The following is an 88,461-nucleotide window of genomic DNA, read 5'->3' as shown; positions in this document are numbered from 1 at the left end:
GCCAGAGACCGCGGCTGCACCTTCCCCGGCTGCACCGTGCCCGCCTACCAGTGCCAGGTCCACCACAACAACCCCTACCGCACCCACCCCGAAACCGACGCCAACACCATGACCCTGACCTGCGGCCCCAACCACGACCTCACCGAACAAGGCTGGACCACCCACAACAACACCCACGGCCAAACCGAATGGATCCCACCACCCCACCTCGACCACGGCCAACCCCGCACCAACACCTACCACCACCCCGAAAAACTCCTCCGAGATGACGACGAGGACGAGCCGTCCTAGTAGGTGAGGGTCGTCGGCACCAGCGTGGCCTTGTCGAGGCAGAAGTTCGACAGCGCCGCGCCGATGACCAGCGCGGACAGATGCATGTTCAGGCCGCTCGCGGCGTTCTCCTGGTTCACCGCTGCCACCAGGGGATCGAAGCCGACCGCGGGCAGTCGGTCGCACAGCTGCCGGCCGTACGCGGGCGAGGCCGCGGGGCTGCCGTCCGGGACACCGACCGAATGGATGCCGTACAGATACGCGTTGTCGTTTTCGTCAGCATGGGCCAGCGGTGCAGCGCTGATCGCCAGCACGCAACCGACGACGAGCGATGTCAGTTTCACACCACGAACCATAGCCCCGGCTGGTCAGCCGCGACGTCAGGTCAACGTCGCCCGCACACACACCGTCACGTACGGCAACGCAAGACCGCCGGCGTTGGCGAGGGCAGGATGTGTGGCGAGCAACTCGCGCACTTGATCCAGCGTCTTGGTGCGGACCTGGGTGGGCGAGGTGATGCAGTAGCTACGCGACGCGACCAAGTCGATCAGTGCTTGCGGCGTAAGGTAATTCGTCCACTCGACCTGATGGCGCTGCACGTCGGTGAACGGCTCGGGCAGCGTGACGTGGTCGCGCATCGGATCGCCGTCGCGGCCGATGATGCGGCCCAATTCGCGCACCCAACCGGATCGCTCGTCGCGGGTGTTCCACACCAAACCCAGTCGCCCACCGGGCCGCAGCACCCGGGCCAGCTCGGGAATCGCGCGTGCCGGATTGAACCAATGCCACGCCTGCGCCACCAGCACCGCGTCAACACTGTTGTCCGCCAACGGAATCTCCTCCGCCGTCCCCAACAGCGCCGGCGTGCCCGGCAGCGAGACGCGCAGCATCTCCAGCATCTCCGCGATCGGGTCGACCGCGACGACGTCCAGCCCACGCTCCACCAGCCGGCTGGTCAGCTTGCCGGTCCCAGCGCCGAGGTCCAGCACGTCGCGGGCCCCCGACGGCAACAACCAGTCGATGGCCTCCGGCGGATACGACGGGCGGCCGCGCTCGTACGCGGCCGCTTCAGAGCCAAAAGACAATGAGCGGGCCTGTGAATACTGAGTCACCGCGAACACGCACCCTTCGCCGCGGCCAAATCCAGGGTCTGTTGCACCAGCGCGCCGACCGAGTCGGTCTCGACCAGAAAACCGTCGTGCCCGTAAATCGAGTCGACCACCTCGAGTCCGGCGCAGCCCGGCAGCAGTTCGGCCAACTCGGCTTGCAGCCGCAGGGGATAGAGGCGGTCGGAGGTGATCCCGCCGACCACTGCCGGCACCGGACAGCCGCGCAGCGCGGCCTCGACCCCACCCCGGCCCCGCCCGACGTCATGACTCGACAGCGACTCGGTGAGCACCACATAACTGCCGGCGTCGAACCGTGACACCAGCTTGCCGCCCTGGTGCTGCAGGTAGCTCTGTACCGCGTACCGGCCGCCGGACGACGGATCCGTGGGATCTTCACCGACCTGCGGCGCATTGCCGAACCGGGCGTCCAGTTCGGTCTCGCCGCGGTAGGTCAGGTGAGCGAAACGGCGAGCGATCTCCAGCCCGGTGTCCGGGGACAGCCCGGTCTCGTAATAGTTGCCACCCTGCCAATTCGGGTCGGCCTTGATGGCTGCGATCTGCGTGCACTGCGTGCCGATCTGGTCGGCGGTGGCGCGGGCGCCCACGGCCAGCAGCAGCCCGGCGCCCACCCTGTCGGGATGCGCGACCATCCACTCCAGCGCTCGCGCGCCGCCCATCGAACCGCCGAGCACGGCCGCGACCTCGCTGATGCCCAGCGCGGCCAGTGCCGCCACGTCAGCCTCGACCTGATCCCGGATGGACACCAGCGGAAACCTTGAGCCCCATGGCTTTCCGTCCGGAGCGGTCGAGCCCGGCCCGGTCGATCCGCGGCAACCGCCCAGGACGTTGGTGGCCACCGCGCACCACCGGTCGGTGTCGATCGGTGCACCCGGTCCGGCGATTCCGTCCCACCAGCCCGGCGTCGGGTGCCCCGGCCCGGCTGGGCCGGTGAGGTGCGAGTCGCCGGTCAGCGCGTGCAGCACGACGACGACATTGTCGCGGTTCGGCGAGAGTTCGCCCCAGCGCTGAACGGCGATGCTGACGTCGTCCAGGACTGCGCCGCTTTCCAGCGTCAGCGAGCCGACATCGACAATGCCGACCTCGCCTTCGGCGGGCAGCGTCTGCGTCGGCATGTCAGAGATTGTCACCTGTGGACTCCTCAGAACGCCGCCGCGGCATGCGGGTCGCCGGCTCCGGCGTGCCTGCGAGCGGCCGCGAAACCGAGTTCGAGGTCGGCCAGAATGTCGTTGATTCCCTCGATACCCACCGCCAGCCGCACCAAACCGGGGCTCACCCCGGCGGACAGCTGCTCGGCGGGGCTGAGCTGTGCATGGGTCGTCGACGCCGGGTGGATCACCAGCGACCGCACGTCACCGATGTTGGCGACGTGGCTGTGCAACTCGAGCGCATTGACGAAGGCCTTGCCCGCCGCCACACCACCGGCCAGTTCGAACGACAGCACGGCCCCGGTTCCCTTGGGCGCCAACTTCTTTCCCAATCCGAACCATGGGGAGCTGGCCAGCCCGGCGTAGTTGACCGACAGCACGTCGTCATGGCGTTCCAGGTACTCGGCCACCCGCTGGGCGTTGGCGACGTGCCGCTCGATCCGCAGGCTCAGCGTCTCCAGGCCCTGGGCGACCAGGAACGCGTTGAACGGCGACGCCGCCGAACCGAGGTCGCGCAGCAGTTGCACCCGCGCTTTGAGGGCGAACGCCGGCGGTCCGAGCTCGGCGTACACCACACCGTGGTAGCTGGGATCGGGCACGGTGAAGCCGGGAAACCGGCCCCGGGTCCAGTCGAAGGTGCCGCCGTCGACGATCACACCGGCGATTGCGGAGCCGTGACCCCCGAGGTACTTGGTCGCCGAGTGCACCACGATGTCGGCGCCGTGCTGGATCGGCTGGATCAGGTACGGGGTGGCGACGGTGTTGTCGACGATCAACGGCACACCGTTCTCGTGCGCCACCGCGGCGACCCCGGGGATGTCCAGGATGTCGATCTGAGGGTTGGAGATGGTCTCGGCGAAAAACGCCTTGGTGTTGGGACGCGCCGCGGCGCGCCACGAGTCCACGTCGTCGGGATTGTCGACGAAGCTGACCTCGATACCGAGTTTGGGCAGCGAGTAGTGGAACAGGTTGTACGTGCCGCCGTAGAGCCGGGGGCTGGACACGATGTGGTCCCCGGCGCCGGCGATATTCAGGATCGCGAAGGTCTCGGCGGCCTGGCCCGAGGCGAGAAACAGCGCGGCCACCCCACCCTCCAGCGCCGCGATGCGCTGTTCGACCACGTCGGTGGTCGGGTTGCCGATGCGGGTGTAGATGTTGCCCGGGACTTCGAGTCCGAACAGGGCGGCGGCGTGCGAGGTGTCGTTGAAGACGTAGGACGTGGTCTGGTAGATCGGCAGCGCGCGGGCGCCGGTGGCCGGACAGGGCTGCTGGCCGACGTGGATCTGCTTGGTCTCGAACGACCAGTTTTGGGTGGGATCGGGTTCGGTGTCAGTGCTCACGATGGTTGGCTTTCTGGAAAGTATGACGATGTGTATTCGTTGCTGAGGCGGCGCGGGACGTCATGGACGACGCCAACCGGCGGCGCGAGGATCAGCAGCTGTGACGCATGATGGGCCAGCCCACATAGGTGCGCATCAGGTTTCCCTGTCTACTCCGGGGGGCCCATCACGGCGGACCCGCGCTTGCCGCGTAGCCGCTACGGCTACGAAACCTGGTCTTCACCCGGAGCACCCCACCGCGGATGGAGGGTTGCCGGCCAGCGAGCCGGGGCTTGACGCTGGCGCTCATGACCGAAATGAAGCTTAGCTCATCCACGCGAACGGGTGCCAGCGGTCAGCCGGGCGTACTCGCCGGTAGCAGGAACGGCCAGATCGAGGTCGACATCAGCGCAAACGTGCTTGATAACGTGGCAACCAGATTCATCGCGAAGCCCCGTCAGGATCTACCGATACCGGGAGAAACACCGTGAGCGCCGAACAGCCGACCATCATCTACACGCTGACTGACGAGGCGCCGCTGCTGGCGACCTATGCCTTCCTGCCGATCGTGCGAGCGTTCGCCGAACCCGCCGGAATCACCATCCAGACCAGTGACATCTCGGTGGCCGCGCGGATCCTGGCCGAGTTCTCCGATTACCTGACCGACGAACAGCGGGTGCCCGACAACCTGGGCGAGCTCGGCCGGCTGACCAAAGAGGCCGACACCAACATCATCAAGCTGCCGAACATCAGCGCGTCGGTGCCTCAGCTGGTGGCCGCGGTCAAGGAACTGCAAGGCAAGGGATTCAAGCTTCCGGACTACCCGCAGAGCGCGAAAACCGATGAGGACAAGGAAATCCGCGACCGCTACGCGAAGTGTCTGGGCAGCGCCGTGAATCCCGTTCTGCGGCAAGGAAACTCAGACCGCCGTGCGCCGAAGGCCGTCAAGGAGTACGCGCGAAAGCACCCGCACAGCATGGCCGACTGGTCACAGGCGTCCCGCACGCATGTGGCGACCATGAAGCACGGCGACTTCTATCACGGTGAGAAGTCGATGACGCTGGATCGTGACCGCGAGGTCAAGATGGAGTTGAAGACCAAGAGCGGCAAAACGATTGTGCTCAAGCCAAAGGTGTCGTTGCACGACGGTGACGTCATCGACAGCATGTTCATGAGCAAGAAGGCGCTCATCGAGTTCTACGAGGCCGAGATCGAGGACGCCTACGCGACCGGTGTGATGTTCTCGCTGCACGTCAAGGCGACGATGATGAAGGTCAGCCACCCCATCGTCTTCGGCCACGCAGTCAAGACGTTCTACAAAGAGGCTTTCGACAAGCATCAGGAGTTGTTCGACGAGCTGGGTGTCAACGTCAACAACGGCCTCGTCGACCTGTACAACAGGCTCGAATCACTGCCGGCGTCTCAGCGCGAAGAGGTCATCCGTGATCTGCACGCCTGCCACGAGCACCGTCCCGAGTTGGCGATGGTCGATTCGGCCAAGGGCATCAGCAACTTTCACTCGCCGAGCGACGTGATCGTCGATGCGTCGATGCCGGCGATGATCCGCGCCGGCGGCAAGATGTACGGCGCCGACGGCCGGCAGAAGGACACCAAGGCGGTCAACCCGGAGTCCACTTTCTCGCGGATCTACCAGGAGATCATCAACTTCTGCAAGACGCACGGCCAGTTCGATCCGACCACGATGGGCACGGTGCCCAACGTGGGGCTGATGGCGCAGCGCGCGGAGGAATACGGTTCGCACGACAAGACTTTCGAGATTCCCGAGGACGGCGTCGCCGACATCGTCGACCTCGAGACCGGTGAGGTCCTGCTGTCGCAGAACGTCGAGGAGGGTGACATCTGGCGGATGCCCATCGTGACCGATGCGGCGATCCGCGACTGGGTCAAGCTGGCCGTGACCCGTGGCAGGAATTCGGGCATGACGGTGCTGTTCTGGCTGGACACCGAACGGCCGCACGAGGCCGAGCTGCGCAAGAAGGTCAAGGCCTACCTCAAGGAGTCGGACACCGAGGGCCTGGAGATCCAGATCATGCCGCAGGTATGGGCCATGCGGTACACCCTGGAGCGGGTCATGCGCGGCGAAGACACCATCGCCGCAACGGGAAACATCCTGCGGGACTACCTGACTGACCTGTTCCCGATCTTGGAGCTGGGTACCAGCGCGAAGATGCTGTCCATCGTGCCGCTGATGGCCGGTGGCGGCATGTACGAGACCGGGGCGGGCGGATCGGCCCCCAAGCACGTTCACCAGCTCGTCGAGGAGAACCACCTGCGCTGGGACTCGCTCGGCGAATTCCTGGCGCTGGGAGCATGTTTCGAAGACATCGGGGTCAAGACCGGCAACGAGCGCGCGAAGATCCTGGGCAAGACGCTCGACGACGCGATCGGCGCGCTGCTGGACAACAACAAGAGCCCGTCGCGCAAGACCGGTGAACTCGACAACCGGGGCAGCCAGTACTACCTGGCGCTGTACTGGGCCCGCACGCTCGCCGAACAGCACGAGGACGAGGAGTTGCGCAAGCACTTCGCCGCGCTGGCCGACGAGCTCGGCAAGGACGAGGACGCGATCATCTCCGAACTCGCTGCTGCACAAGGCGAACCCGTCGACATCGGCGGCTACTACCGACTCGACGACGAGAAGACCATCGCGGTGATGCGTCCCAGCAAGACGCTCAACGCCGCACTGGCGGCGGCCCAGGACTGAGGGTCAGTCCACCAGGCCGCGCAGCGTCTCGATCAGCTTGACGCGCTCGGCCGCGGTCTCGGCCACGGGAACCACGTTCAGGGTGGTCACGCCGACTTCGCGGAAAGCCGCGATGCGTTCCTTGACGAATTCCGGTGACCCGATCAACGAGACGTCACGCACCAACTCGTCCGGGACCGCCTTGGCGGCGGCTTCCTTGTCGCCGGCCAGATAGAGCTCCTGGATCCGATCAGCCTGCGGCCCATAGCCGTATCGGGTGGCCAGGGTGCGATAGAAGTTCTTCCCCTTGGCGCCCATGCCGCCGATGTAGAGCGCCAGGTGAGGCTTCACGATTTCCCGCAGCGGCTCGACGTTGTCGCCGATGGCCAGAGTGGGACCGGCGAACACCTCCAGGTCGCCCAACACCGGGTCGCGCTTGGCCTTGCCGGCCGCCAGCGACTTGCCCCAGACATCCTGTGCCTTCTCGGGCAGGAAGAAGATCGGCTGCCAGCCCTCGGCGAGTTCGGCGGCCAGCTCGACGTTCTTGGGTCCGAGCGCGGCGATCAGAATCGGAATACGCTCTCGCACAGGCTTGTTGATCAGCTTCAGGGCCTTGCCCAGACCGGTTCCCTTCTCGGCCGGCAACGGGACCTGGTAGTGCTCACCCTGGTACTGCAGCTTCTCGCGACGCCATACCTGGCGGCAGATCTCGATCACTTCGCGGGTCCGGGCGATCGGCGCGTCGTAGCGGACGCCGTGGAAACCCTCGATCACCTGGGGTCCCGACGCGCCCAGGCCCAGGGTGTAACGACCGTCGGAGACGTAGTCCAGCCCGGCGGCGGTCATTGCGGTCAGCGTGGGTGTGCGGGTGTAGAGCTGCAGAATGCCCGAGGCCAGTTCGACCCGCTCGGTGCTGGCGGCGAGATAGCCCAGCGCGCTCACCGCGTCGTACGAATACGCTTCGGGGACAAAGACTATGTCGAGGCCGGCGCGCTCGAGGTCGGCCACCTCGGCGGCCACCTCTTTGAAGCCGCCCGCGTAGTTGATTCCTAGTCCGATTCGCATGCCTGGCTGCTCCCTTGTTTTCTTGAGGCCCTGTGTTCTATGCCTCGGCGAACTGGTCGGCCAGTTCGGCGGCCTCGGTCTGGATTCGCGGAAATTGTGCGGCCATCGCTTCGGACAATGCCGTCGCACCGGAAAGCGGTCGCACCATCACCTTAAGGTCGTCGATCAGGCCGTCTTCATTGACGTGCAGGAAGTCGCAGCCGTTGATCGTCACGCCGGGGGCACCGACGACGCCGGTCTCGAACTCCAACGCGTGCAGGCCGCTGTCGGCGTCATGGATCTCACGGACATAGCGGAAGTTTTCGAAGACCCGCAGCACGCCGCGCAGGATCGCGGCGGTGATCGGCTTGCCGACGTAGGGCTTGAACGCCACCGGACTGGTGAACACGACGTTGTCGGCGAGCAGGGCCTCGACGGCCGCCTCGTCGCGATCTTCGACCGCCTTGCGGAAGGGGTGCATCGGGATACCTCTAATGGTCAACTTGTTGAGTAGGTCAGCTCGACCATAAAGCCCCGATCCCGGTAAGTCCAGAGCCGATTAATCAATTTCTTGATTACTCTCGGGTACGATTGCTCCATGTCGTTGCGTGATGCGGTGCTGGCGGCCCTGCTCGAGGGGGAGTCGTCCGGTTACGACCTGGCCAAAGACTTCGACGCGTCGGTGGCGAACTTCTGGATGGCGACTCCGCAGCAGCTCTACAAAGAACTCGAGCGTCTGGCCGAGCAGGGCCTCATCGAGGCGCGGATCGTGCAGCAGGAACGCCGGCCCAACAAGCGGATGTTCTCGCTGACCGAGGCGGGATACGAGGCGATTCGCCAGTTCACCGCGAAGCCGGCGAAGCCGTCGGTCATCCGAGACGAGCTGCTGATCAAGGTGCAGGCCTTCGATGTCGGCGACGCGGCGGCCGTCCGCCAGTTGATCATCGAGCGTCGCGACCGGGCCGAGGTCAAAGTGCAGCGCTACGAGCGACTGCGCATGCGAATCCTCGATGGCCGCACCGAGCAGGAGTTCCTGGCTACGGCGCCGCGGGTGGGGCCGTATCTGACATTGATGCGCGGCATTTCCTACGAAGAAGAAAACCTGCGCTGGGCCGAGCGCGCGCTGGTGGTCGTCGAGCAGCGTCAGGGCGCGGGTTCGGTCAGGTAGTGGGCGAGTACCGGGCGTAGCCACTCGACGAGCCGCGCGTCGGACATGCCGGTCAGCGGCGGTACGCCGAGGATGTAGCGCGCCACGGCGACCCCGAGCAACTGCGAGCCGACCAGCGCCGCACGTTCTGGTGCGCGGTCGGGCGTGACGGCCGCCAGCGCGGGGGCCACCTGACCGACGAAAACCGTCAGCAGGGTCTCGGCCGCCGCCGGGTTCGTCGCGGCTGCGCGCAGTAACGGCAGCAGCGGTCCTTGCGGCCCCCAGGCCTCGATGAACACCGGCAGCAGGACGTCGGCGAGCCGGTCGGGGGCGATGCCGACCAGGTCCGGGAGCGTGATGACGAATTGCGATGCCGCCGCGAAGAGCCCGGACTTGCTGCCGAAGTAATGCATGACCAGCGCCGGATCGACTCCGGCCGCCGAGGCCACCGAACGGATGGTGGTGCGTTCGAAACCGTGGCTGCCGAACTGTGACCGGGCGGTGTCGAGGATGGCGGCCCGGGTGGCCGGACCGTCGCGCCCATCGCGTGCTCTCGGAGGCATGCCGGGAAGTGTATTCAACAACTGTTGACATTTGCTGGCGAATCGGCCTAGCTTCTGTTTCAACAGTTGTTGAACCACTCAGCACCGGAGGTCACGCTCATGACCGTCACCGCCATCCAGATCGGGATCGATCCGGACGCCATCGACTACTCCTCGGCCGACTTCGCCCGGTTTCGGGGTCTGTCGAAGGAGAAGCTGCGAGCCGCCAACGACGAGAACGTCGCCGGGTTGCGCGCCGCCGGATACGGCGTCGACAACTGTCTGATCGACGTCGGCCAGGCGGGGGTGGACAAGGCCCGGCAATGGCTGGAGGCCAAGCGGTATGACGCGGTGCTGATCGGCGCCGGTGTGCGCCTCGTCGCCGCCAACACGCTGCTGTTCGAGGCGATCGTCAACGCCGCGCACATTGCCCAGCCCGGCTGCCGGTTCGTCTTCAACCGTGATGCCGTCTCGACGCCCGACGACATCCGTCGCTGGTACCCCGACCCGGAGGCGGTGGCTTGATGGCGACACACCCGGAAAACACTGTCGACGTTCTGGTGGTCGGCGCGGGCCCGACCGGCCTGACCGCCGCCGGCGACCTGGCGCGCATCGGCCGGTCGGTCACGGTGCTGGAACGCTGGCCGTCGGTCAATCCGGCCAGCCGCGCATTCGCCACCATGGCGCGCACGCTGGAGGTGCTGGACGCCCGCGGCATCGCCGATGGCCTACTAGCCCGCGCGCACAAGGCCACCGGAGTGACGCTGTTCGGTGGCGCCCGGCTGGACCTGACCCACCTGGAATCGCCCTATCAGTTCGCGATGATCACCCCGCAGACCAACGTCGACCAGGCGATCGCGGCCTACGCCGTCGCGCAGGGAGCCGATGTCCGGCGCGGCGAAGAGGTCGTGGGGCTCGAGCAGGATGCCGACGGCGTGTCGGTGACCACCCGACCGTACCAGGGCGGACCCGAGATGCGTTGGCGAGCACAGTATCTCATCGGCGCGGACGGTGCCCACAGCACGGTACGAGGATTGTTGGGCGTGGACTTCCCCGGGAAGACGGTGTTGTCGTCCATCGTGCTGGCCGACGTCAAACTTGCCAACGGTCCGACCGGCGGCGGGCTGACGTTGGGCAGCACCCGCAACGAATTCGCGTTCTTGGCGCCGTACGACCGTCACGAGGGGGACGGTCGTTGGTACCGCGCAATGGTGTGGGATCGCGCGCATCAGGTGCCGGACAGTGAACCGGTGGACCGCGCGGAGATCGTCGGGATTCTCGCCCGTGCGATGAAGGCTGATCTCGGTCTGCTCGAGATCAGTTGGAAGTCTCGATTCCATTGCGACGAGCGGCAAGTCGCGCAGTATCGGCATGGCCGCGTGTTCCTGGCGGGCGATGCGGCGCACGTCCACTCGCCGATGGGCGGTCAGGGCATGAACACCGGCATCCAGGACGCCGCCAACCTCGCCTGGAAAATCGACGCCGCGCTGGCCGGGGCCGACGATGCGGTGCTGGACAGCTACCAATACGAGCGACACCCGATCGGCAAGCGGGTCCTGCTGCAATCCGGAATGATTGCCCGCGGTGTCACATTGCATCCGCGGTTCGCCCGCGGCGTTCGAAATCTGTTGGCGCCCAGGATGCTACGGATACCCCGGCTGCGGGACGTGGTGGCGGGTAGTTTCGCCGGAACGACGTTGCGCTATCCGCACCGGGCTGGCGAGAGCGCTCTGGTGGGCACCCGCGCGACCCAGATCCCGCTGATCGGGGACCGGTTGACGTATCTGCAGCGCGAGCCCGGTTTCGTGCTGGTGCGCGAATGCGGCCGGGCTGCGGTCGGCGTGACCGATCTGCATCAGGCGGAGCGGGCCGACGCCGGCCCCGCGGTGCTGGTGCGGCCGGACGGCTACATCGCCTGGGCCGGCGACTCGGGCAACTGCTCGCAATGGCTGGACGCGCTGGCTCGGTGGACCGCTCCGGCCGCGCGGCCGCATGTGGTGCCGGCGACCGCCTAACTGGCGGGCGGGTCGACCGCTTGGCGGCCCTGGGTGTGCTCGGACAAGAAGCCGTGGATGGCCTCGGTGACCCGGGCCGGGGCCTCGAACATCGGGATGTGCCCGACGCCCTCGAGTTCGGTGATGCGGGTCCCGCGCGGCAACTGCGCCTGGAAATAGCGGTGCGACCGCGGCCCCGGGAACACCCGGTCCTTCTGGCAGAGCACCAGGTGAGCCGGTACGCCGGTCTGCGCCAACTCGATAAGGCCGGGGTTCCACAGCGATTTGACCAGTAGCTGGAAGTACGCCGGGCAGTGCGCCACGTCGTCGACGATGGCAGCCAGTTGTTCGTCGGTGACCCCGTCGGGTGTCCCGCTGATCGGCAGCGTGGAGAGTTGTCGGGTGCCGGGCAACCGCAGCGCCTTGACTCCCAGGAGACGGGCGAACGCCCAGAACGGCATGCCCGCGACGAACTTCGCGATCACCTCGAACTTGGCCGGGTTCCAACGGGTCCACCCGCCGGCGGGAGCGATACCGGTCACGGTGCGGGCTCGACCGCGGCGCTCCAGCTCGAAGGCCACCCAGCCGCCCAGCGAATTGCCGACGATATGCGCTGTCTCCCAACCCAATTCGTCGAGCTGACGTTCGACGTGGTCGGCGAGCACCGCCGAACTCAGAAACCAGGTGCCGGACTTCGGGCCGCCGTTGTGGCCGGCCATGGTCGGGGCGAACACTTCGTAGGAGCCGGTGTCGGCCAGTTGCGCGGCAACGTCGTTCCAGACCAGCTGGGAGATCAGGAACGGATGCAGCAGCAGGACCGGCTCGCCCGAGCCGACGTGGATGGGGGCGCGATTTATCACGTCGCCGACATTATGGCGATACCGCCGGTACCGCAAGAAGCACCGGTGGTCGCGTGAAAAGATTGCGTGGCGCTCGAGATTGCGCCGACGACGATGCAGAGCGAAGCGATGAGGAGGAGTGGCGCTCGAGAGCGCCGCCGACGACGATGCAGAGCGAAGCGATGAGGAGGAGTGGCGCTCGACATGACCGCCCCTGAGACCAGCCGGGTGTTCTCCGGCGTGCAGCCCACCTCCGACTCGCTCCATCTCGGAAACGCGCTGGGCGCCGTCACGCAGTGGGCCCAGCTGCAGGACGACCACGACGCGTTCTTCTGCGTCGTCGATCTGCACGCGATCACGATCCCGCAGGACCCTGCGACGCTGCGGCGCCGAACCCTGGTGACCGCCGCCCAGTACCTCGCGCTCGGCGTCGACCCCGCCCGCAGCACGATCTTCGTGCAGAGCCACGTCCCGGCGCACACCCAGCTGGCCTGGGTGCTGGGCTGCTTCACCGGCTTCGGCCAGGCCTCACGGATGACGCAGTTCAAGGACAAGTCGTCCAAGCAGGGCAGCGACGCGACCACCGTCGGCCTGTTCACCTATCCGGTGCTGCAGGCCGCCGATGTGCTGGCCTACGACGCCGAATTGGTGCCGGTCGGTGAAGATCAGCGACAGCATCTGGAGCTGGCGCGCGACATCGCGCAACGGTTCAACAGCCGCTACCCGGACACGTTCGTCGTGCCAGAGGTCTTGATTCCGAAGGCCACCGCGAAGATCTACGACCTGCAGGACCCGTCGTCGAAGATGAGCAAGTCGGCGGCCACGGATGCCGGCCTGATCAGCCTGCTCGACTCGCCGACGGTGTCTGCCAAGAAGATTCGCTCCGCGGTCACCGACAGCGAGCGGGAGATCCGCTTCGACCCGGTGGAAAAGGCCGGCGTCTCGAACCTGCTGAGCATCCAGTCCGCGGTCACCGGCGTCGAGATCGCGAAGCTGGTCGACGGGTATGCCGGACGCGGTTACGGCGACCTGAAGAAGGACACCGCCGAAGCCGTCGTCGAGTTCGTCACGCCGATCAAGGCGCGGGTGGACGAATTGCTCGCCGATCCAACCGAACTCGAGGTTGTGCTGGCTTCGGGGGCGGCGCGGGCCGACGGCGTCGCTGCAAAGACGGTCGAGCGGGTATACGACCGCCTAGGGTTTTTACCGAGACGTCTATAGCGGGTGGTGATGAGCGAACCGGCCAAGCCAGGAATCCTGGATCGACTGCGGGCGCGGTACGCATGGTTGGACCACGCGATTCGGGCCAATGACTGGTTCGACGAATGTCAGGGCAATTTCTTCGCGGCCGGTCTGACGTACTACACGATCTTCGCGTTGTTCCCGCTGCTGATGGTCGGATTCAGTGTGGCCGGGTTCCTGTTGTCGCGGCGTCCCAGCGTGCTGGCCGCGATCGACAACAAGGTCAGGCACGCGGTGCCCGGCGCCCTGGGCCAGCAGATGCTCGACCTGATGAATTCGGCGATCGACGCCCGGGCATCGGTCGGTGTGATCGGTCTGGCCGTCGCCCTGTGGGTGGGACTCAACTGGATGAGCAACCTGCGGGTCGCGCTGACCGAGTTGTGGCGGCAGACCGACGGATCGAAGGGATACGTCCGCACCAAATTCTCCGACCTCGTCGCGATGGTGTCGTCGTTCTTCGCCATCTTCGCCACCCTTGCGCTCAGCGCGCTGGCCGGAGCGGGACCGATGGCCCGGCTGCTGCGGGCGCTGGGTCTGCACGACCTTCCGGTGCTCGACGCGATCCTGCGTTCCGTTTCGGTGCTGGTGTCATTCCTGTTGTCGTGGTTGGTGTTCGGTTGGATGATCGCCCGGTTGCCCAGGGATCCGGTCGACTTCGGCAGCGCCGTGCGCGCGGCACTCCTGGCGGCGGTCGGCTTCGAAGTGTTCAAGCTGGTCGGGTCGATCTACCTGAAGTCGGTGCTGCGCAGCCCGGCCGGAGCCACCTTCGGGCCGGTGCTGGGCCTGATGGTGTTCGCTTACGTCACAGCGCGGCTGCTGCTGTTCGCGACCGCGTGGGCGGCGACGACGGGCCCCGTCCCGCCGCCGCCGGAGACTCAGCCCGAGCAGCCGGAGCAGCCGGAGCAGCCGGAGCTGAGGGTCTCGATTCCCCGGCTGCCACCGGCCGATGGACTCAAGGCGCGACAGCTGGCCACCGCCGCCGTCGTGGGTGCCATTGGTGCCCTGGGCTTTTCCCGGCTCACCCGTCGGACCAGGTGATCAGCTCACCAGTTTCAAGCCGGCGATGCAGCCGACTACACCGGCGATCAGCAACACCTTGATCGGCGAAGCGGTCTCCTCGCCGGTCAGCATCGCGTAACCCACGGTGAGCACCGCGCCGACGCCGACCCAGACCGCATAGCTGGTACCCGTTGGCAGGCTTCGCATTGCCACGGCCAGGCCCATCATCGAAAACAGCACGGCCACCGCAAAAATGAGCGACGGGACCAGCTTGGTGAATCCGTCCGAACGGTCCATCGCGGTGGCCCACACCGCCTCGAGAACCCCGGAGGCCACCAGAATCAGCCACGCCATCGCACACCTCTCCCGCGCCGTCTTGTCGTTGGCCGGGTACGGTGCGCCTCGTCCGGGTGTCAGGTGCTGACCCGTCCGACGGTAGCAAACGTCAGGGCTCGACCGCCCAGTCGCCACCGGTCATGACGGCGCGCACCGAGAGATCGCGCTCCAGCACAACAAGATTGGCGTCGTATCCGACGTGCAGCGCGCCGGCGCCGGCCAGGCCGATTGCCCGGGCCGGGGTCGTCGACGTCAACTGCACGGCCGCCAACAGGGCGGCGTCCCGGTCGGCACCGAGCCCGGCCGCGGTCGCGAACAACCGGTCCATGGTCGCGGTGCTGCCGGCGATGGTCGAGGTCCCTCGCACCCGCGCCACCCCCTGGGCGACGTCGACCGGCACCGAGCCGAGCTGATACTCACCGTCGTTCGCGCCCGCCGCGGCGATCGCGTCGGTGACCAGCGCGACCCGGTCGGCTCCGGCGGCCTGCACGGTCGTTCGCACTACCGCGGGGTGGACGTGGACGCCGTCGGCGATCAACTCCACGGTCACCCGCGGATCCTCCAGCAGTGCGAGCACCGGCCCCGGCTCGCGATGGTGCAGTGGCGGCATCGCGTTGAACAGATGGGTTGCTACGGTGGCACCCAATTCGATGGCCTGGCGGGTCTGCTCGTAGGTCGCATCGGTATGACCAAGCGCCACAACCACTCCGGCGTCGACCAGGCGGGCAATCGCCTCCTCGCTGCCCGGTCGCTCGGGCGCCAGGGTGACCATTCGGATCGTGCCGTCACCGGCGGTCAGCAGCGCGTCGATCTCAGCGGGCGTCGCATCACGCATCTGCGCCGCGTCGTGAGCCCCGCAATGCGCAGCGCTGAGCCAGGGTCCTTCTAGATGGATGCCGGCGATGATGCCCGCGCGGGTCGCCTCGGCGAGTCCGCGCACCGCGGTGACCAACTGCTCCGGGGGGCCGGTGACCAGGCTGGCCAAGGTAGCGGTGGTGCCGTGTTCACGGTGAAAAGCGCAGGCGCGCAGAACTTCTGACATCTTGCCCGTGAGAAAAGACGCGCCACCGCCGCCGTGCACATGGATGTCGACGAAACCGGGAACCACCAGCGCGTCGGGCAGGTCGACATCGGGGGATCGGGGCGGCACGCCCGCGCCGCAGCCCGCGATCGTGGTGCCCGAGGAGTACACCCAACCCGGGCGGCAGACGCCTTGTTCGAGTACGACTGTGCCGGCCGCTATCAGCGGCATACCGACACATCCGTTGCCGCGCTGGGGGTTTCGTCGGGCCAGCGGCCCCCACTCTCCCAGAAGTGGCGGATGTCTTCGAGCTGTCGGCCCTTGGTTTCGGGGGCGAACTTGTAGACCATGACAAGTCCGACCACCGCGAGCAGCGCGAAGATGCTGAACATTCCGGCGCCGCCGAGGTTGTTCAGCATGGTCAGAAAGACCGACTCGATCAGCGCGTTGGCGGTCAGGTTGGCGGTGAGCATCGCGCTGGACCCCAGCGATCGCAGGTGCGCCGGGAAGCTCTCGCCGGCATAGACCCAGACCAGCGCGCCGAAACCGAAGGTGAATCCCATGGTGAACATCAGCAGCCCGACGTACCCGAATCCGGAGACGGCGCTGGACTTGGCGGCGAACACCACCACCAGGACCAGGTCGCCCAGGATCATCGCGCCGATGCCTGACAACAGGATCGGGCGGCGTCCGATCCGGTCGACCAGGAGCAGCGAGGCCAGCACCGAGGCCAGCGAAGCGACCTGAACGATGGCCGGCAGCACCAGCAGAGCGAAGTTGCCCTGAAATCCCATCGCCTCGAACAGCAGCGGGCTGTAGTAGATGATCCCGTTGATTCCGCTCAGCTCAGCGAAAAAGCCGATCCCGACGACGAACAACGTGGCGCGAAGATACGGCAGGCGCAGCATCTCGAGGATCGATCCGCCCCGTTCCTCGGCCATCGCTTCGGCGATCTCGGCGAGTTCCTTGTCGACGTCGCTGTTCGGCTCGATCCGCAGCAGTGAGCGACGGGCGTCGTCGACCCGATTCTTGAACAGATACCACCGCGCGGTGTCGGGCGTGGAGGCCAGCAGCGGCAGGACCAGCAGCGCCGGCACCGCCGCCAGCCCGAGCATCCAGCGCCAGCTACCCGAATCCGCCAGCGCGAACGCCGACAGGTAGCCACCGATGATGCCCAGGATGGTTGCCACCTGGTAGGTGACCAGCAGCGAGCCGCGCTGCTGCGCCGGCGCAGATTCGGCGATGAAGACCGGCGTCACCGCGGCGGACAACCCGATGGTCATGCCGAGCAGCATGCGTGCCGTCATCAGCCACGGCATCGACACGGCGGCCGCGCCCAGTAGCGAGAAAACCGCGTAGCCGCCGGCCACCATCATCATCGAGCGTTTGCGTCCGATCGCGTTGGCCAGGAACCCGCCGCTGAGCGCGCCACAGATTTCGCCGATCACCACCATGGTCGTCAGCAATTCCTGCTTACGGACGGTCAGGCTGAAATCGTTGGTGATGAACAGCAGCGCACCGGCGATGTTGGACAGGTCGTAGCCGCAGATGATGCCCAGGGTCGCCGCCGTGACGGCGATCATCATTCGCCGTCGCGACCGCAGTGACTCGCCGATGCGGCTCACGATCTCCCTCCGGGTAGCCGCCCGGTCGACAGTCGCTGCTTAGTGCTGCGGCCGTCGGTTCATCGAGCGCGCCACCATAATCAAGCCGAACACGACGACCGTACCGATCACCGCGACACCGACCCTAATCGGCAAAGCGTCAACGCTCGGTATTAGCGCGGCCGCGTTGGCGGCGGGTCCGCCGCCGTTGTCGCCGGGCCCTGCAGCTTTGGGTGTGGCCAGCGACGGGTCGGGTTCGATCAGCGTCCCCACCCGAGTTCCTGGGGCGGTTGCGAAGCCGTAGTCGAGCAGATGGGCGGCTTGCTGCCACGGCGCAATCGGCACACGGGTGCCGTGCAGCAGCACCGCCACCAGCCGGCGGCCATCCCGGTTGGCCGCGCCGACGAACGTCTGGCCGGCGTCGTCGGTGTAACCGGTCTTACCGCCGAGCGCCCCCGGGTAGTGGTAGAGCAACTGGTTGTCGTTCTCCAGCTCGTAGCCCGGATGGTCGGCGTGACCGGGGAAGTCGAACTTCTCGGTGTGCACGATGTCGGCGAAAGTCGGGTTCTGCCAGGCATATCGGTAGAACAAGCCGATGTCGTAGGCCGAGGTGCTCATGCCGGGACCGTCGAGGCCCGACGGTGTCGCGGCGCGGGTGTCCTTACCGCCGAGCTTGGCCGCCAACGCGTTGATCTTGTCGAGGGCGACCGGCATGCCACCCAGTTGCATGGCCAGCGAGTGTGCGGCGTCGTTGCCGGAGTGCATCAGCAATCCGTGCAACAGCTGGTTGACGGTGTAGATGCCACCGGGGGACACCCCGACCTTGGTGCCTTCTGCAGCGGCGTCCTCGGGTGTGCCGTCGACGTTCTTGTTCAGGTTGAGCTCGCGCAGTGCGGCCGTCGCGACGAGCACTTTGATGACGCTCGCCGGGCGATGACGGCCGTGTGGGTCGCGGGCGGCGACGAGGGCGCCGCTGTCCAGGTCGGCCACCACCCAGGCGTCGGCCGAGACGTCGTTGGGCACCGGCGGGGTGCCGGCGGCGGTGATCACGCCGCAGCCGCTCAGCGAGTTACCGCCGATCGGCGAGGCCGGCACCGGCAACGGCAGCGGCGGCTCGCCGGCCTCGGGGACTTCGGATGAGTCGACCGCGGCCGGGGTCGCCACCTTGTACGGGCAGAGGTCGTGGACCACGGCGGGCTCGGCGAGCGCCGCGGGAACCCCGAGCAGGACCGGCGAGGTGAACAAGAAACCGGCCGCTGCCAGGCACGACGCACGGCGAAGGGCGGGCCCCAAGGCAGTCATGTCTAGGCAGAGTAGGCGATCGAAGGCCCGATTCGAGGGAGCCGCGCTGTTACTGGTGTTACGGATGTTGCAAGTCGAGGTAACCGATGCCGGGCCCGGCGATGCGGCCGAGCCACAGCCGGCCCGGTACTTCTACCAAGCCGGTGATCAGGCCGAAGTCGGGATGCTGGGTGTGGGCCTGAGCCACCACGTGCCCGTCGTCGGGGTCGAAGGCGGCCACCCAGACCGTCGCTTTCGGGTTGGGCAGCCAGCGGTAGGGCAGCAGTCGCCACATCACGCTGCGGATGAGCGGGGCCCGTGGGCCGAGCCATTCGTTGAGCGCGTTGCGCTCCGAGACCAGCGCAACCCAGATCCGGCCGTCCAGACCGGTCGAGATGTTGTCGGGATAGCCGGGTAGCTCGGTGACCAGCGGAGTGACCGTGCCGGCCCGCTCGCCGGCCAGCCAGTACTTCGACAGCCGGCATCCGGCGCTCTCGGCGAAGACCACGGCCGACTCGTCCGCGGTCAGCGTGACGCCGTTCGCGAAGTACAGTCCGCCGGCCAGTTCGGTGACGGTCCCGTCGGGGTCCAGCCGGAACAGCGCGCCGGTGGGGCGTCCCTCGATGACCGAGCCTTTGTAGTACTCGTAGTAGAAACGGCTGGTCGACTCGGTGAAAAAGATTGTGCCATCTGATGATTCGACGACGTTCGAGCAGAAGGTCAGCGGGCGGCCGTCGACGTCGGCGACCAGTGTCTCGATACCGCCGGTTTCCGGGTCGAGACGCAGCAGGCCACGGTGGCTGTCGCAGATCAGCACGCGGCCGTCGCGGGCGACCGCCAGGCCCAGCGGCCGGCCGCCGGTGTCGGCGACCACCTGCGCGTCGCCGTCCGGACTGACCTTGACGATGCGCCCGTCCTCTACACCGGTCCAGATGTTGCCGGCGGCGTCGGCGACGACATCCTCGGCGGCGGTGCCCGGAACCTCGACGATGCGCAGCGCCGCAGTGAAATCCGGCGGGGGGAGCGGTCGTGAGCCAGGCGGCCGCCAGCGGATCGGGTCGATGGGCGGTTTCACCGCACGTCCTTCAGCACGTCGCGCAGGATCGACTCGATGGTGTCGAATTCGGCCGGGCCACTGATCAGCGGGGGAGCGATGACCACGGCCGGGTCGCCGCGGTCGTCGGTGCGGCAGTAGAGCCCGGCCGCGAACAGCGACGACGAGATGCGCGGCAACAGTTCTGCGGCCTCGTCACGCGAAAACGTCTCCCGGGTGGCCTGATCCTTGACCAACTCGATCGAATAGAAGAAGCCCTCGCCGCGCACGTCGCCGACGATCGGCAGGTCGTAGAGGCGCTCCAGGGCGGCGCGCAGGGCGGGCGCCTGGCGTTTGACGTGAGCGTTGATGCTCTCGCGTTCGAAGATGTCGAGGTTGGTCAGCGCCACCGCCGCCGATACCGGGTGGCCGCCGAAGGTGTAGCCGTGCGGGAACACCGTCGACCCGTCGTTGAAAGGCTCGAAGAGCCGGTCGCTGGCGATCATCGCGCCGATCGGCGAGTAGCCCGACGTCAGCCCCTTGGCGCAGGTGATCATGTCGGGTTGATAGCCGAAGTCGTTGCAGGCGAACATGGATCCGATTCGGCCCCACGCGCAGATCACCTCGTCGGAGACCAGCAACACGTCGTAGTGGTCGCAGATCTCCCGCACGCGCTCGAAGTAACCCGGCGGCGGCGGGATCGAGCCGCCGGCATTCTGAACGGGCTCGAGGAACACCGCGGCGACGGTGTCGGGTCCTTCGAATTCGATCGCCTCGGCGATGCGGTCGGCCGCCCATTGCCCGAATTCCTTTGGGTCGGAGCGCAATGGCTCCGGTGCCCGGTAGATGTTCGTGTTCGGCACCCGGAAGCCACCGGGGGTCAACGGTTCGAACGGTGTCTTGTAGGCCGGCAACCCGGTGATCGCCAGTGCGCCCTGCGGGGTGCCGTGGTAGGCGACGGCACGCGAAATGACCTTGTACTTACCGGGTTTGCCGGTCAGCTTGAAATACTGTTTGGCCAGTTTCCATGCCGACTCGACGGCCTCGCCGCCACCGCTGGTGAAGAACACCCGGTTCAGATCCCCGGGGGCGTAACCCGCGATCCGGTCGGCCAACTCGATCGCCGGCGGGGTGGCATACCCCCACAGCGGAAAGTAGGCCAGCGTGCTCGCCTGCCGGGCCGCGGTCTCGGCGAGTTCGACCCGTCCATGCCCGACCTGCACCACGAAGAGTCCGGACAGACCGTCGAGGTAGCTCTTGCCGGCGTCGTCGAAGATCGTCACGCCCTCGCCGCGGGTGATGACCGGCGGTGTGATGCCGGGACCGTGCTTGGCGAAGTGCAGCCAGAGGTGATCGGTCATGTAACACGTTGGCGGACGAAGCTTTTCAGCTCTGCTGACAGCGCCTCGGCCTGCAGCAGCGCCGGCGCCAGACCGGGATCTTTCATCCGGGCGGTGAAAGCCAGCCCGATGGTGACGTCGTGGTCGGGGCGGTACTCGATCGTGATGTCGTCACCCGCGCGCACCTCACCCTGAGCCAGGACCCGGAAATAGGCGCCCGGCACGCCGGCTTCGGTGAACGTCTTGATCCAGCGCGGCCGGTCGAGAAAGGATGCGAACGTCCGGCACGGTGTGCGCGGCGCGGAGACTTCGAGCAGCAGCGTGCCGCTGCCGATCCGCCATCGTTCCCCGATCCGGGTCTCGGTCAGATCGACGCCGACGGTGGTGAGGTTCTCGCCGAACATGCCGTTGTCGAGGGTGACGCCGAGCTGCTCTTCCCACCGGTCCAGATCTTCGCGAGCATAGGCGTAGACCGCTTGGTCGGATTTGCCGTGGAGCTTGGGATTTCCGATGTGGTCTCCGACCAGACCGCTGGCATCGCCTTGCGACTCTCCGGGCGGCCGGACCAATACCGGCTCGATGACCGGACGCTTGTCGATCCCCGTCACGTTGGACTGCGCCCGCGGATCGGGGTTTGTGCTGAGCCGGGCCACATTAACGGACAAGACGTGCACGGGCTCAAGATACGCTCGCGAGATGGCCTCCGCCGAGCAGGTCACCGAATTCGAGTCGTTGCGACCGCATCTGATGTCGGTCGGCTATCGGCTGACCGGCACGGTGGCCGACGCCGAGGACATCGTGCAGGAGGCGTGGCTGCGCTGGAACGCCTACGACGGTGAGATCGACGACCTGCGGGCCTGGCTGACGACCGTGGTCAGCCGACTCGGGCTGGACCGGCTGCGCTCGGCCGCACATCGGCGGGAAAGCTATGTGGGCCAATGGTTGCCGGAACCGGTGGTGACCGGGTTCGACGGCGACGACCCGCTGTCGGTGGTGGTCGCCCACGAAGATGCCCGGTTCGCGGCGATGGTGGTGCTGGAACGGTTGTCACCCGATCAGCGGGTCGCGTTCGTCATGCACGACGGGTTCGCGGTGCCGTTCGCCAAGGTTGCCGACGTGCTGGGAACCAGCGAGGCGGCCGCCCGCCAGCTGGCGTCGCGGGCCCGCCGTGCCGTGACCGCCGAACCGCCGCCGAGCCCCGACCCCGCCCACGACGAGGTGGTGGGCAAGTTGATGGCGGCGATCACATCAGGGGATCTGGCCGCGGCGGTCGCTCTGCTGCATCCGGGGGTGACGTTCACCGGCGACTCCAACCGCGCGGCCCCGACGGCGGCGCGCGTCATCCACGGGCCGGACAAGGTCGCCCGGTTCCTGTTCGGGCTGGCCGAGCGTTACGGGCCCGCCTTCGTGACGTCGAGCCGACTGGCACTGATCAACGGTGAGCTCGGCGCCTACACCGCGGGATCGCCGGGTGACGACGAGCACCAGCCGATGCTGCCGCGGATCACGGCCATGACGGTGCGCGACGGAAAGGTGAGCGCGCTGTGGGATGTCGCGAACCCGGACAAGTTCACCGGTTCACCGCTGCGGAATCTGCCCCGGGCTCGGAAGCCCAGGGGACCCGGCACGAATCCCCGGAGCTGAAGCCCTGCTCGGTGATGCCCAGTGCGGAATTCATTCGGGCACGCATGTTTTCGACGCCGACCTGATAAGTCAGCTCGATCACCCCGTCGTCGCCGAAACGGGCCCGCAGGTCGGCCACCTGCTCGTCGGTGACGGTGTGCGGATCGGTGGTCATCGCGTCGGCGTAGGCGATCGCGGCCCGCTCGTCCTCGGTGAAAAGCGCTGAGGTGGCGTAACTGTCGATCTCGCGGAGCCGGTCGATGTCCAGCCCGTCGAGGCGCTGCAGCATCGAGCCGAAGTCCACGCACCACGAGCAGCCGATCGAGCGCGCGGTCCAGAACACGGCCAGCTCGCGCACGTTGGCCGGCAGCCGGCGCGAGCCGGATTGCAGCAGGGTCTCGTGGACGGCGTTGGCAACCAGCAGTCGCGGGTGGTGTGCGACCACCGCCAACGGCTCGGGGACTTCGCCGAAGCGTCGCTTCGCGTAGCGGTACATCGCGCGGACCAGCAGGCTGGCCCGCTTGGGAGGCAGGGGTTCGATGCGGGTTTTCTGTGTCATGCAGATCAGACGAGGCAGCCCGCGATTGTGTGACAGGCCGTGTTGAGCGCCGAGCGCCCGTCGGGGCGGGCGCCTGGCCGCCAGCGCCCGGCAGGCCGGGCGCGCCGGGCCGGCCAGGCCTACTCAGCGGGCGAACATCAGCGCGCGTTTGACCTCTTGGATCGCCTTGGTGACCTCGATGCCCCGCGGGCAGGCGTCGGTGCAGTTGAACGTGGTGCGGCAGCGCCAGACACCGTCGACCTCGTTGAGGATGTCGAGGCGTTCGGCGGCGGCCTCGTCGCGGCTGTCGAAGATGAACCGGTGGGCGTTGACGATGGCCGCCGGGCCGAAGTAGCTGCCTTCGTTCCAGAACACCGGGCAGCTGGTGGTACACGCCGCGCACAGGATGCACTTGGTGGTGTCGTCGTAACGGGCGCGGTCGGTCTGGCTCTGGATCCGCTCCCGGGTCGGGGGATTGCCGCTGGTGATCAGGTACGGCTTGACCGCGCGGTAGGCGTCGAAGAACGGCTCCATGTCGACGATCAGGTCTTTCTCCACCGGCAGCCCGCGGATCGGCTCGATCGTGATCGTCACGTCTTTGCCGGGCTTCTTCGGCAGCAGATCGCGCATCAGCATCTTGCAGGCGAGCCGGTTGTGGCCGTTGATCCGCACCGCATCGGAACCGCAGACGCCGTGCGCGCAGGAGCGCCGGAAGGTCAGCGACCCGTCCAGGTAGCTCTTGACGTAGATGAGCAGGTTGAGCACCCGGTCGGTCGGTAGGCACGGCACCCGAAAGCTCTGCCAGCCACCGGAATCGGCGTATTGCTCCGGGTTCTCCGGATTGAATCGGGCGATCTTCAGCGTCACCATGACGGCGCCCTCCGGCACGGCCGGCAGGGGAGGATCGCCGGAAGGCGCTTGCAGTGCCTCGGTGCTCATCAGTACTTCCGCTCCTTGGGTTCGTAACGGGTCTGCACCACCGGCTTGAAGTCCAGCCGGATGTCGCTGAGCAGATCGGTGCCCTGCTTGCCGGCCGCGATGTCCTTCTCGGTCCCGATTTCCTTATAGGCCATGGTGTGGCGCATGTAGTTGACGTCGTCGCGGTTGGGATAGTCCTCACGGGCGTGGCCGCCGCGGGATTCCTTGCGGTTCAACGCCCCGACCACCGTCACCTCGGCCAGTTCCAGCAGGAAGCCGAGCTCGATGGCCTCCAGTAGATCACTGTTGAAGCGTTTGCCCTTGTCCTGCAACGAGATTCGCAAATAACGTTCTTTGAGGGAGTGAATGTCGGTCAGCGCCTGCTTGAGCGTCTCCTCGGTGCGGAACACCGCGGCGTTGTTGTCCATCGTCTGCTGCAGCGCGCCGCGCAGGTCGGCCACCCGCTCGTTGCCGTGCTCGGAGAGGATGTCGCCGACCCAGTTGACCACCATCGTCGCCGGGTCCGGCGGCATGTCGACGAAGTCGTGGCCCTTGGCGTAGGCGGCCGCGGCGATCCCGGCGCGACGCCCGAACACGTTGATGTCCAACAACGAATTGGTGCCGAGCCGGTTGGCGCCGTGCACCGACACGCACGCGCATTCGCCGGCCGCGTACAGGCCGGGCACGGTATTGGTGTTGTCCCGCAACACCTGTCCGGTGATGGTGGTCGGGATTCCGCCCATCACGTAGTGACAGGTCGGGTAGACCGGAACCAATTCCTTGACCGGGTCCACTCCGAGGTAGGTGCGGGCGAATTCGGTGATGTCCGGCAGCTTTGCGTTGAGCACCTCTTCGCCGAGATGGCGCACGTCGATGTACACGTAGTCCTTGTGTGGGCCGGCCCCGCGACCCTCCAGCACTTCGCGGACCATCGAGCGGGCGACGATGTCACGGGGCGCCAGGTCGACGATCGTCGGCGCGTAGCGCTCCATGAAGCGTTCACCCTCGCCGTTGAGCAGCCGGCCGCCCTCGCCGCGCACCGCCTCGGAGATCAAGATGCCCAGCCCGGCCAGACCCGTCGGATGGAATTGATGGAACTCCATGTCCTCCAACGGAAGTCCCTTGCGGAACACGATGCCGATGCCGTCACCGGTCAAGGTGTGCGCATTCGAGGTGGTCTTGTACATCCGGCCCGAGCCGCCGGTCGCGAGCACGACGGCCTTGGCGTGGAAGACGTGAATGGCACCGGTGGCCAGTTCGTAGGCGACCACGCCGGTGGCCACCGGGCCCTTCGGAGTATCGGTGAGCACCAGGTCGAGGGCGTAGAACTCGTTGTAGAACTCCACATCGTGCTTGACGCAGTTCTGGTACAGCGTCTGCAGGATCATGTGACCGGTTCGATCTGCGGCGTAACAGGATCGGCGCACCGGCGCCTTGCCGTGGTCGCGGGTGTGCCCGCCGAAGCGACGCTGGTCGATGCGACCTTCGGGGGTGCGGTTGAACGGCATCCCCATCTTCTCCAGGTCGAGCACCGCGTCGATGGCTTCCTTGCACATCACCTCCACGGCATCCTGGTCGGCGAGATAGTCGCCGCCCTTGACGGTGTCGAAGGTGTGCCATTCCCAGTTGTCGTCCTCGACGTTGGCCAGCGCCGCGCACATGCCGCCCTGGGCCGCGCCGGTGTGGCTGCGCGTCGGGTAGAGCTTGGTCAAAACCGCTGTGCGCACCCGCGGTCCGGCTTCCACGGCCGCCCGCATTCCGGCACCGCCGGCGCCGACGATCACCACGTCGTATCGGTGTTCGCTGATCACGTGCGCCTCCCTAGCCCGAGATGTTCGGGTCGAACGTCAGCAGCACATAGGTCCCGAGCACCAGAGTGAACGCCATCGACAGCACCAGCAGGCTGTTCAGCCAGAATCGGGTGGAGTCCTTGCGGCTGTAATCGTCGATGATGGTTCGCAACCCGTTGCCGCCGTGCAATTGCGCCAACCAGAGCAACAGCAGATCCCACGTCTGCCAGAACGGCGAATGCCACCGCTGCGCTACGTAATTGAAGTCGATGCGGTAGACGCCGTCCTCCCACATCAGCATCACGAACAGATGCCCGAGCGCCAGGAAGACCAGCACGATGCCGGAGAACCGCATGAACAACCAGGCGTATTTCTCGAAGTTCGGCATCCCGCCACGCCGGCGCGGGGCCCGCGGGTTGTCCAGGCCGGCCGGGCGGTCGTGGCTGCGTTGCCGAACCGGCGCCACCTGACCGCGACCGAGTTGCAGATCGGGTGAGCTCATCGGACGTGACCGATCATGTGGACGGCGACGACCACCGCGGCGGGCACCACCACCAGTACCCAGACGACAGCGATCGCCCACAGCATCTGCCGTTGGTAACGGGGGCCCTGTCCCCAGAAGTCGATCAAGATCACGCGGATCCCGTTGAGCGCGTGGTAGAGCACCGCGGCCACCAGGCCGAGCTCCATCAGGCCGACCAGCGGTGTCTTGTAGGTCGAGATGACCTCGTCGTAGGCCTGCGGGCTGATACGTACCAGCGCGGTGTCGAGAACATGGATGAACAGGAAGAAGAAGACGGTGGCGCCGGTGATCCGATGCAGCACCCACGACCACATTCCGGGATCGCCGCGATAGAAGGTGCGGCGCAGACGCCGCAGTGGCGAGCCGTCTGGATTCGCGGACGTCGTCGTCATCAGCGCCTCCTGGTAGGACCTGTTGCATCCGCGAATGTAGACCTTTTTGCACTCGTCGATGAACCGCTTCGCGGCTTACGCCATTGACGCTCGCCGGGAATCTAGAGTGACCATGTGAATTAGCCAACAGAGGACGGAGTTCTCCGATGCATGGCATTGACGCGCGAAGCCGCAGCCGTGGCTGACCCGATCGAGTGGAAGCTGCTGCGCGACAGAGCGATTCAGGCAGCTGGAGGCGCGTATGCGCCCTACTCGGGCTTTCCGGTGGGCGCGGCCGCGCTGGTCGACGATGGCCGAATCGTCACCGGTTGCAATGTGGAGAATGTCTCATATGGCCTAGGTCTCTGCGCGGAGTGCGCGGTGGTGTGTGCTCTGCACGGCAGCGGTGGTGGCCAATTGATCGCGCTGGCCTGCGTCGACGGTCGGGGAGCGCCGCTGATGCCGTGCGGCCGGTGCCGTCAGGTGTTGCTGGAACACGGCGGACCGGATCTGCTGATCGACCACCCGGACGCGCCGCGGCGACTGGGGGATCTTTTGCCGGAAGCCTTTGGCCCGCAGGATCTTGTCGCCTACGGGCGGCGCCTGTGAGTTGCGACGGCGACGAAGATCCCGGCACGGCCGGGATTGAGGAGTGGCGTCGATGAGCTTCGATGCGCCGACGGTGATCCGGGCCAAGCGTGACGGAGAACGGTTGTCCGACGCGGCGATCAACTGGGTCATCGATGCCTACACCCGTGGGCAGGTCGCCGACGAGCAGATGTCGGCATTGCTGATGGCGGTGTTCCTGCGCGGCATGGACTATGGCGAAACCGCGCGCTGGACCGCGGCCATGGTGGCCTCCGGTGACCGGTTCGACTTCAGCGACCTACGCCGCGACGGTCAGCCGCTGCGTACCGTCGACAAACACTCCACCGGAGGGGTGGGCGACAAGATCACGCTGCCGCTGGTCTCGGTGATCGCCGCGTGCGGCGGTGTGGTGCCGCAGGCGTCCGGTCGCGGTCTGGGGCACACCGGCGGCACCCTCGACAAGCTGGAGTCGATCGCGGGTTTCACCGGTTCGATCACCGATAGCCAAGTGCGCCAACAACTCTGCGATGTCGGCGCAGCCATCTTCGCCGCCGGGCAGTTGGCGCCTGCCGACGCGAAACTCTATGCGCTGCGTGACATCACCGCCACGGTCGAGTCGCTTCCGTTGATCGCCAGTTCGGTGATGAGCAAGAAGATCGCCGAGGGAACCGGCGCTCTGGTGCTCGACGTCAAGGTCGGGTCCGGGGCGCTGATGCGCTCGGAGTCGCGATGTCGCGAACTGGCCGAGACCATGGTCGCGCTGGGGGCCGAGCATGGGCTGCCGACGTGTGCGGTGCTGACCGACATGAACCGGCCGCTGGGTGCGGCTATCGGCAATGCGCTCGAGGTCGCAGAGTCGCTGGAGGTGCTGGCGGGCGGCGGGCCGCCGGACGTGGTCGGCCTGACCGTCGGCCTGGCCCGCGAGATGCTCGAGCTGGCCGGCATCGATCGGCGCGATCCGGAGCAGACGCTGCGGGACGGAACGGCGATGGACCGGTTTCGCGCGCTGGTCGCGGCGCAGGGCGGTGACTTGTCCATACCTTTGCCGGTTGGTAAGTACTCCGAAACCGTCACCACGAATCGGAACGGCACAATGGGTGACATCGACGCAATGGCAGTGGGGCTCGCGGTGTGGCGGCTCGGCGCGGGCAGATCCCGCCCGGGCGAGCAAGTCCAGGCCGGGGCCGGTATCCAGATCCACCGCCGCCCGGGCAGCCCGGTGTCGGCCGGTGACACCTTGTTCACCCTCTACACCGATACTCCGGACCGCTTTCCGGGCGCGATGGCCGAGTTGGACGCGGGCTACACCGTCGGCGACACGCCCCCGGTCGGTCGCCCGCTGATCATCGATCGGATCACCCCATGACGACGCCGCTGAACGCCGAGACGATCAGGCAAGCGCCGAAGGCATTGCTGCACGATCATCTCGACGGTGGCCTCCGCCCGGCGACCGTGCTCGACATCGCCGGTCAGATCGGCTACGACGGCCTGCCCGCGACGGACATCGATGCGCTGTCGCAGTGGTTTCGCACCGCGTCGCACAGCGGGTCGCTGGAGCGCTATCTCGAACCGTTCTCGCACACCGTCGCGGTGATGCAGACGCCCGAGTCGCTGCACCGGGTCGCGTTCGAATGCGTGGAGGACCTGGCGGCCGACGCAGTGGTCTACGCCGAGGTGCGGTTCGCGCCCGAGCTGCACATCAACCAGGGCCTGTCGTTCGAAGAGGTGGTCGATGCGGTGCTGGCCGGGTTCGCGGACGGGGAGAAGGCGGCGGCCGCCGCGGGGCGTCCGATCGTGGTGCGCTGCCTGGTGACCGCGATGCGGCATGCCGCGCTGTCCCGCGAGATCGCCGAGCTGGCCATCCGGTTCCGCGACAAGGGTGTGGTCGGATTCGACATCGCGGGTGCCGAGGCAGGTTATCCGCCGACCAGACACCTCGACGCATTCGAATACATGCGAAACAACAACGCACGCTTCACTATTCATGCGGGTGAGGCGTTCGGGCTGCCGTCCATTCAGGAGGCGATCGCGTTCTGCGGCGCCGACCGGCTCGGCCACGGGGTGCGGATCGTCGACGACATCGACGTCGCCGACGACGGCGAGGTGCGACTCGGCAGGCTCGCATCGATTCTGCGGGACAAGCGGGTTCCGCTCGAGATGTGTCCGAGCTCCAATGTGCAGACGGGGGCGGTCGGCAGCATCGCCGAGCATCCGTTCGCACTGCTGGCCCGAACCCGCTTCCGGGTCACCGTCAACACCGACAACCGGCTGATGAGTGACACCACGATGACCCGCGAAATGGCGCTGCTGGTGGACGCTTTCGACTACGGGTGGAGCGATCTGCTGCGGTTCACGGTCAACGCGATGAAGTCGGCGTTCATCCCGTTCGACGAGCGGTTGGCCATCATCGACGAGGTGATCAAGCCGCGTTACGCGGTGCTCGTCGGCTAGCCCTCGTTGCCGGGCTCCTCCTCATCGCGCTGCGCGCTCTGCATCGTCACCCGGCCGCTACATGACGATGTGCCCCGCGTCGACCGGCACGGATATCCCCGTCACGTAGCGCGCTCTCGGGCTGACGAGCCACAGCACCGCCTCGGTGACATCCTGCGGCTCGACCAACGGCACATCGGGCAGCAGCATCTGCGAGACGGCCGGATTGGGATTCTCCAGCATCCGGTTGATCACGAAGTCATTGAGGATCATCGGTGTCGCGACACCGCTGGGGTGGATGGAGTTGACTCGAATCTTGTGCGGCGCGTAGGCGTTTGCCGCCGAACGCATCAGCCCGACCACGCCGTGTTTGGAAGCGGCGTAGGCGAACATCGCGGTGCTGCCGTCACCGCCACGGCCCACCAGGCCCTGCGACGAGCTGACCAGAACGATCGACCCGCCGGTGCCTCTGCGGACGATCGACGGCACCGTCGCCAGCAACGTGTGCCACACCCCCTTGAGGTTGGTGTCGACGATCGTGTCGAAGAGCGGTTCGGCGTTCGTTCGGGTGTCGCCGATGGCGACGACCCCCGCGTTCGCGATCACGATGTCGATCTCACCGACCTCGGCTATCCCCGTCTGCACGCCGGCTTCCAGCGCGACACGGTCGCGGACGTCGGCGATGACCGGCACCACTTTGCGCCCGGTCGCTCGAACCAGCTCGGCGGTGGTGTCGAGATCGGCTTCGGTGGCCAACGGGTAGGGAATGGTCTCGACGTCGGCGCAGATGTCGACGGCGATGATGTCGGCCCCCTGCTCGGCCAGGGCGACGGCGTGGCTGCGCCCCTGGCCGCGGGCCGCACCCGTGATGACCGCGACGGAGTTGTCCAGTTCACCCATGGGTGGAAACGTACCGCCCGATTCGGCCTAAAACGCCTGCGACTCGGGGCGGTTCTGCCAGGATTTCAGGGTGATTCGACGTGGGCGCCCGGCGACGTGAGTGGCAGCGGGCGAGAAATCACCAATCTGATCTACCGCTATGCCGAGCTGCTCGACGCCGGTGACTTGGACGGCGTGGCAGGGCTGTTCGCGCACGGGCGCATCTGCGGAGTCGAAAACGGGCCTCCGGAGACGGTGTTCGAGGGAGCCGACGGTGTCCGGCGGATGTATGACATGGCCACCCGCATCTACGACGACGGCACCCCGAAGACCAGACACCACACCAGCAACGTTCAACTCGACATCGACGAGACCGCGGGCAGCGCGCACAGCAAGTCCTACTACTGCGTCACCCAGGCCACACCCGACCTGCCGCTGCAGGTGATCGTGACCGGACATTACAAAGACACCTTTCACCGGCTGGACGGCGCGTGGTGGTTCGACAGCCGCATCATGTTCGTCGACCAGCTCGGCGATGTCAGCCAGCACCTGAAGTTCTGATCGCGTGGAACCGTTCGATCTGGCGGCCGTCCTTGCCGACGCGCAGCGCAAGGAATCGCTGAGCGACTGGGGGCCGGGCGAATTCCAGCACCCGCTGAGCGTTTTGCTGGCCGACTACGCGACCGCCGACCTCAACGCCATCGGAGTGCTCATCCTGCGCGCGGGCATCGTGCACAGCCTGCGGATGCGACTGCGCGCCCAGGAGTGGATCCGCCGACACCCGGAGATCCTCCAGGAGCGCGTGGTTGCGCCGGTTGTGGTGGTCGGGATGATGCGCAGCGGAACGACGCTGCTGCAGCGGCTGCTGGCAGCCGACCCGCGCTTTCAGTGCGCCTACGGCTGGGAGGTCGTCGAGGCGGCGCCCCGCCTGGACTACCCGTTCGTCGTTCCCGGTGTCAGCGATCCAAGGATCGCAGTGAGCGAAGGACGCGAAGCGAAGTCCCGCGAGTTGGCGCCCGACCTGTTCGCGATCCATCCGATGTATGCGCGCGAAGCCGAAGAGGAGATCGTCTTTCTGGCCGATGCGTTCTTGTCGCATGTCCCGGAATCCGGTGCGTGCCTGCCGCACTACCGATCCTGGCTCGACGCACAGGATTTCACTCCCGCCTACACCTACCTGCACCGCATGCTGCAGTTCCTGCAGTGGCAGAAGCGGCAAACCGGGGCACTGGCCCAACGCTGGGTGCTCAAGTCGCCGGCCCATCTCGGCTATCTCGACCGATTGCGGGCCCGATTCGGGGATCTGCACATCGTGCACATGCATCGCGACCCGTGCGCCACCATCGCCTCGGGGGCCAGCCTGAACGCGACGCTACACGCGATGCACGCCGACACCGTCGATGTCGACCGGGTCGGCGCGCAGTGGTTGGAGCGGATGGGCTGGACGAACGACCGCGCGATGGCGGTGCGCGACGGCTGGTCCGACGAGGCCGATCGGGTCACCGACATCGCCTTCGAGGACGCGGTTGCCGACCCGATCGGTCAAGTGGCCCGGGTCTACGACGCGATCGGCCTGCCGCTTACCGGCGAGGCCGAAGCGGCCATGCGACGGTGGCTCGAAGAACGGCCACGCGAAGCGACGCGCCCCCCGTACGGCCTGGCGGATTACGGCCTGCGACCGGAGCAGGTCGACGAGCGATTCGCCCAATACCACAAGCGATTCGATCAGTACGTCGGGAAGTGAGGAGAGCTCATGGCAGAAGACCCCGTCGCGACAGCGGCCCAGCACGAGCAGGAATTGGCGGCGCTCGAACTGATCGAACACCCGGTGGTCAAAGCCGCGTATCAGTCTGTGGCCGAGACCTGGCTGGGACGGGCGAAAGCGACCCCGGCCATGCGGGAACGGTTCGACGACGCCTTCGCCGAGGTGATGTTCTCCGCGGCGATCTGGTCGTCGAACCAGGACAAGCTGCGGCCCAAGGTCAGTTGCATCACGCGGCTGGCGCATCCTGTCGACGGCCGCCGAATCCCCGGATCACGTTGGGGCATCGACAATCCCGACAGCGTGTACCGGGTGATACCGATCTCCGGAGACGAGCGTTACGAGATTCACGGCCGCGTGGGCGAGCACCGGATGACGGAGAACTACTTCACGCTCTGGGATGCCCAGATGGGAACCGTGGATGTGCTGAACGGCCGCACCATGCAGGTGGATTCCGACGGCAGCTTCACCATCACGGTCGACGCGGACGCCGCCAACGGTCGGCCCAACCACGTGCGGACCACCTCGGCGGCGCACGAGTTCTACATCCGCGATGTGCTGCTGGACTGGGGCCGCGACGACCCCAATCACGTTGAGGTGCAACGGCTCGGTGGCCCGCCGGTGACCCCGGCGCGCACCCGCGACGAGCAGGCCGAGGCGACCGCGGCGATGATGGCATACTTCGCGAACTTCACCGGCAAGCTCAGCCACGGCGTCTACAAGATGCCGCCCAACCAGTTCAACCTCGCGTGGTCGGCCGACAAGGTCGGTGCGATGCGCAACCAGGTCTACGTCATGGGCCGCTTCGAACTCGCCCCGGACGAGGCGTTCGTCGTCGACGTGGGTGACGGCGGCGCCGAGTACTTCACTGTGCCGCTGAGCAACATCTGGGGCACCACGCTGGACATCGTCGACCGCACCGGCAGCCTCAACAAGGCGCAGTCGGTGACCAACGAAGGCGGCGGCTACACCTACGTGATCGCGCCGTCCGACCCCGGCGTGGCCAACTGGATCGACTCCGACGGGCTGGGTGAGGCAGTCCTGACGCTGCGGATGGCCGAGTTCGGCGAGTCCGGTCCCAGAGAGGACCTGGGCGCTCACGGCAGGGTGGTCAAGCTGGACCGGCTCGACACCGAAGTGCCGCACCTGCCTCGCGTCACCGCGGAGCGGCGCAAAGCCGAACTTGCCGAACGGCGTTCGGGGTATCTGCGTCGGCTACCGGAAGGGACGGCCTGAGGTGTCACGTTGGTTGATCACCGGATGCTCGACGGGCTTCGGGCGCGAGATCGCCCGTGCGGTCCTGGCGGCCGGCCACAGTGCGGTGGTGACCGCGCGACGGTCCGACGCGGTGCAGGACCTCGCCGACGAATTCGGTGACCGCGCACTGGCCGTCGCACTCGATGTCACCGACACCGACCAGATCGCCGGTGCGGTGTCGGCGGCCGAGAGCGCGTTCGGCGGCATCGACATCCTGGTCAACAATGCCGGTCACGGTTACTTGTCCGCGGTCGAAGAGGGCGAGGACGCCGAGGTCCGAAAGCTGTTCGACGTCAACTACTTCGGTGCGGTCAACATGATCAAGGCGGTGTTGCCGGCGATGCGGGCGCGGGGTTCGGGCCACATCGTGAACATCTCCTCGATGACGGGCCTGGTGGCCAACCCGCCCAACGCTTACTACTCGTCGACCAAGTTCGCCCTCGAGGCGGTGACCGAGGCGCTGGCCACCGAGGTGCGACCACTGGGCATCAAGGTCGTCGCCATCGAGCCGGGCGCTTTTCGTACCGACTGGGCGACGCGCTCGATGAAGGAGACCGCCACTCCGATCGCGGATTACACCGACGTGGCGGCCCGCAAAGACCTGATCAAACAGTTCGCCGACCACCTGCCGGGCGACCCGAAGAAGGTGGCCGAGGCGGTGCTGATGGTGACCGAACTCGACGACCCGCCGCTGCGGCTGCTGTTGGGCCGCGACGTCCTCAAGGCGATGCGCGACAAGATCGCCACGCTGTCGGCGTCGATCGAAGAGTGGAAAGCCGTGACCAAGGACGTGAACTTCCCCGGCTCGTGAGGGCAGGCTTGCGGCGCTATTCGCGCCTGAGCCGCTATTCGCGCCTGAGCCGCGACTCGACGAACTGCACCAGGTCTTCCCACGCGCCCACCGCATCGGCGTACGGCGGCTTCGGCTTGCCCGTCGAGTCGGGCTCGAGGATGTAGCCGATCAGCTTGCCCAACGGTTCGTCGGCATCAAGCGCCTTGTCGACGGTGGGGTCCTCGGAGTACTCGCCGAGGTCGCGCAGGAATTCGACCGCGAGGTCGAGCTGCTCGTGGTCGACCGCCTCCGGGCCGCCGGCGAAATCGTCGGCCAGTCCGCTCAGCACGTAGACGTTGTCATCGGTGATGTCGACGTGCAGCGAGCCGTCGGTGGCGGCCGTACGGATGTCGTCGTAGGTGCTCAAGTCCGACAGGTCGTGGTCATGCTCGTCGGCGAGGTACCGGGCCAACGCGCGCTCTGAGCTGAACACGCTGATTCTTCCGTTGCGGCCCAAGAAGATCGGGCGGTCGTCGAAATAGCAGCGCAACGTGTAGAAGGTGCTCGTGCCGGTCATGATCCGGATCGGATCGATGCCGACCTTGGCCCAGAAGTCCTCGTCGCCGCCGAGTACCACCTCGTCACCGGCCGCTCGGGCGGTCACCGGATCCTCGGCGATCGCGACTTCGGGTTCGGGCTCCTCGGTGGCCTCCGGCTCGACCGCCGGCTCTTCCTCTTCGTACGGCTCGGCCAACTCGGCCGCGGCGGCGTCGGACACCGCGCTGTCCACGTCGGGGATGCTGACGATCCCGTCGACGGCGCTGATCACGTCATCCCAGCCGCGGCCGACCACATCGGCGATGACATTCCAGCGCTTGAGCCCGGCCTTGCCGCTGAAGTGGTCGATGCCGCCGCTCAACGAGCCCAGCGTCGGGTTGCCGTTGAAGAACTTCATCACCGCCGGCAGCTCGCAAACGGATCCGATCGACGAGACGATCGTCAACGCATTGGCCAGTGTTGCCACCGACTCGGCGGTCGGCTTCTCCGACACCAGCTCTTCGACCGCGATCAGGTCGTAGTGCCGATCCTCGGCAGGGTCGAGCTTGTGGGCGTTGGCCTCGGTCAGCGCCTGCCACGCCGGGTGGTCGGCGAGGTCGTTGTCGGAGTTGGTCCGCACGAACGCGACCAGGTCGGCGGCCGACTCGAAGGTGTAGAGGTCTTCGTCCTTGCCCAGGAACGCCTCCCACTCGTCACCGGCGTCGCGCCAGCGGGGCGCCCATACCGTGTAGCGGTCGCCGTCGGTCAAGCTCAAGCGGATAGGCACGAGGTCAGCAGCCATGCGGCTCACAATAGCGACGCGCTGCCCGCGGATCGGGGTCAGGCACCCAGATGTCGCTGATCCCCGGAGCCCCGGCCGCAAGGTCGAGCTCGGGCAGGCCTGCCTCTGGAGTGACAGAGGTAGGTGGTGGCTGATCGGGTCGCCAAAGCTGCCGGGCTGGACGCCGCCCGTAGCTCACGGTCGGGATGTGGTTGGGGGAGCTGCTGCTGCTGAGGACCTCATCTGGGGTGTCGCCGGCGGACAACGCGTGAAAGCTGGGTTCGCTGGGTTGCAGATCGGCGAAGGGTTGCGGCATCATCGCGCCGTTCGACGCGTTCCTGAGAAATTGTCAGTATTTGCCGCCCAGACGGGTCCCTAGGCCCTACGATTCAGCCACGCCGCAGGGTCGGGGGTTCCACCCGCGGGCAGGGAGGACTTCGATGACTGTTGCGCGGACGCGTGCGTACGGTGCCGTTTTCGCGGCGGCTGCCTGCGCCACCACGCTGACCCTGACGCCGGCGTTCCAGTCCGGTGTGCGATCGCTGATCGCCGATGTCGGGCTGGTGGACAACATCGGCTGGATCATGGGCGGCACCGGGAACCCGATTCCCGATTCGGACTACCTGAGCAGCGTCCAGTCGCTCTACCTCGGCGGGCTCGCGGGATACACGTTCCAGGGCCTGGAAACCCCCGAGCAGTTCTGCCCGATCATCTGCAACCCCACTCAGCCGGACCTGACCTTCGGCGAATCGGTGACCGAGGGCGTCAACAGACTCAACGACGTCGTCATCCCGGCGCTGCAGGACGCTGACAACAGCGTCGCGATTCTCGGCTACTCGCAGAGCGCCACCGTCGCAACCGTGTTCATGAACGACTTGATCAACAACACCCCCGAGGGTGTCGACCTGAACAACCTGCATGTCACGCTGCTCGGCGACCCCAACAACGTGGTCAGCGGAATCCTGGATCGCTTCCAGTTCGCCGACGGCACGCACCTTCCATTCCTCAACATCCCGCTGGACCTCGACCCGACCCCGACGAGCGGCATCGACACCGATGTCTACATCGGCCAATACGACGGCTGGAACAACTTCCCGTCCGACGTCAGCAACCTGTTCGCCGTCACGAACGCACTGATCGGCATCCAGACCGTTCACCCGTACTACCCGGATCCAACCGCCGATGTGAATCTGGACATCAACAACATCATCGACCTCGGCCAGATCAACGACACGAACTTCTACGCGATCCCCGCGCCGCTGCCGACGCTGGCGTTCATGTACGACGGCGGGCCCGTCGGGCGCTTCTTCTACGACAGCTTCAGCCCATACGCGACGCTGATGAACAACTGGGCCTACGGCAACCCGGGCGACCCCTTTGTCGGCGTCAACGGCACGGACGCGATCGGCCCCTGGCAAGTCGACGCCTACGGCCAACTGATGGAGTCCGGTGTCGCCGGATTCTTCCTGAAGATGGATCCCTTACAGATGCTGGCCGGCATGCAATACGCTGCGGCGCAGACGATTATCGGGCCGACCAACGACATTCTCACCGCGCTCGGCCAGCCGGAATTGTCGCAATCGGTCATCGATTCGCTGCTGTCGGGTTACGACTTCACCAACCAGCTCGACGTAGCGTTCCTGGCCGAGTTGACCGCGCTGTCGGCGACTATCCCGTCGTTGGCTCCGGACGTGCTTTTCGACGGCTCGCCACTGATCTCCGCTCAGCCGTTGATCGACCTGGTCGGGTACGGCTTCGACATCTTCAACTCCTTCGGCGCCTGATTCGCGGGGGGCTAGGCTCACTTCGCGTGGACGTCCACGTCGTTGATCACCCGTTGGCCGCGGTGCGGTTGACCGCGCTGCGCGACGAGCGGACCGACAGCGCGGCGTTTCGAGCCGCGTTGAGCGAGTTGGCGCTCATGCTGGTCTACGAGGCGAGCCGCGACCTGCCGCGCGAGAACGTCGAGCTGCGAACCCCGTTGGCGCAGACCACCGGGACCCGCCTGGCGAAGCCGCCCCTGTTGGTAGCGGTGTTACGGGCCGGGCTGGGCATGGTCGATCGGGCGCAGGTGCTGCTGCCGGAAGCGGCGGTGGGTTTCATCGGCGTCGTCCGCGACGAGGAAACCGCAAGGCCCACACCGTATCTGGAATCTCTGCCCGATGATCTGCGTGGCCGTCCGGTGATCGTGCTCGATCCGATGCTGGCCACCGGCGGCTCGATGGTCCACGCCGTCGAGCTGCTGCAGGCCCGAGGCGCCGACGACCTCACCGTGGTGTGCGTGGTGGCGGCACCGGAAGGTATTGCGGCACTGGAGAAGAAGGCGCCACAGGCGCGGTTGTTCACCGCGGCCGTCGACGACGGACTCAACGACGACGCCTACATCGTGCCGGGCCTCGGTGACGCCGGCGACCGCCAATTCGGACCGCGCTAGCCCGCGACGGGCTCACCAGGCCCGAACCTCTGCCGCGAGTTGATCGCACAACTCGATGGCACGATGACGCTCGGCTGAGCGGACCTCGATGTAGAACTTGACCTTGGGTTCGGTGCCCGAGGGCCGTACGACGACCCGGGCCGTGGTGCCGGCGTCGCCGCCGGTGAAGATCAGCGCATCCGTCCGCAACGTCCCGCCGCTCTGCAGCAGATCTGTTGTCGCCGAGGGAAATCCGGCTACTTCGCTGCGCGGTGCGGACCGCAGCCGGCGCATCAATGCGGTGGCTTCCTCGGCGTCGGCGACCGGACGCGTCACCGCGGCGCCGGCGTGCACCCCGAAGCGGCGAGCCAGGTCGTCGAGTGCATCGAGCACCGAGCGGCGGTCGTTCTTGAGCGCGGCCACCACATCGCACACCAGCACCGCGGCGCTGATGCCGTCCTTGTCACGAACCGCTGCCGGGTCGACGCAATGGCCGATGGCCTCCTCGTAGGCGTACACCAAGCTGCTGCCCGGTACACCGGCGTCGGCGCGGGCCAGCCACTTGAAACCGGTCAGGGTCTCGACGTGCCGGGCGCCCCAGTGCGCGGCGATCGCCGCCAGCATCCGTGAGGACACCACCGTGCTGGCCACCACGCTGCCGGCGGTATCGATCCTCGACAGAATGTAATCGCCCAGCAGCCAACCGGTTTCGTCACCCGAAAGCATTCGCCAACCGTCCGGCGCGGGTATGCCGACCGCACAGCGGTCAGCGTCGGGGTCGAGGGCGATCGCGACGTCGGCATCTGTGTCGGCGGCCAGGGCCAGCAGCGCGTCGGTGGCACCGGGTTCTTCCGGGTTGGGGAAGGCGACGGTGGGAAAGTCGGGGTCGGGATCGAATTGTCCGGCGACAGTGTGCACGTCACCGAAGCCGGCGCGCCGCAGCGTTTCGACCGCCACCTCGCCGCCCACCCCGTGCAGGGGAGTCAGGGCCACCCGGATCTGGCCCGACGTCGAGCGACGAACCCGCGCGGCGCGCTCGATGTAGTGCCCGACCAGATCGCCGCCGGCCGGTTCGACGGACGACCTGTCGATCTGGTCGGCGAAAGGCGCTGCAGCGATGGCGGTTTCGATGTCGCGGTCGGTAGGGGTGACGATCTGGATGCCGCCGTCCAGGTACACCTTGTAGCCGTTGTCGGCGGGCGGATTGTGCGACGCGGTGATCTGGACGCCGGCCGCCGCTCCGGTTCGCCGGACCGCGAACGCGAGTACCGGCGTCGGTGCGGGGTGGGGCAGCAGTGTCACCGAAAAACCCTTGGCGGCAAATACTTCAGCGGCCGCGGTGGCAAACGTCGCCGATCCGTGGCGCGCGTCGCGGCCCACGATCACGCCTGCGCCCGCCAACCCGCGGTCGGTGAGCACCGTCGCCACCGCCCAGCTGGCACGCAACACCACCGCGAGGTTCATCCCGTCCGGGCCGCCGCGCAGCGGACCACGCAACCCCGCGGTGCCGAATGACAACGGGCGGGCGAAACGCGCCGTCAGCTCCGCCTCGTCGCAGGCGGCGAGTTCGGCGGCGGTCAGCGGGTCGGGGTCGTGCGCGATCCAGTCCTGGGGATTAATGGCGCCGCTCCTCGCAGATGTCGTCGCCAGCCCTACAGCCGCGCCACCACGTTGGCCAGCAGTGCACCCATCCGGGCTGCCGACGCGGCTCCGGTGTCGAGCACCTCGACATGGCTGAGTGGCTCGCCGGTGATGCCGGCCCCCATGTTGGTGACCAGTGAGACCCCGAGCACCTCCGCGCCCGCGGCCCGGGCGGCGATCGTTTCGTGCACGGTCGACATGCCGACCAGGTCGGCGCCCAGCGTCCGCAGCATCCGGATCTCAGCGGGCGTCTCGAAGTGCGGGCCGGGCAGCCCGGCGTAGACGCCTTCGGTCAGACCCGGGTCCACCTGGCGGGCCAGCTCCCGCAGTCGCGGGGAGTAAGCGTCGACCATGTCGACGAACTGGGCCCCGATCAGGGGTGAGCGCGCGGTCAGGTTGAGGTGGTCGCTGATCAGCACCGGCTGCCCTACGCCGAACGTCTCGCGCACGGCGCCGGCGGCGTTGGTCAGCACGACCACGCGGGCGCCGGCCGCGCAGGCCGTGCGCACCGGGTGCACGACGTGTGACAGGTCGATGCCCTCGTACGCGTGCACTCGTCCGACCAACACCAGCACCCTGTGGCGCCCGATATCCACCGACATCACCTGGCCGGTGTGGCCGGCCGCCGACGGCGAGGTGAAACCCGGCACCGCAGCCATCGGCACGGTCGCGATCGGACGACCCAGCGCGGCGACCGCCGGCGCCCAGCCGGAGCCCAGCACGATCGCGACGTCGTGTTCGGCGAAGCCGATGTGATCGGCGATGAACTGCGCTGCCGTACGCGCGAGCGCATCAGGGTCTAACCGGCCGTCGTACACAGTCAGGCAGCCTAATCCGCTTCGCGCCGGCTGAGTTGGTTCAGCACCCGCAGGAACATCTCGCGTTCGTTCGCCGACAGTGTTCCGAGCCACTGCTCCTCACCCCGTTGGATGTCGGCTTGCACCGCGTCCTTGACCGCCCGGCCCGATTCGGTGATCGCCAGTAGGCGGGCGCGGCGGTCGTCAGGGTCGGGTGTCCGCTCGATGTGGCCGTGCCGCTGCAGCTCGTCGAGGGTGGGAATGATGCGGGTCTTGTCTGCGCCGATGGCCTCGGCGAGCGCGGTCTGAGTGCGGATCGGTGTGCGGTCCAGGGCGGTCAGCACGACGTAACCCCACATCGACAGCCCGTGCGACTCCAGCGCCGGCATCTCCGCAGCGACCGTCTGGCGAGCCAGCTCCGTCAGCATCTCCGCGAGGTCCCGTCGCGTCGCTCTGCGCCCCATCCGGTGATGATAGGGCTGGACACATAATAAGCATGCACATACGATAAGCAGATGAATACTAAATTCGATATCCGACCTCTACATCGAATCGCGGTGCAGGCCTCGGTGGCGGTCGTCGAGACCGTTGGTCCGGGCGACCTGTCGCTGGTGACGCCCTGTGCCGGTTGGAATCTCGGCGACCTGCTTGCGCACATGACCGTGCAGCACCACGGTTTCGCCGCTGCCGCCCGCGGCCACGGGGCCGAGCGGTCGGTCTGGGACGTCGACACCGTCGCCGCTGCCGTCGCGGCGGACCCCGCAGGCGCGTATTCCGCGGCCGCCGCCGACGTGATCGAGGCGTTCGCCGGCGCCGGCGTGCTGGAGGCGCCGTTCGTGCTGCCGGAACTCGGCGGCGACGCGGAATTCCCGGGTGAGATGGCGATCGGCTTCCACTACGTCGACTACGTCGTGCACGGCTGGGACGTGGCCCGCAGCCTTGGCCGCCGCTACGAACTGCCGGCCGACGTGGTGGCAGCCGCAATGCCGCTGGCGCTCTTCGTACCCGACGGCGACTTCCGCGCCGCCGACAACGCGCCGTTCGGTCCGGCGATCCCGTCGTCCGACCCGGCCGACGACCTCGACCGCATCCTGGCGCATCTGGGCCGTTCGCCGCAGTGGAAGCCACCCGTGGTGGTGGGCGACCTCCGCTAGTCGTTGTGCTTGCCGCCGGGCGGCGGTGAGATACTGCATCGATGGCCTCGACCCCCGCGCTGGATCGCGTCGATGACACGGTGCAGCGTCGCGGCACCGAGCTTGTCGAGCTGTCGCACGCGATCCACGCCGAGCCGGAGCTGGCGTTCGCCGAACATCGAAGCTGCGCCAAGGTGCAGACCCTGGTCGCCGAGCGCGGTTTCGACCTCACCCCGGCGCCCGGTGGTCTGGACACGGCATTTCGCGCCGACTACGGCAGCGGCCCGCTGACGGTCTGCGTGTGCGCCGAATACGACGCGTTGCCAGAGATCGGACACGCGTGCGGCCACAACATCATCGCCGCATCGGCGGTGGGGGCCGCGCTGGCCCTGGCCGACGTCGCCGACGAGCTGGGCCTGCGGGTCTCGTTGCTGGGCACGCCCGCCGAAGAGTTTGGCGGCGGAAAGGTGTTGCTACTCAACGCCGGAGTGTTCGACGACGTGGCGGTGTCGGTGATGGTGCATCCCGGGCCGGTGGACATTGCCGCCGCGCGCTCGCTGACGCTGTCTGCGGTCCGGGTGACGTACCGCGGCAAAGAATCCCACGCATCCGCCGCGCCGTATCTGGGCATCAACGCGGCCGACGCGGTCACCGTTGCGCAGGTGGCGATTGGGTTGCTGCGTCAGCAACTGGCGCCCGGCCAGCAGGTGCACGGCATCGTCACCAAGGGTGGACACGTCGCCAACGTCATCCCAGGCCGGACCGAGATGCAATACACCATGCGGGCCACCGATGCCTCGTCGCTGGCGGACCTGGAAGCCAAGGTGAGCGACTGCTTTCTGGCGGGGGCGGTGGCCACCGGCTGCGACTTTCACGTCGAGCACACTGAGCCGATGTACGACGCGCTCAAGCCTGACCCGTGGCTGGCCGACACCGTCCGAGCCGAGATGACCCGACTGGGCCGTTCGCCGGTCGACGCGGCGCTCGAGGCGGCGCTCCCGCTGGGCAGCACCGACATGGGCAATGTCACCCAGGCGCTGCCCGGCATCCATCCGATGGTCGCGGTGGAGGCCGGTGGGGCGTCTTTGCATCAGCCTGATTTCGCCGCCGCAGCCGCCGGGCCGTCCGCCGACCGGGCGGTGCTCGACGGGGCAATCATGTTGGCGCGCTCGGTGGTTCGTCTGGCCGAGTCGGCCGAGCAGCGGGACCGGGTGCTGGCCGCGCACGCTGAACGGGCGGCGTCATGAGACTCTCCGATGTCGCGACCGGGTGGCTGGCCGAGCACAACGACGACCTGATCGGCTGGCGGCGGCACTTCCACCGCTACCCGGAGCTCGGCCGTCAAGAGTTCGCGACCACGCAGTTCGTCGCCGAACGGCTGGCCGGCGCCGGGCTCAACCCGAAGGTGCTGCCCGGCGGGACAGGCCTGACGTGCGATCTGGGCGACGGTGAGCCCCGCGTCGCGCTGCGCGCCGACATCGACGCGCTGCCGATGGCCGAGCGGACCGGCGCCGCGTATGCCTCCACGATGCCCAACGCCGCGCACGCCTGCGGCCACGACGGGCACACCGCGATCCTGCTGGGCACTGCGCTGGCGCTGGCCGGGGCGCCGGAGTTGCCGATCGGGATCCGGCTGATCTTCCAGCCCGCCGAGGAGCTGATGCCGGGCGGCGCGATCGACACCATCGCCGCGGGTGCGATGTCCGGGGTCAGCCGGATCTTCGCCCTGCACTGCGACCCGCGGCTGGCGGTCGGCAGCATCGCCGTCAAGCCGGGCCCGATCACGTCGGCTGCCGACATGGTCGAGATCACGCTGTCGTCACCGGGTGGGCACACGTCGCGACCGCACCTGACCGGTGATCTGGTCTACGGGCTCGGCACGCTGATCACCGGTGTGCCCGGGGTGTTGTCACGCCGTATCGATCCACGCCACAGCACCGTGATGGTGTGGGGTGCGGTCAACGCCGGCCTGGCCGCCAATGCCATTCCGCAGAGCGGCACGCTGGCCGGCACGATCCGCACCGCCAGTCGCGAGGCCTGGCTGGGTATGGAGGAAATCTTCCGGGAGGCGGTGACGGCCCTGCTGGCGCCGTTGCACATCGAGCATTCCGTGCAGTACAACCGCGGCGTGCCGCCGGTGGTCAACGAGGAGGTCTCGACGCGCATCCTCACCCACGCCATCGAGGCGCTCGGCCCCGATGCGCTGGCCGACACCAAGCAGTCCGGTGGCGGCGAAGACTTCTCCTGGTACCTCGAGGAGGTGCCCGGCGCCATGGCCCGGCTCGGTGTGTGGTCGGGGCACGGTCCGCAGCTGGACCTGCACCAGCCGACGTTCGACCTCGACGAGCGCGCCTTGGGAATCGGGCTGCGGTTGATGGTCAACATCGTCGATCAGGCCGCCGCGCTCGGCTGAGCGCGGAGGCGGGCAGCCGCGCTCTGTCACGGCGCCACTTCTGTCACAGCGCTACCTCTGTCACAGTGCCGCCGACATGCTCTCTCTGCCCACCTCTGAGCGACAACTGCGTGAACGTGACGCGTTGTCGCTCAGAGGTGGGCAGATGCACTACCGGCCGGGTGAGGGGCTGGTGCGGCTCGTGGGGTTGCGTTACTCGCCGCCGTGCCCGGGTCCTACATTGCGGGCCGGGCAGGTGCGGATCTTGTGCACGTAATCGCTTGGTGCACCGGCGATTTCGGCGGCGTCGGCCATCACGCCGATGTAGCGCGCCGACGGCAGACCGCCTTCCCACGCGTCCACCACGTACAGCCAGGCCAGCACCGGATCTGTCGTGGTGTCTGAGGACAGCCGCTCCACCCGGCAGCGGATCTTCTTGTGGATGCCGAGCTCGGAGCCCTCCCAGCGATCGAGGTTGTTCTCGTCGGCCGTGGTCATGTCGTAGAGCACGACGAAGACCTTCGACGTGGGGTCCTCGACGACGGTGGCCAGCGCACCTTCCCAGCCGATGTCCTCGCCGCCGAACGTCAGCCGCCAGCCGTGCAGCCAGCCGGTACCGGCCATCGGCGAGTGCGGTGCCCGCTGCTGCATTTGCTCGGGATGCATGTTCGAGCCGTAAGCGGCGTAGATCGGCACGGGGAAAGCTTAAACGGCGTCCGCACACGCGGCGCATATCCGCCAGGTTCGCGCTGCTCGATTGCCCTGCTCCGCCTCAGCCGCCGCGCGGCTGCCCCGCCGCCAGGCTAGTTTGAGGGACGTGGCAACCCGCATCGTGATCATCGGGGGAGGGCCGGCCGGTTACGAGGCGGCGCTGGTCGCGGCCGCGCGCGACGCCCGCGTGACCGTCATCGACTCCGACGGCATCGGCGGCGCGGCGGTGCTGTTCGACTGCGTGCCGTCCAAGACCTTCATCGCCTCGACCGGGGTGCGCACCGAGCTGCGGCGCGGCCCGTATCTGGGCTTCGACATCGACATCGAGGCGGCCAAGATCTCCTTGCCGGAGATCCACCAGCGGGTCAAGCGGCTGGCTTTCGACCAGTCCCAGGACGTCAAGGCGCAGCTGCTGAGCGCCGGGGTCGACGTCGTCGAGGGCAAGGGCGAGCTGGTCGACACCGCCCGCGGCCTGGCGGCGCACCGGGTGCAGGCCACCGGCCCGGACGGTGCGACGTCGGTCTACGACGCCGACGTGGTGCTGATCGCCACCGGCGCCAGCCCCCGGGAGTTGCCGACCGCGCGGCCCGACGGTGAACGCATCCTGACGTGGCGACAGCTCTACGACCTGCAGGCGCTGCCCGAGCACCTGATCGTGGTCGGCTCGGGCGTCACCGGCGCTGAATTCGTGCACGCCTACACCGAGCTGGGCGTCGACGTGACAGTGGTCGCCAGCCGCGACCAGATCCTGCCCTACGAAGACGCCGACGCTGCCGAGGTTCTCGAGCGGATCTTCTCCGAGCGTGGCGTCGAGCTGGTCAAGAACGCCCGCGCCGACTCCGTGACCCGCACCGACGACGGGGTGCTGGTCACCCTCGCCGACGGCCGGACCGTCGAGGGCAGCCACGCGCTGATGACGATCGGCTCGGTGCCCAACACCGGCGGCCTGGGTCTGGACCGGGTCGGCATCGAACTCGGGCGCGGCAACTACCTGACCGTCGACCGGGTCTCACGCACCTCGGTGTCCAACATCTACGCCGCCGGCGACTGCACCGGTCTGCTGCCGCTCGCCTCGGTCGCGGCGATGCAGGGCCGGATCGCGATGTGGCACGCCCTCGGCGAGGCCGTCACCCCGATCCGGCTCCGCACGGTCGCCGCGGCGGTGTTCACCCGGCCCGAGCTGGCCGCCGTCGGCGTCCCGCAGTCGGCCATCGACGACGGATCGGTCCAGGCCCGCACCATCATGCTGCCGCTGCGAACGAACGCGCGCGCCAAGATGTCCGGCCTGCGGCACGGTTTCGTCAAGCTGTTCTGCCGCCCGGCCACCGGCGTGGTGATCGGCGGTGTGGTGGTGGCGCCGATCGCGTCGGAACTGATCCTGCCGATCGCGATGGCGGTACAGACCCGGCTGACGGTGAACCACCTGGCCCAGACCCTGAGCGTCTACCCGTCACTGTCCGGCTCGATCACCGAGGCGGCCCGGCGCCTGATGGCGCACGACGACCTGGACTGATCGCTCCAGGTAGCCTTGGTGTCAAGAATCTACTGACGAGTAACCGACAGGAGACCGTGCCGTGAGCGACCCGATTCGCGTCCCGGCCAGCGAGCAGACCAGGCCGAGTTCGTTTCTGGGGGCCGAACAACGCGCGTCTGCCTGGGACCGGCTCGGCAGCGAACAGTTCGACGTCATCGTCATCGGCGGCGGAGTCGTCGGTTCGGGCGCCGCCCTGGACGCCGCCACCCGCGGGCTGAAGGTCGCGTTGGTCGAGGCCCGCGACTTCGCCTCGGGCACCTCGAGCCGGTCGTCGAAGATGTTCCACGGCGGGCTGCGCTACCTCGAACAACTCGAATTCGGTCTGGTGCGCGAAGCCCTCTTCGAGCGTGAGTTGTCGCTGACGACGCTGGCGCCGCATCTGGTCAAGCCGCTGCCGTTCCTCTACCCGCTGACCAAGCGGTGGTGGGAACGCCCGTACACCGCCGCCGGCCTGCTGCTCTACGACCAGCTCGGCGGCGCGAAATCCGTGCCCGCGCAAAAGCATCTGACCCGGGCCGGCGCGCTGCGGTTGTCGCCCGGTCTCAAGCGCAGCGCATTGATCGGCGGTATCCGCTACTACGACACGGTTGTCGACGACGCCCGGCACACGCTGACGGTGGTGCGTACCGCTGCGCACTACGGCGCCGTAGTGCGGTCGTCGACACAGGTGGTGTCGCTGCGGCGCGAGGGTGACCGGGTGACCGGCGTGCGGGTGCGCGACTCCGAAGACGGCGCCGTCACCGATGTGCGTGGCCATGTCGTGGTGAACGCGACCGGGGTGTGGACCGACGAGATCCAGGCCTTGTCCAAGCAGCGCGGGCGGTTTCGGGTACGGGCCTCCAAGGGCGTGCACATCGTCGTGCCGCGGGACCGGATCGTCAGCGACGTCGCGATCATCCTGCGGACCGAGAAGTCGGTGATGTTCGTGATCCCCTGGGGCAGTCACTGGATCATCGGAACCACCGACACCGACTGGAATCTCGACCTGGCGCATCCAGCCGCCACCAAGATCGACATCGACTACATTCTGGGCACCGTCAACACCGTGCTGGCAACTCCGTTGAGCCACAACGACATCGACGGTGTCTACGCCGGGCTGCGTCCGCTGCTGGCGGGGGAGAGCGAGGAGACGTCCAAGCTGTCCCGGGAGCACGCGGTAGCGGTGCCGGCCCCCGGGCTGGTGGCAATCGCGGGCGGCAAGTACACCACCTATCGGGTGATGGCTGCCGACGCGATCGACGCTGCGGCGCAATACGTTCCAGCGCGTATCGCGCAGTCGATCACCGAGAAGGTGCCCCTGCTGGGAGCCGACGGTTACTTCGCCCTGATCAACCAGACCGAGCACGTCGGCGCCATGGAGGGTCTGCATTCCTACCGGGTGCGGCATCTGCTGGATCGCTACGGGTCGCTGATCGACGAGGTGCTGGCCATGGCGACCGGGCAGCGTGACCTGCTGAACCCGATCGCCGCCGCGCCGGGCTACCTGCGGGTCGAGGTGGCCTACGCCGTCGCCGCCGAGGGCGCGCTGCACCTCGAGGACATCCTGGCCCGGCGGACCCGAATCGCCATCGAGTACTCCCACCGCGGCGTCGACTGTGCCCGCGAGGTGGCCGACATCGCCGCACCGATCCTGGGCTGGTCGGATGCCGACATCGACCGCGAAGTCGAGACCTACATCGCACGGGTCGAGGCCGAGGTGTTGTCCCAAACCCAGCCCGACGACGCCTCAGCCGACGCGCTGCGGGCCAGCGCCCCAGAGGCCCGCGCCGAGATACTCGAGCCGGTCCCGCTGAACTGACCGGTCTGCTGCCTCGTGCGCACCGGATAGGCTTGCGGGCCAAGATTCGTCGTTGTCAGGAGCCCCATGCGCCGCCCCACCCCGCTGCCGGTGCGTGCGGGCTTGGGGCCGGCCCGGCTGCGGTTGCGCGGCGGCTCGGTGATCGGCGAGCTGGACGAGCGATTCGGTGCCCAAGCCCGAACGAAAGTGCTTGCCGGTGAGGTGGTTTGCGCCGACGGCTCGGTCGTCGACGAGACGACGGTGTTGCCGGCCGGCGCGGTCGTATTCCTCTACCGCGACCTGAGCGACGAGGTCGAGGTCCCGTTCGACATCCCGGTGCTCTACCAGGATGAGGACATCGTGGTCGCCGACAAGCCGCACTTTCTGGCCACCATGCCGCGTGGTCGACACGTCGCCCAGACGGCGTTGGTGCGGCTGCGGCGGAAACTCGGAATCGACGAGCTGAGCCCGGCGCACCGGCTGGACCGGCTGACCGCCGGGGTGCTGTTGTTCACCACCCGCCGCGAGGTTCGCGGGGCGTATCAGACGCTGTTCGCCCTTGGTGCGGTGCAGAAGACCTATCTGGCCAGGGCCGCGGTAGACCCCGACCTCGGTTTGCCGCGGGTAGTACAGAGTCGAATCATCAAGCAGCGCGGCAACTTTCAAGCCTTCGAGGAGTCAGGTGACGCGAACGCCGAAACGCTGGTGGAGCTGTTGTCCGCTGACGGGCTGTACCGGTTGACGCCACGTACCGGTCGCACCCACCAGTTGCGGGTGCACATGGCGTCTCTTGGCATCCCGATATACGGAGACCCGCTCTACCCCGATGTGATCGAGGTGGCGGCCGACGATTTCGCCACCCCGCTGCAGCTGCTGGCGCAGCGGATCGCATTTGATGACCCGCGCAGCGGGATCCACCGCGAGTTCGTCAGTCGACGTCGGTTACCGGGATGACCTCAGCACCGCTCGACGCCGGGGCTGATCATCGGTAGGTCGTGGCCGACGAAGATGTGACCGGGCCGTGCGGACACGGTGGGGGCGGCGGGGTTGCCGCGGACCGACGACGCGGCCGACGTGACCGCGTTGAGCGCTTGGCGCGCCCAGTCGGTCAGGCCGGTTGCTGCGGTCAGTTCGGCGAAGCGTGCGCTGACAAAGTCCTGAAGAGTTTCCACTTGGTCCGTCCTTAAGTAAGTGGCGGGCAATTCGTAAACGTTTGGGGAGCCGACATTGGCTCAATGAATTCGGTTTTTGTGATGAAGCCCATTGCATGTGGGATGTGCGACGCAGCTCACCTGAGCTGCAACGGAAAGTCGCCTATTGATATTCCATCATAAGCGTTGCGCATATTTCGGCGTCCCCGGTGAACGTCAACAACGGGTGAATCTTTGCGACGGTTCTGGTCGGGGGTGATCCGGATGAATCGTGAACGGGCGGCAAACAGCGGCTGAAATCGTCAAACCCGCTCGTTCAGCAAATGCCGGCCACAAATGACGGCTCATGAATGTTGTTACCATGCCCCATGGATGCGAGCGGCACGGCAGCGTGGCGTGCACATCGCCGGTGCGATCAAATCCAGAAGACCACCGAAGGAATTGGATTGAAGCTCAACCGATTTAGCGCCGCACTGAGCGTTGTGGCGGCCGGCATGCTGATCTTGACGGCCTGCGGCACCCACAACAACGCCGCCGGCGGCGGTACGAGTACGACCGCGCCTCCGGTCAAGGTGACCTGCGGCGGCAAGCCGGACCTGAAGGCCAGCGGCTCGACCGCGCAGAAAAACGCGATGACCGAGTTCGTCAAAGCCTTCGCGCAGGCGTGCCCCGGGCAGTCGCTGGACTACGCCGCCGACGATTCCACCGCCGGTATCAACGAGTTCCTGGACAGTAAGAACGATTTCGCCGGGTCGGACTCGGTGCTCAGCAGAGCCGAGTACGACCGGGCCCAGCAGCGGTGTGGGTCTCCCACCTGGAACCTGCCCCTGGTCATCAGCCCGATCGCGATCGCGTTCAACGTCAACGGGGTGACGTCGCTGAACCTCGACGGCCTGACTGCCGCCCAGATCTTCAACGGCCAGATCAACATGTGGAACGACGGAGCTATCCAGCTGCAGAACCTGGGCGTGCAGCTGCCCAACGAGCCGATCCACGTCGTATTCCGCGAAGACGAGTCTGGAACCACGGACAACTTCCAGCGCTACCTCGACACTGCCTCCCGGGGCACCTGGGGATTTCCCGCCGGACGAAAGTTCAACGGGGGTATCGGCGAGGGTGCTGTCGGCAACGCCGGCGCCGCCGAGAAGGTGAAGAACACCGAAGGCTCGGTCACCTATCTCGCCTGGTCGTTCGCCCAGTCGCAGCACCTGAACGCCGCCAGCATCATCACCTCGGCCGGCCCTGACCCGGTGAGCATCAGCCCGGAGTCGGTAGGCAAGACGATTTCCACGGCGTGGTTCATCAAAAAGGGCGACGACCTGGCCCTCGACACGATCTCGTTCTACCGGCCGAACCAACCGGGCGCGTACCCGATCGTGCTGGCCACCTACGAGATCGTGTGCTCCAAGTACGCCGACCCGAAGGCGGGCGAGGCAGTCCGGGCCTTCCTGCAGAGTTCAATCGGTCCAGGTCAGAAGGCTTTGGTGGCGGCCGGTTACATTCCGATTCCCGACGAGTTCAAGCCCCGGCTGCTGAACTCCATCAACGCGATTTCCTAAGGCGGCGAGGCTAATGTTCCAGCGTATTTGCCGCCGTGGTCAAGCCACTGTTCCCAGCGTTCTCTCACGGTAGGGGACCTTTTGAATCATGGACTTCACGACGTTGCCGCCCGAAGTGATTTCGGCGCTGATCCATTCCGGCCCCGGTTCGGGTTCGCTGGCTGACGCCGCCGCCGGGTGGCGTCAACTCGGCGCCGACCTGGAAGAAGCTGCGGACAGCTATGCAGCCGCGGTGTCGTCGATGTCCGATACGTGGCACGGCCCGTCGTCGACGGCGATGTTCCAGTCGGCCGCGCCCTACCTGAGCTGGCTTCGCACCACCTCACAGCAGGCTCAGCAGGTCGCCGCGTCCGCCCAGGCGGCGGCCACCGCGTTCAACTCCGCGAGCGCATCGGTAGTACCGACCGCGCAGGTGCTGGCCAACCGGACGCGGCTGGCGCAGCTGCTGGCCACCAACACGTTCGGCCGGAACATGCCGGCGATCGCCGCGACCGAGGCCGAATACCAGCAGATGTGGGCAAACAACGCGGCGGCGATGACGCGCTATCAGGCTGCCTCGGCGCAGGCCACCACGTTGCCCCAGTTCACTTCGCCGGCGTCGACCACGAACCCGTCGGCGCAGGCCACCCAGGCCAACGCCCAGACCGCCGCTGCCGCCAACTCCGGCGGCTCGACCGCGGCCAAGGCCGCGGCGGCCGCACCGGCCGAGCCGCTTCCGGTTGCCGGCGACCCGAACGCGGGCTACGTCGGCCTGGCAAACACCTACGCCAACCAGTTCGTCTCCTCCGGCTTCCCGATCAACCTGCTCAGCTACCTGGCCCAAAGCCAGTCGGCCCAAGCGTTGCAGGGCGTGAGCGCCCAGGTCGGCCAGGGCGTCTCGGAGGGCGAAGAGGCGCTGGGTGGTGCGGCGTCCAACCTGGGCGGCGGCGCTGCCGGGGCACTGGGAGCACTCGGTGGCGGGGGAGGACTCGGGGCGCTGGGTGCCGCGGGGCTCTCGGCCCCGTCGACCGCCGCGGCCACCGGCGTCGGAGTGCCGATGGGCGGCCTGATGGCGCCACCGGCCGCTGGAACGCTGCTGGCGACATCGCAAGCGCCGGTTCAACTCGCTTCGGCGGCAACGCCGCTCGGCGCGGGTGAAGCTGCCGGCATGCCGATGATGCCGCCGCTGATGGCACCGCCGATCTCACCGGGCAGCGGCTGGCGCAAGCGCAAGGCGCAGAAATACGAAGACATTTCGATCGGTGCCGAACTCAAAGGCAACGTGATGAAACCGCCGCCGTCGGCGGGTTGAGCCTTTAGCCGCATCGCGAAAGTACTTGCAGCAGAACAGAAGCTGCTACTTCGGTGTCAGGCTCCGGTGTGTCGCGGGCAGAACGCGGCGATGCTGACGCCGACGAAGAAGCCGGCGTGGTAGCCGTCCAGACCGCTCTGCTGCATCACGTCGTTCGCGACATCGCCTGACGGGCGACCCCCGTCGAGTGCGTCGCAGACCTGATGCCCGGCGATCACCGCCGCCTGTGCGGAGGCGAAGGTGATCTGCTTGGACTGCAACGCATTCAGAAAGCTCGCATCGACTGAATCGGCGTTCGCGCTGGACGGGGTGATCGCCAGGATGCTGAGCGACGTCAACGCCAGGACCAGGCCGGTCGATCGCACAGGCTTGAGCAGGCGCACGCGGGTGGTCGTCCTTTCTCATCCGGTCCGCTGAGCAGAAATCGCGAGTAATGCCGCAGCGAGCAAAGTCGCCGACAGCGATCATTGCATGCCGCACCCAGACTTTTGAAGCGCGCACTGTGGCCGGCGCGGGCAACCTGGATCGTTCACCGAATGGACATGCCCTGGGCATTCAGCGTTGGCAGGCAGGGCACCAGTACGCTACCCGCTCGCCGCTGTCGTCGAAGTTGATCGGCGTTCCACAGCGAAGGCAACGTTCGCCTTTGCGTCCGTACACCCAGTATCGCCGACCGGGACGGTCGTCACCGGTGATGCACCGATTCTTGCGTAACCGGTTGACCCACAACATGTCGCGAGCCCGAACGGCAAGGCGCTGCGGGTCGGTGACGGCACTCACCGGCGCGGTGGGCAGGTAGCCACTGACAAAACACAACTCGTTGCAGAAGACGTTGCCGATTCCGGCCATCACCCGCTGGTCGAGCAGCGCTTCGGCGATCCGGCGGTCCGGGTCGGCGATCAGGTTGTCCGCCGCCACTTCTGCGTCCCAGTCCTCACCGAGCAAATCTGGCCCCAGATGGTCGACCGTCTCGTCGTCGCGTTCGCGTTCCAAAATCTCCAGGACGCCCAGGTCGATACCGAGCGCCCGAATACTGTTTGTTTCCAGAAGAATTCGAACCCGATAGTCGACCCGTCCACTCTTCGGCGTAATTCTCCAGCTGCCGTCCATCTTCAGATGCGAGTGGATGCTGGCCGGCCCGACCCGGATGAACAGATGCTTGCCGCGGCTTCGCACCTCGTCGACTGAATGACCGCGCAGATCGACTGTGGCATAGCGGGGTACCCGCACGTCGCAGCGCGTCAGCGGGTGGCCGACCAGCGCTTTCCGCAACTTTTCCGCGGTCCGGAACACGGTGTCACCCTCAGGCATGGGCTATCGCAACCGCAGCCCGCGCGGGGTCCGGGCGAATCCGGCGTCGGTCAGGGCGGTGGCCACGGTGCCCGGCACTTCGGGCGCCAACACCGGCGCACTGTTGATCCGCTCGATGAGGATCGCATTGACCTGTCCGGCCGCGACAAGCTCGGCGAGCGCCACCGCCGCGGAGTGGTTGGCCTCCGGGACGTCGTCGGCGAAGCTCAGCAACGACCGCCCGCCGCGTTCGAGAAACCACACGAGTTCGCCGTCGACCAGCACCACCAGCGCGCCCGCCTTGCGGCCCGGCCGGGCGGCCCCGTCCTCGCTCGAGCGCGACGGCCAGGGCAGTGCCGCACCGTAGGGGTTTGCCGGGTCGGCGGCAGCCAGCACGACTGCCCGGTATTCGGGTCGTTCGGGATCGACACCGTCGAGGTAGCTGCGCAGCCGGTCGACGGTGGAGGCGACGGCGAATTGGGCGCCACCCAGGGATTCGACGAAGTAGCCGCGCTGGCACCGGCCCGCGTCCTCGAAAGCCGTCAGAACCTTGTAGAGCATGGCGAAGCCGCCCGGAACGCCCTCGGCGCCGACCGCCCCCCTGGTCAGCACCCCGTGCCGGTTCAGCAGCAACTCCGCCTGATGGTGAGCACGGGTGGTGGAGTCGGGCTCGGCCGCGGGCAGCGCCGACCACCGTCCGGCGACGGTCGGGTCGGCGGCGCGCGCCTGCGCGTGCGCAACGCTGTACCGGCTCAGCCGTGGCGGCCGCTTGGTACGCCCCTGGCGGTGTGCCGGTGCGGACCGCCGTCGACCCGGCCCGCCCGACAGCATCGCGCGCACCGGCGCGAACGTGTCCCCGGTGACCCAGCCGGCCCAGATCAGTTCCCACAGGGCGGTCTTCAACTCGGCTTCGCCGACACCGTCCTGGCCCAGCTGCCGGAAGAAGAACGCGCCGCCGCCGGAGAGCATGTCCAGGACCGCCCGGTGGGTCGCGGTGAACTCGATCTCCGAACCCGCGGCGAGCGTCAGCGGGGCGGTGTCGGCGGCATGGAAGGCGACCCAGCCGTCGCTGCCGGAGATCGAACCCGCGCCCGACCACATCACCTCCCCGGAGGCGAGCAGTTCATCGAGCAGCGACGGAGAGTAGTCGCGCACCCGCGGTGCCAACACCAGCGATTCGATCGCCGACGCCGGCAGCGGCACCCCGGCGAGCTGGTCGATCACCCCCAGCAGCCCGTCGAGCCCGGCGTTCGACCTCGACCCGGTGCCGAACCCCTGCCAGGCGGGCAGGAACCGCGCGTAGGCGCTGGTGCTGACCGGCTCCACCTGGGCGCGCAGTGCCGCCAGCGAGCGGCGACGCAGGATCCGCAGCACGTCGGCGTCACACCATTGATCGCCCACGGCATCGGTGGAGAACTCACCGCGGACCAGCTTTCCGTCGGCGGCCAGCCGGCCCAGGACGTCGGCGGCCACCCGGAGCCCCAGCCCGAACCGGGCCGCCGCATCGGCGGTGGTGAACGGTGCACGGGTGCGCGCATACCGGCTCAGCAGTTCGCCCAGCGGGTCGGCGACCGCCTCGGTGAAGCTGGCCGGCACGCCGACCGGCACCGCCACTCCGACGCCGTCACGCAACCGGCCGATGTCCTCGATCGCCACCCACCAGCTGCCGCCGGCGAACGACACGGGCAGCGCACGCTTGGCCGCGTACAGCGCCTCCAGCCACCCGCTGACGTCGGCGCCGCCGGAGCGGGCGGCGACTTCCTCGGCGGTCAGCGGACCGAGCAGGCGCAGCAGATCGGCGACCGCCTCGGCGTCGCGGGCCGCGCGATCGGGTGACAGATGCTGGAGCTGACGGCCGGTGCCCGCGACGACGTCGGGGTCGAGCAGCTCGCGCAGCTCGACGCGGCCCAGCAACTCGGCCAGCAGGGTGGGGTCCAGCGACAGCGCTGCCGCGCGGCGCTCGGCCAGCGGGCTGTCGCCTTCGTACATGAACGCCCCGACGTAACCGAACAGCAGGGAGACCGCGAACGGCGAGGGCATCGAAGTCTCGGTCTCGACCAGGCGGATCTTGCGGGCGGCGATGTCGTTCATCAGCCCGGCCAAGGTCGGCACGTCGTAGACGTCCTGCAGGCATTCACGGACCGTCTCGAGCACGATGGGGAAGTCCGGGTACTTGCGCGCCACGTCGAGCAGTTGGGCGGCACGCTGACGCTGGTGCCACAGCGGCGACCGCTTGCCGGGATGTCGGCGCGGCAACAGGAGGGCGCGCGCGGCGCACTCGCGGAACCGGGAGGCGAACAACGCCGAGCCGCCCACCTCGGCGGTGACGATCGGGTCGATCTCGTCGGCGTCGAAGACAAACAGCTCCGCGCCCGGCGGTGTGTCGGCCCCGGACTCGGAGACGGTGTCCGGCAGCCGCACCACGATGCCGTCGTCGGAGGCGGTCGGCTTCTCGTCGATGCCGTAGCGTTCGCGCAGCCGTCGGCTCACCGCCAGGGCGAGCGGCCCGTGTACCCGCAGTCCGTAGGGGGAATGCAGTATCACCCGCCAGTCGCCGAGCTCGTCACGAAATCGCTCGACCAGCAGGGTGGCGTCGGTGGGCACCACCGCGGTCGCGGAGCGCTGGTCGTCCAGCAACCGCCACAGGTTTTCGGTGGCGTAGGAGTTGAATCCCAGCTCGGCGCAACGGCTCTCGAAGGGACCCCGCTCGAGGGCGGCCAGCTCTCCGGTGAACGCACCGACAGCACGGCCGAGCTCCGCGGGCCGTCCGGAATCGTCGCCGCGCCAGAACGGCAGCCGGGCCGGCTCACCGGGGGCCGGTATCACCAGCACCCGGTCGTGGGTGATCTCGGTGATCCGCCAGCTGGTCGCGCCGAGCGCGATGACATCACCCGGCCGGGATTCGTAGACCATCTCCTCGTCGAGTTCACCGACCCGGGAGGGGGTTTCGGAATCGGTGGCCAGATACACGGTGAACAGGCCGCGGTCCGGGATGGCGCCACCGGATGTCACGGCGAGCCGCTGCGCCCCGGGCCGGGCTGTGACCGTGCCGTTGTCGCGGTCGTACACCAGACGGGGCCGCAATTCGGCGAACTCGGTCGACGGGTATTTGCCGGACAGCAGGTCGAGGGTGGCCTCGAAGGCGCTGTGCGGCAACGTCGCAAACGGCGCGCTGCGCCGTACCGAGTCGAACCAGCGGTCGACGTCCAGTGGCTCCAGCGCCGACGCCGCGACGGTGTGCTGAGCCAGGATGTCGAGCGGGTTGGTCGGCACCCGCATCGACTCGATCTGGCCGGTGAGCATGCGTTGCACCGTCACTGCACAGCTGATCAGATCGGTGCGGTGTTTGGGGAACAGCACCCCGCGTGAGACCTCGCCGACCTGGTGCCCGGCGCGGCCGATGCGCTGCAGACCGCTGGCCACCGACGGTGGCGCCTCCACCTGGATGACCAGGTCGACGGCCCCCATGTCGATACCCAGCTCCAGGCTCGACGTCGCCACCACCGCTTTCAGCCGGCCGGATTTCAGGTCGTCTTCGACGATGGCCCGCTGCTCTTTGCTGACCGAGCCATGGTGGGCGCGGGCCAAGATCGTCGGAGCGCCGTAGGTCTGGCCGCTACCCAACACGTGCGCGGGAGCTCCGCCGGCGACTTTCGGATTCGCCTCAGCCGGGCCGTCGGAGCCGGTGCGCTCGGCGTGGATCTCGTTGAGCCGGGCGGTCAATCGTTCAGCCAGCCGCCGTGAGTTCGCGAACACGATCGTCGAATTGTGCGACTCGACCAGATCGACCAGCTGCGCCTCGACGTCGGGCCAGATACTGCCGTTCTCCAGGTTGGCCATATCGGGGATCGGTACCTGCACCGCCAACTCGAAGGTCTTCGCCGCCGGGGGGGAGACGATGGTGGTCGGGGAGCTGCCCGACAGGAAGCGGGCCACCTCCTCGGCCGGGCGCACGGTCGCCGACAGCCCGATCCGCTGCGCCGGCTCGGGCAGCATGTCGTCGAGCCGCTCGAGAGACAGGGCCAGGTGCGCGCCTCGTTTGGTGCCGGCGATGGCGTGAACCTCGTCGACGATCACGGTCTGCACGCCGGCGAGGGTCTCCCGGGCCGCGGAGGTCAGCATCAGAAACAGCGACTCGGGCGTGGTGATCAGCACGTCGGGTGGATTGCTGATCAGCTGCCGGCGCTGAGCGGGTGGCGTATCGCCCGAGCGCAGACCCACGGTGATCTCCGGTGCCGGCAGGTCGAGCTGAGCGGCGACACGGGCCATCCCGGCCAACGGGGTGCGCAGATTGCGCTCGACGTCGACGGCGAGCGCCTTGAGCGGTGAGATGTAGAGCACCCGGGTGCCGGCCCCGCGCTCGCTGCGTGGCGCCGCGGCCAGGGCGTCGATGGCCCACAGGAACGCCGCCAGCGTCTTGCCCGATCCGGTGGGGGCGATGACCAACGTGTTGTGCCCGTCGGCGATCGCGGCCCAGGCCTCGGCCTGCGCCGGCGTGGGCGCGGCGAAGGTGCCGGCGAACCAGTCCCGGGTGACAACGCCGAAACGCGCCAGGGCGCCCGGCGGCGGCTGATCGGACACGGAGTGCACCCAGCCATCATGACAACGGGGTACGACAAGCCGTCATAGCCGCCGGTCAACGCTGGTCGGGGGCTACCGCCTTGGCCAGTTGTTCGGGGATGTTGTTGACCCGCGTGATGGCATCGAGCAGCGAGTGCGCGCAGGAGTCGCTGAGCAGGCCGGCGTCGGTCTCCGGGTGGATGATGCGCTGCCGGCAGACTTCGAACGTCAGCGCCAGCCAGCCGTGTATGACGATCCGGAGGTCGCGCTCGACGTCGGGCTCGAGGTGACCGCCGGATCCATCGACCTCGACGATGCGGCTCATGATGTGTTCCATCTGCCGGTCTTTGGCCTCGTCGTCGATACCGAGCAGGACTGGATCCGAACGGCCGAGCCCGACGTACGCGGCCCAGGCGGCGTGGGGATGCTCCTGGTGGTACTGCATGTAGGCGAGTACGCCCCCGCGTACCTCCTCGAACAGATTCTGCCCGGGCGTCGGCGGGGTGTTGGTGGTCTCGAAGAGCTGGTCGGCCTGTCCCTTGACGACGGCGGCGAAGAATGCCCGCTTGTCCGGGAAGTAGTGGTACATCAAGGCCCGGGACACACCAGCGCGCTCGGCGATCTCGTCGATGCGGACCTCGTCGTAGGGCCGTTGCCCGAAGACCTCGGCGCCCAACGCCAGCAACTCCGCGCGGCGGTCCTCCGGTGACAACCGGCGCCTTGGCGTTCGCATAGAGCAGATGGTACTGGTCGCTGCTTTGCGTAGGCCGTCAACGCCCGGGAAGCTCGTGCAAACTTCTTTTTGTCCAGCGCACGCGGTGATTCAGGGGCCGCCGCGAAGTTGTAGTCACCCGTCTACCAGGGCATTTGTTCTCTCAGCGAATGTTCGAATGGTGTCGCCAGGGTCATCGGACGGCAACGGGGCAACCCCCGCCACCGACTGGTTTATCAGCGCTGCTGCGCTGGGTATATCACTGGAGCGCAGGTGAGCGCGTGGGACAGCGATAGAGGTTCTCCGATGGCGATACAACAGCACTCCTCGACGGATGACCGGCTCGGGCAATCGGACAGCGAAGTCCATCACGCGATTCGATACGCGGTACTGGCCGCTTTGGCCGGCGTGGGTTACCTCATCGTCGCGGCGCTGTGGGCCAGCACTTGCCAGGGTGCGATGTCCGTAGACACCGCCGCGTGTGGAGCTCCCCAGCTGACCGTCCTGGCGTTCGGCGGTCCGGTGATCCTGCTGATTGCCGGGGTGTGGGCGTTCGTGCGCACCTACCGCGTCTGGCGGGATCGTGGAACGTGGTGGGCCTGGCAGGGTGCGGGCTGGCTGCTGATGGTTCTGATGCTGGTCACGCTCTCGATGGGCGCGCCGATTGCTGGACCGGTGCTGGCCGGGTAGTCGGTCGCTCGGGGTTTGGTCCGGCTCTGATAGTGGGTATTGGCTCACATCACAATGTGCAGTTGGCGGATGCGTCCGCTGGTCACCCCATCATGGGTGACAGAATCACGAACGCGACGACATAAATGCCCACTGCGATCAACACCAGGATGAGCAAAGTGATGACGGAGATCAGCGCAATCCGCCGGACTCGGCGGGTTCGTTGGATATCCGCGTGCTCGCTCGGATCCATGGGGCAGTTGGTACCCGGCGGTGACGATGACTAACCAGCTCAAGCGCGAGGGTACTGTCGGTCAAACTATGCTTGGAGGCCCGATGACGGTTGCTGCGAAGCCCGCGAAGAATCAGCAACGCGGGGACCGCGCCATCGAGTTGCGAGTGACGGCAACCCTGGACAATCTGGCGGTCTTGCGGACTCTGGTCGGCGCCGTCGGCACCTTCGAGGACCTGGACTTCGACGCGGTGGCCGATCTGCGACTCGCGGTGGACGAGGTCTGTACCCGGCTGATCCGCTCGGCCGTTCCCGGCGCCACGCTCGAGATCGTGATCGATCCGCAGGCTGACGATTTGCTCGTGGAGGCGTCGACGACGGTTGCCACCGAGGATGTCGTGACGCCCGGAAGCTTCAGCTGGCATGTCCTGACCTCGCTGGCCGATGACGTTCAGACGTTCCAGAACGGAAGCGGCGTTTTCGGTGTCACGCTGACTACCCGACGGGCGGGCTCCCAGAGGTGACAGCGCGAGCTGTCGGCGATTCCAAACCCAAACGTCCCAATGAATACGCCGACGTTCCCGACATGTTCCGTGAGCTGGCGACTCTTGATGCCGGCTCGGCGGCATTCCAGCGCCACCGCGACAAGATCGTCGAGCGGTGCCTGCCGTTGGCCGATCACATCGCCCGCCGCTTCGAAGGTCGCGGGGAGCCGCGCGACGACCTGGTCCAGGTCGCCCGGGTCGGATTGGTCAACGCGGTAGCCCGATTCGACTTCGAAACCGGTTCTGACTTCGTCTCGTTCGCGGTGCCGACGATCATGGGCGAGGTACGCCGGCACTTCCGGGACAACAGCTGGTCGGTCAAAGTTCCGCGTCGCCTCAAAGAGCTGCACCTGCGACTCGGGACGGCGACCGCCGACCTGTCGCAGCGGCTGGGCCGCGCGCCGACCGCCACCGAGCTGTCTCAGGAGCTCGAGATGGACCGCACCGAGGTCATCGAGGGCTTGGTCGCAGGAAGCTCCTACAACACGTTGTCCATCGACAGCGGTGGCGGCAGCGGCGACGAGGAGGCCCGCGCCATCGCCGACACGCTCGGCGATGTCGACACCGGTCTGGAGCGGATCGAGAACCGCGAGGCGCTTCGTCCGTTGCTGGAAGGACTACCGGAACGCGAGCGAACCGTGCTGGTGCTGCGGTTCTTCGACTCGATGACGCAGACACAGATCGCCGAGCGGGTCGGCATCTCTCAGATGCACGTGTCGCGCCTGCTGGCCAAGTCGCTCGCGCGACTACGGGACGAGCTGGAATAGCCGGTTCTGGTCCTCGTCGTCGGCGTCCGGCAACGCATGGACCGACTCGATCAGCGGCAGCGTGTGGTCGGGGTCGCAGATCCTAAGCAACCGCGACACCGCCTTGCCGGGCACAATCGCCCAGCGCAGATTCGCTCCGGCGCACTTGACGTTGATCAGGTGCAGCGCCGAAAAGCCGGCGGTCCCAAAGAATTTCAGCTCGCTCAGATCCAGCACCAGCGGCGTCGAGTGCGCTATGCAGAGATCGAAGTAATCGGCCAGCTGAGCCGCGTTGGACGCGTCCAGCTCACCGTGAGCGGTGATGATCACCCGGGCGGTGTCCCATTCCGCGCTGAATCGGGCGGAGTGGTTCTCCCAAGCGGGGGGTGGCAGCGCCACATTCGTCCCGCGGACTGGGGTAACAGGGGTGGGTTGTGTGACAAACATCGGTGACTCCATCAGTCGACTTAGCGGTCTGTGGATCACGTCAAGCGGTTAGATGCCGCGCGCGAGGAGAGGTCGGGAGGGCCGAGCTCCCCTTACGTCGATTAACGCTTACTCCATGCGGCTGGAAGCTCAACCTCGTTTTAGAGCCTACCCCGGCCACTGTAGGCATTCAACATCTCCGGGGCTTTCACAGAAAGCCTGGTCACAGTCGCCGAAGCGAACGCTCGCTCAGCGCGAATTCCGGTTCGGCGCAACGATTGCCGCGGCGAATCGGCTCACCGACTCCGCAGCCGTGGTGGCCGCGTCGTCGTGGCCCGGGCGCGCGCGGCCGGTGACCTCGCCGGTCGTTGGATCCAGCGTCACCTCGGCAAGCAACTCACCGGTGGTGGGTTCGCACACCGCCCATGAGTAATGGGAATCCGCCGACCACGCGGCGATGCTGCGTTCGACGTGATCGGGATCGGTGACCCCCAGCTCCGCCAGTGCGGGGCGGTCGTCGACGCGATCATCGGCACGCAGGGCGCGCAGATACCACTGCCCGGCGTTGATTTCGACAGGTTGGATGTCCGACTCCTCCTCAGGCGGCCTGGGCCGCCTGCATCGTCGTCGAACGTGGTTCGATGTCCGACGCCGACGGCCTGCGCTACTTGATCTCGGCGATGACCGTGCCCTGGGTGATGGCGGCGCCTGCCTCGACGGCCAGCCCGGTGATCACGCCGTCCTTGTGCGCGGTGACCGGGTTCTCCATCTTCATCGCCTCCAGCACCACCACCAGGTCGCCCGTCGAAACCTCTTGTCCCTCTTCGACAGCCACCTTCACTACGGTGCCCTGCATCGGGGCGGTCACCGAGTCACCCGATGCCGCGGCGCCACCGCCGGCACCGCGCTTGCGCGGCTTCGGCTTCTTGCGGATCGCGCCGACGGAGTCGGTGGCGGGACCGCCGCCGCCCGACAGCGCCAGGTCGCCCGGCAGCGACACTTCCAGCCGCCGGCCGCCGACCTCGACGACGACCTTCTGCCGCGGCAGCGCCTCGTCCTCGTCGATCGGCTCGCCGCCGGTGAACGGTTCGATGGTGTTGTCCCACTCGGTCTCGATCCAGCGGGTGTGCACGGTGAAGCCGTTGTCGTCGCCGATGAACGCCGGGTCGGACACCACGGCGCGGTGGAACGGGATGACGGTGGCCAGCCCTTCGACGTGGAACTCGGCCAGGGCGCGACGGGAGCGCGCAAGCGCCTCCTCGCGGGTGGCGCCGTAGACGATCAGCTTGGACAGCATGGAGTCGAACTGGCCGCCGATGACCGAACCGGCCTCGACACCGGAGTCCAGCCGCACACCGGGCCCAGTGGGAATGTCGTAACGGGTGACCGGGCCGGGGGCCGGCAGGAATCCGCGACCGGCGTCCTCGCCGTTGATCCGGAACTCGATGGCGTGCCCGCGGGGAGTGGGGTCCTCGGTGATGTCCAGCTTCTCGCCGTTGGCGATCTTGAACTGCTGCAACACCAGGTCGATGCCCGCGGTTTCCTCGGTCACCGGGTGCTCGACCTGCAGGCGGGTGTTGACCTCCAGGAAGGAGATCAGCCCGTCCTGGCCGACCAGGTATTCCACCGTGCCGGCGCCGTAGTACCCGGCTTCCTTGCAGATCCGCTTGGCGGACTCGTGGATCTCCTTGCGCTGCGCGTCGGTCAGGAACGGCGCCGGAGCCTCTTCGACCAGCTTCTGGAAGCGGCGCTGCAGCGAGCAGTCGCGGGTGCCGGCGACGACGACGTTGCCGTGCGTGTCGGCGATCACCTGCGCTTCGACGTGACGCGGCTTGTCCAGGTAGCGCTCGACGAAGCACTCGCCGCGACCGAACGCCGCAACGGCTTCGCGGGTGGCCGACTCGAACAGCTCGGGGATCTCCTCGATGGTGCGGGCCACCTTCATGCCGCGCCCACCACCGCCGAACGCCGCCTTGATCGCGACCGGGACGCCGTACTCCTTGGCGAAGGCCACCACCTCGTCGGCGTTCTTGACCGGGTCCGGGGTACCGGGCACCAGCGGCGCCTGCGCCTTGGCGGCGATGTGCCGAGCGGTGACCTTGTCGCCGAGGTCGCGGATCGACTGCGGGCTGGGCCCGATCCAGATCAGGCCGGCGTCGAGTACCGCCTGCGCGAAGTCGGCGTTCTCGGACAGGAATCCGTAGCCCGGGTGGATGGCGTTGGCGCCGGACTTCTCGGCGGCCTCCAGCAGCTTGCCGAAATCGAGGTAGGACTCCGCGGAGGTCTGGCCGCCGAGCGCGAACGCCTCGTCGGCGAGCTTCACGTGGGGAGCGTCGGCGTCGGGCTCGGCGTACACCGCCACGCTGGGCAGTCCCGCGTCCTTGGCCGCGCGGATGACCCGCACCGCGATCTCACCGCGGTTGGCAACAAGAACCTTCGAGATCGTCGAGCTGGCGTGACTGGCCACTTCGCCTCCTGGTGCGCACGTCGTCGTGTTGTCTAAGAGAAATTCTTACAAGTCTTATCGGGGGAAGTTTATGCGGCGCGCCGTGAGCGGCGAGACCCGGTGTCTACTTCCCTGCGGACTCGCGCAGTCGACGCTTGATTCGGGCCAGCATCGCCGACATCCCGCGCAGCCGTAGCGGGCTGATCAACTCGGCCAGACCGAGATCGGTGTAGAAGTCCTCGGGCACCGCAAGGATGGCGGCGGCAGATTGCTCGTCGAGGCCGGTAGCCAGGATCGACGCGAAACCCCGGGTGGTGGGAGCTTCAACCGGCGCGCTGAAATACAGCCGCACCCGATCCGGATCATCGGCGTCGACATGCAGAAACAGCGGCGATTGGCACTCCGGCACCGGCTCCATCGCGGCCTCTTCGAGGTCGGCGGGCAGCGCCGGCAGCTCGTTGGCGAATTCCAGCAGCATCGTGAGCTTGTCCTGGCCTTGAACTTCGGCGAAGTCGGACACCACCTCGGCCAGTGGCGCGGGCATGCTCATCAGGCGGGGACGGCACCCGGCGCGTCGCCGGCGACGATCGGCACTCGCACGGCGTTGCCCCACTCGGTCCAGGAACCGTCGTAGTTGCGCACGCCGGGAATGCCCAGCAGATGCGTCAGCACGAACCAGGTGTGGCTGGACCGTTCGCCGATGCGGCAGTAGACGATCGTCTTGTCGTCCGGCTCGATGAAGTCGTACAACTTCTCCAGCTCATCCCGGCTGCGGAAGCGGCCGCTGTCGTCGGCGGCCTTGGCCCACGGGATCGATCGCGCCGAGGGAATGTGGCCGGCGCGCAGCGCACCTTCCTCGGGGTAGTCGGGCATGTGGGTGCGCTTGCCGGTGTACTCGTCGGGCGAGCGCACGTCGATCAGCGGCCCGGCGCCCAGCGCGGCCAGCACGTCGTGCTTGTAGGCGCGGATCGGGGCGTCGTTGCGTTCGACGACGGGGTAGCCCGACGACGCCCGGCTGGGCACGTCGAGAGTGGTGTCGCGCCCGTCGTGGATCCACAGGTCGCGTCCGCCGTTGAGCAGCCGCACGTCCGGGTGGCCGAACAGCGTGAAGACCCACAGTGCGTACGCGGCCCACCAGTTGCTCTTGTCGCCGTAGATCACCACGGTGTCGTCGCGTGAAATGCCTTTGCGGTCCATCAATTCCGCGAATTGCCGACCGTCGATGTAATCGCGGACCCGCGGGTCGTTGAGGTCGGTGTGCCAGTCGATTTTGACTGCACCGGGAATGTGGCCGACGTCGTAGAGCAGGACGTCTTCATCGGATTCGACGATGGCGAGTCCGGGCCGACCCAGGTTGCCGGCCAGCCAGTCGGAGGTGACCAGCCGTTCCGGGTGGGCGTAAGCGCTCAGCGTAGGGCTGGGATCTGCTGGTAAAGGCACACCGCGAGCCTACCTGCCGGTGCGTGCTCAATTTCCACCGCGAGATCAACGTTTTGCCGGGCCGTACTCGCGTTAGGACTGCAGAACGTGAATCTCGAGTGGTGTCGGGTCCTCATGCCAAGATCCGGCCATGCGTGGGGTTTTCGTTGGGAGCCAAGCGATTGCGGCGGGTCTGCTGACTCGGCATGAATTGCAGCGTTGGTACTGCCCGATCTACCGCGGCGTGTATGTGCCCAGGGGGCACAAGCCATCGCTGCGGGATCGAACCTTGGGTGCGTTGTTGGCGTGTCCGCAACCGGCGGTGATTGGTGGAACTGCGGCGTCGGCTCTGCATGGCGCCAACTGGATCGCTGCGGAGACGCCCATCGAGTTGCTTGCCCGCGCGAAGCGGCCACAGCACGGCCTGTTGGTGCGCAATGAACGTGTCGACGAGGACGAAATCACCGTAGTCGCAGGCATTCCCGTGACGACTCCGGTTCGCACCGCCTTCGACCTGGGCCGGCACCTGCCTCGCGACGTAGCGGTGGCGCGCCTCGATGCATTGATGTACGCGACACCGTTTTCGCTCGACGACGTGCTGCTGTTGGCGCAGCGTTACCCGGGCGCCCGGGGGCTGCGTCGGTTGCGGGCGGCATTGCCACTCGTCGATGGCGGTGCCGCGTCACCGAAGGAGACCTGGCTGCGGTTGCTACTGACCGACGCCGGATTTCCGCGACCCGTGACCCAGATACCGGTATCCGACGGTTGGCGGCCCGTGCGGATTCTCGATATGGGGTGGGAGGACGTCAAGGTGGCTGCCGAGTACGACGGCGACCAGCACCGGACGAACCGCAAGCAGTACGTGAAAGACATTCGCTGTATGCAAACGCTGCAACGTCTGGGTTGGATCGTCGTGCGAGTGGTCGCCGAGGACCGGAGCGTCGACATCATCAGACGAGTAGATGAGGCGTTCACACTGCGCGGCAAAGCGCGAGATTGACGTTTTGCAGCGCCGTCCTCGCACTTCTTCTGCACAACGTCGACTTCGGGTTGATCACCAGAAATCGGCGACCGTCAACCCGACTTGGCCGAGCATGCGCCGCAGCAGCGGCAGGCTCAGGCCGATGACGTTGGACGGGTCGCCCTCGATCCGGTCGACGAACCAACCGCCCAGCCCGTCCAGCGTGAAAGCGCCCGCGACGGCGAGAGCCTCGCCGCTGGCCAGGTAGGCATCCAGCTCGACTGCTGACGGCTCGGCGAAATGCACCGTTGTGAAAGCCGATTCGACGACGCGACGAACGTCGCCGTCGACCAGCCGGATGAGGCTGTGGCCGGTGTGCAGCTGACCGGACCGCCCGCCCATCGACTGCCACTCTTGTCGCGCCGCGTCGATCGATGCGGGCTTGCCGACCAGCCGACCGTCGATGTAGAGCATCGAATCACAGCCGATGACAACGCAATTGGAGGCAAGCGCGGCGTCGAGCAAGGTCACGACATGCTCGGCCTTGGCTTCGGCGAGGCTGCGAACGACCTCACCCGGAGCGGCGTCGGAGCCCAGCGCGGCGATGATCGCGTCCTCGTCGACTCCGGACACCACGACCGTCGGCTCCACGCCGGCCTGCCGGAGCACCCGTCGACGGCCCTCGGAGGCCGAACCCAGGACGAGTCGGGTCATCGCCCCCGCATGTGGGTTCTCTGCACCAACGACATTCGCTGCCAGCTGTGGATGGCGTAACGCAGCTTGTCGACGGGCAGCCCCCAGCGTGAGAACTCCGGCTCAGCCGGTGCCCCGCCACCGCCGGAAGCGCCGGCCAGCACGGTGACCAGGGCGGCCACTTCGGCGTCGGTCGGGTTGCCCTTGAGCACCTGAATGTGCGGCCCGTGCGGGGTTTCCGGCGCTGCGGTCTCGTCGCCGCTCACCGGAGCCTGGCCGTTCTCGTTCCCGTCACTCACTTCGTTCGTTCCGCTCACTCGACTCACAGGGGAATGTTCCCGTGCTTCTTCGGCGGCACCTGAGCGATCTTGCGCTCCAGCAACCGCAACGCAGTCCCGATGTACCCGCGGGTGTGCGACGGCGGGATCACCGCGTCGACGTAACCGCGCTCCGCCGCGATGTACGGGTTGACCAGGGTGTCCTCGTACTCCTGCTGCAGCTCCAGGCGCAGCGCGTCGACGTCCTCGCCGTTCGCGGCGGCTTCCTTGAGCTTCTGGCGGTAGACGAAGCCGACCGCGCCGGACGCACCCATCACCGCGATCTGCGCCGTCGGCCAGGCGACGTTGACGTCGCAGCCCATGTCCTTGGACCCCATCACGCAGTACGCGCCGCCGTAGGCCTTGCGGGTGATGACGGTGATCTTGGGGACGGTCGCCTCGCCATAGGCGTACAGCAGCTTCGCGCCGCGACGGATGATGCCGTTGTATTCCTGGCCGGTTCCGGGCAGGAAGCCCGGCACGTCCACCAGCATGATGATCGGAATGTTGAAGCAGTCGCAGGTCCGCACGAAGCGGGCGGCCTTCTCCGAGGCGTTGATGTCCAGGCAGCCGGCGAACTGGGTGGGCTGGTTGGCGACGATCCCCACCGGCCGGCCCTCGATGCGGCCGAAGCCGACCACGATGTTTCCGGCGTAGCCCTCCTGGATCTCGAGGAACTCGTCGTCGTCGAGGATGCGCCGGATCACCTCGTGCATGTCGTACGGCTGGTTGGGCGAGTCCGGGATCAGCGTGTCGAGCTCGAGGTCCTCGTCGGTCAGGTTGTCCTCGATCGCACCCTCCGGCACGGGGAACGGGTACTTCGGCGCGTCGGTGAAGTTGTTCGGCGGCAGGTAGCTGAGCAGGTCGCGGACGTAGTCCAGGGCGTCCTGCTCGCCGGAGGCGACGTAGTGCACGGTGCCCGACTTGGCCATGTGGGTGTGGGCGCCGCCCAGCTCTTCCATCGTCACGTCTTCACCGGTGACGGTCTTGATCACGTCCGGGCCGGTGATGAACATCTGGCTGGTCTGGTCGACCATGACGACGAAGTCGGTCAGGGCGGGGGAGTAGACGTGGCCGCCGGCCGCGGCACCCATGATCAGCGAGATCTGCGGGACGACGCCTGATGCCAGGATGTTGTTGCGGAAGATCCGGCTGTAGAGGCCGAGCGAGACGACACCCTCCTGGATGCGCGCGCCGGCGCCGTCGTTGATGCCGATCAGGGGGCGGCCGGTCTTGATGGCGAGCTCTTGGACCTTGACGATCTTCTCGCCGTAGACCTCGCCGAGGCTGCCGCCGAACACGGTGGCGTCCTGGCTGAAGATGCAGACGTCGCGGCCGTCGACCGTGCCGTAACCGGTGACGACACCGTCGCCGAGTGGGCGGTTCTTCTCCAGGCCGAAGTTGGTGCTGCGGTGGCGGGCCAGTGCGTCGAGTTCGACGAACGATCCCTCGTCCAGCAGGGCGTTAATGCGTTCGCGCGCAGTCAGTTTGCCCTTTTCGTGCACCCTCTCGACGGCGGCTTCACCGACCGGGTGCAGTGACTCCTCGCTGCGCTTGCGCAGTTCGGCGAGCTTGCCCGCGGTGGTGTGGATGTCGATCTCGTGCTCGGCGTGTGCCTCGACCGAAGTCTCCGAAGTGCTCGTCATGGCTGCGATCTTAGCGGTCCCTTAAATTACGACCCGCACGCAGCACGGCGATGTCGCCGCGTGTCCGGCGGAACAGACTGTTGGTTCACCGGGCCAGCAAAGGTAATCTTCGTCACTTGTCACCTTGATTGTCCCACTGGGCGTGCCTGTCGATTGGGAATGGGGCCCGGAGGAACGTCGGTGAAGTCGGAGAGCACACGCCTGCTGCGTCAGTGGTGGGACGAGCCGGGTGACTACAACTGGGTGGTCGAGTTCTACCGGCGCCGCGGACTGATCGGTTCGCTGCGTGCCAGTGCGGCGTCCGGGGGCGTGATCACCGCGCTCGCGACGATATGTCTGCGTTCGGAAGACCTGATCCAGCCGCACTGGCTGACCCACGGCGTCGTCATCTGGATGCTGGTGAACTCGGTCGGCTGGACGATCTACTGGTGGTTCGGACCCTGGCCGACCGCCCGGCAGGCGGCGTTGCTGTTCGCCGGGGCCGACGTCGGGATCGCCGTCGCGACCGGCCTGCACGCCGAACCGCTGGCGGCGCTGAGCACGACACCGCTGTTCGCGATGCCCGGTGCGTTCATCGTGTTCTTCTACGGGCCGAGGGCCAACGCCGTGCACATGGCGTTCGCGACCACGACCATCGTGACCGCGGCGACCTGGCTGGCGTTGTCGGACCGCCCCGACGCGGTGGCGGTGGCGCTGGCCAAAGCAGTCATCGCGTTGACGATCACCGTCGGCATCTTTCCGTTCGTGCAATTCGGCTTCTGGCTGATCCGCAGCAACTCGATCGAGTCGCTCACCGACCCGCTCACCGAACTGGCCAACCGCCGCGGGCTGGCAAACTACCTGGACCGCAAATTGAGCACGCTCGCGTCGTCGCCGAAGCCGTTGTGTGTGTTCGTGATCGACCTCGACGGGTTCAAGAACATCAACGACATCTACGGCCACAAGATCGGCGACGCGGTGATCGCGCGGACGGCCGAGCAGATCCGGCTCGCGGTCGGCCCGTCGGCGTTTGTCGCCCGCACCGGCGGCGAAGAGTTCGTCGTCCTCGACCAGCTCACCCTGCAGGCCGCGGCGACTATCGCGGAGAACATGCGCGCCGCCATCGAGGCGCCGGAGACGCCGAAGGCCACAGCCAGTATCGGTGTCGCTGCCGGCGATGTCGGCACCATCGCGGCGTTCGAGGCGATCCACGCCCGCGCCGACGAGACGATGTATGCGGCGAAGCGGAACGGCGGCAACCGGATTGCGCTCGCCGGCGCGCCCAACCGTGCCGAACCCGGTCAGTCGCGAGACGAAATCCCCTTCCGGCCGGGGGAGCTGACCGAGCTCGACGCGGAATCGCTGGAGCGGTGACGGCGGAGAGCAGGCGACTGCTGCGCCAATGGTGGGACGAACCCGGCGACTATGCCTGGGTGGTCGAGTTCCTCGGGCCGCGCGGTTATCTGCCGGGCCTGCGGTTGATCATCGGTGCCGGCGGCCTGTTGATGGGCCTCTCCCTGCTGTGCTTGTTGTCCGAACATCTCCAGCCGATCGCCTACGGTCGCGCCGTGGTCGCAGTAATGACCGCATGTGCGTTCGGGTGGGCGGCCTACTGGTGGCTTGCTCAGTGGCCCACCGCGCGGCAATCGGTGATTCTCTTTGCGCTCGCCGACATCGGCATCGCCATCGCCACCGCTGTACACGCGAACCCGCTGGCCGCTCTGAGTACCACTCCGCTGTTCGCGATGACCGGTGCTTTCATCGTGTTTTTCTTCGGTCCCCGGGCCAATGCCGTACACGTGGTGTTCGCCACGGTCACGATCGTGGGCTCGGCGACGTGGTTGGCTCTCTCCGATCAGCTCGACGCGGTTCAGGTGGCGGTCTCCAAAGCGGTCATCGCGCTGACTGTGACGGTCGGGATCTTTCCGTTTGTCCAGTTCGGTTTCTGGTTGGTGCGCAACAACGCCGTCGAGTCGTTGACTGACCCCCTCACCGACCTGGCCAACCGCCGGGGGCTGGCGAACTACCTCGCCAGGAAGTCCAGCAAGCTGAGTTCATCGCCGGCTCCGCTGTGTGCGTTTGTGATCGACCTCGATCGGTTCAAGCAGATCAACGATGCCCACGGTCACAAGATCGGCGACCTCGTGATCACCCGCACCGCAGAGCGGATTCGCGTCGCGGTCGGTCCGTCGGCGTTCGTCGCACGAACCGGGGGAGAGGAGTTCGTCGCGGTCGACCTCCTGACGTTGCAGGCCGCAGCGACGATCGCGGAAAACATTCGCGCGGCGATCGACAGCTTGGATGTGCCGAAAACCACCGCCAGCATCGGGGTCGCCGTCGGTCACATCCAGGACCCGGCTGAATTCGACGCCATCTACGCCAGGGCGGATGAGGCGATGTACGCCGCCAAACGCGACGGCGGCAATCGAATCGCCTTGGGCGGTGTGCTGCACGGTCCGAAGACCGACCGAAATGAAGACATTCCCTTCAGACCACCTACGTTGGATCCCGATGGATCTTGACGCATTGAGAACACCCCTGGACGAATCGACCCTCCGCGACGGGCTGGTCGGGCCCGGCCTGCCGTGGCGCCAACTCGACGTCGTCGCCGAAACCGGTTCCACCAATGCCGATCTGCTTGCCCGTGCCGAAGGTGGCGCCGACATCGACGGGGCGGTGTTGCTCACCGAATACCAGAACGCCGGCCGCGGGCGCCACGGCAGGCAGTGGTCGGCGCCGGCCCGGACGCAGCTGGCCTTGTCGGTGGGAGTGGCCGGCGCGTCGGTGCCCCGGCCGGGGTGGGGCTGGCTGACGCTGGCCGCGGGTGTCGCGGTCGCCGACGCACTTGCCTCCGTCGGTGTCGAGGCCGGCCTGAAGTGGCCCAATGACGTACTGGTCGGCGGCGGCAAGCTGGCCGGCATCCTCGCGGAGGTGGCCGCGCCGGCGTCGGCGATCGTCGTCGGACTGGGGCTCAACGTGACGCTGACGGCCGACGAGGCCCCGGATCCCGCGGCCACGTCCCTGCTGATGCTCGGATCGTCGGCCACCGATCGAAATGCTTTGGCGCGCAACGTGCTTCGTGAGCTGGCTCGGCGCATCGACGCGTGGCGCACCGCCGGCGGCGCCGGCCCGGGCCTGGCCGCCGACTATCAGCGCTACAGCCTGACCTTCAATTCCCGGGTGAAGGCCAGCATGCCCGGCGACCGGGAAGTGGTGGGCGTGGCTCGATCCGTCGACGAGACCGGGCGCCTCTGCATCGACACCGGCGCAGAAACGGTGGCGATATCCGCCGGAGACATCACGCACCTGCGTCCCAGCGTCTAAAGTGCCAGCGTGGGCTACCCCGACAACGTATTAGCGGGCGACGAGCAGGTGGTGTTGCACCGCCATCCGCACTGGAAACGGCTGTTCTGGCCCGTCGTCGTGCTGATCCTCAGCAGCGCAGCGGCATCGTTCGGGTGCGCGGTGGTCAACGGCACCACCTGGGACCACAACGCCAAGCAGGTCGTCTACTGGGTGATCGGAGCGATCTGGCTGGTGCTGATCGGCTGGCTGACCATCTGGCCGTTCCTGAACTGGCTCACAACGCATTTCGTCATCACCGACCGGCGGGTGATGTATCGGCACGGGGTGCTGAGCCGCAGCGGCATCGACATCCCGCTGGCCCGGATCAACAGCGTGGAATTCCGCCACCGCTTGATCGACCGGATATTGCGCACCGGCACCCTGGTGATCGAGTCGGCGTCACAGGATCCGTTGGAGTTTCACGACATTCCGCGCGTGGAGCAGGTCCACGCGCTGCTCTATCACGAAGTCTTCGACACCCTCGGCTCCGAGGAATCGCCGAGCTGATTCGACCGGTTGCGCGAACGCCACGCCCGCATCAGCGTGACGTTGCCGCTGGATTCGACATCCTCGAACACCTCGGCGATACCGCCGGCGGTGAGCGCCGACTCCAGCGCCTTGTCGCCGCTGCGGGCCGAGGAGTCCGGGAAGACCCAGCGCCGGAACGCCCAGAAGCGGAACGCCATCTGCAGCAGGTTGCCGATGACGTAGGCCGAGACGAAGTCGGCGATGTTCTCCGCGGTCAGCGACACCGCCGGCACCCGCAGGTTCAAGACGTAGCTGGACACCCACAGTGGCGCCATGCTCAGCACCACGCCGACCCCGCTGAACGCGAAGAACAGCAGCGCCTCGTGGTGGCGCTCGCGGCCACCGCGGTCGCGGAAGCTCCATTCCCGGTTCAGGATGTAGGACGCGATGACCGCGACGATGCCCGAGATGACCTTGGCGGTCACCGGCTTGGGCTCCAGGATCGTCAGCTTCAGCGTGTAGAAGATCGCCGAGTCGATCACAAACGTCGTGGCGCCGACGATCGCGAACTTGATCAGCTCATGGTGGCGCTCGGCGTAGGGGCGGATAGGCCCCGGCAGTCGGGCGATGGTGACATCGGCGAAGGACACAATGTCGCAGTCTACGTATTACTACTTAAGGGTGCTCTGTGACTGTGGCAGCGCCCACAAACGGCCCGTTCACCGCCCGTGACACCATGTTGCCGTGACGAGTACCCCCAACTCCTCGCCGAAGGTCGCCATGGTCGGTGGTGGCCAGCTCGCCCGGATGACCCACCAGGCGGCGGTCGCCTTGGGCCAGAGCCTGCGGGTGCTGGCTGTCGACCCTGCCGATCCGGCCGCCCAGGTGAGTCCCGATGTGGTGATCGGCGCGCACACCGACCTCGAGGCGCTGCGCCGGGTCGCGACCGGCGCCGCCGCCCTGACCTTCGACCACGAGCACGTGCCCTCCGAGCTGCTGGAAAAGCTCGTCGCTGAGGGTGTCAACGTGGCGCCGCCGCCGCAGGCGCTGCTGCACGCACAGGACAAGCTGGTGATGCGGCGTCGGCTGGATGCCCTCGGCTCCCCGGTGCCGCGCTACGCGGCCGTCGAAAGCCTCGACGACTTGGACGGCATTGCCGCGTTCGCCCGGTCGGTGGGTGGCTCCGTCGTGGTCAAGGCGGCACGTGGTGGTTACGACGGTCGCGGCGTGCGGGTGGCCGCGGACGAGGCCGAGGCCCGCGTCATCGCGGGTCAATATTTAGATTCCGGCGTACCGGTATTGGTCGAGGAGAAGGTCGCGATGCGTCGCGAGCTGTCGGCTCTGGTGGCGCGGTCGCCGTTTGGGCAGGGCGCGGCGTGGCCGGTGGTCGAGACGGTTCAGCGGGACGGCATCTGCGTGACGGTGATCGCGCCGGCGCCCGATCTTCCCGACGACGTCGGCGCCGCGGCGCAAGGCCTGGCGCTGGGTCTGGCGGCCGAACTCGGCGTCGTGGGTGTGCTGGCCGTCGAGCTGTTCGAGACCTTCGACGGCGCATTGCTGGTCAACGAGCTGGCGATGCGCCCGCACAACTCCGGGCACTGGACCATGGACGGCTCGCGCACCAGCCAGTTCGAGCAGCATCTGCGGGCGGTGCTCGACTACCCGCTCGGCGCCACCGACGCCATCACCCCGCTGACGGTGATGGCCAACGTGCTCGGCGCCGCGCAGACACCGGCGATGACGATCGACGAGCGGCTGCACCACTTGTTCGCCCGGATGCCCGACGCCCGGGTTCACCTCTACGGCAAGGATGAACGGCCGGGCCGCAAGATCGGCCACATCAACCTGCTCGGCGACGACCCGGCCGAATTGGCGAACCTGCGTGAGCGGGCCGAACGCGCGGCACACTGGTTGTCAGAAGCGGAGTGGACGGACGGATGGGACCCGCATGCCGATGCCGCCGGTGACGATGCCGAGCGACGGCGATGAGGAGGAGCGGCGCCAGATGACCGAGCGCGTCAGGGTTGGCGTGATCATGGGCAGTGACAGCGACTGGTCGGTGATGTCCGACGCCGCCGCAGCGCTGGCCGAGTTCGACATCGCCCACGAGGTCGGGGTGTACTCCGCGCACCGCACCCCGCAGCGGATGCTGGACTACGCCCAGCAGGCCGCCGATCGTGGCATCGAGGTGATCATCGCCGGGGCCGGGGGTGCGGCCCACCTGCCCGGAATGGTGGCCGCGGCGACGCCGCTGCCGGTGATCGGCGTTCCGGTGCCGCTGGCCAAGCTGGACGGTCTGGATTCACTGCTGTCGATCGTGCAGATGCCGGCCGGGGTGCCGGTCGCGACGGTGTCGATCGGCGGCGCCCGCAACGCCGGCCTGCTCGCGGTGCGCATCCTGGCTGCCTCGGAACCCGCCTTGCGCAGTCGCATCGTGGCATTTCAGGAGGAGTTGGCGGAGTCGGTGCTGGCCAAGGATTCGGCTCTCCAGCAGCGTCAAGGTAAAGTTACTGGCGAGTAGCACCCGCGGTCGGGACAGCAAAGAGGGAGGCCGGAAATGGCTCAGTGGGCCGGAGATTCGTCGTTCGATCTGTTCCAGTTGCCGGACGAGCACAACGAGTTGCGAGCGGCGATCCGCGCGCTGGCGGAGAAAGAGATCGCCCCCTACGCCGCGGAGGTCGACGAGCAGTCGCGCTTCCCCGAGGAGGCGCTGAAGGCGCTGAACGCGTCGGGCTTCAACGCCGTCCACGTTCCCGAGGAATACGACGGTCAGGGCGCCGACTCCGTGGCCGCCTGCATCGTGATCGAGGAAGTGGCGCGGGTCGACGCGTCCGCGTCGCTGATCCCCGCGGTCAACAAGCTCGGCACCATGGGCCTGATCCTGCGCGGCTCCGACGAACTGAAGAAGCAGGTGCTGCCGACGCTGGCCAACGACGGCCTGATGGCGTCCTACGCGCTGAGTGAGCGCGAGGCCGGCAGCGATGCCGCGTCGATGAAGACCCGCGCGAAGGCCGACGGCGACGACTGGATCCTCAACGGCGCCAAGGCGTGGATCACCAACGGCGGCAAGTCATCCTGGTACACCGTGATGGCCGTGACCGATCCCGACAAGGGCGCCAACGGCATCTCGTCGTTCATCGTGCACATCGACGACGACGGTTTCACCGTCGGCCCGAAGGAGAAGAAGCTCGGCATCAAGGGTTCGCCGACCACCGAGCTGTACTTCGAGAACTGTCGCATTCCCGGCGACCGGATGATCGGCGAGCCGGGCACCGGCTTCAAAACCGCGCTGGCGACCCTGGACCACACCCGTCCCACGATCGGTGCGCAGGCGGTGGGTATCGCGCAGGGCGCGGTCGACGCCGCGATCGAATACACCAAGGAGCGCAAGCAATTCGGCAAGTCGATCAGCGACTTCCAGGGTGTGCAGTTCATGCTTGCCGACATGGCGATGAAGGTCGAAGCGGCCCGGCTGATGGTCTACAGCGCAGCCGCCCGCGCCGAGCGCGGCGAGTCGAACCTGGGCTTCATCTCGGCGGCGTCGAAGTGCTTCGCCTCCGACGTGGCAATGGAAGTCACCACCGACGCCGTGCAGCTCTTCGGTGGCGCGGGCTACACCATCGACTTCCCGGTCGAGCGGTTCATGCGCGACGCCAAGATCACCCAGATCTACGAGGGCACCAACCAGATTCAGCGTGTGGTGATGTCGCGCGCACTGCTGCGCTGACGCCCGACGGCTAGGCCGGTGCACCGGCGGCGGTTTTGCTCGCCGCCGTGCTCTCGACGCTGAGCAGACTCTCCGCCTCGTGATCTTCCCGGTACGCCTTGCCGCCGCCGTTCAGGCCGAACAGCCGTTTGCTCCACAGCAGCCACACCACCGCGACGATGTTGACGACCAACGCGAAAGCCCGCAGCGCGGTGATCTTTTCGGTCAACTCGTAGATCTCCAGCGGCAGGAACACGCTGGTCGCGATCACCGCGAAGTACTCGCCCCAGCGATGCATCAGCCACAGCCCGACCGCCTCGATGAGCTCGATCAACGCGTAGCCGGCCAGGCCGATCGCGATCCACTGCAGCGTCGAGGACGACAGCGCGAAGGCGTTCCCGATCTGGTGGACCAGCTTGGAATGCTCCGGGTCCCAGCCGATCTGGTTGGCCAGCGGCTTCAGCAACGGAATCTCGCGATCCAACGCGTGCTGGAGTCGTTCGCGTGAGCCGCTGAACTTGAGCACCCCGCCCGCAACGAGAAGGAACATGACGCCACGGAACGCCCGCTCGACAGCGAGCAGGCGCATCAGGGTGCGGTCCCGCAGGAACCGGCCGCGCGGAATCTCCGGCGCGGTGTTCGCCGGGCCACGGGTGCGCGGCGGGCCGACCACGAATGTCTCGCAGCGCAGGCAGCGCCAAGCCTCACCGGCGGGGGTCTGGACCGTCAGACGCTCGCGAAGATTCTGCTCATCAGGAGCAAATGTCGCGTGTCCGCGCAGTCCGCACGAGCGCAGCGCAAAATCCACCATGAGGGCACGCTACAGCGACCGGACGCGATTCGGTCTCAGTCCAGCTCGGGGTCCCAGGTGCCCGGCAGCATCGGGACGGTCGAGTCGGCGCCGAACTGGTCGCGGGTCAACGTGGCCAGCCCGGCCGGTTCGGCACTGCCCGCACGCGCCGCGCTACCGGCGAACCCGAGACGACCGCCGTCGAGATCCGAGGCCGTCACGTCGGGCTCCAAGTCCATGTATTCGTAGCCACGCCCGATCATGGTGGCCTGTGCGCGGCGTCGCCGCCGCACCGGCTGCGGCTCGTCGACGGCCGTTGCCGCCAAAGGAATTTCGGCGACGTCGGCCGCCGCGTTTCGGCCGCGTTTGGTGGCCCCGGCCGCGCGCTGGGCACCCAGACCCAGGTCGCCGACCATGTACATGTATCCCGGCATCGTCACCGCCACCGGCGGTCCCGCCGGGGTGGGCGGCGGGGGAGGAGGCGCGGGTGCCGCCGGGGCATGGGCCAGCGTCACCGGTGCCGGCGTCGGCGTCAGCGGGGCGGGTGCCGGGGTCGGCGGCGGAGGGGGAGCCAGCGCGACCGCCGGGGTCAGCGCCGGCACGACCGTGGCCGGCGCCAGCCCGGCCAGGCCCGCCAGGCCCGCCAGACCGGCCGCGCCCAGCGGTGCGGCGGCCAACGGCAGCAGCGACGCCGTCGCCAGCGGCAGCAGGGCGGGCAGCGTCAAGAGCAGCGGCTCCAGGATGTAATGCAGCACCTGGATGGTGTTGCCGATGGTGGACCCGACGATCTCCACCAGGGCCAGCGGAACCACCAGGATCAGGGCCTGCGGGTTGACCGCGGCGGTGTAGACGATGGCCAGCAGGTCGTCGACGATGACCATGCCGGTGAAGGCGATGTAGGACCCGGGGTCGAGCGGCACCGACAGCACATAGGCGAGGCTGAACGGGTTGAGGTAACTCAGCGGGTTTCCGGTGTAGGCCAGCCACGACCCGGGCACCCCGATCGGCGGCAACCACGACGGGTCCAGACCCTGTAACCACGCCCCGATCGGGTCGTTGACGCCGGTGTAGCCGATCTGATTGAAGAAGTCCAAAAGCTGCTGATAGAGCGGGAAGTCGCCGGTGTTCGGGTAGGGCGGCTGTGGGAACAGGCCTTCCAGATAGCTCTGCAGTTGCTCGAACCAGGCGGGCGGCGCCGTCGGGTCGGTGGCCGCCGCGGCCTTGACGATCGTCGGCGCCGGCTGTGCCGGCGGTGCGGCGGCGACACTCGCTCCCGCAACGCCCTCGTACGTGCCCATCACGGTGGCGGCCTGCACCCACATCCGGGCGTAGTCGGCCTCGGTGAGCGCGATCGGGATGGTGTTGATGCCAAAGAAATTCGTCGCCGTCAGCACCGCGTGGGTGGCGTGATTGGCCGCCAGTTCACCGAGGGTGGGCATGGCGGCCAGCGCCGCGGTGTAGGCCGCGGCCGCGGTCTCCTGCTCGGCGGCCATCGCGGCGCTGTTCGCGCTCTGTTGCAGCAGCCACTCCAGATATGGCGCATGCGCGGCCGCGTAGCTTTCCGCACTCGGGCCTTCCCATCCGGCCTGCGCCGCACCCAGCGCCGCGGTCAATTCGTCCGCGGCCTCGGAGTATTCAGTGCTCAGGCCGGTCCAGGCCGACGCGGCCGCCAGCAGCGATCCCGGCCCCGGGCCGCTGCTCAGCAGCGTCGAATGCACTTCCGGGGGTGAGGCGATCCAGATCGGCGCGGTCACGGCCGGCCGTCGGAAACTTGAAACGACAACGCACGCAGCGCCATGAGGGACTCTCGCTCCCGGGGTCGACCGCCCCGTGTTGCAGGACGCGATGACGTGAGTCTCCTGGCTCTCGGATCGCTGCTTGCCTCGCCTTCCGACCGTGGCCGTGGCTGGTGAGGGTCGCTCCCCGATGACAGTGGCGGGACCGCGCCGGATTCGCACCGGCTTCCTCTGTCGTCATCGCCTAACGGAAGAATTTTGCCACACCAGGTCAAACGTCGCTTTCGAACCGTCGGCGCGTCATTCACATCGGTTCCCGGGGAGCGAATCCGAACTGTACGGTGACCGCATGACGGGCAATCCGCGCGAGGCCGTGCGCAATCAGCTGTTGCTGGACGCGCTCAGCGGCCCGGTCGATCTCAACGCGGTCGATTGGCTTGTCAAGCATCACCATTCGTCCGCCTCGCCGCACGACGTGCAGGCCGAGGCCCTGGACGCGATCCGCGAATGGGTCGGCGAGGGGCTGTTCCGCCTCGGCGAGCCCACGGGCAAGTCGAGACGGTTTGCCGCCTGGCATCATTCGCTCGAGCATTCGCTGCACAAGATCTCGCACGCCTACATCAAGCGCTACGACGATCCCGAGAAGTGGATGTACTCGGTGTGGTTGGCGCTGACGGCAAAGGGTGAACTGCTGGCTCGCTCGATCGAGGACAAGAACATCGACGGGTACCGGTCGCCGGCGACGTGAGCTCGCCCCGGATCCGGCTCGCCACCGCCGACGATCTGGTGCGCGTCCGTGAGATCGTCAACCACTACATCGAGCGGTCGGTGTTTAATTTCCGGACCGAGCCGCAAAGCCTCGACGAGGTGCGCGCGACATGGGAGAAACTGCACCGGCGGTTCCCGTGGCTGGTGGCCGAGATCGACGACCGCGTCATCGGAGCGGCCTACGCGGGCCCATGGAACGAACGCGCGGCCTACCAGTGGACCGCCGAAGTCACCGTCTACATCGATGAGTCGGCGCATCGTCTCGGGGTTGGCGACGCGCTCTACACCGAGTTACTGGACCAACTGCGCCGCAACGGATTTCACAGTGCTGTCGCGGTGATCGCGTTGCCGAACGATCCGAGTGTGCGATTGCACGAGCGGCACGGCTTCGAGCACGTCGGCCATCTTCACGAGGCGGGGTTCAAACACGACGCCTGGCACGACGTCGGCTTCTGGCAGTGCCGGCTGGCGCGTTAGCTGGCGACGAGTTGCGCTGTGCAGTAATAGTTTTCGGTCTGGTCGTCATTGCGCTGCGGCGCGGGCAGTCCGGCATCGGCCAGTAGCCGGCTGGACCGGTGCCTCGTGGTCTGCCAGCCGCGTTCGTCCAGGTAGGGCGCCACGTCGTGACGTTCGCCGCTGTACCAGAGGTCGTCGAGGCGAGCGTCGAGGCCGTGCTGGTACCACTTCTCCGACGACGCGTGCATGACTTCCAGCGACTCCGGCGAACTCAGAAAGATCTCGACGACCAGTCGGCTGCCCGGTGCGCTGTGCTCGGTGATGTTGTCCAGCAATCGATCCTGGGCCTCGGGCGGCAGGAACGCCAACAGGCCCTCGGCGACCCATACGGTGGGCAGCTGGGCGTCGAACCCCGCCTGCGCCAGCGCCGCCGGCCAATCGTCGCGCAGATCGATCGGCACCGCGCGCAGATCCACCGTCGGCTGGGCGCCGGCCGCGGCCAGCGTCGCGGTCTTGAAATCCGTCACCTGCTGCTGATCGATCTCGAACACCACCGTCTGCGCGGGCCAGGACAACCGGTAGCCCCGGGCGTCGAGGCCGGAAGCCAGGATGACGACCTGGCGGATGCCGGATGTCGTCGCGTCGGTGATGAACTGGTCGATCAGCCGGGTACGCACCGCCAGCAGGTCGGTCATCGGCTGCATGCCCCACGGGTGGCCCGGGATGTCGACCTCGTCGCCACTGATCTCACCAGTCGCCCAGCGGGTGAAGAAGTCGACGCCGACCGCGCGAACCAGCGGCTCGGCAAACGGATCGTCGATCAGCCCCGCCCGGGTGGCTCTACCCCTGCCCGCGGCGACCATCGTGGCGGTGGCGCCCACGCTCGTGGCCAGATCCCAGGTGTCGTTCTCCGCACGTGCCATGTCTGCCAGGGTAGCCAGCCGATGCTGGGAGTTACCTTGCGACGGGAGGCCGCAATTCAGCGACATCACTTAACGCAGCGGCCAATTGCCATTCACTCTTCCGGGACCGGGGCCGCATAAGGTACCGCGTTATGAGTGCTCCTTCACCCGTGCCCCCGTCGGGGTTGTCCGCCGGCACCTGGTCCGCGCCGCGCTGGGAGACCACATTCATCAGCGTCACGAACGCGACCCTGCAGGTCGTCATCGACGAGGCCGACCGCGCTCTCAACGCCCACGGGTCCGAAGGCTGGGAGGTGGTGAACTCCTCGGTGCAGCGGGTCCAGGTTTCGCACCACTTCGCCGGCTATGACAAGGGCGGCGAGTTCTACTTCGAGTGGAGCATCGTCTGCACCCTGAAGCGACCCTTACCGCCTTCTTGACGGCCAGGCTGGTTCGCCCCCGGCGCGCGTTGACCTAACATCGCTGGGTGACCGAATCCCGTCCGACGAGCGATCAGGCCGGCCTGGTGGTCGACGCCTGCTGCGCCGAGACCGGGCACGGACACGGACCGACGCACGACTCCCGGTGGCGGCGCGGCGCGCAATGGGCCTACCGGCTGGCCTGGGTGAGCATGGTCGCGATGCTCACCGAAGGCGTGGTCGGGCTGTGGCAGGGCCTGTCGGTCGGCTCGATCGCGTTGACGGGTTGGGCGCTGGGCAGCCTGCCCGAAGCGCTGGCCAGCGCGATGGTGGCCTGGCGGTTCTCCGGGTCGAGGACGGCTTCGGCGACCGCCGAGCGCCGCGCCCAAGTCGGCGTCGCCTGGTCGTTCTGGCTGACCGCGCCCTACATCGCCGCGGAGTCCGTCCACCACATCCTCGAGCGGCACGACGCCGAGACCTCGGTCGTCGGCATCGTGTTGACCGCTGCCTCGCTGGTGCTGATGCCGATCCTGGGCCGGGCCAAGCATTCGCTGGCCGAGCGGCTGGGCTCGGCGGCCACCGCGGGCGAGGGCACCCAGAACTACCTGTGCGGCGCCCAAGCCGCCGCCGTCCTGGTCGGTCTGGCGGTGGCGGCGATCTGGCCGGGCGTCTGGTGGTTCGACCCGGCGATCGGTCTCGGTATCGCCGCGACGGCGATCTGGCAGGGCGTCAAGTCCTGGCGCGGCGAAGACTGCTGCTGACGTTCTCAGCCGTGCCGAAATCCCTTGCCGGAGCGGTCAAGTGGATCGGGTTCCAAGCCCAGGAACTTCGCCCGCAGGCGATCCCACAGCTCTAGCTGCGTCCAGTCGGGCTCGTCGCGCATCTGCTGGGTGTTGGTCAAAAACGGGCCGGGCAGCATCAACGTCATCAACTGGTCGTCACGGCCGTTGAACAGGCGCACCCCCCAGGAGGTGGGCGCCCCGTCGCTGCCGATGCGGCGGTACAACTCGGCGCGGGCGCAGCGACGGATCCGGCCGAGCTCGGGACCGCTGTCCTTGTGTTCGCCGATGCACAGGTGAAAGTGCCAGCGGCCGAAGTCGATCGTCGCGTACCCGTCGTACATCGAGATCCGCTTGGGTGGGTTGGGGGCAGCGACCTCCCAGGCGGCGCCCTCGACCAGGACGCCGAACCAGATGTCGTCCCAATACTCTTCGAAGCACAACGTGAGCAGGCTGAGCAGATTCTCCTCGTCGGTGGGCAGCGGCCAGACCTGCTCGCGGCCATTGTCTTCGGTGGTCTGGACCGCGGGACTGAAGTCGATCAACTCAACACCTTTCCGGCACCCGATCGAGGGCGCAGTCGCCACACAGCCCGCCTCCGGGCGTGCGGTAATACAAGCAGCAGCTGGTGCGGCGGTAGCCGTTATCGGCAAAAGAGACTGCTGCGCTCAACCTTTCGTCGCAGATGCGGCGGGCCAGTTGCCATCCCGACGTGGTCGCGCGATCGGAATCGAAGACCCGCGCGGCGCCGAGGAGCGCCGAGGCTGCGTTGCCGTGGAACAATCCCCGCGAGATCGGGCCGAGTCGCCGCAGCGCGGCCGCCAGCGGTTCGAGGTGCCGGTCGAGCACCAGGTCGGCCAGCGCGGTGTGCAGGTCGTCGCGCTGCTGAGTCGCCGGACGCTCGAGGTGTAACGCGATCTGGCCCTCGCTCTGCCGGTACAACAGCCGGTCAGGCGGCAGGTCGACGAGTAGCTGGTAGCCCGCGACCGCGCCCAGGCCGATCGACCACAGCCGCGCGGCGAAGCCCAGGAAAAACGTCGACGCCGCGACCCGCTGCTCGGTGACCCGCATTCGGGCTGCGACGCGGCCGACCACCTCGCCCAGCAGCGCGGTGTCGTCGTAGAGCTGTCGGACCGGCCGCCAGCCACTGGCCAATGGTCCGGTGCCCAGCGCGAAATACCCGCTGACGTCGCTCAGCTCGGCCAGCGCGGTGACCGCCGCCGGGTCGCTGGAAGGGGTGATTTCGCAACCGAATACGGCATTCAGCTGCCCGTCGCTGGTCAGCCGGCCGGGCGTGGTGTCGACCAGGGTGCCGTCGCATCCGAGTAGCCAGGCCCGATCGGCCTCACGCAGCGCCAGCTCGAGGTCGTGGGTGGACAGCACGATCGTCAGCCCCTGTTCGCGGGCCAGCCGGCGCAACATCGCGATCAAGCCGACGCGCGACGGCACGTCCAGGAACGCGGTCGGCTCGTCGAGCACCAGCACGTCCGGCTGCTGGGCCAGCGCGCGGGCGGTCAGCACGCGCTGCCGCTCGCCGTCGGACAGGTCGGCGGCTGGGCGGTCGGCGAGGTGACCGGCGCCGACCGCCGCCAGAGCCTGCTCGACGATGTCGTGGTCGTCGCGCGAGAGTCGGCCCGTCACACCGAGATACGGGATCCGGCCCAGCGCGGCCAGTTCGCGGGCCGACAGCAGCCCGGGGTCCACCGGGTCGGTGAGCACGACCGCCACCCGGCGGGCCAACCGGTCGGCCGCGACCCCGGCCAGGTCCGTCCCGTCCAGCGACACCTGCCCGCCCAGTGCGGGCTGCAGTCCGCACATCGTGCGGATCAGCGTCGACTTTCCGCACCCGTTGGGGCCGAGCAACACGGTGAGCTCGCCGCGGCCTGCCACCGCCGACAACCCCGCGGCGACGACGGTGGCCCGTCGCCTGCGGCGATAGCCGATCGTCAGATCGCGCAACTCCAGCACGCTCATTGCGGCATCCCCAGCCCGCGCCGGCTACGGACCAATACCGCGACCACGATCGGCGCCCCGATCAGCGCGGTCACCGCGTTGACCGGCAGGACCGCGTCACTGCCCGGCACCTGGCTGACGATGCCGCAGGCCAGCGCGATCGCCGAACCCATCAGCACCGCCGTCGGCAACACCGCCCGGTGGTCGGAGGTGCCGAGCGCGAGGCGGGTCAGGTGCGGCACCGCGAGCCCGAGGAAGGCGATCGGTCCGCAGAGCGCCGTGGTGGCCCCGGTCAGCAACGACGCCGAGGCGAGAGTGATCAGCCGGGCCCGGCGGACGTCGATTCCCATTGTGCGGGCGTAGTTTTCGCCGAGCAGCAGGGCGTTCAGTGCGCGCAGCGTGAATGCGGCCGCGGCCACCCCGGCCACGACGACCGGCAGCATGAGCCGAAGGTCACCCCAGGTGGTGCCGGCGAAACTGCCCAGCCCCCACATCAGGTACTGCTGGACCCGCAGCGGGTCGGCGTAGACCAGCAGCACGCTGACCACGGCGGTGGTGGCGGCGCTCACCATCACCCCGATCAGCAGCAGGGTCGCCGGCGAGCGCACCCACTGGGCCAGTGTCAGCACGACCGCGAGCACGGCCGCGGCGCCCACCGCGGCCGCGACGGTCACACCGATCCGGTCGTTGGTCAGGCCCGCGGTGAAGCCGGACCCGGTAGCGATCACCACGACCGCGACACCCAGTCCGGCGCCCGAACTGACGCCCAGTACGTAGGGGTCGGCCAGGCTGTTGCGGAACAGCGTCTGCATCTGCAGACCGGCGACGCCGAGGCCCGCACCGGCAGCAATCGCGGTGAGCACGCGGGGCAACCGGAGGCCGTGCACGATCACCTGCCACCGGGCATCCGAAGGCTGGGCGCCGACCAGGATGCGGGCAGTGTCGAGCAGCGGCACCCGCACCGGGCCCAGCGCGATTCCCAGCACGGTCAGCAGTACCACCGCGACGGCCAGTGCCGTCAGGACCACCGCGGTTCGGTTGAGCCGCAACGAGATCGACGATGCCACGGCCGTCATGGGCGTGCGAGCTTGCGGTAGAAGCTGAACTCGTGACGCGGCTCGAGGTCGGGGTGCAGGATCGCCACCAGATCGCCGAGCACCAGATCGGGCCGCGCCGGGCCGCGCTCCCAATAGTCGTTGCCCGCCTTGGTCGCCGACCAGACCTGACCGCTTCGGACCGCGGCGAGTTCGCCGTACCGGGAGTCGGCGGCCAGCGCGTCGCCGGTGGTCTTCCAGTCGTCGGCGACCAGCCACAGCGGGGCCTGCCCGGCTTTGGCGTACACGGACTCGAAATTCAGCTGCAGCGACCCGCTGCCGGCGTCGCCCGACCACGGGTAGCTGCCGCCGGCATCCACGATGAGGCGCCCGGCGTAGTCGCCACCTGACGGCATGAACCAGACACCCTGATACATGCCGCCGGGCAGTACTTCGACCGGTCGCGCGCCGGCGGATCTGCGGGCCACCGCGGCGTAGTCGTCGCGGAGCCGGGAGTAGACCTGTCCGGCTTTCTTCTCGGTCCCGGTCAGCGCGGCCAGCACTTTGATCCACTCCGCCCGCCCCAGCGGGGTCGCCTCCAGCCACTCGGCATCAGCGAGCACCGGCACTCCGCCGTCGCGCAGCTTGGGGTAACTCGGCTGGTCGATGCCGGCGGTCACCAGCACATCCGGATGGGCGGCGACCACACTCTCGGTGTCGATCTGGTTTCCGGGTGCGTAGCCGACCGTCTTGCCGCTGCTGATCCGTTGCCGCAGTTCGGGATTGACCACATCGGCAGTGGCGGCGACACCGGTGACCATGTCGGTGCGGCCGAGCTCGCTGATCATACCCAGCTGCGTGATCGACGCCGAGTACATGCTGACGACCGGTGTCGTGATCCGCTGTGCGCCAACCAGATCACCGGTCATCTCTGGCATGGGCGCGCCACAGCGCACCAGCACATAGGACTCCGGGTGACCGTGCGGATAGGGCTCTTTGACGGTCAGGACCTGGTAACTGTCGTGATAAGCCAGGCTGAAGTTGGTGGCATCGAGAACCGTCGACTTGTCCGGGAAATAGTCGACGCCCGGCCGGTACTGGGTGATGCAGTCCCGGTTCGGGAGTGCGCTGTGCTCCGGGGAGGTGCCGCAGGCGGCGGCCGCCATCGGCAGCCATGCGCTCACCGTGAGCGCCACCCAGAAACGGCGTGACCGCCAGCACTGTCGGGGTCGACCGCCCCGGGTTGGGTATTGCATTGCCGGGGCATTGTCGCATGTGGCGAGCGCACGGTCGCTTGCGCCGAGATCGACGTGAGCGTGCCGACACGCCGAGGAAGTCGACGCTGGCGTCGATCTCGGCGAACTGGGAATCAGCCCGTGCCGGCGCTGAGGGCGTCGACCGCCGCGTCGATGTTGGGGACGACGGTCGCACCGTGGCGGGCGGCCAATTGGCCGAGGGAACGGGCCAGATGCGGGCCGACCGCCTCGGCGAGCAACACTTCTTCGCCGATCACGACGCCGCCCACCACATGTGCCGCCTGCAGGCGGCCGTCGGCCGTCACCTCGTAGCGCCAGTCGCCGATCTGCAGCCGTGCCGGCTGCGACTTGAACATCCCGCGCCGGGCGGGGGTGTGCGTCACGCCCGGCAATCCGGCGAACACGTCGATCACCAGACCGATTCCACCCGGCCCGGTCAGCGCGCGGGCAACCGTAGCGCTCACTCGCTGCGCGTCGAATTCCACCATCAGTCGTTCATGGCGAGCACGAACTGCGGCGTGATGGTCTCGGGTGTGCCGATTTGCCGCACCGCCGTCCCGGCGGCGTAGAACTCCACCGTGTGATAGCCCCAGGCGTAGTTCTGGATGTTGAAGTGGACGCCGACGACTCCCCGCGCGCCGTCGCGCTCGGCTTCTCCTTGCATGCGCGACATGGCCAATTCGCGTGCTTCGTAATTTCCTTGCGTCCACTGCGGCATCTCGGTGTTGCGGCCCATCTGGCGCAGGGTCTGCAGAAAGCCTTGCGCGGCAATGTGAAACACGCAGTTGCCCATCACGAACGCCACCGGCGCCCAGCCCGACCGCAGCAGGGTGGCCAGATCCTGGCCCGACAGGTGGCTGGAGAAAGCCTGGCCGTTGCTACGCCGGAACGACCCGGGCTTGGCCGCGTAGCGCACCGCGGTTCCGACCGCGATGAACTCGAGGTGTTCGGCCTCGGCGCCGTGCTGGCGCCATTCCAGCCGCACGCCGACGACGCCGTCGGCGCCCAGCGCGTCGGCCTCGGCCTGCATGCGGGCCATCGCATTCCAGCGCGCCCGGTACGTCGCCTCGGTGAGCACCGGCAGCTCGGATTGCTGCCGGATGCCGGTGAACTGGTAGCCCACGTGGTAGACCGAGACGCCCATCACCAGGTCGAGCGGTTCGAAGCCGGCTCCGTGCAGCAGAGCGAATTCGTTGACCGACAGATCAGAGGTGAAGACCTTGTCGGCGTGCGAGAGCCGTTCGCTGGCAACGGGGTCGAGCGGGGTCGATGACACGGCAGCAACGTCCTTTCACCGATCGAGCCTTTCGCCGGTAGCGCACATCGTACGAGGCCGACGCCGGGCGCAGCGGCGTTCAGTCCAAGCGGTACCGAATCAACCGTGAACTGTTCGCGACGACAGCCACCGAGGACGCATTGTGCAGGATCGCCGCGAGCACCGGTGACAGGGCGCCGCCGGCGCCGATCAGCAACCCGGCGGCGTTGACGGCGATCGACATGCCGTAGTTCTGCCGGATCACCTCGACCGCACGGGCGCCCAGGTCACCGACGTCGAGCAGGCGCCGCAGATCGTCGTTGGCCAGTGCGACGTCCGCGGTTTCGACGGCAACGTCCGTTCCGGCCAGGCCCATCGCGATGCCGATGTCGGCCGCGGCCAGGGCCGGCGCGTCGTTGATGCCGTCGCCGACCATCCCGACGACGTAGCCCTCGTCCTGCAGTTGGCGCACCACCTCGAGCTTGTCCTCGGGCATCACCTCGGCGCGCCACTCGTCGATGCCGAGTTCGGCTGCGACGACCGCCGCGATCTCGGGGTGATCGCCGGTGAGCATCACGATGCGGCGAATCCCGTTGGTGCGCAACTGCTTGAGCACCTCCGGCGCTTCGCTACGCACCTCGTCGCGCAGGCTGATCAGCCCGACCAGCGTCTCGTCGACGGCGAGCAGCAGCGGGGTCTCGGCCTGGCGGCGCAACGTGTCGACCCAGTCGGCGGCCTCCTGGGAGACCGTGACGTTCTCGGCCCGTAGCAGCGACGGGCTGCCCAGCAGCAGCG

89 protein-coding genes, 3 pseudogenes and 3 riboswitches (1 of these 95 only partly in view) are annotated in these 88,461 nt (G+C 67.5%); of the genes and pseudogenes, 40 read left to right on the top strand and 52 right to left on the bottom strand.

Features of this window, described 5'->3' with window-relative positions; genetic code table 11:
• Positions 1–291 (top strand): annotated as a pseudogene (locus CYU59_RS02050) (hypothetical protein); the annotation flags it as partial.
• Here the strand turns inward: CYU59_RS02050 and CYU59_RS02045 are convergent.
• Genes CYU59_RS02045 through CYU59_RS02030 form a run of 4 tightly spaced genes read right to left on the bottom strand, consistent with a single transcriptional unit; the run spans position 288 to position 3,885 of the window.
• Positions 288–614: a DUF732 domain-containing protein gene (locus CYU59_RS02045; protein WP_292975284.1), complete on the bottom strand. Its 327-nt coding sequence runs from the start codon at positions 612–614 to the stop codon at positions 288–290. The pseudogene CYU59_RS02050 and the gene CYU59_RS02045 sit on opposite strands and share 4 nt — an antisense overlap.
• Positions 615–650: 36 nt before the next feature.
• A complete protein-coding gene (locus CYU59_RS02040) occupies positions 651–1,382 on the bottom strand; it encodes a class I SAM-dependent methyltransferase (protein ID WP_292975281.1) in 732 nt (243 codons plus the stop codon).
• Complete coding sequence (locus CYU59_RS02035) at positions 1,379–2,527, bottom strand: homoserine O-acetyltransferase (protein WP_292975278.1); 1,149 nt, start codon at positions 2,525–2,527, stop codon at positions 1,379–1,381. The genes CYU59_RS02040 and CYU59_RS02035 overlap by 4 nt, the downstream gene beginning before the upstream one ends.
• Positions 2,528–2,538: 11 nt before the next feature.
• Complete coding sequence (locus tag CYU59_RS02030) at positions 2,539–3,885, bottom strand: bifunctional o-acetylhomoserine/o-acetylserine sulfhydrylase (RefSeq protein WP_292975276.1); 1,347 nt, start codon at positions 3,883–3,885, stop codon at positions 2,539–2,541.
• Between the two features lie 174 nt (positions 3,886–4,059).
• A riboswitch (SAM riboswitch) is annotated at positions 4,060–4,178 on the bottom strand.
• A gap of 173 nt (positions 4,179–4,351) precedes the next feature.
• Between CYU59_RS02030 and CYU59_RS02025 the strand changes: the two genes are divergently transcribed.
• Complete coding sequence (locus tag CYU59_RS02025) at positions 4,352–6,589, top strand: NADP-dependent isocitrate dehydrogenase (protein WP_292975274.1); 2,238 nt, start codon at positions 4,352–4,354, stop codon at positions 6,587–6,589.
• A 3-nt stretch (positions 6,590–6,592) separates the two neighbouring features.
• Here CYU59_RS02025 and CYU59_RS02020 read toward each other — a convergent pair whose 3' ends face one another.
• Both CYU59_RS02020 and CYU59_RS02015 read right to left on the bottom strand, forming a co-directional pair.
• The gene (locus CYU59_RS02020) at positions 6,593–7,633 is read right to left on the bottom strand and encodes an LLM class F420-dependent oxidoreductase (RefSeq protein ID WP_292975272.1); all 1,041 of its coding nucleotides are present in this window, start codon (positions 7,631–7,633) and stop codon (positions 6,593–6,595) included.
• A gap of 37 nt (positions 7,634–7,670) precedes the next feature.
• Positions 7,671–8,093 carry a nuclear transport factor 2 family protein gene (locus CYU59_RS02015; protein WP_292975269.1) on the bottom strand — a complete coding sequence of 141 codons (423 nt, stop codon included), beginning with the start codon at positions 8,091–8,093 and terminating at the stop codon, positions 7,671–7,673.
• A gap of 117 nt (positions 8,094–8,210) precedes the next feature.
• Here CYU59_RS02015 and CYU59_RS02010 point away from each other — a divergent pair, with 117 nt between their 5' ends.
• Complete coding sequence (locus CYU59_RS02010; RefSeq protein WP_292975266.1) at positions 8,211–8,780, top strand: PadR family transcriptional regulator; 570 nt, start codon at positions 8,211–8,213, stop codon at positions 8,778–8,780.
• On the opposite strand, the gene CYU59_RS02005 is transcribed toward CYU59_RS02010, so the two are convergent.
• Positions 8,756–9,322 (bottom strand): TetR family transcriptional regulator, encoded by a 567-nt coding sequence (locus CYU59_RS02005; protein WP_292975264.1) that lies wholly within the window; start codon positions 9,320–9,322, stop codon positions 8,756–8,758. The two genes, CYU59_RS02010 and CYU59_RS02005, sit on opposite strands and share 25 nt — an antisense overlap.
• A gap of 99 nt (positions 9,323–9,421) precedes the next feature.
• Between CYU59_RS02005 and CYU59_RS02000 the strand changes: the two genes are divergently transcribed.
• The gene (locus CYU59_RS02000) at positions 9,422–9,826 is read left to right on the top strand and encodes a hypothetical protein (RefSeq protein WP_292975262.1); all 405 of its coding nucleotides are present in this window, start codon (positions 9,422–9,424) and stop codon (positions 9,824–9,826) included.
• A complete protein-coding gene (locus CYU59_RS01995) occupies positions 9,826–11,316 on the top strand; it encodes an FAD-dependent monooxygenase (protein WP_292975260.1) in 1,491 nt (496 codons plus the stop codon). The genes CYU59_RS02000 and CYU59_RS01995 overlap by 1 nt, the downstream gene beginning before the upstream one ends.
• On the opposite strand, the gene CYU59_RS01990 is transcribed toward CYU59_RS01995, so the two are convergent.
• A complete protein-coding gene (locus tag CYU59_RS01990) occupies positions 11,313–12,155 on the bottom strand; it encodes an alpha/beta hydrolase (RefSeq protein WP_292975258.1) in 843 nt (280 codons plus the stop codon). The two genes, CYU59_RS01995 and CYU59_RS01990, sit on opposite strands and share 4 nt — an antisense overlap.
• A 183-nt stretch (positions 12,156–12,338) precedes the next feature.
• Between CYU59_RS01990 and trpS the strand changes: the two genes are divergently transcribed.
• Both trpS and yhjD read left to right on the top strand, forming a co-directional pair.
• The gene (trpS, locus tag CYU59_RS01985) at positions 12,339–13,355 is read left to right on the top strand and encodes a tryptophan--tRNA ligase (RefSeq protein ID WP_292975255.1); all 1,017 of its coding nucleotides are present in this window, start codon (positions 12,339–12,341) and stop codon (positions 13,353–13,355) included.
• A 9-nt stretch (positions 13,356–13,364) separates the two neighbouring features.
• Positions 13,365–14,414: an inner membrane protein YhjD gene (gene yhjD / locus CYU59_RS01980; protein WP_292975253.1), complete on the top strand. Its 1,050-nt coding sequence runs from the start codon at positions 13,365–13,367 to the stop codon at positions 14,412–14,414.
• On the opposite strand, the gene CYU59_RS01975 is transcribed toward yhjD, so the two are convergent.
• From CYU59_RS01975 to CYU59_RS01945, 7 genes are all read right to left on the bottom strand, one after another.
• Positions 14,415–14,729 carry a multidrug efflux SMR transporter gene (locus CYU59_RS01975; protein ID WP_292975250.1) on the bottom strand — a complete coding sequence of 105 codons (315 nt, stop codon included), beginning with the start codon at positions 14,727–14,729 and terminating at the stop codon, positions 14,415–14,417. It lies immediately after the preceding gene.
• An 11-nt stretch (positions 14,730–14,740) separates the two neighbouring features.
• Positions 14,741–14,805: riboswitch (guanidine-III (ykkC-III) riboswitch) on the bottom strand.
• Between the two features lie 15 nt (positions 14,806–14,820).
• Entirely contained in the window at positions 14,821–15,963 is a 1,143-nt protein-coding gene (nagA, locus tag CYU59_RS01970) for an N-acetylglucosamine-6-phosphate deacetylase (RefSeq protein WP_292975247.1), read from the bottom strand.
• Positions 15,954–17,357, bottom strand: a complete 1,404-nt coding sequence (locus CYU59_RS01965; protein ID WP_292975245.1) for a sugar porter family MFS transporter — start codon at positions 17,355–17,357, stop codon at positions 15,954–15,956. Before CYU59_RS01965 ends, nagA begins: the two co-directional genes overlap by 10 nt.
• Before the next feature lie 39 nt (positions 17,358–17,396).
• Positions 17,397–18,638, bottom strand: a complete 1,242-nt coding sequence (locus tag CYU59_RS01960) for a D-alanyl-D-alanine carboxypeptidase family protein (RefSeq protein WP_292975243.1) — start codon at positions 18,636–18,638, stop codon at positions 17,397–17,399.
• 58 nt (positions 18,639–18,696) lie between these two features.
• Positions 18,697–19,692 (bottom strand): SMP-30/gluconolactonase/LRE family protein, encoded by a 996-nt coding sequence (locus CYU59_RS01955; RefSeq protein WP_292975241.1) that lies wholly within the window; start codon positions 19,690–19,692, stop codon positions 18,697–18,699.
• Positions 19,689–21,011, bottom strand: a complete 1,323-nt coding sequence (locus tag CYU59_RS01950) for an aspartate aminotransferase family protein (protein ID WP_292975238.1) — start codon at positions 21,009–21,011, stop codon at positions 19,689–19,691. Before CYU59_RS01950 ends, CYU59_RS01955 begins: the two co-directional genes overlap by 4 nt.
• Complete coding sequence (locus tag CYU59_RS01945) at positions 21,008–21,664, bottom strand: MOSC domain-containing protein (RefSeq protein WP_292975236.1); 657 nt, start codon at positions 21,662–21,664, stop codon at positions 21,008–21,010. Before CYU59_RS01945 ends, CYU59_RS01950 begins: the two co-directional genes overlap by 4 nt.
• Positions 21,665–21,686: 22 nt before the next feature.
• Here CYU59_RS01945 and CYU59_RS01940 point away from each other — a divergent pair, with 22 nt between their 5' ends.
• On the top strand, positions 21,687–22,634 hold the full coding sequence (locus CYU59_RS01940; RefSeq protein ID WP_292975233.1) for a sigma-70 family RNA polymerase sigma factor: 948 nt from the start codon (positions 21,687–21,689) through the stop codon (positions 22,632–22,634).
• On the opposite strand, the gene CYU59_RS01935 is transcribed toward CYU59_RS01940, so the two are convergent.
• From CYU59_RS01935 to sdhC, 5 genes are all read right to left on the bottom strand, one after another.
• Complete coding sequence (locus tag CYU59_RS01935; protein WP_292975230.1) at positions 22,561–23,172, bottom strand: carboxymuconolactone decarboxylase family protein; 612 nt, start codon at positions 23,170–23,172, stop codon at positions 22,561–22,563. The genes CYU59_RS01940 and CYU59_RS01935 overlap by 74 nt on opposite strands.
• 123 nt (positions 23,173–23,295) lie before the next feature.
• Positions 23,296–24,090: a succinate dehydrogenase iron-sulfur subunit gene (locus CYU59_RS01930; RefSeq protein ID WP_292975227.1), complete on the bottom strand. Its 795-nt coding sequence runs from the start codon at positions 24,088–24,090 to the stop codon at positions 23,296–23,298.
• Positions 24,090–25,880: a succinate dehydrogenase flavoprotein subunit gene (gene sdhA, locus CYU59_RS01925; protein ID WP_292975224.1), complete on the bottom strand. Its 1,791-nt coding sequence runs from the start codon at positions 25,878–25,880 to the stop codon at positions 24,090–24,092. Before sdhA ends, CYU59_RS01930 begins: the two co-directional genes overlap by 1 nt.
• Positions 25,881–25,890: 10 nt before the next feature.
• A complete protein-coding gene (locus tag CYU59_RS01920) occupies positions 25,891–26,361 on the bottom strand; it encodes a succinate dehydrogenase hydrophobic membrane anchor subunit (protein ID WP_292975222.1) in 471 nt (156 codons plus the stop codon).
• Positions 26,358–26,774 (bottom strand): succinate dehydrogenase, cytochrome b556 subunit, encoded by a 417-nt coding sequence (gene sdhC, locus CYU59_RS01915; protein WP_292975220.1) that lies wholly within the window; start codon positions 26,772–26,774, stop codon positions 26,358–26,360. The genes CYU59_RS01920 and sdhC overlap by 4 nt, the downstream gene beginning before the upstream one ends.
• A 150-nt stretch (positions 26,775–26,924) precedes the next feature.
• Between sdhC and CYU59_RS01910 the strand changes: the two genes are divergently transcribed.
• Genes CYU59_RS01910 through CYU59_RS01900 form a run of 3 tightly spaced genes read left to right on the top strand, consistent with a single transcriptional unit; the run spans position 26,925 to position 29,792 of the window.
• Positions 26,925–27,362, top strand: a complete 438-nt coding sequence (locus CYU59_RS01910; protein ID WP_292975217.1) for a cytidine deaminase — start codon at positions 26,925–26,927, stop codon at positions 27,360–27,362.
• A 43-nt stretch (positions 27,363–27,405) separates the two neighbouring features.
• Positions 27,406–28,707 (top strand): thymidine phosphorylase, encoded by a 1,302-nt coding sequence (locus tag CYU59_RS01905; protein WP_292975214.1) that lies wholly within the window; start codon positions 27,406–27,408, stop codon positions 28,705–28,707.
• Entirely contained in the window at positions 28,704–29,792 is a 1,089-nt protein-coding gene (locus CYU59_RS01900) for an adenosine deaminase (RefSeq protein WP_292975211.1), read from the top strand. Before CYU59_RS01905 ends, CYU59_RS01900 begins: the two co-directional genes overlap by 4 nt.
• A gap of 57 nt (positions 29,793–29,849) precedes the next feature.
• Here the strand turns inward: CYU59_RS01900 and CYU59_RS01895 are convergent, their stop codons facing one another.
• Positions 29,850–30,671, bottom strand: coding sequence for a mycofactocin-coupled SDR family oxidoreductase (locus CYU59_RS01895; RefSeq protein WP_292975208.1), 822 nt, complete (start codon positions 30,669–30,671; stop codon positions 29,850–29,852).
• 96 nt (positions 30,672–30,767) lie between these two features.
• On the opposite strand from CYU59_RS01895, the gene CYU59_RS01890 reads away from it, so the two are divergent.
• The 4 genes from CYU59_RS01890 to CYU59_RS01875 are packed head-to-tail and all read left to right on the top strand — an operon-like array spanning position 30,768 to position 34,480.
• Complete coding sequence (locus CYU59_RS01890) at positions 30,768–31,211, top strand: nuclear transport factor 2 family protein (protein ID WP_292975205.1); 444 nt, start codon at positions 30,768–30,770, stop codon at positions 31,209–31,211.
• Between the two features lie 4 nt (positions 31,212–31,215).
• On the top strand, positions 31,216–32,394 hold the full coding sequence (locus CYU59_RS01885; protein ID WP_292975203.1) for a sulfotransferase: 1,179 nt from the start codon (positions 31,216–31,218) through the stop codon (positions 32,392–32,394).
• Positions 32,395–32,403: 9 nt separating this feature from the next.
• Positions 32,404–33,648, top strand: a complete 1,245-nt coding sequence (locus tag CYU59_RS01880) for a hypothetical protein (protein WP_292975200.1) — start codon at positions 32,404–32,406, stop codon at positions 33,646–33,648.
• Between the two features lies 1 nt (position 33,649).
• The gene (locus CYU59_RS01875; RefSeq protein WP_292975198.1) at positions 33,650–34,480 is read left to right on the top strand and encodes an oxidoreductase; all 831 of its coding nucleotides are present in this window, start codon (positions 33,650–33,652) and stop codon (positions 34,478–34,480) included.
• 34 nt (positions 34,481–34,514) lie between these two features.
• Here CYU59_RS01875 and CYU59_RS01870 read toward each other — a convergent pair whose 3' ends face one another.
• Both CYU59_RS01870 and CYU59_RS01865 read right to left on the bottom strand, forming a co-directional pair.
• A complete protein-coding gene (locus CYU59_RS01870; RefSeq protein WP_292975196.1) occupies positions 34,515–35,780 on the bottom strand; it encodes a primosomal protein in 1,266 nt (421 codons plus the stop codon).
• On the bottom strand, positions 35,770–36,075 hold the full coding sequence (locus CYU59_RS01865; protein ID WP_292975194.1) for a hypothetical protein: 306 nt from the start codon (positions 36,073–36,075) through the stop codon (positions 35,770–35,772). Before CYU59_RS01865 ends, CYU59_RS01870 begins: the two co-directional genes overlap by 11 nt.
• Before the next feature lie 124 nt (positions 36,076–36,199).
• On the opposite strand from CYU59_RS01865, the gene CYU59_RS01860 reads away from it, so the two are divergent.
• Together CYU59_RS01860 and upp are read left to right on the top strand one after the other, a co-directional pair.
• Positions 36,200–37,543, top strand: a complete 1,344-nt coding sequence (locus CYU59_RS01860) for a PE-PPE domain-containing protein (RefSeq protein ID WP_292975192.1) — start codon at positions 36,200–36,202, stop codon at positions 37,541–37,543.
• 26 nt (positions 37,544–37,569) lie between these two features.
• Positions 37,570–38,193: a uracil phosphoribosyltransferase gene (gene upp / locus CYU59_RS01855; RefSeq protein WP_292975190.1), complete on the top strand. Its 624-nt coding sequence runs from the start codon at positions 37,570–37,572 to the stop codon at positions 38,191–38,193.
• A gap of 12 nt (positions 38,194–38,205) precedes the next feature.
• Here the strand turns inward: upp and CYU59_RS01850 are convergent, their stop codons facing one another.
• From CYU59_RS01850 to CYU59_RS01840, 3 genes are read right to left on the bottom strand one after another with little or no spacing between them, the layout of a single operon-like run.
• Entirely contained in the window at positions 38,206–39,792 is a 1,587-nt protein-coding gene (locus CYU59_RS01850) for a phospho-sugar mutase (RefSeq protein ID WP_292975318.1), read from the bottom strand.
• Positions 39,793–39,824: 32 nt separating this feature from the next.
• The gene (locus tag CYU59_RS01845) at positions 39,825–40,631 is read right to left on the bottom strand and encodes a purine-nucleoside phosphorylase (RefSeq protein WP_292975188.1); all 807 of its coding nucleotides are present in this window, start codon (positions 40,629–40,631) and stop codon (positions 39,825–39,827) included.
• 11 nt (positions 40,632–40,642) lie between these two features.
• Positions 40,643–41,074 carry a MarR family transcriptional regulator gene (locus CYU59_RS01840; RefSeq protein WP_292975186.1) on the bottom strand — a complete coding sequence of 144 codons (432 nt, stop codon included), beginning with the start codon at positions 41,072–41,074 and terminating at the stop codon, positions 40,643–40,645.
• Between the two features lie 51 nt (positions 41,075–41,125).
• On the opposite strand from CYU59_RS01840, the gene CYU59_RS01835 reads away from it, so the two are divergent.
• The 3 genes from CYU59_RS01835 to CYU59_RS01825 are packed head-to-tail and all read left to right on the top strand — an operon-like array spanning position 41,126 to position 44,156.
• Positions 41,126–41,764 carry a TIGR03086 family metal-binding protein gene (locus tag CYU59_RS01835; protein WP_292975184.1) on the top strand — a complete coding sequence of 213 codons (639 nt, stop codon included), beginning with the start codon at positions 41,126–41,128 and terminating at the stop codon, positions 41,762–41,764.
• Positions 41,765–41,805: 41 nt separating this feature from the next.
• Complete coding sequence (locus CYU59_RS01830; protein ID WP_292975182.1) at positions 41,806–42,990, top strand: M20 family metallopeptidase; 1,185 nt, start codon at positions 41,806–41,808, stop codon at positions 42,988–42,990.
• Complete coding sequence (locus CYU59_RS01825; protein WP_292975181.1) at positions 42,987–44,156, top strand: M20 family metallopeptidase; 1,170 nt, start codon at positions 42,987–42,989, stop codon at positions 44,154–44,156. Before CYU59_RS01830 ends, CYU59_RS01825 begins: the two co-directional genes overlap by 4 nt.
• A gap of 192 nt (positions 44,157–44,348) precedes the next feature.
• On the opposite strand, the gene CYU59_RS01820 is transcribed toward CYU59_RS01825, so the two are convergent.
• The gene (locus tag CYU59_RS01820) at positions 44,349–44,831 is read right to left on the bottom strand and encodes a gamma-glutamylcyclotransferase (protein ID WP_292975179.1); all 483 of its coding nucleotides are present in this window, start codon (positions 44,829–44,831) and stop codon (positions 44,349–44,351) included.
• A gap of 121 nt (positions 44,832–44,952) precedes the next feature.
• Between CYU59_RS01820 and CYU59_RS01815 the strand changes: the two genes are divergently transcribed.
• From CYU59_RS01815 to CYU59_RS01805, 3 genes and pseudogenes are all read left to right on the top strand, one after another.
• Positions 44,953–46,359 carry an NAD(P)H-quinone dehydrogenase gene (locus CYU59_RS01815; protein ID WP_292975178.1) on the top strand — a complete coding sequence of 469 codons (1,407 nt, stop codon included), beginning with the start codon at positions 44,953–44,955 and terminating at the stop codon, positions 46,357–46,359.
• 61 nt (positions 46,360–46,420) lie between these two features.
• Positions 46,421–48,178, top strand: a complete 1,758-nt coding sequence (locus CYU59_RS01810; RefSeq protein ID WP_292975176.1) for a glycerol-3-phosphate dehydrogenase/oxidase — start codon at positions 46,421–46,423, stop codon at positions 48,176–48,178.
• Between the two features lie 66 nt (positions 48,179–48,244).
• Positions 48,245–49,149, top strand: a pseudogene (locus CYU59_RS01805) (pseudouridine synthase).
• Here the strand turns inward: CYU59_RS01805 and CYU59_RS01800 are convergent.
• The gene (locus CYU59_RS01800) at positions 49,114–49,329 is read right to left on the bottom strand and encodes a hypothetical protein (protein ID WP_292975174.1); all 216 of its coding nucleotides are present in this window, start codon (positions 49,327–49,329) and stop codon (positions 49,114–49,116) included. The pseudogene CYU59_RS01805 and the gene CYU59_RS01800 overlap by 36 nt on opposite strands.
• A 425-nt stretch (positions 49,330–49,754) precedes the next feature.
• Between CYU59_RS01800 and pstS the strand changes: the two genes are divergently transcribed.
• Positions 49,755–50,867, top strand: a complete 1,113-nt coding sequence (pstS, locus tag CYU59_RS01795) for a phosphate ABC transporter substrate-binding protein PstS (protein WP_292975172.1) — start codon at positions 49,755–49,757, stop codon at positions 50,865–50,867.
• An 88-nt stretch (positions 50,868–50,955) separates the two neighbouring features.
• A complete protein-coding gene (locus tag CYU59_RS01790) occupies positions 50,956–52,158 on the top strand; it encodes a PPE family protein (RefSeq protein ID WP_292975170.1) in 1,203 nt (400 codons plus the stop codon).
• A 56-nt stretch (positions 52,159–52,214) separates the two neighbouring features.
• Here CYU59_RS01790 and CYU59_RS01785 read toward each other — a convergent pair whose 3' ends face one another.
• From CYU59_RS01785 to CYU59_RS01770, 4 genes are all read right to left on the bottom strand, one after another.
• Positions 52,215–52,541: a DUF732 domain-containing protein gene (locus tag CYU59_RS01785; RefSeq protein ID WP_292975168.1), complete on the bottom strand. Its 327-nt coding sequence runs from the start codon at positions 52,539–52,541 to the stop codon at positions 52,215–52,217.
• 172 nt (positions 52,542–52,713) lie between these two features.
• Positions 52,714–53,469: an endonuclease VIII Nei2 gene (gene nei2, locus CYU59_RS01780; RefSeq protein WP_292975166.1), complete on the bottom strand. Its 756-nt coding sequence runs from the start codon at positions 53,467–53,469 to the stop codon at positions 52,714–52,716.
• Positions 53,470–53,472: 3 nt separating this feature from the next.
• Entirely contained in the window at positions 53,473–58,029 is a 4,557-nt protein-coding gene (locus tag CYU59_RS01775) for an ATP-dependent helicase (RefSeq protein ID WP_292975164.1), read from the bottom strand.
• 55 nt (positions 58,030–58,084) lie between these two features.
• Positions 58,085–58,741, bottom strand: coding sequence for a TetR/AcrR family transcriptional regulator (locus CYU59_RS01770; RefSeq protein WP_292975162.1), 657 nt, complete (start codon positions 58,739–58,741; stop codon positions 58,085–58,087).
• Positions 58,742–59,026: 285 nt separating this feature from the next.
• Between CYU59_RS01770 and CYU59_RS01765 the strand changes: the two genes are divergently transcribed.
• Entirely contained in the window at positions 59,027–59,410 is a 384-nt protein-coding gene (locus tag CYU59_RS01765; protein ID WP_292975160.1) for a hypothetical protein, read from the top strand.
• Positions 59,411–59,492: 82 nt separating this feature from the next.
• Here CYU59_RS01765 and CYU59_RS01760 read toward each other — a convergent pair whose 3' ends face one another.
• A complete protein-coding gene (locus CYU59_RS01760) occupies positions 59,493–59,642 on the bottom strand; it encodes a hypothetical protein (RefSeq protein WP_292975158.1) in 150 nt (49 codons plus the stop codon).
• A gap of 83 nt (positions 59,643–59,725) precedes the next feature.
• Between CYU59_RS01760 and CYU59_RS01755 the strand changes: the two genes are divergently transcribed.
• Together CYU59_RS01755 and CYU59_RS01750 are read left to right on the top strand one after the other, a co-directional pair.
• Positions 59,726–60,145, top strand: coding sequence for an anti-sigma factor (locus CYU59_RS01755; protein ID WP_292975156.1), 420 nt, complete (start codon positions 59,726–59,728; stop codon positions 60,143–60,145).
• Complete coding sequence (locus CYU59_RS01750) at positions 60,142–60,933, top strand: RNA polymerase sigma factor SigF (RefSeq protein WP_292975154.1); 792 nt, start codon at positions 60,142–60,144, stop codon at positions 60,931–60,933. Before CYU59_RS01755 ends, CYU59_RS01750 begins: the two co-directional genes overlap by 4 nt.
• Here the strand turns inward: CYU59_RS01750 and CYU59_RS01745 are convergent.
• From CYU59_RS01745 to CYU59_RS01725, 5 genes are all read right to left on the bottom strand, one after another.
• A complete protein-coding gene (locus CYU59_RS01745; protein ID WP_292975152.1) occupies positions 60,913–61,311 on the bottom strand; it encodes an STAS domain-containing protein in 399 nt (132 codons plus the stop codon). The genes CYU59_RS01750 and CYU59_RS01745 overlap by 21 nt on opposite strands.
• 276 nt (positions 61,312–61,587) lie before the next feature.
• Positions 61,588–61,923 (bottom strand): hypothetical protein, encoded by a 336-nt coding sequence (locus CYU59_RS01740; RefSeq protein WP_292975315.1) that lies wholly within the window; start codon positions 61,921–61,923, stop codon positions 61,588–61,590.
• 79 nt (positions 61,924–62,002) lie between these two features.
• Positions 62,003–63,805, bottom strand: coding sequence for an acetyl/propionyl/methylcrotonyl-CoA carboxylase subunit alpha (locus CYU59_RS01735; protein ID WP_292975150.1), 1,803 nt, complete (start codon positions 63,803–63,805; stop codon positions 62,003–62,005).
• A 103-nt stretch (positions 63,806–63,908) separates the two neighbouring features.
• A complete protein-coding gene (locus CYU59_RS01730; protein WP_292975148.1) occupies positions 63,909–64,334 on the bottom strand; it encodes a SufE family protein in 426 nt (141 codons plus the stop codon).
• Positions 64,334–65,224 (bottom strand): sulfurtransferase, encoded by an 891-nt coding sequence (locus CYU59_RS01725; RefSeq protein ID WP_292975146.1) that lies wholly within the window; start codon positions 65,222–65,224, stop codon positions 64,334–64,336. The genes CYU59_RS01730 and CYU59_RS01725 overlap by 1 nt, the downstream gene beginning before the upstream one ends.
• Before the next feature lie 130 nt (positions 65,225–65,354).
• Between CYU59_RS01725 and CYU59_RS01720 the strand changes: the two genes are divergently transcribed.
• Complete coding sequence (locus tag CYU59_RS01720; RefSeq protein WP_292975144.1) at positions 65,355–66,203, top strand: hypothetical protein; 849 nt, start codon at positions 65,355–65,357, stop codon at positions 66,201–66,203.
• A gap of 54 nt (positions 66,204–66,257) precedes the next feature.
• Here CYU59_RS01720 and CYU59_RS01715 read toward each other — a convergent pair whose 3' ends face one another.
• The 3 genes and pseudogenes from CYU59_RS01715 to CYU59_RS01705 form a co-directional block, all read right to left on the bottom strand.
• A complete protein-coding gene (locus CYU59_RS01715) occupies positions 66,258–66,878 on the bottom strand; it encodes a nucleoside triphosphate pyrophosphatase (protein ID WP_292975142.1) in 621 nt (206 codons plus the stop codon).
• Positions 66,875–67,189, bottom strand: a pseudogene (locus CYU59_RS01710) (acyl-CoA carboxylase subunit epsilon); the annotation flags it as partial. The pseudogene CYU59_RS01710 and the gene CYU59_RS01715, both read right to left, overlap by 4 nt.
• Positions 67,180–68,820 (bottom strand): acyl-CoA carboxylase subunit beta, encoded by a 1,641-nt coding sequence (locus CYU59_RS01705; protein ID WP_292975138.1) that lies wholly within the window; start codon positions 68,818–68,820, stop codon positions 67,180–67,182. The gene CYU59_RS01705 and the pseudogene CYU59_RS01710, both read right to left, overlap by 10 nt.
• Before the next feature lie 180 nt (positions 68,821–69,000).
• On the opposite strand from CYU59_RS01705, the gene CYU59_RS01700 reads away from it, so the two are divergent.
• The 4 genes from CYU59_RS01700 to CYU59_RS01685 are packed head-to-tail and all read left to right on the top strand — an operon-like array spanning position 69,001 to position 72,651.
• Positions 69,001–70,173, top strand: coding sequence for a GGDEF domain-containing protein (locus CYU59_RS01700; protein ID WP_292975136.1), 1,173 nt, complete (start codon positions 69,001–69,003; stop codon positions 70,171–70,173).
• Complete coding sequence (locus CYU59_RS01695) at positions 70,170–71,321, top strand: GGDEF domain-containing protein (protein WP_292975134.1); 1,152 nt, start codon at positions 70,170–70,172, stop codon at positions 71,319–71,321. Before CYU59_RS01700 ends, CYU59_RS01695 begins: the two co-directional genes overlap by 4 nt.
• A complete protein-coding gene (locus tag CYU59_RS01690) occupies positions 71,311–72,123 on the top strand; it encodes a biotin--[acetyl-CoA-carboxylase] ligase (RefSeq protein ID WP_292975132.1) in 813 nt (270 codons plus the stop codon). The genes CYU59_RS01695 and CYU59_RS01690 overlap by 11 nt, the downstream gene beginning before the upstream one ends.
• A 9-nt stretch (positions 72,124–72,132) precedes the next feature.
• Positions 72,133–72,651, top strand: coding sequence for a PH domain-containing protein (locus CYU59_RS01685; protein WP_292975130.1), 519 nt, complete (start codon positions 72,133–72,135; stop codon positions 72,649–72,651).
• Here the strand turns inward: CYU59_RS01685 and CYU59_RS01680 are convergent.
• A complete protein-coding gene (locus CYU59_RS01680) occupies positions 72,606–73,262 on the bottom strand; it encodes a GtrA family protein (RefSeq protein ID WP_292975128.1) in 657 nt (218 codons plus the stop codon). The two genes, CYU59_RS01685 and CYU59_RS01680, sit on opposite strands and share 46 nt — an antisense overlap.
• Before the next feature lie 130 nt (positions 73,263–73,392).
• Here CYU59_RS01680 and CYU59_RS01675 point away from each other — a divergent pair, with 130 nt between their 5' ends.
• From CYU59_RS01675 to CYU59_RS01665, 3 genes are read left to right on the top strand one after another with little or no spacing between them, the layout of a single operon-like run.
• A complete protein-coding gene (locus CYU59_RS01675) occupies positions 73,393–74,601 on the top strand; it encodes a 5-(carboxyamino)imidazole ribonucleotide synthase (protein WP_292975312.1) in 1,209 nt (402 codons plus the stop codon).
• Positions 74,602–74,617: 16 nt separating this feature from the next.
• On the top strand, positions 74,618–75,133 hold the full coding sequence (gene purE, locus CYU59_RS01670) for a 5-(carboxyamino)imidazole ribonucleotide mutase (protein ID WP_292975126.1): 516 nt from the start codon (positions 74,618–74,620) through the stop codon (positions 75,131–75,133).
• Positions 75,134–75,169: 36 nt separating this feature from the next.
• On the top strand, positions 75,170–76,339 hold the full coding sequence (locus CYU59_RS01665) for an acyl-CoA dehydrogenase (RefSeq protein WP_292975124.1): 1,170 nt from the start codon (positions 75,170–75,172) through the stop codon (positions 76,337–76,339).
• A gap of 10 nt (positions 76,340–76,349) precedes the next feature.
• Here CYU59_RS01665 and CYU59_RS01660 read toward each other — a convergent pair whose 3' ends face one another.
• Together CYU59_RS01660 and CYU59_RS01655 are read right to left on the bottom strand one after the other, a co-directional pair.
• Positions 76,350–77,129 carry a DUF2127 domain-containing protein gene (locus CYU59_RS01660; protein WP_292975122.1) on the bottom strand — a complete coding sequence of 260 codons (780 nt, stop codon included), beginning with the start codon at positions 77,127–77,129 and terminating at the stop codon, positions 76,350–76,352.
• Positions 77,130–77,164: 35 nt separating this feature from the next.
• Positions 77,165–78,862, bottom strand: coding sequence for a PPE family protein (locus CYU59_RS01655; protein ID WP_292975120.1), 1,698 nt, complete (start codon positions 78,860–78,862; stop codon positions 77,165–77,167).
• A gap of 77 nt (positions 78,863–78,939) precedes the next feature.
• Positions 78,940–79,128: riboswitch (cobalamin riboswitch) on the bottom strand.
• A gap of 65 nt (positions 79,129–79,193) precedes the next feature.
• Between CYU59_RS01655 and CYU59_RS01650 the strand changes: the two genes are divergently transcribed.
• On the top strand, positions 79,194–79,592 hold the full coding sequence (locus CYU59_RS01650; RefSeq protein ID WP_292975119.1) for a hypothetical protein: 399 nt from the start codon (positions 79,194–79,196) through the stop codon (positions 79,590–79,592).
• Positions 79,589–80,089: a GNAT family N-acetyltransferase gene (locus CYU59_RS01645; protein WP_292975117.1), complete on the top strand. Its 501-nt coding sequence runs from the start codon at positions 79,589–79,591 to the stop codon at positions 80,087–80,089. The genes CYU59_RS01650 and CYU59_RS01645 overlap by 4 nt, the downstream gene beginning before the upstream one ends.
• Here the strand turns inward: CYU59_RS01645 and CYU59_RS01640 are convergent.
• On the bottom strand, positions 80,086–80,991 hold the full coding sequence (locus CYU59_RS01640) for a class I SAM-dependent methyltransferase (RefSeq protein ID WP_292975115.1): 906 nt from the start codon (positions 80,989–80,991) through the stop codon (positions 80,086–80,088). The genes CYU59_RS01645 and CYU59_RS01640 overlap by 4 nt on opposite strands.
• A 131-nt stretch (positions 80,992–81,122) precedes the next feature.
• On the opposite strand from CYU59_RS01640, the gene CYU59_RS01635 reads away from it, so the two are divergent.
• Positions 81,123–81,410: a hypothetical protein gene (locus CYU59_RS01635; protein ID WP_292975113.1), complete on the top strand. Its 288-nt coding sequence runs from the start codon at positions 81,123–81,125 to the stop codon at positions 81,408–81,410.
• Positions 81,411–81,496: 86 nt separating this feature from the next.
• Positions 81,497–82,150 carry a cation transporter gene (locus tag CYU59_RS01630; RefSeq protein WP_292975309.1) on the top strand — a complete coding sequence of 218 codons (654 nt, stop codon included), beginning with the start codon at positions 81,497–81,499 and terminating at the stop codon, positions 82,148–82,150.
• A 5-nt stretch (positions 82,151–82,155) separates the two neighbouring features.
• Here CYU59_RS01630 and CYU59_RS01625 read toward each other — a convergent pair whose 3' ends face one another.
• The 7 genes from CYU59_RS01625 to ctpC all read right to left on the bottom strand — a co-directional run.
• A complete protein-coding gene (locus CYU59_RS01625; RefSeq protein ID WP_292975111.1) occupies positions 82,156–82,713 on the bottom strand; it encodes a hypothetical protein in 558 nt (185 codons plus the stop codon).
• A gap of 1 nt (position 82,714) precedes the next feature.
• Complete coding sequence (locus CYU59_RS01620; RefSeq protein ID WP_292975109.1) at positions 82,715–84,142, bottom strand: ATP-binding cassette domain-containing protein; 1,428 nt, start codon at positions 84,140–84,142, stop codon at positions 82,715–82,717.
• On the bottom strand, positions 84,139–85,197 hold the full coding sequence (locus CYU59_RS01615; RefSeq protein ID WP_292975107.1) for an iron ABC transporter permease: 1,059 nt from the start codon (positions 85,195–85,197) through the stop codon (positions 84,139–84,141). The genes CYU59_RS01620 and CYU59_RS01615 overlap by 4 nt, the downstream gene beginning before the upstream one ends.
• Positions 85,194–86,339: an ABC transporter substrate-binding protein gene (locus tag CYU59_RS01610; protein ID WP_292975105.1), complete on the bottom strand. Its 1,146-nt coding sequence runs from the start codon at positions 86,337–86,339 to the stop codon at positions 85,194–85,196. Before CYU59_RS01610 ends, CYU59_RS01615 begins: the two co-directional genes overlap by 4 nt.
• A gap of 185 nt (positions 86,340–86,524) precedes the next feature.
• Positions 86,525–86,899, bottom strand: coding sequence for a DUF5073 family protein (locus tag CYU59_RS01605; protein WP_292975103.1), 375 nt, complete (start codon positions 86,897–86,899; stop codon positions 86,525–86,527).
• A complete protein-coding gene (locus tag CYU59_RS01600) occupies positions 86,899–87,687 on the bottom strand; it encodes a heavy metal-binding domain-containing protein (RefSeq protein ID WP_292975101.1) in 789 nt (262 codons plus the stop codon). Before CYU59_RS01600 ends, CYU59_RS01605 begins: the two co-directional genes overlap by 1 nt.
• A gap of 79 nt (positions 87,688–87,766) precedes the next feature.
• Positions 87,767–88,461 carry the end of a manganese-exporting P-type ATPase CtpC gene (gene ctpC / locus CYU59_RS01595; RefSeq protein ID WP_292975306.1) on the bottom strand. The gene runs 1,414 nt beyond the window's last position, so only the last 695 of its 2,109 coding nucleotides appear in the window; its start codon lies beyond the right edge, outside the window; the stop codon is at positions 87,767–87,769.

This window comes from Mycobacterium sp., assembly GCF_002863225.1.
In the GTDB taxonomy this organism is placed as follows: domain Bacteria; phylum Actinomycetota; class Actinomycetes; order Mycobacteriales; family Mycobacteriaceae; genus Mycobacterium.
Note: the sequence above shows the minus strand (reverse complement) of the source record. Positions and strands in the feature narration are given on the sequence as shown.

What these genes read in the sequence shown, in the direction of transcription:
- CYU59_RS01640 (WP_292975115.1), bottom strand. Translation starts at nt 80,991, where the DNA reads ATGGCACGTGCGGAGAACGACACCTGGGATCTGGCCACGAGCGTGGGC.
- CYU59_RS01865 (WP_292975194.1), bottom strand. Translation starts at nt 36,075, where the DNA reads ATGCCGCAACCCTTCGCCGATCTGCAACCCAGCGAACCCAGCTTTCAC.
- CYU59_RS01690 (WP_292975132.1), top strand. Translation starts at nt 71,311, where the DNA reads ATGGATCTTGACGCATTGAGAACACCCCTGGACGAATCGACCCTCCGC.
- CYU59_RS01975 (WP_292975250.1), bottom strand. Translation starts at nt 14,729, where the DNA reads ATGGCGTGGCTGATTCTGGTGGCCTCCGGGGTTCTCGAGGCGGTGTGG.
- yhjD (WP_292975253.1), top strand. Translation starts at nt 13,365, where the DNA reads ATGAGCGAACCGGCCAAGCCAGGAATCCTGGATCGACTGCGGGCGCGG.
- CYU59_RS01755 (WP_292975156.1), top strand. Translation starts at nt 59,726, where the DNA reads ATGACGGTTGCTGCGAAGCCCGCGAAGAATCAGCAACGCGGGGACCGC.
- CYU59_RS01760 (WP_292975158.1), bottom strand. Translation starts at nt 59,642, where the DNA reads ATGGATCCGAGCGAGCACGCGGATATCCAACGAACCCGCCGAGTCCGG.
- CYU59_RS01835 (WP_292975184.1), top strand. Translation starts at nt 41,126, where the DNA reads ATGAATACTAAATTCGATATCCGACCTCTACATCGAATCGCGGTGCAG.
- CYU59_RS01825 (WP_292975181.1), top strand. Translation starts at nt 42,987, where the DNA reads ATGAGACTCTCCGATGTCGCGACCGGGTGGCTGGCCGAGCACAACGAC.
- CYU59_RS02005 (WP_292975264.1), bottom strand. Translation starts at nt 9,322, where the DNA reads ATGCCTCCGAGAGCACGCGATGGGCGCGACGGTCCGGCCACCCGGGCC.
- CYU59_RS01900 (WP_292975211.1), top strand. Translation starts at nt 28,704, where the DNA reads ATGACGACGCCGCTGAACGCCGAGACGATCAGGCAAGCGCCGAAGGCA.
- CYU59_RS01675 (WP_292975312.1), top strand. Translation starts at nt 73,393, where the DNA reads ATGGTCGGTGGTGGCCAGCTCGCCCGGATGACCCACCAGGCGGCGGTC.
- CYU59_RS01730 (WP_292975148.1), bottom strand. Translation starts at nt 64,334, where the DNA reads ATGAGCATGCCCGCGCCACTGGCCGAGGTGGTGTCCGACTTCGCCGAA.
- CYU59_RS02020 (WP_292975272.1), bottom strand. Translation starts at nt 7,633, where the DNA reads ATGCGAATCGGACTAGGAATCAACTACGCGGGCGGCTTCAAAGAGGTG.
- CYU59_RS01910 (WP_292975217.1), top strand. Translation starts at nt 26,925, where the DNA reads ATGGCATTGACGCGCGAAGCCGCAGCCGTGGCTGACCCGATCGAGTGG.
- CYU59_RS01995 (WP_292975260.1), top strand. Translation starts at nt 9,826, where the DNA reads ATGGCGACACACCCGGAAAACACTGTCGACGTTCTGGTGGTCGGCGCG.
- CYU59_RS01935 (WP_292975230.1), bottom strand. Translation starts at nt 23,172, where the DNA reads ATGACACAGAAAACCCGCATCGAACCCCTGCCTCCCAAGCGGGCCAGC.
- CYU59_RS01715 (WP_292975142.1), bottom strand. Translation starts at nt 66,878, where the DNA reads ATGACCCGACTCGTCCTGGGTTCGGCCTCCGAGGGCCGTCGACGGGTG.
- CYU59_RS01635 (WP_292975113.1), top strand. Translation starts at nt 81,123, where the DNA reads ATGAGTGCTCCTTCACCCGTGCCCCCGTCGGGGTTGTCCGCCGGCACC.
- CYU59_RS01940 (WP_292975233.1), top strand. Translation starts at nt 21,687, where the DNA reads ATGGCCTCCGCCGAGCAGGTCACCGAATTCGAGTCGTTGCGACCGCAT.
- CYU59_RS01960 (WP_292975243.1), bottom strand. Translation starts at nt 18,638, where the DNA reads ATGACTGCCTTGGGGCCCGCCCTTCGCCGTGCGTCGTGCCTGGCAGCG.
- CYU59_RS02000 (WP_292975262.1), top strand. Translation starts at nt 9,422, where the DNA reads ATGACCGTCACCGCCATCCAGATCGGGATCGATCCGGACGCCATCGAC.
- CYU59_RS01615 (WP_292975107.1), bottom strand. Translation starts at nt 85,197, where the DNA reads ATGACGGCCGTGGCATCGTCGATCTCGTTGCGGCTCAACCGAACCGCG.
- nei2 (WP_292975166.1), bottom strand. Translation starts at nt 53,469, where the DNA reads ATGCCTGAGGGTGACACCGTGTTCCGGACCGCGGAAAAGTTGCGGAAA.
- CYU59_RS01790 (WP_292975170.1), top strand. Translation starts at nt 50,956, where the DNA reads ATGGACTTCACGACGTTGCCGCCCGAAGTGATTTCGGCGCTGATCCAT.
- CYU59_RS01895 (WP_292975208.1), bottom strand. Translation starts at nt 30,671, where the DNA reads ATGGGTGAACTGGACAACTCCGTCGCGGTCATCACGGGTGCGGCCCGC.
- CYU59_RS01620 (WP_292975109.1), bottom strand. Translation starts at nt 84,142, where the DNA reads ATGAGCGTGCTGGAGTTGCGCGATCTGACGATCGGCTATCGCCGCAGG.
- trpS (WP_292975255.1), top strand. Translation starts at nt 12,339, where the DNA reads ATGACCGCCCCTGAGACCAGCCGGGTGTTCTCCGGCGTGCAGCCCACC.
- CYU59_RS01765 (WP_292975160.1), top strand. Translation starts at nt 59,027, where the DNA reads ATGGCGATACAACAGCACTCCTCGACGGATGACCGGCTCGGGCAATCG.
- CYU59_RS01920 (WP_292975222.1), bottom strand. Translation starts at nt 26,361, where the DNA reads ATGAGCTCACCCGATCTGCAACTCGGTCGCGGTCAGGTGGCGCCGGTT.
- nagA (WP_292975247.1), bottom strand. Translation starts at nt 15,963, where the DNA reads ATGCCGCTGATAGCGGCCGGCACAGTCGTACTCGAACAAGGCGTCTGC.
- CYU59_RS01860 (WP_292975192.1), top strand. Translation starts at nt 36,200, where the DNA reads ATGACTGTTGCGCGGACGCGTGCGTACGGTGCCGTTTTCGCGGCGGCT.
- sdhC (WP_292975220.1), bottom strand. Translation starts at nt 26,774, where the DNA reads ATGACGACGACGTCCGCGAATCCAGACGGCTCGCCACTGCGGCGTCTG.
- CYU59_RS01605 (WP_292975103.1), bottom strand. Translation starts at nt 86,899, where the DNA reads ATGGTGGAATTCGACGCGCAGCGAGTGAGCGCTACGGTTGCCCGCGCG.
- CYU59_RS01705 (WP_292975138.1), bottom strand. Translation starts at nt 68,820, where the DNA reads ATGACGAGCACTTCGGAGACTTCGGTCGAGGCACACGCCGAGCACGAG.
- CYU59_RS01950 (WP_292975238.1), bottom strand. Translation starts at nt 21,011, where the DNA reads ATGACCGATCACCTCTGGCTGCACTTCGCCAAGCACGGTCCCGGCATC.
- CYU59_RS01650 (WP_292975119.1), top strand. Translation starts at nt 79,194, where the DNA reads ATGACGGGCAATCCGCGCGAGGCCGTGCGCAATCAGCTGTTGCTGGAC.
- purE (WP_292975126.1), top strand. Translation starts at nt 74,618, where the DNA reads ATGACCGAGCGCGTCAGGGTTGGCGTGATCATGGGCAGTGACAGCGAC.
- CYU59_RS02015 (WP_292975269.1), bottom strand. Translation starts at nt 8,093, where the DNA reads ATGCACCCCTTCCGCAAGGCGGTCGAAGATCGCGACGAGGCGGCCGTC.
- CYU59_RS02010 (WP_292975266.1), top strand. Translation starts at nt 8,211, where the DNA reads ATGTCGTTGCGTGATGCGGTGCTGGCGGCCCTGCTCGAGGGGGAGTCG.
- CYU59_RS01880 (WP_292975200.1), top strand. Translation starts at nt 32,404, where the DNA reads ATGGCAGAAGACCCCGTCGCGACAGCGGCCCAGCACGAGCAGGAATTG.
- CYU59_RS01720 (WP_292975144.1), top strand. Translation starts at nt 65,355, where the DNA reads ATGCGTGGGGTTTTCGTTGGGAGCCAAGCGATTGCGGCGGGTCTGCTG.
- CYU59_RS01770 (WP_292975162.1), bottom strand. Translation starts at nt 58,741, where the DNA reads ATGCGAACGCCAAGGCGCCGGTTGTCACCGGAGGACCGCCGCGCGGAG.
- CYU59_RS01660 (WP_292975122.1), bottom strand. Translation starts at nt 77,129, where the DNA reads ATGGTGGATTTTGCGCTGCGCTCGTGCGGACTGCGCGGACACGCGACA.
- CYU59_RS01870 (WP_292975196.1), bottom strand. Translation starts at nt 35,780, where the DNA reads ATGGCTGCTGACCTCGTGCCTATCCGCTTGAGCTTGACCGACGGCGAC.
- CYU59_RS01930 (WP_292975227.1), bottom strand. Translation starts at nt 24,090, where the DNA reads ATGAGCACCGAGGCACTGCAAGCGCCTTCCGGCGATCCTCCCCTGCCG.
- CYU59_RS01665 (WP_292975124.1), top strand. Translation starts at nt 75,170, where the DNA reads ATGGCTCAGTGGGCCGGAGATTCGTCGTTCGATCTGTTCCAGTTGCCG.
- CYU59_RS01840 (WP_292975186.1), bottom strand. Translation starts at nt 41,074, where the DNA reads ATGGGGCGCAGAGCGACGCGACGGGACCTCGCGGAGATGCTGACGGAG.
- CYU59_RS01830 (WP_292975182.1), top strand. Translation starts at nt 41,806, where the DNA reads ATGGCCTCGACCCCCGCGCTGGATCGCGTCGATGACACGGTGCAGCGT.